The organism is Paenibacillus sp. P2(2022) (assembly GCF_029522175.1).
Taxonomy (GTDB): domain Bacteria; phylum Bacillota; class Bacilli; order Paenibacillales; family Paenibacillaceae; genus Paenibacillus; species Paenibacillus polymyxa.
This window is the reverse complement of sequence record NZ_JAKWFI010000006.1, coordinates 57672-173014: the sequence shown is the minus strand read 5'-3', so window position 1 is coordinate 173014 and position 115343 is coordinate 57672. Positions and strand designations below refer to the sequence as shown.

General features: G+C 47.1%; 100 protein-coding genes and 1 riboswitch (2 of these 101 cut by a window edge). Of the genes, 72 read left to right on the top strand and 28 right to left on the bottom strand.

Annotated elements, in window-relative coordinates; all coding sequences use genetic code 11:
• From MMB75_RS19450 to MMB75_RS19440, 3 genes are all read right to left on the bottom strand, one after another.
• A protein-coding gene (locus MMB75_RS19450; protein ID WP_045244988.1) for an ABC transporter permease crosses the window boundary here: on the bottom strand, positions 1-108 show its 5' end (the start). It extends 1143 nt beyond the left edge of the window; the window shows 108 of its 1251 coding nt (coding positions 1-108); it begins with the start codon at positions 106-108; its stop codon lies off the left edge, out of view.
• Complete coding sequence (locus MMB75_RS19445; protein WP_025365889.1) at positions 92-1411, bottom strand: HlyD family secretion protein; 1320 nt, start codon at positions 1409-1411, stop codon at positions 92-94. Before MMB75_RS19445 ends, MMB75_RS19450 begins: the two co-directional genes overlap by 17 nt.
• A 136-nt stretch (positions 1412-1547) precedes the next feature.
• Entirely contained in the window at positions 1548-2081 is a 534-nt protein-coding gene (locus MMB75_RS19440) for a MarR family transcriptional regulator (RefSeq protein WP_045244989.1), read from the bottom strand.
• A 240-nt stretch (positions 2082-2321) separates the two neighbouring features.
• On the opposite strand from MMB75_RS19440, the gene MMB75_RS19435 reads away from it, so the two are divergent.
• A complete protein-coding gene (locus MMB75_RS19435) occupies positions 2322-3497 on the top strand; it encodes an alanyl-tRNA editing protein (RefSeq protein ID WP_025365888.1) in 1176 nt (391 codons plus the stop codon).
• Positions 3498-3509: 12 nt separating this feature from the next.
• Here MMB75_RS19435 and MMB75_RS19430 read toward each other — a convergent pair whose 3' ends face one another.
• Both MMB75_RS19430 and MMB75_RS19425 read right to left on the bottom strand, forming a co-directional pair.
• Positions 3510-4211 (bottom strand): YoaK family protein, encoded by a 702-nt coding sequence (locus MMB75_RS19430; protein ID WP_025365887.1) that lies wholly within the window; start codon positions 4209-4211, stop codon positions 3510-3512.
• Between the two features lie 193 nt (positions 4212-4404).
• Positions 4405-4923, bottom strand: a complete 519-nt coding sequence (locus MMB75_RS19425) for a DJ-1/PfpI family protein (protein ID WP_017425587.1) — start codon at positions 4921-4923, stop codon at positions 4405-4407.
• Positions 4924-5072: 149 nt separating this feature from the next.
• Between MMB75_RS19425 and MMB75_RS19420 the strand changes: the two genes are divergently transcribed.
• On the top strand, positions 5073-5465 hold the full coding sequence (locus tag MMB75_RS19420; RefSeq protein WP_016820397.1) for a winged helix-turn-helix transcriptional regulator: 393 nt from the start codon (positions 5073-5075) through the stop codon (positions 5463-5465).
• A 167-nt stretch (positions 5466-5632) separates the two neighbouring features.
• On the opposite strand, the gene MMB75_RS19415 is transcribed toward MMB75_RS19420, so the two are convergent.
• The gene (locus MMB75_RS19415) at positions 5633-5968 is read right to left on the bottom strand and encodes a winged helix-turn-helix transcriptional regulator (protein ID WP_013312049.1); all 336 of its coding nucleotides are present in this window, start codon (positions 5966-5968) and stop codon (positions 5633-5635) included.
• 256 nt (positions 5969-6224) lie between these two features.
• Between MMB75_RS19415 and MMB75_RS19410 the strand changes: the two genes are divergently transcribed.
• From MMB75_RS19410 to MMB75_RS19385, 6 genes are all read left to right on the top strand, one after another.
• Positions 6225-7322 (top strand): FAD-dependent monooxygenase, encoded by a 1098-nt coding sequence (locus tag MMB75_RS19410; RefSeq protein ID WP_031462271.1) that lies wholly within the window; start codon positions 6225-6227, stop codon positions 7320-7322.
• Positions 7323-7405: 83 nt separating this feature from the next.
• Positions 7406-8170 carry a GTP cyclohydrolase II gene (locus tag MMB75_RS19405; RefSeq protein WP_016820395.1) on the top strand — a complete coding sequence of 255 codons (765 nt, stop codon included), beginning with the start codon at positions 7406-7408 and terminating at the stop codon, positions 8168-8170.
• The gene (gene ribD, locus MMB75_RS19400; RefSeq protein WP_016820394.1) at positions 8167-9267 is read left to right on the top strand and encodes a bifunctional diaminohydroxyphosphoribosylaminopyrimidine deaminase/5-amino-6-(5-phosphoribosylamino)uracil reductase RibD; all 1101 of its coding nucleotides are present in this window, start codon (positions 8167-8169) and stop codon (positions 9265-9267) included. Before MMB75_RS19405 ends, ribD begins: the two co-directional genes overlap by 4 nt.
• A gap of 563 nt (positions 9268-9830) precedes the next feature.
• On the top strand, positions 9831-12755 hold the full coding sequence (locus MMB75_RS19395) for a glycosyl hydrolase (protein WP_016820393.1): 2925 nt from the start codon (positions 9831-9833) through the stop codon (positions 12753-12755).
• Between the two features lie 42 nt (positions 12756-12797).
• Positions 12798-13427, top strand: a complete 630-nt coding sequence (locus MMB75_RS19390; RefSeq protein ID WP_016820392.1) for a class I SAM-dependent methyltransferase — start codon at positions 12798-12800, stop codon at positions 13425-13427.
• Between the two features lie 805 nt (positions 13428-14232).
• Positions 14233-15351, top strand: a complete 1119-nt coding sequence (locus MMB75_RS19385; RefSeq protein WP_016820390.1) for a slipin family protein — start codon at positions 14233-14235, stop codon at positions 15349-15351.
• A 56-nt stretch (positions 15352-15407) separates the two neighbouring features.
• On the opposite strand, the gene MMB75_RS19380 is transcribed toward MMB75_RS19385, so the two are convergent.
• Positions 15408-15821, bottom strand: a complete 414-nt coding sequence (locus MMB75_RS19380; RefSeq protein ID WP_016820389.1) for a chemotaxis protein CheW — start codon at positions 15819-15821, stop codon at positions 15408-15410.
• 275 nt (positions 15822-16096) lie between these two features.
• Between MMB75_RS19380 and MMB75_RS19375 the strand changes: the two genes are divergently transcribed.
• From MMB75_RS19375 to MMB75_RS19300, 16 genes are all read left to right on the top strand, one after another.
• Positions 16097-17032 (top strand): sugar-binding transcriptional regulator, encoded by a 936-nt coding sequence (locus tag MMB75_RS19375; RefSeq protein WP_016820388.1) that lies wholly within the window; start codon positions 16097-16099, stop codon positions 17030-17032.
• A gap of 209 nt (positions 17033-17241) precedes the next feature.
• Entirely contained in the window at positions 17242-17904 is a 663-nt protein-coding gene (deoC, locus tag MMB75_RS19370) for a deoxyribose-phosphate aldolase (RefSeq protein WP_016820387.1), read from the top strand.
• A 30-nt stretch (positions 17905-17934) separates the two neighbouring features.
• Positions 17935-18330: a cytidine deaminase gene (locus tag MMB75_RS19365; RefSeq protein ID WP_016820386.1), complete on the top strand. Its 396-nt coding sequence runs from the start codon at positions 17935-17937 to the stop codon at positions 18328-18330.
• 75 nt (positions 18331-18405) lie between these two features.
• The gene (locus MMB75_RS19360; RefSeq protein ID WP_016820385.1) at positions 18406-19584 is read left to right on the top strand and encodes a NupC/NupG family nucleoside CNT transporter; all 1179 of its coding nucleotides are present in this window, start codon (positions 18406-18408) and stop codon (positions 19582-19584) included.
• A gap of 29 nt (positions 19585-19613) precedes the next feature.
• Entirely contained in the window at positions 19614-20798 is a 1185-nt protein-coding gene (gene deoB, locus MMB75_RS19355) for a phosphopentomutase (protein WP_277509895.1), read from the top strand.
• Between the two features lie 92 nt (positions 20799-20890).
• On the top strand, positions 20891-21598 hold the full coding sequence (gene deoD, locus MMB75_RS19350) for a purine-nucleoside phosphorylase (RefSeq protein WP_013373173.1): 708 nt from the start codon (positions 20891-20893) through the stop codon (positions 21596-21598).
• 32 nt (positions 21599-21630) lie between these two features.
• On the top strand, positions 21631-22932 hold the full coding sequence (locus MMB75_RS19345; RefSeq protein WP_277509893.1) for a pyrimidine-nucleoside phosphorylase: 1302 nt from the start codon (positions 21631-21633) through the stop codon (positions 22930-22932).
• 201 nt (positions 22933-23133) lie between these two features.
• A complete protein-coding gene (locus tag MMB75_RS19340) occupies positions 23134-23706 on the top strand; it encodes a TetR/AcrR family transcriptional regulator (RefSeq protein WP_045244996.1) in 573 nt (190 codons plus the stop codon).
• 48 nt (positions 23707-23754) lie between these two features.
• Positions 23755-24945 carry an MFS transporter gene (locus tag MMB75_RS19335; RefSeq protein WP_080942705.1) on the top strand — a complete coding sequence of 397 codons (1191 nt, stop codon included), beginning with the start codon at positions 23755-23757 and terminating at the stop codon, positions 24943-24945.
• 145 nt (positions 24946-25090) lie between these two features.
• Positions 25091-25405 carry a hypothetical protein gene (locus tag MMB75_RS19330; protein ID WP_016820380.1) on the top strand — a complete coding sequence of 105 codons (315 nt, stop codon included), beginning with the start codon at positions 25091-25093 and terminating at the stop codon, positions 25403-25405.
• 60 nt (positions 25406-25465) lie between these two features.
• Positions 25466-25966, top strand: a complete 501-nt coding sequence (locus MMB75_RS19325; protein WP_045244998.1) for a hypothetical protein — start codon at positions 25466-25468, stop codon at positions 25964-25966.
• A 116-nt stretch (positions 25967-26082) separates the two neighbouring features.
• On the top strand, positions 26083-26766 hold the full coding sequence (locus MMB75_RS19320; protein ID WP_045244999.1) for a hypothetical protein: 684 nt from the start codon (positions 26083-26085) through the stop codon (positions 26764-26766).
• Between the two features lie 365 nt (positions 26767-27131).
• Positions 27132-28196 carry a sulfate ABC transporter substrate-binding protein gene (locus tag MMB75_RS19315; protein ID WP_017425569.1) on the top strand — a complete coding sequence of 355 codons (1065 nt, stop codon included), beginning with the start codon at positions 27132-27134 and terminating at the stop codon, positions 28194-28196.
• A 79-nt stretch (positions 28197-28275) separates the two neighbouring features.
• Positions 28276-29109 carry a sulfate ABC transporter permease subunit CysT gene (gene cysT, locus MMB75_RS19310; protein ID WP_016820376.1) on the top strand — a complete coding sequence of 278 codons (834 nt, stop codon included), beginning with the start codon at positions 28276-28278 and terminating at the stop codon, positions 29107-29109.
• 73 nt (positions 29110-29182) lie between these two features.
• On the top strand, positions 29183-30058 hold the full coding sequence (cysW, locus tag MMB75_RS19305) for a sulfate ABC transporter permease subunit CysW (RefSeq protein ID WP_045245000.1): 876 nt from the start codon (positions 29183-29185) through the stop codon (positions 30056-30058).
• Positions 30059-30220: 162 nt separating this feature from the next.
• Entirely contained in the window at positions 30221-31351 is a 1131-nt protein-coding gene (locus tag MMB75_RS19300; RefSeq protein ID WP_045245001.1) for an aminotransferase class V-fold PLP-dependent enzyme, read from the top strand.
• 85 nt (positions 31352-31436) lie between these two features.
• Here MMB75_RS19300 and phnE (MMB75_RS19295) read toward each other — a convergent pair whose 3' ends face one another.
• The 4 genes from phnE (MMB75_RS19295) to MMB75_RS19280 form a co-directional block, all read right to left on the bottom strand.
• On the bottom strand, positions 31437-32234 hold the full coding sequence (gene phnE / locus MMB75_RS19295; RefSeq protein WP_016820374.1) for a phosphonate ABC transporter, permease protein PhnE: 798 nt from the start codon (positions 32232-32234) through the stop codon (positions 31437-31439).
• The gene (gene phnE, locus MMB75_RS19290; protein WP_017425566.1) at positions 32231-33085 is read right to left on the bottom strand and encodes a phosphonate ABC transporter, permease protein PhnE; all 855 of its coding nucleotides are present in this window, start codon (positions 33083-33085) and stop codon (positions 32231-32233) included. Before phnE (MMB75_RS19290) ends, phnE (MMB75_RS19295) begins: the two co-directional genes overlap by 4 nt.
• Positions 33082-33852 carry a phosphonate ABC transporter ATP-binding protein gene (gene phnC, locus MMB75_RS19285; RefSeq protein WP_023990372.1) on the bottom strand — a complete coding sequence of 257 codons (771 nt, stop codon included), beginning with the start codon at positions 33850-33852 and terminating at the stop codon, positions 33082-33084. Before phnC ends, phnE (MMB75_RS19290) begins: the two co-directional genes overlap by 4 nt.
• Positions 33853-33953: 101 nt before the next feature.
• Positions 33954-34922, bottom strand: coding sequence for a phosphate/phosphite/phosphonate ABC transporter substrate-binding protein (locus MMB75_RS19280; protein WP_013373161.1), 969 nt, complete (start codon positions 34920-34922; stop codon positions 33954-33956).
• A gap of 254 nt (positions 34923-35176) precedes the next feature.
• Between MMB75_RS19280 and MMB75_RS19275 the strand changes: the two genes are divergently transcribed.
• The 4 genes from MMB75_RS19275 (at position 35177) to MMB75_RS19260 (ending at position 41683) form a co-directional block, all read left to right on the top strand.
• Entirely contained in the window at positions 35177-37084 is a 1908-nt protein-coding gene (locus MMB75_RS19275; RefSeq protein ID WP_045245002.1) for a bifunctional 2',3'-cyclic-nucleotide 2'-phosphodiesterase/3'-nucleotidase, read from the top strand.
• Between the two features lie 246 nt (positions 37085-37330).
• A complete protein-coding gene (locus tag MMB75_RS19270) occupies positions 37331-38737 on the top strand; it encodes a hypothetical protein (protein WP_025365873.1) in 1407 nt (468 codons plus the stop codon).
• Between the two features lie 197 nt (positions 38738-38934).
• Entirely contained in the window at positions 38935-39744 is an 810-nt protein-coding gene (gene thiD / locus MMB75_RS19265) for a bifunctional hydroxymethylpyrimidine kinase/phosphomethylpyrimidine kinase (protein ID WP_045245003.1), read from the top strand.
• 241 nt (positions 39745-39985) lie between these two features.
• Positions 39986-41683: a M3 family oligoendopeptidase gene (locus tag MMB75_RS19260; RefSeq protein WP_277509878.1), complete on the top strand. Its 1698-nt coding sequence runs from the start codon at positions 39986-39988 to the stop codon at positions 41681-41683.
• Between the two features lie 157 nt (positions 41684-41840).
• Here MMB75_RS19260 and MMB75_RS19255 read toward each other — a convergent pair whose 3' ends face one another.
• A complete protein-coding gene (locus MMB75_RS19255) occupies positions 41841-42815 on the bottom strand; it encodes a ring-cleaving dioxygenase (protein WP_013373156.1) in 975 nt (324 codons plus the stop codon).
• Between the two features lie 263 nt (positions 42816-43078).
• On the opposite strand from MMB75_RS19255, the gene MMB75_RS19250 reads away from it, so the two are divergent.
• Complete coding sequence (locus tag MMB75_RS19250) at positions 43079-43618, top strand: GNAT family N-acetyltransferase (protein ID WP_045245005.1); 540 nt, start codon at positions 43079-43081, stop codon at positions 43616-43618.
• Positions 43619-43717: 99 nt separating this feature from the next.
• On the opposite strand, the gene MMB75_RS19245 is transcribed toward MMB75_RS19250, so the two are convergent.
• The 4 genes from MMB75_RS19245 to MMB75_RS19230 form a co-directional block, all read right to left on the bottom strand.
• Positions 43718-46264 (bottom strand): ABC transporter permease, encoded by a 2547-nt coding sequence (locus MMB75_RS19245; protein WP_045245006.1) that lies wholly within the window; start codon positions 46262-46264, stop codon positions 43718-43720.
• Entirely contained in the window at positions 46261-46938 is a 678-nt protein-coding gene (locus tag MMB75_RS19240) for an ABC transporter ATP-binding protein (protein WP_017425557.1), read from the bottom strand. Before MMB75_RS19240 ends, MMB75_RS19245 begins: the two co-directional genes overlap by 4 nt.
• Before the next feature lie 107 nt (positions 46939-47045).
• Positions 47046-47963 (bottom strand): sensor histidine kinase, encoded by a 918-nt coding sequence (locus MMB75_RS19235; RefSeq protein ID WP_019688646.1) that lies wholly within the window; start codon positions 47961-47963, stop codon positions 47046-47048.
• Positions 47964-48641: a response regulator transcription factor gene (locus tag MMB75_RS19230; protein WP_019688645.1), complete on the bottom strand. Its 678-nt coding sequence runs from the start codon at positions 48639-48641 to the stop codon at positions 47964-47966.
• 325 nt (positions 48642-48966) lie between these two features.
• On the opposite strand from MMB75_RS19230, the gene MMB75_RS19225 reads away from it, so the two are divergent.
• From MMB75_RS19225 to MMB75_RS19195, 7 genes are all read left to right on the top strand, one after another.
• Positions 48967-49920 carry an ABC transporter permease gene (locus MMB75_RS19225; protein WP_045245007.1) on the top strand — a complete coding sequence of 318 codons (954 nt, stop codon included), beginning with the start codon at positions 48967-48969 and terminating at the stop codon, positions 49918-49920.
• A complete protein-coding gene (locus MMB75_RS19220) occupies positions 49910-50860 on the top strand; it encodes an iron chelate uptake ABC transporter family permease subunit (protein WP_017425553.1) in 951 nt (316 codons plus the stop codon). Before MMB75_RS19225 ends, MMB75_RS19220 begins: the two co-directional genes overlap by 11 nt.
• Positions 50854-51612, top strand: a complete 759-nt coding sequence (locus MMB75_RS19215; RefSeq protein ID WP_045245008.1) for an iron ABC transporter ATP-binding protein — start codon at positions 50854-50856, stop codon at positions 51610-51612. Before MMB75_RS19220 ends, MMB75_RS19215 begins: the two co-directional genes overlap by 7 nt.
• Before the next feature lie 12 nt (positions 51613-51624).
• Positions 51625-52605 carry a siderophore ABC transporter substrate-binding protein gene (locus tag MMB75_RS19210; protein WP_045245009.1) on the top strand — a complete coding sequence of 327 codons (981 nt, stop codon included), beginning with the start codon at positions 51625-51627 and terminating at the stop codon, positions 52603-52605.
• Between the two features lie 33 nt (positions 52606-52638).
• Complete coding sequence (locus MMB75_RS19205) at positions 52639-53382, top strand: alpha/beta hydrolase (RefSeq protein WP_045245010.1); 744 nt, start codon at positions 52639-52641, stop codon at positions 53380-53382.
• A 158-nt stretch (positions 53383-53540) separates the two neighbouring features.
• The gene (locus MMB75_RS19200) at positions 53541-54452 is read left to right on the top strand and encodes an aldo/keto reductase (RefSeq protein ID WP_025365861.1); all 912 of its coding nucleotides are present in this window, start codon (positions 53541-53543) and stop codon (positions 54450-54452) included.
• Positions 54453-54609: 157 nt separating this feature from the next.
• On the top strand, positions 54610-54936 hold the full coding sequence (locus MMB75_RS19195) for a thioredoxin family protein (RefSeq protein ID WP_017425549.1): 327 nt from the start codon (positions 54610-54612) through the stop codon (positions 54934-54936).
• A 125-nt stretch (positions 54937-55061) separates the two neighbouring features.
• Here the strand turns inward: MMB75_RS19195 and bacA are convergent, their stop codons facing one another.
• Positions 55062-55859 (bottom strand): undecaprenyl-diphosphate phosphatase, encoded by a 798-nt coding sequence (bacA, locus tag MMB75_RS19190; protein ID WP_017425548.1) that lies wholly within the window; start codon positions 55857-55859, stop codon positions 55062-55064.
• 128 nt (positions 55860-55987) lie between these two features.
• A complete protein-coding gene (locus MMB75_RS19185; protein ID WP_017425547.1) occupies positions 55988-57352 on the bottom strand; it encodes a hemolysin family protein in 1365 nt (454 codons plus the stop codon).
• Between the two features lie 224 nt (positions 57353-57576).
• Between MMB75_RS19185 and MMB75_RS19180 the strand changes: the two genes are divergently transcribed.
• The 28 genes from MMB75_RS19180 to MMB75_RS19045 all read left to right on the top strand — a co-directional run bounded on the left by MMB75_RS19180 (position 57577) and on the right by MMB75_RS19045 (position 95500).
• On the top strand, positions 57577-58377 hold the full coding sequence (locus MMB75_RS19180) for a DUF1836 domain-containing protein (RefSeq protein WP_025365859.1): 801 nt from the start codon (positions 57577-57579) through the stop codon (positions 58375-58377).
• A 203-nt stretch (positions 58378-58580) separates the two neighbouring features.
• The gene (locus MMB75_RS19175) at positions 58581-59522 is read left to right on the top strand and encodes a glycosyltransferase family 2 protein (protein ID WP_017425545.1); all 942 of its coding nucleotides are present in this window, start codon (positions 58581-58583) and stop codon (positions 59520-59522) included.
• A 39-nt stretch (positions 59523-59561) separates the two neighbouring features.
• Positions 59562-60515 (top strand): glycosyltransferase family 2 protein, encoded by a 954-nt coding sequence (locus MMB75_RS19170; protein ID WP_016820343.1) that lies wholly within the window; start codon positions 59562-59564, stop codon positions 60513-60515.
• Positions 60516-60588: 73 nt separating this feature from the next.
• On the top strand, positions 60589-61968 hold the full coding sequence (locus MMB75_RS19165) for a lipopolysaccharide biosynthesis protein (RefSeq protein WP_013373123.1): 1380 nt from the start codon (positions 60589-60591) through the stop codon (positions 61966-61968).
• Positions 61943-62917 carry a polysaccharide pyruvyl transferase family protein gene (locus MMB75_RS19160; protein ID WP_016820342.1) on the top strand — a complete coding sequence of 325 codons (975 nt, stop codon included), beginning with the start codon at positions 61943-61945 and terminating at the stop codon, positions 62915-62917. The genes MMB75_RS19165 and MMB75_RS19160 overlap by 26 nt, the downstream gene beginning before the upstream one ends.
• A 302-nt stretch (positions 62918-63219) precedes the next feature.
• A complete protein-coding gene (gene def / locus MMB75_RS19155) occupies positions 63220-63801 on the top strand; it encodes a peptide deformylase (RefSeq protein ID WP_045245011.1) in 582 nt (193 codons plus the stop codon).
• Positions 63802-63926: 125 nt separating this feature from the next.
• Positions 63927-65717: a cache domain-containing sensor histidine kinase gene (locus tag MMB75_RS19150; protein ID WP_045245012.1), complete on the top strand. Its 1791-nt coding sequence runs from the start codon at positions 63927-63929 to the stop codon at positions 65715-65717.
• Positions 65710-67359 (top strand): response regulator transcription factor, encoded by a 1650-nt coding sequence (locus MMB75_RS19145; protein WP_045245013.1) that lies wholly within the window; start codon positions 65710-65712, stop codon positions 67357-67359. Before MMB75_RS19150 ends, MMB75_RS19145 begins: the two co-directional genes overlap by 8 nt.
• A gap of 404 nt (positions 67360-67763) precedes the next feature.
• Positions 67764-69170 carry a cytochrome ubiquinol oxidase subunit I gene (locus tag MMB75_RS19140; RefSeq protein WP_045245014.1) on the top strand — a complete coding sequence of 469 codons (1407 nt, stop codon included), beginning with the start codon at positions 67764-67766 and terminating at the stop codon, positions 69168-69170.
• Positions 69157-70170, top strand: coding sequence for a cytochrome d ubiquinol oxidase subunit II (cydB, locus tag MMB75_RS19135; protein ID WP_080942706.1), 1014 nt, complete (start codon positions 69157-69159; stop codon positions 70168-70170). Before MMB75_RS19140 ends, cydB begins: the two co-directional genes overlap by 14 nt.
• A complete protein-coding gene (gene cydD / locus MMB75_RS19130) occupies positions 70170-71933 on the top strand; it encodes a thiol reductant ABC exporter subunit CydD (protein WP_045245016.1) in 1764 nt (587 codons plus the stop codon). The genes cydB and cydD overlap by 1 nt, the downstream gene beginning before the upstream one ends.
• Positions 71911-73713: a thiol reductant ABC exporter subunit CydC gene (gene cydC, locus MMB75_RS19125; protein WP_045245017.1), complete on the top strand. Its 1803-nt coding sequence runs from the start codon at positions 71911-71913 to the stop codon at positions 73711-73713. The genes cydD and cydC overlap by 23 nt, the downstream gene beginning before the upstream one ends.
• 141 nt (positions 73714-73854) lie before the next feature.
• Positions 73855-74271: a cupredoxin domain-containing protein gene (locus tag MMB75_RS19120; RefSeq protein ID WP_025365853.1), complete on the top strand. Its 417-nt coding sequence runs from the start codon at positions 73855-73857 to the stop codon at positions 74269-74271.
• 307 nt (positions 74272-74578) lie between these two features.
• Positions 74579-75592 (top strand): ABC transporter permease, encoded by a 1014-nt coding sequence (locus tag MMB75_RS19115; protein WP_025365852.1) that lies wholly within the window; start codon positions 74579-74581, stop codon positions 75590-75592.
• A 15-nt stretch (positions 75593-75607) separates the two neighbouring features.
• The gene (locus tag MMB75_RS19110; protein ID WP_016820331.1) at positions 75608-76510 is read left to right on the top strand and encodes a carbohydrate ABC transporter permease; all 903 of its coding nucleotides are present in this window, start codon (positions 75608-75610) and stop codon (positions 76508-76510) included.
• A 62-nt stretch (positions 76511-76572) separates the two neighbouring features.
• Positions 76573-78267: an ABC transporter substrate-binding protein gene (locus MMB75_RS19105; RefSeq protein WP_277509842.1), complete on the top strand. Its 1695-nt coding sequence runs from the start codon at positions 76573-76575 to the stop codon at positions 78265-78267.
• 107 nt (positions 78268-78374) lie between these two features.
• Entirely contained in the window at positions 78375-80840 is a 2466-nt protein-coding gene (locus tag MMB75_RS19100) for a glycoside hydrolase family 95 protein (RefSeq protein ID WP_039276230.1), read from the top strand.
• 5 nt (positions 80841-80845) lie between these two features.
• Positions 80846-82192, top strand: coding sequence for a GH1 family beta-glucosidase (locus tag MMB75_RS19095; protein WP_025365850.1), 1347 nt, complete (start codon positions 80846-80848; stop codon positions 82190-82192).
• Between the two features lie 219 nt (positions 82193-82411).
• On the top strand, positions 82412-82660 hold the full coding sequence (locus MMB75_RS19090; protein ID WP_016820327.1) for a hypothetical protein: 249 nt from the start codon (positions 82412-82414) through the stop codon (positions 82658-82660).
• Positions 82661-83012: 352 nt separating this feature from the next.
• A complete protein-coding gene (cyoA, locus tag MMB75_RS19085) occupies positions 83013-83996 on the top strand; it encodes a ubiquinol oxidase subunit II (protein WP_039276228.1) in 984 nt (327 codons plus the stop codon).
• Between the two features lie 26 nt (positions 83997-84022).
• The gene (locus MMB75_RS19080; RefSeq protein WP_013373105.1) at positions 84023-85999 is read left to right on the top strand and encodes a cbb3-type cytochrome c oxidase subunit I; all 1977 of its coding nucleotides are present in this window, start codon (positions 84023-84025) and stop codon (positions 85997-85999) included.
• Positions 85999-86607, top strand: coding sequence for a cytochrome o ubiquinol oxidase subunit III (gene cyoC / locus MMB75_RS19075; RefSeq protein WP_016820325.1), 609 nt, complete (start codon positions 85999-86001; stop codon positions 86605-86607). The genes MMB75_RS19080 and cyoC overlap by 1 nt, the downstream gene beginning before the upstream one ends.
• The gene (gene cyoD, locus MMB75_RS19070; RefSeq protein WP_016820324.1) at positions 86608-86943 is read left to right on the top strand and encodes a cytochrome o ubiquinol oxidase subunit IV; all 336 of its coding nucleotides are present in this window, start codon (positions 86608-86610) and stop codon (positions 86941-86943) included.
• A gap of 167 nt (positions 86944-87110) precedes the next feature.
• Positions 87111-88235, top strand: coding sequence for an NADH:flavin oxidoreductase (locus MMB75_RS19065; protein WP_173426145.1), 1125 nt, complete (start codon positions 87111-87113; stop codon positions 88233-88235).
• Between the two features lie 101 nt (positions 88236-88336).
• A complete protein-coding gene (locus MMB75_RS19060; RefSeq protein ID WP_007432172.1) occupies positions 88337-88705 on the top strand; it encodes an ArsR/SmtB family transcription factor in 369 nt (122 codons plus the stop codon).
• Between the two features lie 186 nt (positions 88706-88891).
• Positions 88892-91321 carry a heavy metal translocating P-type ATPase gene (locus MMB75_RS19055; protein ID WP_039276225.1) on the top strand — a complete coding sequence of 810 codons (2430 nt, stop codon included), beginning with the start codon at positions 88892-88894 and terminating at the stop codon, positions 91319-91321.
• Positions 91322-91626: 305 nt separating this feature from the next.
• Positions 91627-93075, top strand: coding sequence for a PEP-utilizing protein (locus MMB75_RS19050; RefSeq protein ID WP_039276223.1), 1449 nt, complete (start codon positions 91627-91629; stop codon positions 93073-93075).
• A 442-nt stretch (positions 93076-93517) separates the two neighbouring features.
• Positions 93518-95500 (top strand): heavy metal translocating P-type ATPase, encoded by a 1983-nt coding sequence (locus tag MMB75_RS19045; RefSeq protein ID WP_045245031.1) that lies wholly within the window; start codon positions 93518-93520, stop codon positions 95498-95500.
• A 163-nt stretch (positions 95501-95663) separates the two neighbouring features.
• Here MMB75_RS19045 and MMB75_RS19040 read toward each other — a convergent pair whose 3' ends face one another.
• Both MMB75_RS19040 and MMB75_RS19035 read right to left on the bottom strand, forming a co-directional pair.
• Positions 95664-97187, bottom strand: coding sequence for a DHA2 family efflux MFS transporter permease subunit (locus MMB75_RS19040; RefSeq protein WP_016820319.1), 1524 nt, complete (start codon positions 97185-97187; stop codon positions 95664-95666).
• Between the two features lie 9 nt (positions 97188-97196).
• A complete protein-coding gene (locus MMB75_RS19035) occupies positions 97197-97832 on the bottom strand; it encodes an HlyD family secretion protein (protein WP_016820318.1) in 636 nt (211 codons plus the stop codon).
• Between the two features lie 135 nt (positions 97833-97967).
• Between MMB75_RS19035 and MMB75_RS19030 the strand changes: the two genes are divergently transcribed.
• Positions 97968-98522 (top strand): NAD(P)H-dependent oxidoreductase, encoded by a 555-nt coding sequence (locus MMB75_RS19030; protein WP_031462246.1) that lies wholly within the window; start codon positions 97968-97970, stop codon positions 98520-98522.
• 10 nt (positions 98523-98532) lie between these two features.
• Positions 98533-98994, top strand: coding sequence for a hypothetical protein (locus MMB75_RS19025; RefSeq protein WP_016820316.1), 462 nt, complete (start codon positions 98533-98535; stop codon positions 98992-98994).
• A gap of 81 nt (positions 98995-99075) precedes the next feature.
• Here the strand turns inward: MMB75_RS19025 and MMB75_RS19020 are convergent, their stop codons facing one another.
• Positions 99076-99807, bottom strand: coding sequence for a ZIP family metal transporter (locus MMB75_RS19020; RefSeq protein WP_013373094.1), 732 nt, complete (start codon positions 99805-99807; stop codon positions 99076-99078).
• Positions 99808-100088: 281 nt separating this feature from the next.
• Between MMB75_RS19020 and trxB the strand changes: the two genes are divergently transcribed.
• Positions 100089-101030: a thioredoxin-disulfide reductase gene (gene trxB, locus MMB75_RS19015; protein ID WP_016820315.1), complete on the top strand. Its 942-nt coding sequence runs from the start codon at positions 100089-100091 to the stop codon at positions 101028-101030.
• Positions 101031-101085: 55 nt separating this feature from the next.
• A complete protein-coding gene (locus tag MMB75_RS19010) occupies positions 101086-101316 on the top strand; it encodes a glutaredoxin family protein (protein ID WP_013373091.1) in 231 nt (76 codons plus the stop codon).
• An 89-nt stretch (positions 101317-101405) separates the two neighbouring features.
• Here the strand turns inward: MMB75_RS19010 and MMB75_RS19005 are convergent, their stop codons facing one another.
• Entirely contained in the window at positions 101406-102578 is a 1173-nt protein-coding gene (locus tag MMB75_RS19005) for an ROK family transcriptional regulator (protein ID WP_016820314.1), read from the bottom strand.
• Positions 102579-102713: 135 nt separating this feature from the next.
• Here MMB75_RS19005 and xylA point away from each other — a divergent pair, with 135 nt between their 5' ends.
• Both xylA and xylB read left to right on the top strand, forming a co-directional pair.
• Positions 102714-104030, top strand: a complete 1317-nt coding sequence (gene xylA, locus MMB75_RS19000) for a xylose isomerase (protein WP_016820313.1) — start codon at positions 102714-102716, stop codon at positions 104028-104030.
• 56 nt (positions 104031-104086) lie between these two features.
• On the top strand, positions 104087-105610 hold the full coding sequence (gene xylB / locus MMB75_RS18995) for a xylulokinase (RefSeq protein ID WP_016820312.1): 1524 nt from the start codon (positions 104087-104089) through the stop codon (positions 105608-105610).
• Positions 105611-105695: 85 nt separating this feature from the next.
• On the opposite strand, the gene MMB75_RS18990 is transcribed toward xylB, so the two are convergent.
• Genes MMB75_RS18990 through MMB75_RS18980 form a run of 3 tightly spaced genes read right to left on the bottom strand, consistent with a single transcriptional unit; the run spans position 105696 to position 108154 of the window.
• Positions 105696-105872: a FeoB-associated Cys-rich membrane protein gene (locus tag MMB75_RS18990; RefSeq protein WP_016820311.1), complete on the bottom strand. Its 177-nt coding sequence runs from the start codon at positions 105870-105872 to the stop codon at positions 105696-105698.
• 36 nt (positions 105873-105908) lie between these two features.
• On the bottom strand, positions 105909-107918 hold the full coding sequence (gene feoB, locus MMB75_RS18985; RefSeq protein ID WP_016820310.1) for a ferrous iron transport protein B: 2010 nt from the start codon (positions 107916-107918) through the stop codon (positions 105909-105911).
• Positions 107909-108154, bottom strand: coding sequence for a FeoA family protein (locus MMB75_RS18980; protein WP_016820309.1), 246 nt, complete (start codon positions 108152-108154; stop codon positions 107909-107911). The genes feoB and MMB75_RS18980 overlap by 10 nt, the downstream gene beginning before the upstream one ends.
• 280 nt (positions 108155-108434) lie before the next feature.
• Between MMB75_RS18980 and MMB75_RS18975 the strand changes: the two genes are divergently transcribed.
• Both MMB75_RS18975 and MMB75_RS18970 read left to right on the top strand, forming a co-directional pair.
• A complete protein-coding gene (locus tag MMB75_RS18975; RefSeq protein ID WP_017425971.1) occupies positions 108435-109562 on the top strand; it encodes a transglutaminase domain-containing protein in 1128 nt (375 codons plus the stop codon).
• Positions 109563-109610: 48 nt separating this feature from the next.
• Positions 109611-110987 (top strand): MFS transporter, encoded by a 1377-nt coding sequence (locus MMB75_RS18970; RefSeq protein ID WP_031462241.1) that lies wholly within the window; start codon positions 109611-109613, stop codon positions 110985-110987.
• 122 nt (positions 110988-111109) lie between these two features.
• Here MMB75_RS18970 and MMB75_RS18965 read toward each other — a convergent pair whose 3' ends face one another.
• The 3 genes from MMB75_RS18965 to MMB75_RS18955 all read right to left on the bottom strand — a co-directional run.
• Positions 111110-112576 carry an amino acid permease gene (locus tag MMB75_RS18965; protein WP_019688612.1) on the bottom strand — a complete coding sequence of 489 codons (1467 nt, stop codon included), beginning with the start codon at positions 112574-112576 and terminating at the stop codon, positions 111110-111112.
• Between the two features lie 134 nt (positions 112577-112710).
• A riboswitch (Lysine riboswitch) is annotated at positions 112711-112913 on the bottom strand.
• 121 nt (positions 112914-113034) lie between these two features.
• Positions 113035-114168 carry a virulence factor gene (locus tag MMB75_RS18960; RefSeq protein WP_045245018.1) on the bottom strand — a complete coding sequence of 378 codons (1134 nt, stop codon included), beginning with the start codon at positions 114166-114168 and terminating at the stop codon, positions 113035-113037.
• Between the two features lie 277 nt (positions 114169-114445).
• Positions 114446-115343 carry the 3' portion of an MFS transporter gene (locus tag MMB75_RS18955; protein ID WP_017425969.1) on the bottom strand. Its footprint extends 335 nt past the window's final position, so 898 of the gene's 1233 nt are visible here — the last part of the coding sequence; its start codon lies off the right edge, out of view; the stop codon is at positions 114446-114448.

The following is a 115343-nucleotide window of genomic DNA, read 5'->3' as shown; positions in this document are numbered from 1 at the left end:
TGGGAGCAGCAGGGAGTACCCCAGCACTGCAATCAGCGGGAAGATGATAGCTATGATCGGATACTTGGAGTGAACCAGATACGTCCATTCATCACGAAGTGATTTCATTCGTATTCACCTCAACTGTCATGCCTGGTAGCAAAGCGGCTTCTCTTGTTACATATACACGTACTTGGAATGTGGCGGTGTCTGCCTCACCTTTTTCACGGGACATCTTTACATTAGCGAATTGCGGCGCAGCGGTCACATAACGTACGGTACCTTTCAAGTCCTTGTTGAGAGCAGATACTCGGGTTTTAACTTCTTGATTGGCCTTGAATTTACCCGCTTGTTCCTCATTGACATACAGATCGTAATATAAATCGTTGGTTTCCAGGGTAATCACAGGCGCTCCTTGCGCGACATTTTCCCCGACTTTTGTACTAATCGAAGTAACCTTGCCATCCTGTGGTGCCTTTAATACCAGTCGCTCTTTTTTGAGCAGCAATGTTTTAAGCTGAACTTCCTGTGTGTCTTTTTGTTGCTTTAAAAGGTCGATAGCCAACTTCTGATCTGCCAACTGTTGACGGCTTTGCTGAATGGTTTCCAGTTGGGTTCTGGAACGATTGACGGACAATTGGGCACCACGGATTTCCTCCTCGGCTTGTTTTACCGCAACCGCTGCTTGTGTGGTCTGTTCACTGGCCTGCATACGTTCTTCAGGAGTAGCGCCATGGAGCAGCTTTTGAAGAGACTCCTTTTGCTGGCTCAACTGATTTGTCGCTAAAGTCAATGAGGATTCAGCATCATCTAACACTGCTTTGGATGCACTTCCTGCATCATAAAGTGCTTTATTACGTTTGTAGTTAGTCTGAGCCGTCTGAACGTTTTTGGTGGCAGAAGCTACGGCAATTCGTTGCTGCTGAACATCTTCATCCCGAGCACCATTATTGACCTGTTGTTCCGCAGCAGTGGCTTGACGCTCAGCTGCCTGTGCCCGCAGCAGTGCCGCTTGGCTTTTGCTCTCAGTGACTTGAGCTTGCGCGATATCCAGCTGTGCTTGTTTTTCCTGAGTTGTTGCTCGTGTGTACCCTAATTGGATGGATTGTTGCTGTTGGCTGATCTGTGTATTGAACTGCGCAATTTGTGTCCGCAGCTGCTCAATTTGCAAATCCACATCTTTGGAATCCAAAGCCATAAGGACAGTTCCTTTTTTCACTTTCGTTTCTTCTGTTACCGGGATGTTTAGGACTTTGCCGCCTACTTGTTCAAAAGATACATGAATGCTATCAGCATTGAGCGTTGTGCCTTTAACGGATCGCGAAGCAGTGACTTGATCTTGTCCGTTAGTCTGAAGCAGGAACCCCCCGCCGATCAGACAGGCAATAGAAATGACAGGGATGATAAGGCTGGTGACTTGTGTGCGATTCATGGGTAATATGCTCCTTAAGTTCATAAAATGGATTCAACCTAGACTCGAATAAATATCCTGATTATGTACATTTTATTTATTCTATTATTTAATAATTTAGATGTTAGCCGGCTAACTAAAATGCAAAAATTAAAACTTACTCTGGCTTTGCTGCTTTATATATCTCTTTTGCTTCAGGGATGCCGCTTTCTATTTTTTTCAGTAATGTCAGGAGCAGTTCTTTTTCATCGTTGGATAGATGGCTCATCAGTGTGGAAGTGCATGTAAAATGTACAGGCAGCAGTCTCTCTATCATTTCTGTTCCTTGTTCGGTCAGTTTAACAATACTCATACGGCGGTCGGAAGGGTGAACGGATCTCATAATAAGCCCATCGCGTTCCAGACGGTCAAGCAGACCGGTAACGGTAGGCTTGCTAACCCCTACTTTCTCCGCAAGCTCTGTAGCCAGCAACCCTGTTTGAATGTTGCGATACAGGAGAATTAATATTGAAAATTTTCCGTGAGATATACCAAACTTCTCAAAGCCTTCAAAGCTGACTTTAAAAAGACTGGAGGATACGCGCATAAAAAATAGCATCGCTTCTGTCGCTCTTACATCAATCTCTGGGATACGCATAGAAAATTCTTGCAGCGCTTCACGAGTGGGCAAATCCCGTAAATCAAAATCCATGAGGTTCTCCTTTCTTCTTACATTGTGTTCCAGTCGACAAATTAGTTAGTCGACTAATCTTAATCGATTCAAAAATGAATTTCAAGCTAAATTTTGTTAATCGTCATGCAGATTTTTCACTATATGGAGGTTGTCCGTGCAGTAGTTTAAGCTATTCACTACATTGATATTTACAGTGAAGTGCTTGATAATAAGTGGATATCGCACGAGACAAAGATACCCAAAAGTGAGGGACCTGACATGGCGACAAAATTATATTACACCGCTCCAAATCTTACGGAGTGGGACACTCATATTACACAGAGCATGGAAAGAGACGGAGCATTTTTTGTTATGCTCAAGGAAACGGCCTTTTATCCGCATGGCGGAGGTCAGCCATGTGATACAGGAACGATTCAGGGCATCCGTGTATTAGATGTGGTTCTTGAGGATGGGGACATTTGGCATCAGGTAGAACGTTTGCCAGAGGAGGAGAAAGTGGCCTGCCAATTGGATTGGGAGCGCAGATTTGATCATATGCAGCAGCATAGCGGGCAGCATTTGCTGTCAGCGATTTGTCTGGAACTGTTGGGTGCGCGTACAGAAAGCTTTCATTTGGGACAAGAGTACGCCACAATTGATGTCAACTGTTCTGATATAACATCCGCGCAGCTATCGGCAATCGAGCAGGAAGCAAATCGGCAAATCTACAATAACCGCAGCATAAAAAGTTATTTTGTAACCCATGAGCAATTGAAGGACATTCCGCTTGTGAAAATGCCTAAAGTAACAGAAAATATTCGGATTGTTGAGATCGAAGGCATTGAATATAATGCTTGCGGCGGTACACATGTGGCTCAGGCCGGGGAAATCGGGATGATTAAATGCTTGAAATGGGAAAAGCAAAAAGGGATGGCAAGAATCCATTTCAAATGTGGTGCTCGCGCACTCCAGGACTTTAATGAGAGTGTTCGGATTTTGGACGTGTTGTCTGCGAAGTTCAATACTGGGCGAAAGGATATTTTGACTCGATTCGAAAAATGGGAGCAGGAGCATAAGCAGCTCAAGGCGCAAGTGGAGTTTCTACAAGAGGAAAATGCATCGTACCAAGCGAAAGAGCTGCTGTCTGCTGTACAGGGGCATGTTCTTGCTCATGTATTTGAACAAAAATCCATTCAGGAGATGCAGCAATTGGCTGCCAAGCTGACAGCTGAGCATGATTTGCTTGTTTTATTTGCCACAACAGCCGAAAACAAAATCATTCTGGCACATAATGGTAGCCAATCCGTTAGCTGCGGAGCGTTTTTGAAAGAGAATCTGGGCGCGTTTCAGGGCAAGGGGGGCGGTAGCAACCAATCTGCTCAGGCAGCATTTTCGTCCCGCGAGAACCTCTTGAATTTCTTTGAAACGGCCCAGCGGCAGTTCATTCAGGGCTAATATAATGGAGGATTAGTGACGCAGCGGTAGCTTCCACTTTTCCTCTTCTGTAAATAAAATAAAAGAAAAAATAAGTGCAACAACAGCGCCCCAAACGGCTTTATCCCCAATCGTCAAAGTCAGAAATCCCCCCAGCAAGGCTCCTACCAAGAAGGCAGCCAGGATGACACCATAACGCATCGCTCGAATGGCAGCGTTCGTGTCCTTGGTCGTTACAGCGACATACACAGCCTCGATAGCTGATCGAAGGTTACCGGTGCTGACCGTGGAGGTGTACGGCACATCAATGAGCTTGCGGAAGGAAGTCATTTGCACGGAAGCGACGAATGAGACGATCACCACTACTACCGTATTGGGAACTCCTTGCGGAATCAATCCCACGATGAAAAAAATCGCGATTTCCAGTAAAAGAATTGTGCGGGTCCAGTCTGGAGTTAAACGGTGGGTTGATTTGCGTTTAATCCCTTCAGCAACAAAAACCCCCAGTGAAAAGGCGATCAGAGGCGGGATATAGGATAATGCCTGAACCCAGTGCCCCTGAATGACTTTGACAGCCAGCAGGACGATATTGCCTGTCTGTGCGTTGGCGAAAACACCGCCTCTTCCAACAAAGGTATATGTGTCCAAAAAGCCCCCTACTAATGATAGTAAGGCGCCCAGTCGTAACGATTCGGACGTTACCTGATGTAAATGGATTTTGCCTTTCATAAACACGGCATATAAGCCTCCTATACTAAACGTCGATTCTTTAAAGCTAACACGAAAATCCAGGACCATACAATTAAATTAATCACTTAAGCATGAAAATGACACAAAGAAGCCACATCAGGTCCCATACAATAGAAAGGACGCGATGCGGCTTGTTGGAGTGCTGCTTAAAGTGCCATCTGGAACTTCGAGAATATGCTTATTGCAGAGCTTGAACGAGTGCTTTACCAAACTCCTGTGCACCATCTGGGCCGTCGGCTGTAATAATATCGCTATGAGCGACGACATGCTGAGCGACATAGTCGGCTTGATGCGATTGGAGCTGATCCTTTTGCACATCCACGGGGTAGCATGTAGCCGTTCTGCCAGAGAGCAGGCCGGTTTGAGCCACAGCTACAGAGCCTGCGCAGATGCCAGCCACTAAAGTCTTTTGCTCATGAGCTTGTTTCAGCAGAGCTTGGAGATCCGCGTTATTCCACAGATGATCATTTGTTCCTGATCCGCCGATTACAGATACCACATCATACTCAGCCGGCACAGCGTCTGTAAAGACAAGATCAGCCGTCGCTTTACCGTTGTAGTCACCCATGATTTCGCCTGTTTTTGTACTGGCTAATGTTACAGTAACACCTGCTTGCTCCAGCGCTTCTTTTGGTTTAAATAATTCATCCTCATTAAAGCGCTCTGGGGGTATAATAAAAAGAGCTTTTTTACTCATACTCTATTCCTCCTTGAGTGTGTAACGTTATTTACTATTGTAGGGTGGCTTCGTCGGGCTGTGAAGAATGCACTTTCAAGTACGGAGGTTACCTGCAGGTTACTATTCATGTGGAAGATCATGATGATTTCGAAGGAGTTAATTGATATATGTCTGATACGCTGAGAGAAGAAATACGGGAGAAAATTGTAAACGGAGACTACAACTGCGAAAAGGAATTAACGCTATCTGTGCTGAGCGGGAAATGGAAGGTCGTTATTTTATGGCATCTGGGTGTCGAAGGGCCGCACCGGTTCAGTGACCTGCAAAGGTTGTTTCCGAAGCTGTCGCATAAAGTGCTGACCAACCAGCTACGGGAGTTGATGGAGGACGGTATTGTACACCGGGAAGTGTATCCCGAAGTGCCTCCAAAGGTGGAGTATTCGATGACTGAGCTGGGGATGACGATTTTACCGATTGTGGAGATGATGTATGACTGGGGGAAAAAACGGGTGCAATCCATCCGTGAGGAAATGCAACGCAGCAGTGAGGGAAATGTTTAAATCTTGGATGCGATCTTAGATGGACCTTTAACACTCCGTCATATAAAAAAATAGAACGCCTTGCACGATGAGTACGAATTGTACCTAGAGCAAAGGCGTTCTTTGGCATGTTAGCAGTCTGTGTGTGGATCATGTTAGCTAGGAAAAATAGCTGTAGCCCATATGGATCATTGCTGTTCAAGTGCTGGTAAAACCTCAATCCAGCGTGTAGCCCAAGTACCAATATGGTCAAATAAAGGAGCTAAATCGCGTCCCTTATCCGTAAGGGAGTATTCAATCCGCACAGGCTTTTCAGGATAAACCATACGTTGAATGATTCCTTCTTCCTCCAGCTCTTTCAAACGGTCCGAAAGGACTTTTCCACTTAAGTTAGGAATTGAATTCTCAATAGCGACGAAACGTTGCGGACCATTCGTTAGTTGAAATACGATCAACACCGTCCAACGCTTGCTCAGTAGCTCCATAGCCTTTTCAAACCGTGGGCACATCTGCGGAATATTCATGTGATCACCTCATGCTCCTATTATTAACGATTCACTGTTAAAAGTAAATGATTTTACTTTACATAAATTTATTACTTGACGAAATCGAATGATATAAATATACTTTGTTACATAAAGTAACTTGTTAGCTTTGATACGGAGTTTAAGATGTAAATGCTTAAAATTTGAACTTAATTTGATATGATTAATGATGTAATTAAATGAACAGATACGGACGAATCGTTGAGGTTATGGTTTGGGTGCAGGGGGAAGTCGGATGAAGCTAGAATGTGAAGTGTGCGTAGTTGGAGGGGGACCCGCAGGGACTTTGTTATCCTGTCTACTGGCGGAGCAGGGTGTTTCAACGATATTGGTTGAGCGGCAGAGCGTGCCCGGAAAGGCTTTCCGCGGTGAAATTTTAAACGATGAGGGTCAGGAAGTGATCCGCAAACATAAACTGCTCGAACAAATTCATGAGGATCATATTCTCGCCTCCACAAGAATCGAATATTGGCAGCATCAGCAGCAGGTCAAGACGGTTGAGCCAGCTTCAATCCATGGTAATGTAGGGGTGCATATTCCACAACCTCGATTTTTGGATGCTCTGCTCAAGCAGGCGTCCACCTACGAGTCTTTCCGTTACCTGGCAGGTACAACTGTGACTGCGTTGGAGGGTGACAGCGAGCAGGGGTACACGGGCTTGACCGCCCGCGATAAGAACGGTCATGAGATTACAATTCATAGTTCTTTGATTGTGGGGGCAGACGGACGCTATTCGACTGTGCGCAAGCTGGCGCAGATGCCTGTGACTAACATTCGCCACGGCTATGATCTGCTATGGGCCAAAATCACGGCACCTACCGGGTGGGAGCCCGTCACTCGTCTAGCCCTGGTCAACGGAGGTCAGTTGGCTTTATTCTCGCAGGCTGAGGGCTATATCCAAATTGGCTGGAATGTGGAGGAGGGGAGCTTTTCCACCCTGTTTAAGCAATCTTTTGAACCATTTATACAGCTGTTTACGGAGGCTTTTCCAGATTTAGAGCATAGTGTGCATGATCACATTCGTTCATGGAAGGACTTCGTACCGTTGGATATTTTCAGCAGCCGTAGTGACACATGGGCACAGAATGGACTGGTCCTGATTGGAGATGCGGCGCATACCATGACACCTACGGGAGCTTTTGGTTTGAACGCTGCTTTGAAGGATGCCGATGTGCTGGCCAGTGAGCTTCTTCGTTTACGCCAGCAGGTATATACCGCAGAAGACCTGAAGGCTTTCGAAGATGGACGACGGCAGGCTGTCACCGAGCTTCAGGAGCGTCAACTAATCTTGGAGTCCACGTTTCATGAACATTTCTTACACATAGTTAAATGATATAAAACCCCGACAACAACGATTAGCCTGAGAAATGTGAGGCATTTCATATATAGAGTTTATATAAAGGATGGTGCAGAGAGATGAATATTAAAGATGTAGCTACGCTACTTAACGATAAAATTCAAACTGTTCGTGGAGAGCAATCCTCGACAATTTTGGTAGGACCGATCAAGCTGCCAGTTAATTTAGAAGGGGAAACGGTTGTTTTTCAATGGTATTGCTGGCTACCTGTACGGGACGAGGAAGATCGCCAGAACTTACTGAATGCCAATGCTGAGACGATCGTGAAGCGATTGTCCACACTGAACTTGGCGGAGGGACAACAATCAAGTGTATTGGTGTACGGGGATCTCCAACAGTCCGAAAATGCATTAGTTCGCATGCATAGTATTTGTCATACTGGAGATATTTTTGGTAGCAAGCGTTGTGATTGCGGATTTCAACTCCATCAGTCGATGAAAATGATTGTGGAACATGGAACAGGTGCATTGTTCTATCTGGCAAATCATGAAGGTCGCGGAATCGGTTTGTTTAGTAAAGCCATGGCTTATATTCTACAAGAAGAAGGCATGGATACCGTCGAAGCCAACCATCAGTTGGGTTTTGAAGATGATACACGCAATTATGCGGATGCCATTAGTGTGCTTCAACATCTGAGACAAAAACCAGTAACTCTGATTACAAATAACCCTAAAAAGCTGGATGCCTTGAAGAAGTCGGGTATGAATGTGGCGGGACGTATGCCGCTCTGGGGCGATGTGTCACAATATAATGAACGGTACTTGAATACAAAAGTAGAACGATCCGGCCATTTGCGGGATTCCGATCTCAGGGAGGTTCTATGAACACTCACGAAAAATATATGCGCCTGGCACTGGAAAATGCCAGAAGTGCCAAAGGGCAAACAGAACCGAATCCGCTCGTCGGATCAGTCATTGTTAACAATGGCCGTATCGTTGGGATCGGCGCTCATTTGAAGCCTGGTGAGCCACATGCCGAGATTCATGCCTTGCGTATGGCGGGGGAACACGCTCAGGGAGCGACGATCTACGTAACGCTGGAGCCGTGTTCTCATCACGGCCGGACAGGCCCATGCGCGGAAGCGATTGTGAAGGCAGGCATTCGTCGGGTGGTCATTGCAGCACTGGACCCGAACCCGCTGGTTTCCGGCAGAGGGGTACAGATTTTGAAAGATGCGGGCATTGAGGTCATTGTCGGCGTATGTGAGCAGGAATCCATCCGCATGAATGAAGTGTTCAATCAATATATCGTGAGCAAGCGACCTTTTATTACAATCAAATCGGCAGTAACGCTGGACGGTAAAATTGCAACTCGAACCTCTGAAAGCAAGTGGATCACATCTGAGGCTGCACGGGAGGATGTGCATCGTCTTCGTCACGAGCATGTAGGCATCCTGGTCGGTGTACAGACCGTGATTCATGATAATCCTCAGCTTACGACTCGTCTACCAGAAGGACGGAATCCGATTCGTATCATTCTGGATAGTAAGCTTCGAATTCCATTGGATGCTCGTGTCATTACAGATGGAGAGGCGCCGACCTGGATATTCACAGGGCGGGCTTATGATGAAGGCAAGCGAAGCCAGCTGGAACAGCTCGGTATAAAGGTTTATCCGACACAGGATGAAAACAGTGAGCGGGTCAACCTTCCGCAAATGCTGGACATTCTGGGGGCGGAGGAGGTCTCGTCCGTATTCGTGGAAGGTGGGGCCGAGGTGAACGCTTCGTTCGTGCAGCAAGGACTGGCAGACAAGCTGGTGCTGTATATGGCGCCGAAGCTGGTTGGAGGGCGCGCAGCCCCGGGCTTTCTCGGGGGAGAGGGCGTGTCTGCGATGAGCGATGCAGTGGCCTTGCAGGATTTGAGCGTAACACAGGTTGGCGTGGACTGGAAAATAGAAGGGTATTTTGGGCGAGGAAAATGAGTGAGTTGTTTCGGGTGGAGAAGGAGGCTCCGCGAAGGGGTTGATCTTCCGATCGCTGTTGCAGTGGGATTCTTCGGATTGTATAAGATATTTAAAGGTAAGAATCCCACCGCAAAGTCACTCATTTTTCGAAATGGTGTGGAGCATGGGAAGGGCAGGAGAAACTAAACACTTAAAAGCTCAAACTCATTGATTCAAAAACTTATAAATTCAAAAGAACAGAGGATCTGAAGGGCTAAAAAGGCCTGGAGGATTCTTTTTTTATATACTAAACGTTTATTAGGGTGAATGGTTAATGGGGTGAATAACTCATAAGGTGAACGTCTTATGGGGTGAAATCAAAATGACATAATTACTTAATACAAAATGACATGATTTTTGGGTTTTTCGTCCTGGTTTCTTGTGTATTTTTAGAGACTTTCGCCTCGTTTAGTTAGATTTTAGAAATATAAGGATTGACCTGGAAATAGAGATCAAGCACAATGAAGTTGAATTCAGCTTGGAAGAAAAGGGAAAAGCCTTGCAGGGAAAGGGATAAGAGAATTCAAAGGAGGATGTTGGTTGTGAAAAAAATGATATTATGCTTGTTAAGTGCCAGTCTGATATGTTTAGCTGCACCGGTTTCTACTAAAGCCTTTTCGGGTGAGGTCACACAAGGCACAGGCTCCTATTCAACCACACTACCTGCCGGAGCAGCTACACCGCAAAACGAAATTTATAAGACAGCGAATGTAACTAGCCCAATGCCTACTAACGACTGGTGGAGCAGTCTGGCCTGGGTGCCCTACTCCGAGGCTCAATATCCGCATCCACTTGCCTTGAAAAATCAGCAAAACGGTCTGCGCATCTTTAACCCAAGCGGTAAAATTACGGTCAATCCGGGATACATCGCAGGCTGGATGGATGATGTGAATGATTTTACCATTGGTCATTCTGAAAGCGCTTCATTTCCGGATGCCAAGGTGGATGCCTTCAGTGACTGGTTTGTCAGATCCTTACTTCAAAGCGGCAGCAACAAAATGAGTGCTACCTATGGACATGGCTCCCCCTATGTTTTTTTCGAGTTTGGCGGCGGTAATCCCAAGCTCTCGTTCAATGAGGTACCCAAGGTCTGGTCTGGCTCCGCTAGTTCTCCTGTGCTTGGCATTACGATCAATGGCTCACACTATGGTCTGTTTGCTCCTTCCGGTAGCACCTGGTCTGGTCTTGGGACGAGTACTCTAATCAATCAATTGAACGGGAAAAACTATTTTACAGTGGCGGCTTTGCCTGACAATACAACGGCGACCTTGGACAAATTTCAGCAATATGCCTATTCTTTTGTTACAGACTCCAAAGCACAGTACAGCTACAACGAAGCCTCTTCCGAGGTAACAACCACCTTTACCGTTACAACAACCGCAAAACAAGGTACACAAGCGGGTACTATTTTTGCCTTATATCCACATCAGTGGAAAAACTCATCACAATCTCTACTGGGCTATACGTACAATTCTGTACGTGGTCTGATGAAAACAGCGGAAGGGGCTTCTTTTCAAACGAAGATGAAGTTTACAGGCGTGCTCCCTTCTTTGCCCGATTTGGGGTCTTATGATAAAAATAAGCTGAATAGTTATATAGACGAAGCGAAAGCAGAAGTCTATTCTGGCGATGGTGACACGTACTGGACTGGAAAACGTTTGGGCAAGCTGGCAGCCTTGGCGCCAATTGCCGACCAGGTGGGCAATACTGTAGCAGCGAGCCAGTTCCGCAATGAGATTAAAAGTCGGCTACAGGACTGGTTTAAGGCCAGCGACAGCTCAGGAAACCTGAAAAGCTCGAACCTATTTGTGTACAATAGCAATTGGGGGACATTAATCGGTTATCCCGACAGCTTTGGCAGCGCGGTAGAATTAAACGACCATCATTTCCATTATGGATACTTTATTAAGGCTGCGGCCGAAATTGCACGGGTGGACAAGAGCTGGGCATCCAATTCACAATGGGGGCAGATGGTGCAGCTGCTCATTCGCGACATTGCCAATACAGACAGGTCTGATTCTAAATTTCCGTATTTACGTAATTTTGATCCCTATGCCGGCCACACCTGGGCTTCCGGTCATGCCAAATTTGGCGACGGCAACAACAATGAATCCTCCTCGGAAGCGATGAATGCTTGGGCCGGTCTGATTTTATGGGGCGAGGCGACGGGAAATACCCAAACTCGTGATCTGGGCATCTATCTATATACAACGGAAATGAATGCGATTAACGAATACTGGTTTGATGTACAAGGTACAAACACCCCTTCAGGGATGCAAAGTGCGACGGCAAGTATGATCTGGGGTGGTAAAACGGTCGGGAATGCTACATGGTGGACCAATAACCCCGCAGAGGTGCATGGCATCAACTGGCTGCCGATTACTTCTGCTTCCTTGTATCTGACACAATATCCGGAATATGCGGCTAAAAATTTTAGCAATCTGCTGCAAAAAAGCGGGGGGAATTTCAGCCCGTGGGAAGATATCGTGTATATGTACAGAGCGATTTCGGACCCGTCCGATGCCAAGGCCAAATTCAGTGCACGCGTAGCGGCGATGACACCGGAAGCTGGGAATTCCAAGGCGAATGCCTACCACTGGATTTATAACTTGGATGCTGTTGGCAACATCGACCGTAGCGTCACTGCCAATTCACCTATTTATGCCGTATTTCATAAGAACGGTGTAAAAACCTATGTGGCCTACAACTTTACCAACCAAGAGAAAATAGTAACCTTTTCAGATGGACATAGTATTACCGTGCAGCCGAACAGCTTTAATATCGGAAATGGAAACGGCGGCGGCAATCCACAACCTGATATAGAGGCCCCAACCAGCCCGGCCAATGTGCGAGCTACGGCCAAAACGGCTTCGGCGGTTACGCTGGAGTGGGAGGCAGCTACAGATAATGTTGGCGTAACGGGGTATATCGTGTATAAGGACGGGACTCAGGCGGCTGAGATAAACGGCACTTCCGCTTCAATTACAGGACTGAATGCAGCGACCGCTTATAGCTTTACCGTCAAGGCTCGTGATGCAGCCGGTAACCTGTCTGCGGCAAGTCGTGCTGTATCGGTAACTACGGAGGCAGCATCTGGCGGCAATGAGGGTGGCGGAGAAACGGAAGATTACACCGTACGGGCCCGCTTTGTCAGCGATCGTGAAGCACTGATTCAATTTACCCCCAAAACAGCCTCAGTCTATGTTGACGTGCATTATACTTTAGCAGGTGGGCAACAGCTCAACTACCGGATGACCAACAACGCCGGTGTTTGGGAGCAGCGGGTTAAAGACCTCACCATCGGAAAGGCTGTCAGCTATTGGTTCACCTATGAAAAGGCGGGATTGCAATATGAGACGCCTTCATTCAGCTATACCCACCAGACGGCCTCTACAACGACAGGGGTTTCCGAAATTTCCGCGACCGAGGCGTTGGACACGTTCCAGCCCGGGCTTGCTCCTGAATAAATTCGAAATTATGGATATGATAATTATAGAGGAGATAAAGGTATGACAGAATTTTGGGAATCCAGTTTTATAGAAAATCAAATGATGTGGGGCTTTGAACCTTCAGACTCAGCAATTCTGACCAAGGACTTTTTCATTGAAAAGAACGTTAAGAATATATTGATACCTGGTATTGGATATGGTAGAAATGCCAAGGTTTTTATGGACAACGGAATACATGTTACAGGTATTGAGATTTCAAAAACAGCGATTGATTTGGCAAGACAAAAAGGGCTCAATATCAGTATTTTTCATGGCTCCGTAATGGATATGCCTTTTGATAACAAGCTTTATGACGGCATATTTTGTTATGCGCTTATTCACTTATTGAATAAAAGTGAGAGAGAGAAATTTATTAAGGATTGCTATCATCAGCTAAAGCCAAATGGATATATGGTTTTTACGACTATTTCAAAGGAAGCTCCGATGTTTGGAAAGGGAAAGCAGCTAGGTAAAGACTATTTCGAGATCATGGAAGGGGTAAACATGTTTTTTTATGATGCTGACTCGGTAGAACAAGAATTCGGAAAATATGGATTAACAGAAATTTCGGAAATTGTTGAGCCACATAAAAATATGGAAAGCAAACCTCCATTCAAATTTATCATGGTCAAATGTCACAAAGAGCTGTAAGGTGAATGGTGAGAGAACGACACGAGGGAAGCACATATGCTTCCTCCGTGTCTTTTTTTGTTTTTTATGGGGTCGTAATACTTTCGCCATGTTCGTGAGTGCAAGGGTGCGCAATAATGATAAAGGCTGATACAGGAAGATATTACCGAGGCGAGGATTTCCAAAGGTCCCGCAGTGCCTGCCCTAATCGGATCAGGTATCCTGTAAATCTGATGTATCCACCAACAATTAGGGTTCGATTCCCAATCGCCTTCCAAGCGACTTTTGGTAGAGTATTCGAATGGACGAATAAAACACTGAAAAGACCCCGATAAGAGTATCCCATGTCTGGTCTTGATGACAGATGCCGGAGCGATGGCTATGCGGTCAGCGGATACCGGAGAGAGCAAGCGCCGACAGGACCCGAGGCTACAGGAATACGGATTCACAGTCGATGTTGGGCTGGTGAATTCCATCCCCGAAACACGGGAACAGGCGGCTCCTTTCTTTTTCCTTAAGCTTGGCCCCGCCCTCCACACGGAGGGATGCTCTGCAAGGGTCCTACCTCTGCTATAACAAATAAAAATAAAGAATCCTCATTTTAAAAATGTGTTTTGACTCAACGTGCGAATAAGCGGAGCGGTCCGTTTGAATCTGGAGAAGCGAAGCGTTCGCCTTTGCACCTGAATTTTAACCCTATAAGGGGTTCATCAAATCCAAAAATTCAGGAGCAACAGCGATCGGAAGATCAAATGGAACGTGGAGCCGCTACACGCGGAAAATGTACATTTTTAAGTTGAGGATTTTTAACACTAGGAGTGATACGATGTTTAAGAAGATAACGATTAAAGCCGATGAGCGCGGACTGCTGTTCAAAAAAGGAAGCTACCACAAGTTGTTGCTCCCAGGGACTTACCTATTGAAGACATTTCAGCAGGAAGCCGTTGAAATTTTGAATGTAGCCGAATCATTTTTTGTACCAGATCATGATATTCGTTTGTTTTTGACAGATCCTCTATTGCTGGAGCAATTGACTGTCATCGATGTAGAGGACCATGAATATGTGCTGCATTATGAGGATAATCGGTTTGTAGAGCTGCTGACAGCAGGGAAATATGCATTTTGGAACATGCTTAAGGAGCATCGTTTTGTTCGTGCAGATACCCGGCAGCCTGCCATTGATAAGGCTTTGGGGCAAGCATTCTTGTCCAAGACACCGGGCTTCTGGAAAGCCCTTCAGGTGGCCAGTCATGAATTGGGGTTTTTGTATTACGATAATGTGCTGCAAGGTGAACTGAAACCGGGCAAATATTATTTCTGGTTGTCCACGGTGAATACAGAGATCAAAACATTAGATATGCGACAGCAGCAGATGGACCTGATGGGGCAGGAAATCATGACTGAAGACAAAATCACGCTGCGTCTTAACTTCGTCTGTCAGTACCGGATCATTGAGCCGCTACGGGCGTTGGAATTCAGAGCATACGAGGAACAAATATACATTATGCTTCAACTGCTGCTGCGTGAATACGTGGGCACAATGAAGCTGGATGATTTGCTGAAAATGAAGCAGGAGATCGCGGAATATGTCTTGACACGACTGAATGAGCAGAGCGGTGAATATGGGGTTACTTTTACATCCGCAGGGGTGAAGGATATTATTTTGCCGGGGGATATCAAGGATATTCTGAATACGGTGCTATTGGCAGAGAAGAAGGCACAAGCCAACCTCATCACACGACGTGAAGAGACGGCATCCACTCGTAGTTTGCTCAATACGGCCAAGCTGATGGACGAAAACTCCACCCTCTATCGTCTCAAAGAGCTGGAATTCATGGAAAAAATCTGCGAGAAGATTGGTACGATATCGCTGACTGGCGGAAATACGCTGCTGGAGCAGCTAAACACGTTGGTTCATATGAAAGAGGGGCAGGGACTCCAATAACGGAAAATACTCCCGAACGATGAGTGCAAGCTGGCTCAAGGTTCGGGAGTATTTTTTTAGTTCGTCTTGGTGGATGCGAGAAAAGCGTCCATATCGATCACCGGAATGAGAGCACCCCGATGCTCCATCACAGTAGGAAACAATTCGCGTTGCCATTCTTCCTCATTGCTTTGTAGCTGACTGTCTTCAGCAGATGCCGTATCCTCCACCTGATCGACAAGCAGGGCAATCTTCGCACGACTGAGCAAAATCATTTTGTCCTCGGAGGAGTCGCTTGATGCGGGGAGAAACAGTTTCTTGCGTAGGTTAAGGATTGTAAATACATCGCCACGAATGGTCACCATTCCTTCATGCCACGCCTCGGAAAAGGGGAGCGGTGTCCCTTTTTTGGCATTCATGACTTCTTCGACTTCCAGAAAGTTTAACGCGAACTTCTTGTCCGCCAGACTGCACACAATATATTCAGACATAGCAATTCTCCTTACATATTCAGATAAGTCCATCACAAGTTGTGAACTAGCGATAAATTGGGTTAACTATTGCGTTTTAACAGACGGAACGATAAAGTGGAGGATGCGGTAAAATGGTTTTAGTTAATCACAGAATATCACAAACGAGCAGTTAAATCTTCCAAAATAACAACCAACCGGACAAGGCGTGGCTTCGAATTTCCCTTCATATATAGTGTTTGGAGCTGAGGTCGTGTCCGATGCACTACATTTTAAGATAAGCGGGTTGAGGTAGAATGGATCATGAAAAGCAGCGGTTAAGTATCGAGGCAGCCAGATTATACTATCTGAACGACTATAGCCAGCAGGATATCGCGGTCAGACTCGGAGTTTCACGGCCTACGGTATCGCGGTTACTTCAGGCTGCCAAGGAACAGGGATACGTGCGGATCAGTATTGTGGACCCCATGGAGGATATGGACGCGCTCGGAGAGCAGGTGAAGAAGAAATACGGGCTGGATACCGTGCTGGTCTGTTATTCGCCATTAAATGAATATCAGGAGATCAAGAAGCATATTAGCAAAAAAGCAGCCGATTATTTGCATGAAACGGTACAGGATGCTGATATTATTGGAGTGACATGGGGAACAACCATGCATGCGGTGGCGCTTCATCTCCAGCAAAAGCAGGTCAAGGGAGTTGAGGTAGTTCAGCTCAAAGGAGGCGTAAGCCATTCACATGTCAACACTTATGCCGTGGAAACCGTGAATTTGTTCGCAGAAGCCTTTAACACCATAGCTCGGTATTTGCCGCTGCCTGTAATTTTCGACAGTCAAGCTGTTAAGAAAATGGTCGAGGAGGATCGGCATATCCAGCGTATCATTGAACTTGGCAAGCAGGCGAACATTGCGGTGTTTACGGTGGGGACGGTCAAGGAGGATGCGCTGCTGTTCCGATTAGGTTATTTTAACCATGAAGAGCAGAAGCTGCTGCAAAAAATCGGCAAGGGCGATATTTGTTCACGCTTTTTTGACGATGCGGGCAATATATGCAGTCAGGAAATCAACAGCCGTACCGTTGGAATTGATTTACCTGAGCTGCGAAAGAAGGAGAAGTCCATCCTTGTAGCTGGAGGCCAGCGCAAAGTAGAGGCCATTCGGGCATCACTGCGTGGCAAGTATGCGAATATCTTGGTGACGGATCAGTTTACAGCACAAGCACTTTTGCAATAGAACCTGTGGAGCTCAATTCAATTAAACATGGTTACGGTGTATGCCTACAGGGTAACATGAATTGTAGGTGAACGGCTTGTGTACAAGCGTGAACATAATTTCAAAATGTGTTTTACATATGTTCAGTGCCGTGCTATGATGATCTCATCACAGAGAAATAAACGATTCATTTTCTTCACACTATTTATTAAATGAAGGAGCCTTTAGATATGAACATTGCAGCATTAATCGACCATACATTGTTGCGTGCAGATGCGACGAAGGATGAAATTACAAAACTGACTGCTGAGGCAAAAAAATACCAGTTTGCTTCTGTATGTGTGAATCCGGCGTGGGTAGCTTATGCAGCCGAACAGCTCGCAGGCACAGGCGTGGCTATTTGTACGGTTATTGGGTTCCCACTGGGAGCTAATACATCGGCAACGAAAGCATTTGAAACCAAAGATGCTATTGCTAACGGTGCAACTGAAATTGATATGGTAATTAACATAGGCGCTTTGAAGGCGCGTGATGTACAGCTCGTTGAGCAGGATATCCGTGCGGTTGTGGAAGCGGCTGCGGGTACACTGGTAAAAGTAATTATTGAAACCTGCCTGCTGACAGACGAAGAGAAGGTGCTGGCGTGTGAGCTGTCCGTCAAAGCCGGAGCGAATTTTGTGAAAACTTCGACGGGTTTCTCTACAGGTGGAGCTACTGTGGAAGACGTAGCGTTGATGCGCAAAACAGTAGGACCTGATATTGGTGTTAAAGCTTCTGGCGGCGTACGCAGCTTGGAAGACGTACAAAAATTAGTAGAAGCTGGCGCAAGTCGGATCGGTGCAAGTTCCGGTGTGAAAATCATCGAGGGCGAGCAATCTACATCTTCCTACTAAGTTTATTTTAAAGTCATGGAGGGATTCGCGATGAAGGATCAATTGATTCAGAAAGCGCTTGAGGCGCGTAATCAGGCATATGTTCCGTATTCGAATTTTCAAGTGGGTGCTGCGGTTCTTGGGAGCGATGGCACGATTTATCACGGATGCAATGTGGAAAATGCCTCCTACGGCTTATGTAATTGTGCAGAGCGGACAGCGATTTTCAAAATGGTATCCGAAGGCTGCCGAAAAATTGATTCGATTGCGGTAGCAGCTGATACGGAAGGACCTGTGTCTCCATGTGGGGCCTGTCGTCAGGTCATTTCCGAATTTGCTCATCAAGATACCAAAATTTATCTGACAAACCTTCATGGCAATACGGAAGAGTGGACGGTGGATCAATTACTGCCGGGTGCCTTTCGACCTGCGGATCTGGGAAAATAAAAAAAAGAATGCCTCTTTGGGGCGCATTCTTTTTATGGGCAATGTAAGCGCTTAATGTAATGAGGGGGAATTGAAATGAAATATGTAATCGCTTTGGTGGGATTGCTCGTTGTATTTGCACTTACTTACGTTGCCAGCAGTGACAAGCGTAAAATCAGGTATCGTCCGCTGATAGTTATGGTTGTTCTGCAAGCAGCGCTTGCTTTCGTATTGCTGAATACAGAGATTGGTGAAATTCTAGTCAAAGGTTTTGCAAAAGGTTTTAATAGTCTGATTGGTTATGCTATGGAAGGGATTAACTTCGTTTTTGGCGGAATTGCGAATGAAGGAGCAGCACCGTTCTTTATTGGTGTACTGCTGCCAATCGTGTTCATATCCGCACTGATCGGGATTTTACAATATGTAAAAGTGCTTCCTTTTATTATTAAATATATCGGGCTTGTCTTGAGCAAAGTAAACGGAATGGGTAAACTGGAATCCTACAACGCTGTAGCTTCGGCTATCTTGGGTCAATCCGAGGTATTTATTTCCGTTAAGAAGCAAATTGGTCTGCTGCCAAAACATCGGCTGTATACATTGTGTGCATCTGCGATGTCTACGGTGTCCATGTCGATTGTGGGAGCCTACATGCAAATGTTGAACCCCAAATATGTGGTTACCGCATTGGTGCTGAACCTGTTTGGCGGCTTTATTATCGCTTCCATTATTAATCCATACAAGATTGAGAAGGAAGACGATTTACTGGAGGTTCAAGAGGAAGAGAAGCAGTCCTTCTTCGAAATGCTCGGGGAGTATATTATGGATGGTTTCAAGGTTGCTATTACGGTAGCTGCGATGCTGATCGGTTTTGTGGCGCTGATTGCCATGGTTAACGGTATTTTCTCATGGTTGTTTGGGATCAGCTTTCAGGCGCTGCTTGGCTATGTGTTTGCGCCGTTCGCCTTTGTTATGGGGATTCCGTGGAATGAGGCAGTGCAGGCGGGCAGCATTATGGCTACTAAGCTCGTATCCAACGAATTTGTGGCCATGCTGGATCTGACCAAGCAAACAGGCTTGTCCGAGCGTACGGTCGGAATCGTATCGGTATTCCTCGTATCCTTTGCAAACTTCTCATCCATCGGTATCATTTCTGGTGCTGTGAAGGGTCTGCATGAAAAACAGGGAAATGTAGTGGCCCGTTTTGGTCTGAAGCTGTTGTACGGAGCGACGCTGGTTAGCGTGCTGTCGGCAACGATTGCAGGGTTGTTTTTGTAAAAAAAACAGCGAATCAGGAAAGGATTTTTATGATGTCTAAATTTAAACGGATTCACTTGGTCGTTATGGACTCGGTTGGTATCGGCGAAGCACCGGATGCTGCCCAGTTTGATGATTATGATGTAGATACACTCGGTCATATTGCGCGCGAACGCGGCGGTCTGAACATGCCGAATATGGGTAAGCTCGGTCTGTCCAACATTCGTTCCATAGAAGGGGTACCGGTGGCCGATAAGCCACTCGCATATTACACCAAAATGCAGGAAGCCTCCAACGGCAAGGACACAATGACAGGTCATTGGGAAATCATGGGGTTGAATATTGCAATTCCTTTCCGTGTATTCCCGGATGGGTTTCCAGATGAGCTGATTCAGCGCATTGAGGAGCATACAGGTCGTAAAGTTATTGGCAACAAGCCAGCCAGCGGCACGGAAATCATTGATGAGCTGGGCGAAGAACATGTAAAAACAGGCGCACTCATCATCTATACCTCAGCGGATTCAGTACTGCAAATTGCAGCGCATGAGGAAGTTGTACCTTTGAAGGAGCTCTATGAGATCTGTGAGTTCTGCCGTAAAATCACGCTGGAAGATCCGTACATGCTGGGTCGCATTATTGCCCGTCCGTTCGTAGGTGAGGCAGGGAACTTCTCTCGTACCTCCAATCGACATGACTATGCGCTCAAGCCATTTGGTCGCACCACAATGAATGAACTGAAGGATGCAGGCCTGGATGTAATCGCCTTGGGTAAAATCTCTGACATTTATGACGGCGAGGGTGTAACGAAGGCAGTGCGCACAGTGTCCAACATGGATGGCATGGATAAGCTGGTAGCTACGCTGGACGAGGAATTCACCGGATTAAGCTTCTTGAATTTGGTGGACTTTGATGCTGTATACGGCCACCGTCGTGATCCGCAGGGATATGGTCAAGCCTTGGACGATTACGATGCCCGTCTGCCCGAGGTATTCGCCAAAATGACTGATGACGATCTGCTGATCATCACCGCGGATCATGGGAATGACCCAACCTATCGCGGAACGGATCATACCCGCGAATATGTGCCTTTGCTGGCTTATTCCCCTCGTTTTGTAGCTGGAGGCAAGGAACTGGCAGTTCGCAAGACGTTTGCGGATATTGGAGCGACAGTAGCGGATAACTTTGGTGTAAAACTACCTGAGCATGGAACTAGCTTTTTGGCAGAGCTTCAGTAATCTAGACGTCAGCAACGAAGGCAGTCAAGATTATTAGTAACGAAATGAGTAACGATATCAGCATAGACAAATGGGACGGAGGAATAAAAAACATGAGTGTACACATTGGAGCCAAACCTGGAGAGATTGCAGAAACAATTTTGCTGCCAGGAGATCCGCTACGGGCGAAATTTATCGCTGAAACATATCTGGAGGACGTGACCTGCTACAACGAGGTGCGCGGAATGCTCGGATTCACGGGAACGTACCAAGGCAAACGCCTGTCTGTACAGGGAACCGGGATGGGGCTGCCTTCCATCAGTATTTATGTCAACGAATTGATTAGCGAGTATGGGGTGAAAAACTTGTTCCGCGTGGGTACATGTGGCGGAATGAAGGAGCATGTGCACGTTCGTGACGTCATTTTGGCACAGGCATCCTGTACAGATTCCGGCATGAACCGCCATATCTTTGGCGGCTACGATTTCTCCCCGATTGCCAGCTTCCCTCTCTTGAAGGGCGCTTATGATCGCGGGGTTGCCAAAGGATTGAACATGCATGTCGGCAACGTATTCAGCTCAGACAGCTTCTACCGTGATGACAAATCAGTGGTACAAAAGTTGATGGAATACGGTGTGTTGGGTGTGGAGATGGAGACTTCGGCTTTATACACGCTGGCAGCCAAGTTTGGCGTAAACGCACTGACCATTCTGACGGTAAGTGATCACTTGCTGACAGGCGAAGAAACGACAGCAGAGGAACGGCAAACCACGTTTAAAGAAATGATGGAAGTTGCACTGGATACAGCAGTATCCCTGTAAACGATCATACGCACAGTGAGGAGAAATGACATATGAGAATGGTAGACTTGATTGAAAAAAAACGTGATGGAAAAGAACTGAGCACTGAGGAAATTAACTTTATTATCCAAGGCTATACTCAGGGTGAAATTCCTGATTATCAGGTCAGTGCATTGGCGATGTCTATTTTCTTCAAAGATATGAACGAACGGGAACGTGCTGATTTAACCATGGCAATGGTTCATTCAGGAGATACGATTGACTTGTCCGCGATTGAAGGTGTAAAGGTCGATAAGCACTCCACTGGTGGTGTGGGTGATACGACAACACTGGTACTGGCTCCGCTCGTAGCAGCCTTAGACATTCCGGTAGCGAAAATGTCAGGTCGCGGCCTCGGGCACACGGGCGGAACGATCGACAAGCTGGAGGCCATTGCAGGCTTTCACGTAGAGATCACCAAGGATGAATTCGTAGATTTGGTGAATCGCAGCAAAATTGCGGTCGTCGGACAAAGCGGCAACCTGACACCTGCGGATAAAAAATTGTATGCCTTGCGTGACGTTACAGCAACGGTAAATTCGATTCCGTTGATTGCCAGCTCGATTATGAGTAAGAAAATCGCTGCCGGCTCTGATGCCATCGTACTGGATGTCAAGACAGGTGCGGGCGCATTCATGAAAACAGTAGAAGATGCCAAAGAGCTGGCACATGCCATGGTAAGTATCGGGAACAATGTGGGTCGCAAGACCATGGCAGTTATTTCCGACATGAGTCAACCGTTGGGGCTGGCTATCGGGAACTCACTGGAAGTTAAAGAAGCGATCGATACATTGCGCGGCGAAGGACCCAAAGATCTGGAAGAGCTGTGTATGGCTTTGGGCAGTCAGATGGTATTTTTGGCTGGGAAAGCAGACTCTCTCGAAGACGCTGAAGAAAAGCTCAAAGAGGTCATTCTCAACGGCAAAGCACTGGAGAAATTCAAAGAGTTTATTGCGAACCAAGGCGGCGACGCTTCTGTAGTGGATCATCCAGAACGCTTGCCACAAGCGCAGTATCTTATTGAAGTACCTGCAAAGCAGGACGGCGTGGTAGCTGAAATCGTGGCTGACGAAATCGGTACTGCCGCGATGCTACTGGGAGCAGGGCGTGCGACCAAAGAATCCGAGATTGATTTGGCTGTCGGCTTGATGCTGAACAAAAAAGTCGGCGATGCAGTTCAAAAAGGCGATTCGCTGGTTACTATCCATGCCAACCGTGAAGACGTAGATCAAGTGCTGGAGAAAATCTACGCAAATATCCGTATTGCGGATCACGCGGAAGCACCTGTGCTGATCTATGGAACGGTGACAGAGTAAGCTGTAGCTGTATAGTATAAGGCGTTAGCAGATCAATAGTTATAGAGCCGGAGCCCTTACATTAGAGGGCATCCGGCTTTTTTTGTTCTTAGCTCAGGCAACTGAGCGGTGGAATTAAAAAAGCGGTTGTCAATTTCTAGTGAGGGAACTATACTAAATTTATAAACTGACGACCGTTCGTAAGGTAATTGGAGGGAACACATGACACTACAGAAAATTAAAACAGCAAGCCTAAAGCAATTTGCGAGAAAGGGATACGATGCCGCCTCCCTACAATTGATTGCTGATGAGGTAGGAATCAAAAAGCAGTCTATTTATGCTCATTTTAAAAGCAAAGACGATTTGTTCTTAGACATATTTGCGGATGCGGTAGACCAAGAAATTTTGGAGTTGGATCGTTATTTTCAAGCTCAAGCTGAACAATCACTTGAAGCTGTACTGCGAGGATTGATTATTGAATTTAAAGAACGCTATGAGAGCGCCATGAATCTGCGTTTGATTCTGTATGTCGGATTTCTGATTCCATCTGCGTTGGAAAACCAGGTTCAGGCCTTGGTCAAACGCTATGTACAGCATAAAACCAGCTTGGTATATGAGCGGCTGGCAGCCGAAACGTCAGTTAAGCTTCGTGTTCCAGTTCAATCTGCCACTATAGCCTATATGAATTTGATTGAAGGGATGCTGGTAGAACTGGTGTACAACGGCACCGCTGGTTTTGATCCGCGTCTGGAAAGCTCCTGGGATATTTACTGGCACGGCTTGGTTCAGCTCTGATCATCTAAGCCTTTAAAGTAAATATGATTGTATTGGGGGAAGAGAGTTGTGTCTATGAAAGAAACCTTTTGGTCCAGAAATTTTATATTTTTGATGATATCCAACGCTCTATTATTTATGGCATTTGAAATGCTTATGCCCACGTTGCCACTGTTTGTGGAAAGTCTTGGCGGCAGTCCATCACAGATTGGCTTGGTGACAGGCGTGTTTATGTGCTCAGCTATATTGATTCGTCCATTCTCCGGCACACTGATCCAGCTTTTGGACAAGAAATATGTACTGATTATTGGAGTTGTGATTTGTATGCTGGCAACAGGAAGCTACATGCTTTCCACCAGTTTGGTATTGCTGTTAGTCTTTCGGCTAGTACATGGTTTTGGATTCGGTATTGCGAGCACATTGTATGCTACCTCAGCCTCAGATGATTTGCCTCCTCATCGTATGGGGGAAGGAATGGGCTACTTTGGCGTAGGTGAAACCATAGCGATTTCAGTCGGCCCCCTGCTCGGCATATGGATGCTTCATGCGGCAGGTTTTAGCGGGCTATTTTCCACGGGAGCTATAATTTTGCTGCTGTCGCTTGTGATGAGCATATTGGTTCGTCGCCGTTCTGCGAACCCCACGACGGCAGATACAGCAAAGGACAAAAAGAAGGTTCCCTTTAAATTATTTGAAAAAAGAGTGCTGCTGCAATCTGGTCTTGTGCTGCTAATTGGCGTGGTGGCAGGGGGAGTGATGTCTTTCGTGGCCTTATTTGCCAAGGAGCAGGGTTTTAACAATGCGGCCTGGTTCTTCTTTACGGTGGCAATGGCAAGCTTCCTCGTTCGGCTGGTGTCCGGTAGGATTTTTGATACTAAAGGTCCAGCTTATATCTTGATCCCCGCAGGAATTGTGCTTATCGTCGCCATCGTTATGGTGGCTTCATCACGGACCGAGCTACAATTTTTGGTTGCTGCTGTGCTGTATGGTTTGAGTTTTGGTGCTATTTTTCCAGCTTTACAGGCTTGGGCTATCAGTGTAGTCGGAGAAGATGAGCGAGAGGATGCTGTAGGCTCCTTTTATAATTTTTTCGATTTGGGGATTGGTGGCGGTTCTTTGATTCTAGGGATGATTGCCGGATTAACCTCTTATAAAACAATGTATCTATTTTCCACTTTGCTGATTGCGGCTTATTTAATTATCTTTGTGGTGTATAGTGTGCTGGATAAGAAAAAGTCCCGTAACACGTTGAACGTGTAATCTACTAATATGGATGATCTAGATAGAGAGCCACCGTATGGATTCCTATGAACGAGTTTGAAAAATATGACAGCCAGACTCATAATAGATATGAGTTTGGCTTTTTTTATTGTTAGGGTGCAGGACAGCACAGAGGAGGAGAGACATGTTCCGATTATACAGCGATGTTCGTGGGACAGCTTATGAAAGACTGATTGATTATGCTATGGAACGGGCAGATACATTTATGCTAGGCGTACATAACTGGGTAACTGAGGATGACAATGGAGTCGCCGACAAGGATGTTTTGTTCGAGAAATTGTTACAGCAATTGAATCCTTTTTTGCTGTCCACGCACTCCTATGAGGAAATAAGGGGAAAGCATTCCATTGCCTACACAGCCGGAACCTTTTACCAGTACCAATGCACGCCTGAGGCTGGAAGAGTATTAAAGCATGCGGCGTCCAGCCTGTTTTCCTGACGGTGACGACTGACTTCATACAGCATAGCTCCAGTATATTTTGTGAAGGAGGAATATGAAATGGTGGAAAAATGGGTTTGGATGGGTGTGGCGGGGGTGATCGTAGGCTATGTCGCTTTTGCCAATATGAGCGTTCCGACGAACACCTATACTACATCAACGGCGGGTGCCACACACCAGACAGCTCCGCTTAGCATGCAGAATAAGCAAGGGGAAGCAGCGAAGCGTATCGTACATGACCAAAGAATGCAATTTGGAGGACAAGGACAAACAGAATTTAGATTTGAAGAGGGGCGCAAGCTGTATATCAGTATCAAGAATACAGGAAAGCAACCCGTACGATACAAGCTCAACAGTTCGAATGGATCAGACTTGCAAGGCACAACGAGCGGCTTTTCTAGCCGAACGTTACAGCCGGGAGAACGCCACGATCTGCTGTTTATCAAGCCAGAGGGGCAGAATGAGGCTGCAAATGGCTCCTTGAAAGAGCTGATTTTGAAAGTAAGTACGGACGACGGATCACGAGGAGACATCAAAACCTTCGCATATATTACACTGTAAGCTCCTTCCAGAATGGGCACGACATGCGGTCATTAGTCTACTTATGTTACAATAGAACGGTTGAAGACTTAATGAACAGAATAGGTCAGAGTAGAAAGCAGAAAGGATGACCCGTTGTGCCCAAAAAACATGAATCCGATAATCACAAAATGTCACGGAGGCTGTCACTTACAGCCATTTTACTTACACTTACATTTGTAGCTCTTACTGGCTGCGGCCAGGATAATAATGCTGAACCGAGTGATGCTGGAAGCAGTACAAGCATGATCGAGAACAGTGCCGGAGGCAATCAGAGCAGTTCAGCACAAAATGACAAAGCAGCTAAAGAGAGCGAGAGTGCAGAAAACAGCGGTACTGATGCGAAAAAGTCAGCTCCTTCCGTCCCAGCTCCTTCAAAGGATACATCTTCTGCTCCGGCAGCCTCCAATGCATCTCAAAATCCTTTTGAGGTAGCAGGTATTCAAGATCCTAAAGCATTTTTGAACACATTCAAAGCGTTGCAGAAGGCTGTTGCCGACAATGATAAGGAGAAGGTAGCCAATTTTATTTTGTACCCTCTGCGTGTCAATGATAGTGAAAAGTCGCTAACGATTCCGAACAAGAAAGATTTTCTGGCTAAATATGATCAGATTTTTACGGACGCGATTCGTGAGGCGCTGGTGAACCAAAAGACAGATGAGTTGTTTGTTAATTATCAGGGCGTTATGGTGGGATCGGGTGAGCTGTGGCTGAGAAGAGCTACGGACAATCCGAAGCATTTTGGAGTCTTTTCGATCAATCTTGAAACGGTAGCCAACTAAGTCGTATTCCACGTGTGCCCATGCCCTCTAGGCGGTCGGAAACGTATACCATGTTTCTGACTGTCCCCCCTTGAAGAAAGCAATTTATAGATCATCCCATTCCAAAAAAAGGTTTGACATCCCTCATAAACTCTCGTATTATATCCATATAACTCATTAAACAGGTAGGAATTAAAGAATTAAAGTAGAACCTCGCCATTCTGGCGGAGAACCTCTAGGAACAGCAGGCAGACACTGTCCACGCGACAGGTTTGACCTATCAGGGCTGCATCAGGGAATTCTCCGCCCTTTTTTTGATTATGTCTGTAAATAACAGGCGTAAATGAATGGGTATTTACAAATTACATAGAATGAGGGGTGTCTTGATGAAGAGGAATTATAAAACTGGACTTATTCTCGGACTATCTTTGGTTTTAACGATGGTGCTAAGTGCTTGCGGGGCAAGCAAGGAAGGGACGCAAGCGGATGGTAGCTCTGCTTCCGGCTCCAAGGACGTGGAGTTGCTCAATGTTTCTTATGATCCGACCCGTGAGTTGTATGAGGCATATAATAAAGCGTTTGCCGCCCATTGGGAGAAGGAGAAAGGACAGAAGGTCACAATCAAGCAATCCCACGGGGGATCTGGCAAGCAAAGCCGCTCTGTGCAGGACGGGCTGGATGCAGACGTGGTTACATTGGCCCTGGGCTATGATATTGATGCGTTACAGGAGAAAGGGCTTGTTAAAGAAGGATGGCAAAGTAAATATGAGCATAACAGTTCCCCATACACCTCAACCATCGTGTTATTGGTACGTAAAGGGAACCCGAAGGGGATCAAGGACTGGGATGATCTAGTCCGCGGCGATGTACAGGTCATTACACCGAACCCTAAAACCTCGGGCGGAGCCCGCTGGAACTATCTTGCAGCCTGGGCCTATGCGCTCAAAAAGAACAATAACGATGAAGCCAAAGCCCAGCAGTTTGTACAGGAGCTGTATAAGCATGTGCCGGTATTGGATAGCGGAGCGCGTGGAGCGACGACGACTTTCGTAGAGCGTGGAATTGGCGATGTGCTGATCGCTTGGGAAAATGAAGCACTGCTGTCTGTGAAGGAGCTAGGTGCGGATAAATTCGATATCGTATATCCGTCGATCAGTATTTTGGCTGAACCTCCGGTAGCGGTGGTCGATAAAGTGGTAGATAAAAAAGGTACACGCGAGGTGGCGGACGCATACCTGAAATATTTGTACAGTGAAGAAGGGCAGACCATTGCTGCTGAAAATTATTATCGCCCAACATTAGAAAGTGTGACGGCAAAGTTCAAGGATCAATTTCCTAATCTGGAGCTTGTAACCTTGAAGGATGTATTCGGAACATGGAAAGAGACACAGCAAAAGCATTTTAGCGACAAGGGGATTTTTGACCAGATTTATGTACCTGGTAGTTCATAACATAAGTGAAGTGTAAAGGCGAGAGGATCAGTTGGCGCGAGTGCCATAGTCAAAGGATGCAGAGAGGGATGGACAGAACATGAGTCAAATGCAAGCCACCCGAAAACGCGTACTTCCCGGTTTCGGGTTAACGATGGGTTATAGTGTGCTGTATCTCAGTCTGGTGGTGCTGGTGCCATTATCAGCACTGCTCCTGAATTCAACCGGGCTGACGTGGGAGAAATTTTGGGACGTGGCGACGGATGCCAGAGTGCTGGCTTCCTACAAGGTGAGCTTTTTGTGTGCCGCAGCCGCGGCGCTGATCGATCTGTTTCTCGGTTTATTGATCGCCTGGGTACTGGTGCGTTATGAGTTTCCAGGGAAACGAATGTTTGATGCGGTCATCGATCTGCCCTTTGCATTGCCCACGGCGGTGGCAGGGGTTGCGTTGACCGCTCTATATGCACAGAACGGCTGGATCGGCTCACTGTTCGAACCGCTTGGGTGGAAAATGGCATACTCACAGACAGGGATTACGCTCGCGTTGATGTTTATTGGCATTCCGTTCGTCGTACGGACAGTTCAGCCGGTGCTGGAGGAGCTGGACAAGGATGAGGAAGAGGTGGCTGCTACGCTGGGAGCGGGCAGATGGCGTACCTTCCGCAGCGTTATTGTGCCGGAGCTGGTACCCCCGCTGCTGACGGGTTTTGCGCTTGCCTTTGCCCGCGGCATTGGCGAGTACGGATCTGTCGTCTTCATTTCTGGCAATATGCCGATGAAGACCGAGATTGCTCCGCTGCTCATTATGTCCAAGCTGGAGCAAAATGACTACGCAGGGGCTACGGCGGTGGCATTGATGCTGTTGGTCATTTCGTTCGTACTGTTATTCGTGATTAACAGTTTTCAGCGCTGGTCACGGCGCCGTGCAGTCTAACGCAAATGTCTAACGTTAGCATGCAGACAGCAGAGGTCTGCGCATTAACCCCGTGTTCAAGGAGGGATACATCATGTCACAAGCGATAACTGGGCAGGAGCTTGCTTCTGCACCAGTGCCTTCATCCGCACCGCCCAATAGGGTTACAACCGAAGCCCCTTGGGTCAAGTGGACGCTCATTGGTGCTGCTTTTTTAGCTTTGCTCTGGGTGTTGGTATTGCCGCTAATCGCCGTGCTTACCGAAGCACTCAAGCAGGGATGGAGCGTATACGTTGAAGCGCTACGGGACCCGGATGCCATGTCCGCATTGCGCTTGACGCTGCTGGTGGCAGCGATAACGGTTCCGCTGAATACGGTATTTGGTGTAGCGGCCGCCTGGCTGATCACAAAATTTCATTTTCGCGGCAAAGGTGTGCTGGTCACCTTGATTGATTTACCCTTTGCGATCTCGCCTGTCGTCGGAGGACTGATGTATGTATTAGTGTTTGGCGCACAGGGCTGGCTTGGGCCGTGGCTGGACGAGCATGATATTAAAATTATATTTGCTTTGCCAGGCATTATTTTGGCAACGCTGTTCATTACATTTCCTTTTGTTGCGCGCGAGCTTATTCCGCTGATGGAAGATCAGGGGCAGCAGGAGGAGGAAGCGGCGGTCACACTGGGCGCACGCGGCTGGCGCATTTTCTGGAAAGTGACGCTGCCGAATATCAAATGGGGTTTGCTGTACGGCATTATTCTGTGTAATGCGAGAGCCATGGGCGAGTTTGGTGCAGTGTCCGTCGTCTCGGGACATATTCGGGGCGAGACGAATACACTTCCGCTGCATGTTGAGATTTTGTATAACGAGTATCAGTTCTCGGCATCTTTTGCGGTGGCCTCGTTGTTGCTGCTACTTGCTTTGGCAACCTTGGTGCTTAAAAGCTGGTTTGGACGCAAACGCGTGCATTAATTAATAATTGTGTATATGATCCAACAGGGCCTCTCTTTGTGTCTATCGTCTGTTAACGGCGAGAAGATGGGAAGAGAGGCCCTTGTTCTAAGGTGGCTTATATGGATAATAAAATGATCATATCAAGGCACGTTGGTGTGCCCAGGAGGAGCGAAGGGAAATATGAAACATCCGTTTCAGTCCTACCGTCAGTTGTTTCCGGTGCTGTCCTCACATATCCATGTAGGAAGCTGTTCCCAGGGGGCGATATCGAGACCGGTTTCCGCTGCCATTGAGGAATATCATCGAAGCTTGCTGCAACACGGTCATAACGGCGACCTATCTATGGCACGGTTGGAGGAGGCGAGAGGACATTTTGCCAAGCTCATCGGGGCGGAGCCTGACGAAATTGCGGTGCTGTCCTCAGCCTCTGAGGCGATTGCTGGCGTGGCCACTGCCCTTTCTTATGTACCGGGAAAAGAAGGGATTGTGTATGCAGACACCGACTTTCCGACGGTGGGCCACATCTGGCAGGCACAGGAGATGTTCCGTGATCATATTTGCTGTATCCCTTCTACGGAGGGAGAAGTGACCCTAGAGCAGTATGAGGAGCATGTTACGGAGAATACTGCGCTCATTATGGTATCCCATGTGAATTATACCAACGGATTTCAGCAGGATCTCAAATCCATTGCACATATAGCTCATCGAAATCAGGCGTTACTATTCGTCGATGCCTATCAGTCTGCAGGAATGATTCCGATAGACGTAAAGGCGATGGGCATAGATATGCTGGTCGCGGGAGCACGCAAATATATGCTGGGGATACCGGGAGTGGCTTTTCTTTATATAAGTAAGGAGCGAATAGAACGCTTCAAGCCCCGTCTTACGGGCTGGCTTGGACAGGAGTTCGCCTCCCGGTTTGATATTGCTCATCCGGTCCCGGCGGCAGGCGCCCGCCGCTTTGAGACAGGATTACCTTCTTTCATTAGCATTTTTGCCGCCAATGCAGCCTTAAAGCTGCTGCTGGAAATTGGGGTCACGAACATTCAGACCTATATGAATGAGCTGTTGGACTTTTCTATTGAATATGGACGCAGCAAAGGGTTACACATACGAATACCTGATGAAGGAGGCACTTTACCAAGTCTGCTCGCTGTTGAAGTAGCCGATGTGTCGGCGGTAGAGAGGCGTTTGCGGAGCCGAAATATGATTGTGTCAGCACGAAAGGATGTTATTCGTGTGGCTCCGCATTTTTACAATACGGCAGAGGAAGTCCGGCGGGTCCTAGATGAACTAGGCGGGAGTTGTTGAACAGCAAAAACCTCTTCCAAGTAAATGGGAGCATAGCATTTCCCTTTTACACAGGAGAGGCTTTTGTTAGGATAGAGATGTTTAATTATACAATCCGTTTGCGCAGCCAGCCGGATATCAGATCCGTCAAAATGATCAAGACTACAATGCCGAGTAAAATGACGCCTACACGGTTCCAGTTGCGCATTTGGAGTGCAAACAGCAGCGGAGTACCAATACCACCTGCACCAACCAGACCGAGCGTGGTTGCGGACCGGATGTTAATTTCAAAACGATAGAGCGAATAGGAAAGAAACTGTGGAATCACCTGCGGCAGCACGGCGAAGAAAATGACCTGCCAACGGTTGGCACCGCATGCGATCAAAGCTTCCTGCGGCCCGTGATCGACGCTTTCAATCGTTTCTGAGAACAGCTTGGCCAGCATGCCGATGGAGTGAATGCCGAGGGCAAGCACACCTGCAAACGAGCCGGGACCTACGGCTTTAATGAATAGAATGGCGACGATCATTTCGGGAAATACCCGAATGACACTAAGTACAAACTTCCCGCTGCCTGATAAGGGGCGTAGACGGGTCATATTGCTCGATGCCCAAAAGGCAAACGGAAGACAGACAAATGCGGATACGAAGGTTCCGAGCACTGAAATGACCAGTGTATCCAGCAACCCACGCAGCAAGTCCTCCCCCTCAGGAATGTAGACAAATGACCAGTCGGGATGAAGAAAGCCGTCCAATATTGCGACAGAGACGCTTTTGGCCGTCCCTTGTAATCCTTCAAACTGCATCCCGCGAAAAGCCCAAATGTAAATGATAATTAGCAGAATAGCTAACGCCCAAAAGCGCAGGCGGGAGCCAATAGGTCTGCGAAGCGTAGGATCATTCATAATAATTTCCTCCGTAGCAGGTTACTGCCGTAATCAATCGCAAGGACGATGACGAGGGTCAGTAGAATAATAATGCTTGCCCGGTCATATCGGAACAGCCCAAGGGAACGGTCAAGCAGCAGACCGATGCCGCCCGCACCGACCAGTCCTAGAACAGAAGCTGCGCGCACATTAACCTCAAAGGTGTATAGCAAATACGACACAAAATAAGGCAGTGCCTGCGGAACCACACCAAAGGCGATGACTTGAATGCGGCTCGCGCCAACAGCGGTCATGGCCTCCAGTGGCCCGGGATCAATGGCTTCAATCGCCTCAAAGGTCAGCTTGGCTATGATCCCGAAGGAGAAGAACAGCAGGGCGAGCATCCCTGCAAACGGTCCGATGCCGAATACGGCCACAAAGATCGAGGCAAACAGCAAATCGGGAATCGTCCGTACCAGATTCAGGATCGTGCGCATCGGCAGCGAGATTAGCTTGCGCGGCATCACATTATAGGCGCACAGCAACGCGACAGGGATTGCCAATATGGCTCCCAGTGTCGTACCGACAATAGCGATCTGGATCGTTTCCAGCATCGGTTTCCAGATGATAGGCAGGTAACTCCAGTCAGGAGGAAACATTTCTTCCAGCAATTTGCCCATCTCCGGTAAGCCAACGATCAATTGGTAAGGCGTGGCATCCGTATGAATGGAGCAGGCTATCAGCACCACGATAAAAATCATCCAGGTAGCGTAACGCTTATAACGTCCTGGCAAAGGTGGCCCTGCAGGCGGCTTGCTTGGCTGCGGTGGTCCAGCAGATGGTGACGATTGCGTCGAAGAGAGCGGCTGGGCAGTAGAGTCGGGCTTCATGATCCCACTCCCAGCAGTTCATCATGCTTGATGGCCCGGCCGTAGATCTCCGCAAAGGCTTCATCCGTAGCCTCCTCCGGTGTGCCGTCAAAGACGACTTCTCCCGCGCGTAAGCCGATGATCCGTGTTGCATATTCGCGCGCCAGATCAATGAAATGCAGATTGACAATGGTCGTAATCTGCATTTCCCGGTTAATTCGCTGGAGATCGTCCATCACCTGGCGGGTGGTCAGCGGATCAAGCGACGCGACAGGCTCGTCCGCCAGAATGATTTTAGCCTCCTGCGCCAGAGCACGCGCGATGGATACACGCTGCTGTTGGCCACCGGACAATTCATCGGCGCGGCTATAGGCCTTTTCGCGGATATTCACGCGTTCCAGCGCCGTTAGTGCCAGTTCGATGTCTTCCTTCGGGAAGAGACCAAGAATGGTCCGCAGTGTCGAATGATAACCGACGCGGCCCGAAAGTACGTTGCGAAGCACCGTCGAACGCTTAACCAGATTGAAGCTTTGAAAGATCATGCCGATATCACGGCGAATGCGCCGCAGCTCGCTGCTTCCAGCAGACGTGACAGACCTGCCACCTACAACGATGTCGCCGGACGTAATGTCATGCAGTCGGTTAATGGAACGCAGCAGGGTGGACTTACCTGCACCAGATAAGCCGACTATGACAACCATCTCTCCCTCCTGAATCGTCAAATTAATATTATTCAACCCTTTGGTGCCGTTCGGGTATGTTTTCGATACGTTTCGAAATTCAATCATATGCTCCCAACTTTCTCCCCGATGGGGTGGAATGAAAACAACACCGCCATGAATACATGGACGGTGCTGCCCTGTCATTCGTAAAGCCTGTTTCGTAGCTGTTACTTTACCGCTTGGCCGACGGCTTCGGCGTATTCACGCACAGAATCGAAGTTTTTATCGTCGCCCTTCTCATAACCTACATGGGTGTAAATTTCTTTAATGATTTCGCCGCCTTCAGGATCGTTGGCAATGTCTATAAAGGCTTGGGCGATTTTGTCTCTCCACGTTTGATCCATATCGGAACGTACGCTGACGGTGTCATTTGGAATTTTAGCTGTGTAATGAATGACACGTGTCTTTTCAAATACGTCCGGGATTTCCTTCTTCACTGTGTTACGTGCATCCTGGAAAACAGCGACAGCATCAACCTGACCGTTCAGCAGCGCCAGAATAGCAGCGTCGTGGCCTTTGATCGTCACACCCTGCACATCTGTGTCCGGGTCCACGCCAGCTTTTTTCAGCTCTGCTGCGGGGTACACATAGCCTGCGGAGGAGGTTACATTTTGCCAGCCAACCTTCTTGCCTTTCAGATCAGCCAGACTTTGAATCGGAGAATCCTTTTTTACCACGATCATTGCTTTATAAAAGTTTACTTTTTCAGTCGTGTCCTTGCCTGTAGCATCTTCAATGCCATAGCGTTGAGCTTGCAGGAGCAAGTCGGCCGCTTTACGGTTATCGTGTGCCAGTACATAAGCGTTCGGCGGAAGGAATCCTACATCGACCTGTTTGGAAGACATGGCTTCCACAATCGTATTGTAATCAGGAGATACGGTTACTTTTACCGGGATTCCGAGCTTGTCCCCCAGCAGCTTTTCGAGCGGTTTTGCCTTGGCTTCGAGGGTATCTGCATTCTGAGAAGGAACGAATTGTACCTTTAGCTCCTTAGGGACATAGGCTGTGCTTTCGTTTTTAGAGCCATCTGTACCCGGAGTGGAGGCGCTGTTGTTATTGCTTGCATTTGAGCCACAAGCGGCTAAACCCGCTGCCAGTGTGAAGGTCATGCACAAGGTCAGTGCTTTTTTGAACAAAATAATTTCCCCCTAAACATCGTAATAACGAAAATTTAAAAAACCTGTAAATTCAGTGACAAACCAAATCTTAACAGCTAGTCCTGCAGCTAGGGTAAAAACCACTCCTGACTTTGGTAAAAATGATGTAAAATTTATCATTTGCTAGAGACCATAAGCGGTATTTATACGAATTGCATATTTTAACATTCTCTTAACAGTGCTCTGTTAGACTTGTTCAAGCTCTATGACCGAAGTTGAGGGAGAGAACAAGATTGGATAATTTGGACATTAATGATAAGACAGAGCAGGAAAATGCAGGTGCTGTGAGGGCGAAATTCCGCATTATGGTTACAACCGATCTGCATGTCAGCTTGTGGAATTATGATTATTATACAGATCAGGAAACGCTGCATTACGGTCTGGCGCAAACCGCTAGTCTGATTCACACGGCTCGGGCAGAGGTGCCCAATCACCTGCTGCTGGATAACGGAGATGTGATTCAGGGAAATCCGATGGGAGATTATGCTGTACAGCGGCTCCAACAGGACCCAAGCGAGGTGCATCCCGCCTATAAAGCCATGAATCTGCTGGGGTATGAGGCAGGCAGTATTGGTAATCATGAATTTAACTATGGGTTGGAATATTTGCAGACTTGCCTTCGAGGAGCACAGTTTCCTTATGTGAATGCCAACATCTATATAGCGGGAGAGGAAGAACAAAACTACTTTACGCCTTATCTATTGCTGGATAAGACGGTAGAGGATGAAGCAGGCCGTAAGCATCTGCTGAAGGTGGGGGTCATCGGCTTTGTGCCCCCGCAAATTATGCAATGGGACAAGGCGTGGTTGGAAGGGAAACTTATCGTCAAAGATATGCTGGAAACCGCAAGACGGTTTATCCCAGAAATGCAGGCGGAGGGAGCCGATCTCATCATTGCGATGCCCCATGCAGGCTTTGAGGATATTCCCGAAGCTCCCAATATGGAAAATGCGGTGCTGCATCTGAGCAGGGTGGAAGGGATCGATGCCATTGTGTTTGGCCATGCCCATAAAGTATTTCCCGGCCCTTCGTTCTTAGGTATGACAGGTGTGGATACAGAGCAGGGCACCATCCATGGTATTCCAGCAGTAGAGCCGGGCTTCTGGGGAGATCATCTGGGTATTATTGATCTGGATCTGGCCCTTATTGGAGGGAAGTGGCAAGTGACTGCATCTGCTGCCAAGGTACGCCCGGTGTATGACCCGATACGCAAGGAAGCCCTCGTCCAACCCGATACTGCTATCCAGCAGGCGGTAGCAGCTGAACATACGGGAACCCTAGATTACATCCGTGCACCTGTAGGTCAAACGACAGTAGCAGTGAACAGCTTTTTTGCCCAGGTGATGGATGATGCTTCGGTTCAGCTCGTCAATGATGCACAAATTTGGTATGTGAAGCAGCAGCTACAAGGGAGCGAGTATGAAGGGTTGCCCGTTCTGTCGGCAGCAGCTCCTTTTAAAACAGGCGGAAGATACGGCCCGGCGTATTATACTGATATTCCCGAAGGGACACTGGCGATCAAGCATATTGCCGATCTATACAATTTTCCGAATACGCTGCATGTCGTTCGGTTGAGCGGAGCGGAAATTCGGGAGTGGCTTGAGTGGTCTGCTGGTCAATTCCGGCAAATTGATCCTTCGGAAGAGGAGGAACAAGAGCTGATTAATTCTGATTTTCCGAGCTTTAATTTCGATATCATCGATGGCATCACGTATCAGATTGATGTAACACAGCCAGCCAGATATGATACTGCCGGGGAATTAAAGGACCTAGAAGCGCACAGAATCATTCATATGTCTTTTGAAGGGGAACCAATGGATATGCAGCGGAGTTATCTGGTTGTTACGAATAACTATCGCGCGTTCTCCTCTGCGCTGGTTAATCCGGGTGGAGAGCGAATTATACTGGCTTCACCGGATGAGAACCGACATGTGCTGACCGAGTATGTGCGCAATATGAAGACGTTGACGCCAAAGGCCGACGGACACTGGTCCCTCGCCCCATGGTCGGGCCGTCCACATGTGACCTTCCTAACCTCGCCGCAAGCAACGAATGTTGCCCATGCTTATTCTGAATTGCTCTATGAAGGACTGACGGCAGAAGGATACGCTAAGTTTGCTCTTGATTTTCGTCAATTTTAAAATATTTTGCAAGTTATTGTCCTCTAAGTCCACAGCATCAAAATAATAGAAAAAGACTGTCTCTCAGAGGACGGTCTTTTTTCATAAAACAGATTTAAAATCGTACGAAACTCGTGATTTTATATGTCCTGAGTCGTGTTTAAAGTTATTGACCTCTCGTATAATTAGACATATACTTTGATTAAACAAATTTTGGTTTAAAAGGTAATGAAAAAGTCACCATCATTCGTTTGAGGGGGTGTCCCTTTGGAAAAAAACACCACGATCCGCGCAGAGATAGAAAAGTATATTCAAAGTGAAGGCATTTCAATGCAATGTTTTGCAGATGCTTCTAAGGTAAATCCGGGTACACTTAGCGGTATACTTAACCGAAACCCACCACGACCTATTTCAGTTAATCAGCTTGATCTGATTACTGAGGCGATGGGATTGGAAGAAGGATCTTTGTTCGAGATGTATGTAGATGAGTGTTTTATTCATTCCTTGCCACACTGGAGAAGGCTGCGTCCGTTTCTTCTTCGTTGCTCAGAGTTGAACAAGCTGGACTGTATACGCAGTGTGCTTGGTTATTTGATGGACGATTTATCGAATGTTCCGGCTATTTTTGAGACTGCAGAAGCGATGTTTGAGGATGGTCGACATGAAGCCTCCATGCTTTTGTATGATTGTGTCATTGAGAGTGAGAAGTATACCCACTCCGAACGGTTGGCGATTAGCTATTTTCGCATATTCCAGATTCAGATTAAGGATAACCAACGGAACTTGAAGGCTGCTGTACAATTCCATTTGTACCGTAGTCGTCTACCGGAAATTTATGCACTGGAAGGCTTACATATGCTATCTCAAGTGTTTGCTTTAAAAATGCAATGGTCCGAGATGGAAATGTATGCGGACGAGCTAAGAGAGTTGGCGCAGGCATTGTATCGCAATCGGAACCGCTTTGGAGATGAGCACCTGGAGCTGATTAAGCCGCTCGTTTATTACTATGCTCAAGGGCATCTGCTTAAGGCCAGCTGCTATGAGTTTCAGGGTAGATATGAGGAATCCAAGCAATGGATTGAAGGTTACGCAGATTTGAGCTGGTTTGAGGGTTTGGACGAGGAAGGTTGGAAAGTGGTCAACCTGCATCGTGTATATGCACAGGGCAACCGACTTTGTATTGAAATCAAAATGGGCAACACTTCTGCAATCTATGAATATATTACTTACCTGCGCGAGCATCCGGATGAGACACTGGAAGGCCTGAATACGTTGCTCGAATCGGCGAACCGGTTTGGCTATTTCGTAGATGCCGAGCTGGAGCTGTTCAACCAGCAACTCAAGAGATTCTGGGAGCTTGCACCGGAGCAATGGGACACACATTATCGCAAGCACTTTAATGCATTTCGTTTTGCTTCTTTTTGCAAGGTGTATGCGGAATATTATTTTCGAAAAGGCGATTACCCCAAGGGCTTGGGACAAACACTGCATTGCCTGCAATTGTCTGTCGATAACAGCTATACCGAACATATCATTGGTTGTATGGCTTTATTTGAGCAGCATCGAAATTTTGCTACCCCGGAACAGCAGCAGTTGTATCAGAGTCTTTGCCTCGGCGTACGGGCGAACGAAAAAAACCATGCCTATGATCACAGTGCTGGTGGGTATTTATAATTCTAAAATTCATTCAAATTCTTCATATAACACGTACTTACGAGGATGTTCTCATTTCAAAGGGGGATATTCTCGTTTTTTAGCTGTTGCTGGTTCTTGTGACTTTTCGTATGGAAAGGACCGTTTTGCGCGTTGACAAGTTTCGCATGCAGGATTAGGATAAATGCAGCACTGAAAGTGAAGGAGAGCATGTACTAATGACGATTCCCAAAACACTAACGATAGCCGGCTCCGACACAAGCGGTGGAGCAGGTATTCAGGCGGACCTGAAAACCTTCCAGGAGCTTGGCGTATATGGCATGACTGTATTGACTACCGTAGTTGCGATGGAACCTAAAACCTGGAACCATCTTGTATATCCTGTTGCGTTGGACGTGGTTGAGGCGCAGCTGCGTACTGTATTGGAAGGTATCGGTTTTGATGCAATGAAGACCGGTATGCTGGGTTCCGTAGATATCATCGAACTGGTGGCCAGCCACTTGAAAAAGCATGATCTGAAACGGATTGTGATTGACCCGGTTATGGTCTGCAAAGGCACGGATGAAGTGCTTCAACCGGAAAATACAGAGGCCATGCTGGAATTGTTGATTCCTGGCGCTGACCTGGTAACACCGAACTTGTTCGAGGCTTCGCAGCTGGCGAAGAATGGACCGATCACGACACTGGAGCAGATGCAGGAAGCGGCTGCTATTATCCACGAGCGTGGTGCTAAGCATGTACTGATCAAGGACCGTGGCAAAATTCGCGCTGGTAAAGCGATGGATCTGCTGTATGACGGAATCACTTTTGACTGGTTTGAAGCGGATGTTGTACAAACCAACTTTACCCACGGTGCAGGCTGTACCACTTCGGCTGCGGTAACGGCTGGTTTGGCACAAGGGCTGACTGTGCGTGAAGCTGTGGATCAGGCCAAGAAATTCATTACACAGGCCATTGAAGGTGGCTTCAAGTTAAATGAATTTGTCGGTCCGACCCTGCATGTGGCACATCGTTTGCAAAATCAATAAAGGTATGAAGGTCTGTGATCCTAGAGACACTTATAAATCTCAATTAGACAGACTGGATATATATTAGATTGTTTTAGACAGTGACTTTTTGATATATAGGGTTAGATGAGGCTTAAAAGCCGCAATACATGGTATTGCGGCTTTTAAGGTTGTATTATTTTGGCATTCCAGCTTCCAGTTTGGTCTAATCGTACTGTATAATAGGCATCAGATTTATTACATTAAAGGGGGAAACGGAGCAATGACATTATTCAGCGAAATGGCTTATAGCCGGCCAGTGCAACCTGAAATTGAACAGCGGTTTAAAACACTGTTGCAGCAGTTTCGTGAAGCAGACAATGTAGAACGTCAAAATGAAGTTATTCATGCGATTAACAAGCTGCGCAGTAACGTGGAAACGCAACTGCAATTGGTGGAAGTTCGGCACTCCATTGATACGGAAGATGCGTTCTACAAAGCAGAGCAAGAGTACGCTGATGATTTCATGCCGGTAATCCAGGAGTATGTAACCGATTATTACCGGGCGTTGGTGGAGTCTCCATTTAGAGCTGAGTTGGAGAGCCAATGGGGCAGCCAGCTTTTCAGTATTGCCGAGGTTGCGCTCAAGTCGTTCCACCCGGATATCATTGAGGATTTGCAGCAGGAAAATAAGCTGACCTCGGAATATGCTCAGTTGATTGCCTCAGCGAAAATCCCGTTCGAGGGGGAAGAACGCACATTGTCTCAGCTCCTGCCTTTTGAAATGGCAACCGACCGCGAGACGCGTAAACAGGCCTCTGAGGCCAAATATCAATTTATGAGTGAGCATGAGGATGAGCTGGACCGGATTTATGATGAATTGGTGAAGGTACGCACACGCATGGCACATAAGCTGGGCTATGACAATTTCGTAGAATTGGGCTATGCCCGTTTGGGGCGTATAGATTACAATGCAGAGATGGTAGCCAATTTCCGCGAGCAGGTGCTAAAGCACATCGTTCCTCTGGCAACCAAGCTGAAAGAGCGCCAACGCGAGCGGATCGGAGTAGACCAGCTTCGCTATTACGACGAGGGCTTCAACTTCTTGTCAGGCAATCCTACGCCAAAAGGCGACCCGGATTGGATTCTTCGTAATGGAGCGCGTATGTATGAGGAGCTTTCGCCAGAAACACATGAATTTTTCAGTTTTATGGTCGAGCGTGGACTGATGGATTTAATCAGCAAAAAGGGCAAGCAAAGCGGAGGCTACTGTACATTTTTAAGCGAATATGGCACGCCGTTTATCTTCTCCAATTTCAATGGTACATCCGGTGATATCGACGTATTAACGCATGAAGCAGGTCATGCCTTCCAGGTCTATGAAAGCCGGCATTTTGAAATTCCTGAATACCACTGGCCAACCATGGAAGCGGCTGAAATTCATTCGATGAGTATGGAATTTTTCGCATGGCCTTGGATGAAGCTGTTCTTCGAGGAAGATACGGATAAATATCACTTTGAACATCTATCTTCATCGCTGCTGTTCGTGCCTTACGGCGTAGCCGTAGATGAATTCCAGCATGCTGTATATGAACACCCGGACTGGACTCCAGCTGAACGTAAAAGTGCATGGCGCTCCATTGAACGCAAGTATAAACCGCATCTGAATTATGAAGGCAACGAGTACCTCGAAAAAGGCGGATTCTGGCACAAGCAGGGACATATTTTTCAATCTCCGTTCTATTATATTGACTATACGCTGGCACAATTATGTGCATTCCAGTTCTGGAAGCGTATGGGTGAAGACCGAGCGGCAGCGTGGGAAGATTATTTGAAGCTGTGTCGTGCCGGAGGAAGCCGATCCTTTACCGGATTAGTTGAGCTGGCTGGACTGATCTCGCCGTTCCAAGACGGCTGCATCGCCTCTGTGATCGGAGAAATTGAAGCATGGCTGAACAGTGTGGATGATAAAAAGCTGTAAGCATAGCCAAAAAGGGTATTTCACTTACCTGTCTAGCTAAAAGCTTGTAGATGAGATGCTTTTTTTAATGAAAGCAGAGCAGTTGCACGAAAAAAGCCGGGAACCCTACATGATGTAGAAGCCCCGGCTTTGTGTTTATTTTAGAGTAAATATAACTTTATTCATGTTTGGTGTTGAGTGGTTTGAGATTGGCTTCAATTGATGCACGGCGCGGCTCCAAGAATGGAGGCAGTGCCAGCGATTCGCCCAGAAACTCCAGTTCCTCGTCGGTGTCAAAGCCAGGTCCATCGGTAGCCAATTCAAACAGAATGCCATTTGGCTCACGGAAGTACAAGGAACGGAAGTAAAAGCGATCTACAAAACCAGAGTTGGAAATTTGCAGCTGCCCAATACGCTCTACCCACTGTTTGAGCTCTTCCTCGGTTTCAACACGGAAAGCGACGTGATGCACACTGCCGCGTCCTGGTCGCTCTTGTGGCAGATCGTTGCGCTCTTCCAGATGAACTTCAGTTCCTGTACCGCCTTCACCTGTTTCGTAGATAACCACATCCGGTTGTCCGGCAACAGGGGAAGGGTAGGAGCCCTTTTTGCGGAAGCCCATAACCTGTTCAAGAATAAGAATGGTATTCTCCGCTTTGGGAATGGTCAGATGAACCGGACCAAGTCCAACGATGCCGTATTCCGCAGGGACAGGGCTCTTCTCCCAAGGCGTGCCGCCGCGCATTCCGTGATCATGCTCATCTGAAACGAGGAAGAAGCGTTGTCCTTCAAAATCCTCGAACGAAAGCGCCAAGCGTCCTGCTTGATCTATAATTTCGCCATGCTTCACATCCAGCTGCTCGAAGCGGTTTTTCCAATAATTCAGAGCCTTGTCGTTCGGTACCCGTAGGGAGAGCGCCGAAATACTGTTATTCCCTGTACGCGTTTGTCCAGCATGTGGAATTTCAAAGAAAGTGACTTCCGTACCCGCGGTTCCGCGCTCATCTCCGTAAAAGAGGTGATACACACTAACATCGTCCTGGTTCACCGTTTTCTTGATCAGCCGAAGTCCTAATACCTGAGTATAAAATTCAACATTTTTAGCCGCTGCTGCTGTAATCGCCGAAACGTGATGCAATCCTAACAATTTCATGTTATTTGCCCTCCTTGGTTTTTATATGATTAGGTTTTTCAAAGTAAAATAAACCGTCGTCGTAAACTTTTCTTTATATTTATTATCTTGATATTAAGATATATTATTTTTGATTGTTTGTCAACATGAATTACGATCTTGCTACAATACAGTTTCATGACGGACAAAAATTGAAATTCGAAATAATGCAAAAGCAGATACAATAAAGCTCAATATAGCCCAAAGTAGATAGAATGAATTTTATTATAAAAGGAGTTTACTAAATGTATACGGATAAGGATTTAACGATTAGGCCTGCTACAGAAGAAGACCTATATGCACTTTGGACGCTAATTTACAAGGAAGAAGCACCTGAATGGAAGCAATGGGATGCACCTTATTATGAGCATAAGACGCTTTCTTTGGAGGAGTATTTAAAAGAGAAGGAAAAGCGAATCGGACAGGATGACTTTTGGCTCATTGAAGTGGAAGGCAAGGTCATTGGATCCGTGAGTTACTACTGGGAGCATAAGCCTTCGCAATGGCTTGAAATGGGAATAGCTATCTATGATTCGGGGTATTGGAGCGGTGGCTATGGTACGAGAGTACTTCGATTGTGGATCACGCATTTGTTTAATACATTGCCTTTAGTAAGAGTAGGTTTTACAACCTGGTCAGGAAACCATCGGATGATAAAGGTTGGAGAGAAGCTGGGCATGACCCTCGAAGCCAGACTTCGCAAATGCAGATATTATAATGGAGAGTATTATGATTCGATCCGAATGGGGCTTTTACGGGAAGAGTGGAGTCGTCATGTTCTGTGAAAAAGACCTTTCTAGGCATAAAAAGATGACCTCTGAATGTGATCAGGAGTCATCTTTTTGACGCTCATGGGTATTTTGCTTGCTTATTTTTAAGTGCAACTACTCTGATTCTCGAAGTCGCTCCACAATACTTTGTTTGTTATTCATAGAATAGACTGCTACTGGTATCAGTATCCCAAGCAAGAACAGTAAAGGCAACAAGACTAGAAGGGGCCAAAGTATAAAGTGATAGCTTAAAAGCCATAGCAAGCTGCAAAACGGTTTTACAATCAAAATAGAAAATAAGACTGCCAATAGAATAGAAGTTAGGCTGGTGGCGCAAACATAATACAGTCCTTCATAAATCAGCATTCCCCGCAATTGCCGTTTAGTCATGCCTATGCTCTGCAACATAGCAAATTCATTGCGCCGGGTCAGTATGCTGGTTAAAATCGCATTTACAAAGTTCAGGATACCTATGAGGCCAATAATCAAGCTAAGCGTGCCACCGATCAACTCAACAGTGGTTTGCATACCTGATAAAGCGTCCCTTGATGTAATTTTGGATTCGTAGTTCATCATCGGTTCGATTGCTTCAGTGTAGCGCTTCAAAAAGCTCTGCATAGATGTTTCTTGATTTGAGGATACATTAAAGGCGTAGCTCATCACAGCAGGCTCGTTTACAAGTGATTTGTATATTTCCGCCGGAAGGTAGAGGTTATAACCAGTGTAAATGCGATTCGAATTGGTAGATCTAATGCCCACATGGCCAAGCACTGTAAACGTTTGCGTTATATACTCTCTACCCAATGGAGCCTCATCTGCTGTTCTCACATAACTATGCAAAGTAACGGTTTCGCCCACTTTATGATGCATGCTTTCCATGTAAGGCTTGTCGTTATCGTTCAGTTCGACTCCCTCCAGGATATACTTACCGGAAGCTAGTTTCTTAAAATCAAGCTCGCCATCAATCAATTGCAGCCGATGCAAGGGTAAATCCTCTAGCCCATACACGTCTACAAGGAAATTGCCGCGAGCGTCAGTGTTCTGGGGATCATCCGTGATTCCCTTTGTATTCTCGGCCGTGAAAGCTGTTGGGTCACCGTACAATCGACCGCCTTCTTCAAAGCCTGGTTGTGCCTGTACAGCCTTAATAAAACTTTCGGTGGTCCCATTTTCTTGCCCACTAAAACTGCTGGGAACCTGGAAATACTCAGCATGAGCAATGAGAAAATCGGTATCATTAAATTTGGCTAAAAATTTATCCATATCAAAGCTCCGAGATAGTGTGAATGCAGTGTTCAGAAGGACCAAGCTTAAAGAAAGACTAATAACCACTAGAACGGTGCGTTTTTTATTACGCCCCAAATTGGAACGAGCCATGAGGTGGATTTTTGCACCTCCGGTTGATTTTTTCAGCCTGCCATTGCTCTTGTTTATCCCACCTGTGTATCTGACTGCTTCTACCGGCGATACGGACGAGGCAACTCTGCCTGGCTTGAAAGTGCTGATCATTACGGTAATGAGGGCGAACAAAGCCGATCCTATAAAAATCCATGGGTTGGGGGATACCGATACCTCAGTACCGTTATATACACTCGTATTTATGATAAAAGGCACGAGTGATTTACCAATAAAAAAACCTGCTATCAATCCGATCGGGATTCCTAGCGCTGATAGAATCAGTGCTTGTCTACGAATAATCCGGCGTATCTGTTTGCGGCTTGTACCGATCGTCTTTAAGAGACCGTAAAAACGGATATCTCGCATCACTGATATTTGGAAAATATTATATATAATCAAATAACCAGTAAACATGATCAGTAACAGGGCAGAAGTTAACGCTATGATTGTCTCTGTATCTAAACTAAAATTAGCCGAGATGTATGCCCAATTTACATTATTCGCGATATAGTTCGGTGCATCTTCGTCAAGTGAATAACCGCTTTCGGTAATCACTTTATTGAGCTTTCCTCGCAAATCAAAACTATTATCGAACATCATATACGCACTAATGGTTCCTGTATAGAAGTGATCCTTTTTATAGTTGCTTTGTAATTCCTTGGCATGAGCATCGACATAGGCTTTAGAAGCGAATATTTGCCCTACGTTAACCACAGGATCACTTTTCCACCAGCCGGAGAGGATAAAATCACGCTGTACTTCTTTACCTCGTAAGTCAAGCTTTAGCCTCAAAGGTGCTCCAACCTCCAGTGGAACCCCCAATAGCTGTAACGTCTTGGAGTCTGCAATCACTTCGTTTTTCGCCGCAGGCTTGTTCCCTGCATTAAGTTCAATTAAACCGAGCTTCAGCCCTACATCATCGTAATACCAGAATTCCGTATGGCGTTTTAGGAATTTATCGTTTAAAACTCTGTCGCTTAATATACGGTTATAAGCTATTTCCTTGATCAACGGATGATCCTTGACATGATTAAATTCGTCATCCGTTATATATTTAAGTACGGCATGTCCATCTCCACCGACCTGGCGCATAGTTGCCCGCTGTAAGTTTTCCATAGTACCAAGCCCCAAGGTGTACAACGTCGTAAATAACAATGAAGTGAGCGCAATGGCAACAATGGCAAAGAGGTTACGGACTTTGTTTACTTTGAAGCTCTTATCTGCCAGATTACGGATCGTTTTTTTATTTCTAACCTGAATCATTTGCCTTCACCACCGACCATTTTACCGTCCTCAATCCGAATAATCCGGTCTGCCATTTGCGCAATTTCCTCGTTGTGCGTAATCATCACCATTGTTTGTTGGAACTGTTGACTGGATACTTTGATGAGTCCCATCACATCCAGACTGGTTTTACTATCCAGGTTCCCAGTGGGTTCATCTGCCAGGACAATGGCGGGTTTGGCTGCCAGTGCTCTGGCAATGGCTACACGCTGCTGCTGGCCACCTGAAAGATGGTTGGGCAGATTATTCAACTTATGGTCAAGGCCCAAGGTATGTACAATTTTATCTATGTGGGTTTTGTCTGGTTCTTTACCATCCAGTTCAATAGGAAGCACAATATTTTCGTAGACATTTAAAACAGGCACTAGGTTGTAATTTTGAAATACGAAGCCAATTTTCCGTCTGCGAAATATAGTCAATTCTTCATCTTTTAATGTGAAAATATCTTTACCGTCAATCGTAACGTTTCCACTTGTCGGACGATCGAGTCCACCCAGCATATGGAGAAGGGTAGATTTGCCGCTCCCGGACGTACCGACAATGGCCACAAATTCTCCGCTTTCCACCTCCAGGTTCACCCCATCTAGGGCATGAACAGCAGTATCCCCGTTACCATAATACTTCTTCAACTCCTGAGTTTTTAACAGAGTCATTCATTTCTCCTCCATGAAAAATAGTCTGTATCACCATACTTCGCAATACAGACTTTACCATATGAATCTTTCTACAATCTTTCTGAAATCTAACAGTGTTGTAAGAATTACTTGTCTATGGGGAGAAAAATCGAGAAGGTGGAACCACTGCCGCGGCGTGACCATAGTTTGATGTATCCGCCCCCAGCTGAAACAATTTCTCTTGCTAAAAATAGTCCAATCCCGACACCTTCTTGCGAGATTACAGTTTGTGACCGATAGAAACGCTTGAAAATCTTGCTGTGTTCTTCTTCTGCAATCCCAATGCCATTATCAGTAATATCAATCCGGCAGAATAAATCATAAGCACTCACTCTAATAAATATATTCCCGCTCATTTCTGTATATTTGACGGCGTTATCCAAAATATTATAGATTGCCTCAACCGTCCATTTTAAATCAAAAGAAGCCTGAATTTCTTTACTCTCCATAGCAATCGAAATCCCTTTAGCGTTTGCCTTCGGCATAATTTGCTCCAGTGCAGTAGTTAGTAGCCTTTGAACTGACTCCTGCCTTGACGACAATTTGATAATCCCTGTTTCAAGCCGTGATGTTTTTACTAAGGAATGGATCAGGAAATGAAGCTTTTCGGCTTGTGTGGATAAAGCTTTTACACAAGTGGAACCTTCTGGTGGCAAATCATATTCACTAAGCAGTTGTGAGTAGAGGAGGATGTTAGCAATAGGTGTTTTCGTTTGATGCGAGATGTCAGAAATAAGCTCGTTTATTTTATTTTTTTCTGCCAATAAATTTTTCGAGGAAACGGAGCAAATGGAAAGAAATTGCGCAAGCTTGGCCTCTACTGCTGATAAGACGGATTCGTCAAAAACGCGCTCTGAAAACTCGCCACTAATTGCAGCTTCAATCATATGATCCATAGTTTTCATTGTTTTATGTACGTTCTTACGATAGAGAAGAATGGTAACCCCGGCTATGAAAAGAGCAGTAATAGCAATTCCAAAACACGCATAATCCAGCATCGTCATTCATTTCACCGCCCAAGTGTAGCCGATACCGTACACAGTCTTAATGTACAGAGGAGAGGAAGGATGATCCTCCAGCTTGTCACGTAGCCTTTTTATGGTGACTGACAACGCATTTTCGCCTACATACTCAGCGCCATCTGTCCAGATGCTGTCTACCAAATGATCACGCGAAACGGTATTTCCTCGATTGTTGATTAGGATGCGCAACAATTTTTGCTCCGTTTTACTTAGTTCAATAGGTGTACCATTCTTAATAAATTCCATTCTCTCGAATGAAAAAGAAAAATTGTCTAGCTGAATGGAGTCCGCAAGCGAGTATCTGGATTTCTTTAGCTGAACACCAACCCTTGCTCTCAGTACCATCAGACTGAAAGGCTTGGTGATGTAGTCGTCAGCACCCAGCTCAAGACCAGTGACAATATCTGTTTCCATATCATTTGCAGTCAGAACGATGACGGGTATCATTGTTTTTTTTCGTATATGGGTTAAAAGGTCAAGTCCATTCCCATCCGGCAAGTTTACATCAAGAATCACCAGGTCAAAGGCAGTGACGTTCAATTGCTCTTTTGCAGCAGCTATGTCATACGTTTGCACAAATACGTTGTTAGGTTCTTTGAGGGCAAGAACAATACCGTTACTCAAGGCGATATCATCCTCGACAATTAATATGTGATTCATCATTCTCCTCCTATTTTTTTAATTCATCAAGTTAATGAATCTCGAATTCCAAGAATTGCTTACAGTAAAAATGAGAAACGGGTAATCCTAAATCTTCCATCCCCATTTTACAGGATATTGCTCTTATTTGCTCATTCACTCTTCAGACTATTCAGGTTTTGCTAACACCTTTTTTGACATGGCTTATTCATTGCAAAAAAATTTGACAGATACAATATCACTGATATAATTTATCCTAGTTGTTTTGATAATGATTATCATTATTGGAGGGGAGGACAGGGCCGAAGCTTGGTACAGGTTATTGGACAGGCTCCCTTAGTTAGAAATGAAATTGCGCTATTTAATACTGGCTTTTATCGTACTGGCCTTCGCCTCGGTGTTTATCGGTGTGCATGATGTAACTCCACTTGATTTGTTCCACTTATCCAACGATCAAGCGCAGGTACTCCTGATTAGCAGATTCCCACGTTTGGTCAGCATCATTATTGCAGGGGCGAGTATGAGTATCTGCGGGCTCATCATGCAGCAGCTTACTCGGAACCGGTTTGTTTCGCCGACCACCGCAGGCACGATGGATGCGGCACGATTAGGTGTGCTGATGGCTATTATGGTGTTTGGAGCGGCAGGATTTTGGACGAAGATGCTGACGGCTTTTGGATTTGCTCTAGGGGGAACCCTGATTTTCATGAAGATACTGGATAAAATCCGTTTTAAGGACCCGGTATTTATCCCGCTTGTCGGTTTGATGTTTGGAGGCATTTTAAATTCGGTGACGACTTTTTTTGCTTACAAATACAATCTGATTCAGGGCATTTCTTCGTGGATGCAGGGGGATTTTTCTCTCATTATGAGTGGTCGCTACGAGATGCTGTATCTCAGTGTTCCTTTGGTCGCGTTGGCGTACATATATGCGAACCGTTTTACAATTGCAGGCATGGGTGAGGATTTTGCAGCCAATTTGGGCGTACATTACAAGCGCACTGTCAATGTTGGTTTGGTGATCGTGGCTTTGGTGTCCTCTGTTGTTATCTTAACCGTCGGGACGATTCCCTTTTTGGGGCTGGTTGTACCCAATCTGGTCAGTATGTACATGGGGGATAATCTGAAAAAAAGCCTAGCACATACAGCGATCTTGGGTGCCATTTTTGTGCTGTTTTGCGATATTTTGGGACGGGTGATCATTTACCCATATGAGATTTCTGTAGGGCTTACGGTTGGTGTAATCGGGAGCGCGTTGTTCTTGTATTTGCTGCTGAGGAGAAGGGCTTATGAATCCTAAATTAAAAATCGGAATATTAGCCGCTGCCGCACTTGTGTTGATTGCTGCTTTTGTGTTTATAGATCTTCCGCACACCTGGCATTACGCGCTGCCACGACGATTGAAAAAGGTCGCAGCCTTCATTCTGACAGGTGGCTCCATTGCTTTTGCAACTGTTATTTTCCAAACGGTCACGAATAACAAGATTTTGACCCCGGGTATTATCGGGCTGGATTCACTGTATATGCTGATTCAGACGACAATAATTTTTGCATTTGGTTCCGTCCCGCTAATTTCGACCAGCAAAGAATTAAACTTTTTGCTGTCGGTGGGGATGATGGTGCTGTTCGCGGGATTGCTATACAAGTTAATTTTCCGCAAAGATGGACGGGGAATTTATGTGCTTTTACTGATCGGTCTGGTGTTTGGTACATTGTTCAACAGCCTGTCTACCTTTATGGAGGTGCTAATTGATCCGAACGAATTTGCGAAAATTCAGGACAAGAGCTTTGCCAGCTTTAGCAATGTAAACACCGAACTGTTATGGCTTTCTGTATTCGTGCTCGTGCTCGTATTTGCTTATGCGTGGAGATTTATTAAGTACCTGGACGTGCTGTCGCTCGGACGGGAGCATGCAATTAATTTAGGGCTTCCTTACAGTTATATCATCAAAAGATTGCTGATTATTGTAGCGATTCTCATCTCCATATCCACGGCACTTGTTGGACCGATCACATTTCTCGGATTAATTGTGGCCAATGTGGCTTATCAGGTGATGAAGACGTATCAACACCGTTATATAATTCCGGCCTCCATCTGTGTTAGTGTTATCGCATTGGCAGGATGCCAGCTGCTGGCAGAGAGAGTATTCGACTTGTCGACAACAGTCAGCGTCATTATTAACTTTATCGGGGGGGTGTACTTCCTGTACCTTTTGCTGCGGGAAAATAAATCATGGTAGAAGTCAAAAACGTAACCAAACGCTACGGGAATAAAAATGTGGTGGAGCAGGTATCCGTCACTGTACCTAAAGGCACCATTACCTCCTTTATTGGACCTAACGGCGCTGGAAAAAGCACCTTGTTGTCGATGATTAGTCGCCTAACTGACAGTGATGAGGGAGAAATCCTGATTGACGGGCAGGCCGTGAGCCTGACGAAAAGTGAGGAGCTAGCCCGGAAGATATCCATTTTAAAACAGACTAATGATGTCAACATCCGCTTAACCGTGAAGGAGTTGGTCAGCTTCGGCCGTTTTCCGTATTCCAAGGGCAGATTGAACAGCGAGGATCGCAAAATGGTGGAGCAGTCTATGGCTTACATGGGATTGGAGGATATGAAGGACAAGCATATTGATTTGCTCAGTGGAGGACAGCGGCAACGGGCTTTTATTGCTATGATTCTGGCACAGGACACGGAATACATCCTGCTGGATGAGCCGCTGAACAATTTGGATATGAAGCATTCGGTTCAAATTATGAAGACGCTACGCAATTTAGTGGATGATCTGGGCAAAACGATTCTGGTGGTGCTTCATGATATTAACTTTGCTTCCTGCTATTCGGACCATATTGTCGGGATGAAGAATGGCAGATTGCTAAAACAAGGAACGGCTGACGAGATGATAGATAGTCAGGTATTAAAAGATTTGTACGATATGGATATTCCGATTCAACAGATCGGTGATCATAAAATTTGTGTGTACTTCACTTAGGGGGAATGTAAAATGAAGAAAAATTTGATGTTTTTAACACTGGTGCTTGCATTGGTACTGATCGTATCGGCCTGTGGCAAAGCGGCTCCGGCAACACAAGAAGCGACTGGCGATGGCTCATCGACTGCAACAACGGATTCCAAAACCGTCTCGGTCAAACACGCACTCGATGAGAATCCAGTCCAAGTCAAAGTTAATCCGAAAAATGTTGTTGTTTTTGATTTTGGTTCATTGGATACGTTGGATAAGCTAGGAGTAGACGTTGCGGCGGTAGCGCAGCAGGATCTTCCTACGTATTTGAGCAAATATAAAGATTCCAAATATGCAAGTGCGGGTACGCTGTTTGAGCCGGATTATGAGAAAATCAGTGATCTCTCTCCTGAACTGATCATTATCGGCGGCAGACAAGCTGATGCATATAAAGAGTTGAGCAAAATTGCACCGACTATTTCGATGGCTGTAGATACCAAGGATTATATCAATTCCTTTAAGAAAAACGTTGAAACCTTGGGTCAAATCTTCGATAAAGAGGATGCTGCCAAACAGGAACTGGCTGCGATTGATAGCTCCATTAAGGCTGTACATGATAAGGCTGTAGCGAGCAAGGCTAAAGGCTTGATCGTACTAACAAATGAAGGAAGTCTGAGTGCATATGGCTCACAATCTCGCTTCGGTATCATTCATGATGCTTTTGGCGTAACTCCTGTAGATCCTGACATTAAAGTATCCACGCATGGACAAAAGGTTTCTTTTGAATATGTACAGCAAAAAAATCCAGATTATATTTTTGTCGTTGACCGTGGGGCTGTGGTGGTCGAGGAAGGCAAGGAACAGGTTACAGGTAAACAAACCATTGAGAATGAACTGGTGAAGAAAACCAATGCATATAAAAATGGACATATTGTATACCTTGATCCTAACTACTGGTACCTGTCAGGTAATGGTCTGGAATCCGTATCTGAAATGATCAAGGAAATAGATGCTGCACTGTAATGTATACATCCACATCATGGGGGACTGCGTAAGATGAAAGGTCATGTAGATGAAATTTCATTAGATGGGTATCTTCTACACATCTATACACCTCCCGTATCTGTGAATCATAATGAGCTGTATCCTGTGCTGTATGTGCAGGATGGCAGCTCTTTATTTCTAAGCGGGTTGGATGAACTGGAAAGAGGTTTTTCTACGGGAGAGCTGCCCCGTGTGATACTGGTGGGCATTCAGCCCGTGAATCGGCTGGACGATTATACGCCTTGGGAGGCAGTTGCTTTAGTAGAGGGAAGACCTGCTTTTGGCGGTGAAGGAGATGCGTATCTGGCGTTTGTGGTTACAAAAGTAATGCCATACGTCGAGGCAAAATATCCAGTGCAAACTGGGCTAGAGCATACGGGGCTGATCGGTGCTTCGTTGGGTGGACTGATTTCCATGTATGCGGCCTTCCAGTATACGCATATATTTGGACGCATTGGTTCGATCTCGGGCTCATATTGGTTTCCCGGTATGATCGATTATATGCAATCTGCACCATTTGCTACTGTAATGGCCGGGACACGCCGGATATATATCTCTGTCGGGACCCGTGAAGGGGAAGGGAAGACGAATGTACAAAAAGACATGGTTCCGCTGACCCTTCAGGCACACGAGGTGCTCCTGGCACAGGGACTTGACACAAAAGATGTGCTGCTTGAGCTTGATCAAGATGCGGTGCATCGTGTAGATTGTTTTCAGCGTCAGTTTCCTAAGGCCATTCAATGGCTGTTCGGATAGCTTTTAAGGGAATACGAATTTCATACAACAACTTCAAAGGATTGGAGAGCGTGGAGTCTCTATGTCTTTGGGGTTGTTTTTTTTGTATGTATTTTTCGTATAATAGAGAAATGTTAAAAATTTAAAGTTATACGTCATTGAAGTGAGGGGAGACAACGATGAAAAAAAACCGCCTGGGAGCTTCGGATTTGCTGGTAGGTGAGATTGGCTTGGGATGTATGTCGGTCGGTACGGAGGAGCAGCAAGCTGTTTACTTGATCCATGAAGCGTTAGACAGGGGCGTAAATCTGTTGGATACGGCCGATTTGTACCAGCATGGACGCAATGAAGAAATTGTGGGGGCAGCCATCCGTGGACGGCGCCAGGATGTCATCCTGGCGACCAAGGTCGGCAATCGGCGTATACCGGGGCAGGAGGGCTGGGGATGGGATCCGTCCAAGAAGTATATCCTGTCAGCCGTGAAAGAGAGTCTGCGCCGCCTGGGAACGGACTATATCGACCTGTATCAGTTGCACGGAGGGACGATTGATGATCCGATCGATGAAACCATTGAGGCTTTCGAGCAACTACAGCAGGAAGGTGTCATCCGTTACTATGGTATTTCCTCCATTCGCCCGCATGTCATCCGTGAATATGTGGAACGCTCGAATATCGTTAGTGTTATGAATCAGTATAGCTTGCTGGATCGGCGTGCAGAGGAAGAAGTATTGTCTTTGCTTCAGGAGCGGGGAATTAGTGTGATTGCACGTGGACCCGTGGCGAGCGGCGTATTGGCCGACAAGGGGGAAGAAAAGGCAGCGAAGGGATACCTAGACTACGAAGAAGCAGAGCTGCTGGACGTGCGTAAGCAATTAAAAGCATTTGCAGGGGCGGACCGTAGTATGGAGCAGACAGCGATCCGTTATAGCCTGTCTCATCCGGCTGTCGCGGCTGTGATCCCGGGTGCAAGCTCTTTGGGGCAATTGGAGCATAATATTTCCGCTGCCGACATTGCGCCGCTAACTGAGCACGAGCGAGAGACGCTACAGCATATCAGCCGAGCCAATCGTTATGATGCGCAATACCGCTGATCCGAGCCACAATAGTATAAGTGAAGTATACGCTCGAACATGTACTCATCCCAGTTGCAATATATAAAAGAATCATTACAATATAGGAATAAGCCTGATTTATCATTCATATGTGAATGTGAAGATATTATCAATTCACTCTAGGAGGGAACAACGAATGGAACGTATTGAATCTGAGCAACAATATCAGGATTTAATTAGCGGTGACGGTCTAACCGTCGTGAAATTTGATACAAGCTGGTGTCCAGATTGCAAGACGCTGGATAAATTTATGGACGGCATTATGAAGGAGAACGCGGATAAGCGTTTCTTTGCGCTTGATGCCGAGAAGTTTCAGCCGATTGCTGAAGAAAATCAAGTACGCGGCATTCCGAGCCTGCTCGTGTTCCGTAATGGCGAGAAAATTGCTCATTTGCACAGCAAATACGCCAAAACGCCAGCTCAAGTTTCGGAATACCTGACTACGCTGGAATCCAAACAGTAATCAGTACGCATGGTAGGTAGATCAGGACGATCTACCCAAGCCCGCAAAATAGCAAAAGGGATATCCAAGGCTGACCTTAAGGCCACTTGGATATCCCTTTTTGGTTATAGGATACCAAACAATGATTACAAAATAATGAAAAAGAACACAGCCGCCAACACGAAACGATAGATGGCAAACGTAGTCAAGCTCAAGCGCTTGAGCAGACCGAGGAACGTTTTGATTGCCAGCATCCCGACGATAAAGGCAGTAATAAAGCCGGCTGCGAACACCGGGAAATCACTCATAGACAGATGATCCATACTTTTAATCATATCAATCCCCGATGCACCCAGCATGACCGGAACAGATACGAGGAATGTAAATTCTGCGGCTGCCGTATGGCTTACACGTGCGAATAGGCCCCCAGACATAGTTGAGCCTGAACGAGAGAAGCCTGGCCACAGAGCTAGGACTTGGAACACACCGATGGTAAATGCTTGTTTGTACGTGATCTCATCCAACGTATGTGATCTAATAGGCGGATGGAATTTTTCAGCCGCGATCATGAGCAAGCCCCCGATGACCAAACTGTACAAAACCGTTTCAGGACCAAACAAGTATTGCTTGATTACATCACGGAACAGTACACCAATTACTCCCGCAGGGATCATGGCTAAAATAATATGTAACAGGTTTAGACGTGGCTGGGATGAGATTTTGCGTCTGAAATCAAACAGGCTGAGGAATCTGCGCCAGTATAATACAACGACCGCCATCACAGCACCTAATTGTACGATAACCTCAAATGTTTTGACCGTATCATTCTCAGTGTTCAACCCTAGAAGATCAGCCGTAAGGATCATGTGACCCGTCGAAGAGACCGGCAAAAACTCTGTCAGCCCTTCAATAATACCCATAATAATAGATGATAAAATATCCAATTTACTAGCTCCTCCTTACACGCATGTAGGGCAAACAACCTGAGTCGTTTGCCCTAAAAATATGTCATTTCAATAGGAGTGAACGCAAGTGCCAAGTGCAGTATGCTGGTCGCTCAGATCACAAAGGTTCACTCCTGGGAAGAAGTGTCCGACTCCATTTCCGAGATCGGGGATTTGTGGTGTAAAATAATTTCCACCCGACGAATACGATTTTTACCCATTTCACGAATGATAAATTTCACATCATCTTCTATGAATTCCTTGCCCTGTCTCGGTTCCGGAACCCGGCTATACACCCACCCTCCGACAGTATCCACGTCTTCATCGTCCAATGTCAAGCCCGTCAGATCACTCAGATCGGAAAGCATCACTTTACCATCCATCAAATAACTGTTCTCCGTCAGTTTCTCGATTTCCTTCCGTTCATCCTTATCAAATTCATCCCGAATTTCGCCAACAATCTCCTCCAGAATGTCCTCAATGGTAATCAGACCAGAGGTTCCACCATATTCATCGACCAGGAGAGCGATATGAACCTGCTCCTTCTGCATACGTTTCAACAGCGTGTTGACGGGAATAACTTCCGGAACGGTCAAGATCGGTTGAATCAGGCTATCGAAAACAAGCTCGGGATTGCGATCATACTCAAGGAATAGCTGCTTGGTATTAATCATACCAATGATCTGATCCTTACTGTCTGTCGCTACCGGAAAACGGGTATACTGTTCTTCGTGAATAGTCTGCATGTTTTCTTTGAGCGAGCGATTCGTAAACAAGCATACCATATCTGTACGTGGCACCATAATTTCTTTGGCAACGGTCTCGTCAAAAGCGAAGATACGATTTACGTAGCCATATTCGGTGTTATTGATCTTACCACTTTCCACGCTTTCGGACAAAATGATCTGAATTTCTTCCTGAGAGTGCGCTTCTTCATGCTCAGTAGCCGGTTGAAGACCGAACAGACGAACCAGGCGATTGGCCGAGCCGTTAAGGAGCCAAATAAACGGATACATAATCCGGTTAAACCACACGATGACTGGAGAGGTTAACAGGCTGACAGCTTCCGCTTTGCGGATCGCCAATGTTTTGGGAGCCAGTTCGCCGATCACCACGTGCAGGTAAGTTACAATGACAAATGAAATAATAAAGGCCAGGATATGTGAAAACTCCCCATTGATGTTGAGCTGTTGAAAGAGAGGCTCCAGCAGTTTAACTACAGTTGGTTCACCGAGCCAACCGAGTCCTAACGCTGTAATCGTAATACCAAGCTGACAGGCAGACAGGTAGCCGTCCAGATTATTGACGACTTTTTGTAGCGCCAGTGCGTTTTTACGGTTCTCCACCACCAGCTGATCTACCCGGCTGGAACGGATTTTAATAATCGCAAACTCGGTAGCCACGAAGAAAGCACTAAATAAAATCAACACCGCAAACAAAAATAGACTGACACCTATACCCATATAATTTTCACTCATCCCTTTTTCGTTCAATTTTTTAAGGAACTCTATTTTGAGTTCACTTGAACTTATTTTAAGAACTTAAAAGAAAATATACAAGGTTCATATGGAATCGTAGCAGGTCACCTACCTCTAATTTACACGAAAAATAAGGCATAATAGAACCCGCACGGCTCATTGCTTCACTTTACAAGCCTAGTTTAAGGGCGTATGATGAGTTCGAATGAACTTGAAATGTAATAAAGGGAGGAAAGCAGATGGAGTCTTTTACCCTCACTCGCCGTGATATGGCCCATTTGTTGCTGGCCATGGAAGGCCGCAGCGAATTGCAGCCTTTGGCTGTTCTTCAGGACGCCTGGAGGCGCACTCATAGCCATCTTGCCCGTTCCGGTAGTACCATGCCGACATTTCTATATACCGAAGTGACGCCTGTGCTGGATAAAATCATCAAGGGCAAGCACAGCGCAGCCTTTTCGCTGCAGGAGATCGTTTCTTTAGGCCAACTGGTGGAGTATAGCCATGTCTCACTGGCCTCTATGCAAAATTGGGTCAAACGTGATTTCAAGGAGTTCCTCGGCGCTCCGAAAATCGGCAAAAAATACTCAGTCAACCAGGCTGCTATATTGCTCATCGTGGAAGATTTAAAATCATGTCTTGATTTTGAATCTATCCGTCAGCTATTTTATATCCTGTTCCAACAGCCAGAAGATGATACGGATGATCTGATTCAGCCGGTCGATTTGTACGCTGCATATTCAACTTTATTTGAAGAGCTGGATGCGAACGGAGACCAACTGCTTGATGTGGCAGGAGCAGGGTATGCAAAAGACAACGGAAATTCTGCTACAGGACAGAAACGTCAGGAAGCTGCGACAGAAGAACTGCTGGTACAAGCCGCAGATCAATATACTTGTCGTTTACAGCATTTGACCCCTAACCAGTGTGAAGCAGTGCGTAATACTTTGCTGGTGGCAGCGGTATCGGTGCAAAATAGTTATTTTTTGTCGATGGCACGTCGGTATGTGAATGCCACATTATTTTTGGATTTTCAAGGGTAGATTAGGATTGGCATAAGAAGCCGATCCTATTTTTTTGCTCTTTTTGAGGATTGTCTACCCTTTTGGAGACTGAAAAAGTATACAAAAGAGGTATATACACTCAAACGCTGTCAAAGATACAATAAACATATATAATCCAGCAATTGGAAAAACTTTGAATATCTCTTCCAAAGCATCTGGATACACACACAGGAGGTAATGGCATGTCCGATGTCTCCATCATCATTTGTACCCGCAACCGGATCGAAGACCTGACACGCTGTATACAATCTATTGCTGCACAGCAACAATTGGAGCATACAGCTGTAGAACTGCTGATTGTTGATGACGGCGATATTTCCGACCAACAGATTGAACAGTACCGTCACATGGTGTCCGGATTGCCTCAAGGTGTTCTCAAATATTATAAAAAAAGTCGTCCCGGCGTTTGGTTATCCCGCTATGAGGCCTTGTCTCTCGTACGGTATGATATTGTGCTGTATTTTGACGATGATGCCGAACTGGACGATAAACTCTATATCCGGCGCTTGCTCGATACCTACGAACAGGATGACACGATTGTAGGTGTTGGAGGGATTGCAAAGGGACTACATTCAAGCCGGGCAGGAAAGCTGCTTGGCGTTTTGACTTTTCAGATGTCTTCTTCCCTTGGCAAGCTCTCGCCCAGTAGTCTGGCAGGTTCTTTGCTACGTTGGAGCGAAGCAACCGAGACTTTTGACACTGAATTTTTCCATGGCTGCAATATGTCATTTCGGAGGGATGCGCTTCGGGACATGAAGCCGTATCCGTGGATGACCAGCTATGCGGTGGCTGACGACTTATATATGTGCCAGTTAGCGAGCCGTTACGGCAAACTGGTGATTAATCCCGACTTAATGATCATCCATCATGAATCTCCAAGCTCGCGCGATAAGGCGGGCAAAGTAGCCAAGGCGACAGCGATTAACCACTATTATTTTCTTGCCCTGAAAAAGGCGGGATTTATCCAGTATGGAGCTCTTTTATGGACCTTAACCTACTTGATGCTCAAAGAAACGCTGCGCCGTAATTTTAACGCAGCAGATGGATACAAGCAGGGGGTGTTGTTCATTCTGAACCCGCGTAAGCAAAAATATAACGAATATTTAGGCCCGGCGGTTCAGTAATCTGCTTAATACACATTGACAGGATAAAGGGGGAGTATGATGTTAAGCTTGTCCATTGCTCTGTGCACCCGCAATCGGGTTGACGATCTGACCCGATGCATCAATTCAATTGCCATGGGGGGAGCACCAGAGGCATGTGAAACCGAGCTGTGGATTATTGATGACGGAAAACTGCCAAAGCATGTGCTGGAACGTTATGAGCATCAGTTGAGCAGAGCGGGAATTGCCTACCGATATCATCGTAAGGAGCAGCCCGGACTATGGTTATCACGTGTAAAGACGGTGGAGCTTGCGCAAGGTGACATCATTTTGTTCCTTGACGATGATGTTGAGCTGCCGAGCAACTACTTGAATGAGTTGATGCGCACCTATGAGGCGTATCCGCAGGCAGCTGGTGTTGGCGGCATAGCACAGGGAATGAGTAACAGCTTCATGGGTACAATTCGCTGCTTGCTTTCGTTCCAGCAATCTTTGTCCAAAGGGAGATTGTCCCTCAGCGGTCAGTCCGGCTCGATGTACAACTGGCATAAGGCCAAGAAGACGTTTAAGACCCAGTTTTTTCATGGTTGTAATATGTCATTTCGCCGTGATGCGATTCTAAGTCTGGAGCCGGTACCTTGGTTGCAAAGCTATAGCGTCGGCGAGGATTTATTACTTTCCCGTATCGCCATGAAAAGCGGTCCATTGTATATTAATCCGGCCCTTACGCTGCTTCACCATGAATCGCCGTCCTCGCGCGACAATATGGAACAGGTTACTTATATGCGGGTGATGAATCATATTCATCTACTACGTGACGAGGGATCTGGGCCGATCGGTTATGCAGCACTATATTGGACGACGTTGTATCAGATTTTAAGGGAGAGACCCAAAAAAAATCATAAAGCCATTCAAGGCTATAGAAGAGCACTGAAAGAGATTTTCTCAAGTACGAAGGAGCCTGTTAGCGGAGGACAGTTGTCTGAACGCAATTCCAAAAAAACGGTAGGCTGATGGAGGTGCGTCAAAAGACGCGATGTGAGCATAGAGACGAGAGGCTTAATAAGGAACAGGAGTTGGACGTAACATGAGCACATGGACAGCAGCAAGGAAAGTATTCACGGGTGACAGTCTCGCCAAAACGATCATGCGCACGAGCTTTAACAATTTTTTTGTGCTAATCGTCACGACCCTGACTTCCATCCTGACCGCACGTATGCTCGGAGTAGAGGGGAAAGGTGAACTGGCGGCTGTTCTGTTCTGGCCTACGCTGATCGGCAGTGTATTGAGCTTCGGCTTGCCAACCTCGTTAATTTATAACCTCAAGAAGAAAACAGGCACGACGGAAGAACTGCTGGCGTTGTCGCTCTGGATTCAGTTGCCTGCCAGTCTGTTGGCAGGAGCGGTGGCCTGGATATGTATGCCGCTGTGGCTGAATGGCTATGGTGCAGACATTATCCAACTGTCGCAGATTTATTGTGCGGCAGCAGTACCGTTAGCGGTGCTTACAGCACTTACGACGGCATTATCGCAAGGACTGGATCGGTTTAGCGTATATAACGGCCTGCTGTTTTACTATCCGTTACTGAATTTCATCGGTCTAGTGACCCTGTGGCTGATGGGCTTACTCAATGTGCAACTGGCGGGGGCAGTGAATTTTGCCGCGAGTTTCCTTGCGCTCATGTGGGCGTTCCTCCGATTGCGCAAGCATATGAACCTACGCGCATTTCGTCCGTTGACCAGCCGCCAAGTGCTGCGCCCTTATTATAGCTATGGAGCGCGGGTGTATGGGATGGAGTTGATGGGAACGCTGTCCACACAAACGGACAAAATCGTCATTGTGGCGCTGCTGTCACCCAAAGCGTTCGGTCTGTACTCTGTTGTCTACGCCTTGTCCCGTGTGTTCAATGTGGTGCAAAATGCCGTCACTAATGTAACCTTCCCGAAAGTGACAGGGATGGAACACAGCAAAATTGTCGAAACGGTGGGTCGTGCTTTTCGCATCTCCATGGCTGCGATGCTCATCGTCATTGTGCCAGCTCTCTTTATTGGTCGATACATGCTGGGTTTGCTGTACGGGCCCGCTTTTCTGGAAGCATCGCTAACGTTCTACCTGCTATCACTGGAATGTATTATCGGTGGTGGCTCATGGATTCTGGCTTCGGCTTTTAACGCACTCGGTCGTCCGGGACTGGTATTGTTCCGGCAAATTGTGGCCTATGCGATCACCGTCGGTCTGTTTTTTATTTGTACACCGATCTTCGGTTTGGACGGCATTGCTATTGCTTTGCTTGTAGGTGCTTGTGTACGTTTAGCGTTCTCGTTGTTCTCGTTCCCAATGTTTTTCAATGTTCCGCTCTCACGGATCATTTTTGATAAAAGTGATATTACATTTGTCTTGCAGACTATACAAAAGAAGCGCAGGAAGGGAGAACTGAAAGATGCCGAATTCGCATCCCATGGCTAAACTGAAAAATAAGCTGAGCGTCATTCTCGACGTAGTCCCTCAAGGTTCGAACATTATTTATGTCGATTATCCCGTCTATAATAACGGTGGGGACGTACTGATCATGAAAGGCACCGAAGCGTTCTTTAAGGATAATGGCATTCGTGTCCGTGCCCGTTATAGCGCCATGGATATTCCCGATCAGCTTCATATTCCGGGCGACTGGATTATCGTATGCCACGGCGGTGGCAACTTTGGCGATCTATATTCAAATCACCAAAATTTGCGGGAACGCATCGTTCGTGATTTCCCTAACCACCGAATTGTAATCATGCCGCAGACGATCCACTTCCAGTCTGAACAAAAGGCTAATGAGGTGGCGGCTCTGTTTAATGCCCACCCGGATCTACATATGTTTGTGCGGGATACACGCTCTTATCAGTGGGCTAAGGATAAACTGAATCAGTGCAGCATCACATTATGTCCTGATATGGCGCACCAGCTGTGGCCATTGAAGCCGACTACGGAAACCGTGAAGGACGTATTGTACTTCCTGCGTACAGATATTGAAACGGTAGGAGGACAAAAGAAATTCGATGACGAGGCTGATGCCTCACACCGTCTGGACTGGGATACTTTATTCACTCCGCTGGAAGTGAAGGGGATCGTCTATTTCCAAAAGTTTTACCGACTGAATAAGAAAATGGGCGGCCCGTTGCCTACGCGTACATTCTGGTACAAGTACACCGACCATCTTATGAACAAGGCGGTTACGCTGTTCAGCTCTTACCGCGAGGTTCGCACTTCACGGCTACACGGTCACATTCTGGCCTGCCTGCTTGATATGCCACATGTGGTCATCGACAATTCCTACGGCAAGAATTCGCAATATTATAATACCTGGACACAGCCGAATCCGAAGGCGAAGCTGTTCAGCGATACACCCGAAGCATTAGAACAGCCGTCTTAATCGTAAGAAAAACTATTTAGAGACCTCCTGAACACTTCATTGGTTTAGGAGGTTTTTGGTTCAGTGCTATAAGAACATAAGTATAATTTAATTAGATAAACAATTAAGGCAGTGAATATTTAATGGCTTTATATATAGAGGGCGCATCATGGCTTCTCTCTCCCATACCGCTCTATTTTGACAATTCATTTCATGAATAGATATAATTTATGGGATAAAACTTGCAGAAAAGCGGGGAATTCGCCAGCTTTTGCTGTACATCACATGATCGTATATTTATTTAAATGAATCGAGGCTGACGAATGAGCAATCAATCGATGGACATGCTTCTCCCGAAGGATATCGTGCGTGAAGGGGAACCGATTTTGCGCACAAAGGTTGATCCGGTATGTCTGCCGCTGTCTGAAGAGGATCTTCAACAGATGCAATGGATGCTGGATTACCTGAAAAATAGCCAAAATGAAGAGCTGGCCACCCGCTATGAGCTGCGCCCGGGTGTAGGGCTATCCGCCAACCAGGTTGGGTTGAATAAAAGAATGTGTGCTATTTATTATGAAGATGGAGACAAAACGGTAGAATATGGCCTGTTTAACCCGAAGCTGGTCAGCCATTCTACATCCATGATTTACTTGGAACAGGGTGAGGGATGCTTGTCTGTAGATCGGTACATACCCGGATATGTACCACGTTACGAGAAGATTCGCATCAAGGCCAATTTACCGGACGGAACTCAGGAACTGTTAACGTTTAAGGGTTATGCAGCGATTGTCGTGCAGCATGAAATGGACCATCTGGATGGCATTATGTTCTATGACCGTATCAACCCGGAAGATCCGTATAAGCTGCCACAGGGAGTGCATATCGAACCTTTTGTACGTAAATAGTTCGTGATCCGTAAAGTGTGGTGACTCCGTTCACCACCTTTTTATTTGGCAAGAAAATATGGATATAAATGTTGTGAAGCTTTAAACTGAAAATATGTAAGCGCTTATCTCACAGGAGGGATGGCATGTATCGTGGAGTAAGGCATCTGATGAATAATATGCGTATGCGGAATAAGTTGCTCTTCTCCTACGTACTGATTGTCATGATCCCAGTGCTGTTGGTGGGCGGCTGCGTTATTTTTTATTTGCGAGAGCAGGCACTGGACAGTGCGATTGCCCAGACGGTAAATAATGTGGAAAAGATTAAGAGCCAAACAGCAAATTTATTACGTGTGCCAACAGATATTTCAAATGGGCTAATGTTCGATAAAAGGCTAAAGGAGATGGCGAACCGCCGTTATCCCGGCATGGTGGAGCTCATGAATGCGTACCATCAATACAAGGATTTTAATGAGTACACCCAGCAATATAGAGAGGTTGCTACTATCCGGTTCTATTCTTACAATCCGACGTTGGTCAACAATCTGGAGTTTATTCCTGTGGACTCTAACATTGAGCGGCAGCCGTGGTTCCAGGAGGCTTTGAAGGGGACGGCGATTAACTGGTTTTACATTCAGGATAAGGAGGATAACCCAGTTAATCGCCTCAGCCTAGTACGGCAAATTCCTTTTCCCGAATACAATTCCAAGGGAGTTCTGATGATTGCACTGAGTCAGACCGAGTTGAATCATATGCTGAGCAAGGAGCCCTTTGAAACCTTGATTGCGGATCGTAACGGAATTGTGGTCGCAGCTACCCATCCGCAGTCAGTAGGTCGGACGTTGACGGATTTACATTTAGGCTTTGATGTCCAGCGTGCAGGTAAGGGGATATATGAAGCAAAAATTAACGGAACGCTCTCGAACATTATTGTGGATGAGCTGCTGCCAACCTCAAGTGTGAGCGGATTGACGATTATTTCGGTGTTTTCAACGGAACATATCGTGCAGGGGGCAAACCGGGTCAGCCTGATTGGTGCATTATGTGTACTAGCGGTACTCATCATGGCGCTGATTCTGATTACCATCATTTCCTGGCTTATTACCAAACGGCTCCAGCGGCTGAGCTATGAGCTGGGTCAGGTAGCTGCGGGTGATTTTCATGTGGTATCAAGTGTGGAGGGAAGGGACGAGATCGGTGATTTATCCCGCCGTTTCAACTACATGGTGAGTAGTATCCGCCAGCTTATGGCCCAGGTCTATGAAACGAGTGAACATAATAATAAGCTTGAATTGGCACAAAAGGATATCAAGCTAAAAATGATGGCAAGCCAAATTAATCCGCATTTTCTGTTTAACGCGTTAGAATCCATTCGAATGAAAGCACACCTGAATGGGGAGGCGGAGATAGCAACGACGGTTCGTTTGCTTGGCAGGCTGATGCGCAGGAATCTGGAGATTGGCAGTGGTAAAACAACCGTATTACAGGAGCTGGATATGGTGCGATCCTATTTGCAAATTCAGCAGTTCAGGTTTGGAAATCGTTTGGTCTATGAAGTGAATTTGGAAGAAAGCGCGAAGGACATGTCGATTCCTCCCTTAATCATACAACCGTTAGTGGAAAATGCAGTCATTCATGGCCTAGAAAATAAGGAAGAACCAGTTACCGTAAAGGTAGATATCACAATAGAACAAAGAGAGCTGCACATTAAAGTGGCTGATGATGGAATTGGCATGGAGGAAGAGCAACTGACCCGTCTGTTGGATCGGATCACGGGTGCGGAGGAGCCGGAAGGGAGCAGTATTGGTCTACGCAATGTTCATCAACGTCTGACATTGATGTATGGTGAACGTTATGGTCTGCATATTGAAAGCGCATTACAGGTAGGAACAACCGTATACTTTTCCATACCAAGGGAGGAAGCGTCGAATGTATAAAGCGATGATTGTAGATGATGAGCCTGCGATTCGTGAAGGACTGTCTTCCATTATTGACTGGGGAGATTGTGGCTTTCGCATCGTCGATACGGCTGAGAACGGACGCGAGGCTTTGGAAAAGTTCGGAGAGCATCGACCGGAACTGGTCATTGTAGATATTCGTATGCCTGGGATGAGTGGGTTGGAGGTTATACAAAGCATACGCCAAATGAATGGGGAGCCGTATCACTTTCTCATTTTAAGCGGATATGCAGACTTTAATTATGCTAGGCAAGCCATGGGATTCGGGGTGGATGGTTATTTATTGAAGCCCGTTGATGAGGAAGAAATGACGCTGGAGCTAAAGCGAGTACGGCAAAGCATTGAAAACGAAAAGGGAGATGGAAAGTGGGGGAGTCCGTCTTCGCATGAGCGCGATTGGATCGAAGCATTGCTGTTTCCGGTTCATGGAGAACATGCTCGTAATGCTGTAGAACCCAGCCATCGTGCATCCAAGCAGGCTGAACACCAAAACGGCGGTGGAAAACACGGACAACAGCCTGAATTACCAGCATTGGACTGGAGTAGCTATCAGGTGATTCTGCTGGATTTGCGTATACCTGACTGGGATCGGCAAGCCCGGCAGTTGGCAGCAAAGCAGCGGCTGGCCGAATTGTGTCGTGAACAGGGTAGAGGCATTGTGTTTGAGGCTGGAATATATACGGGCCTATTGCTTCCCGCCATGTTAAAAACGGAAAAAGATGCTGCTCAGTTGCTGGCTGCATGGCGACAGGAGCTAAAACCGTGGGTAAATGAAATCTATGGGGCTGCCGGGGCTCCGGTAGACATTCTTAGGGATATCCCCAGATCTTTTGAGCAGGCGTTACGATTATTGGAGCGTATGTTTTTGTTCCGGGCAGAAAGAGTCATGCTTCCCGGAGACCTACATGAATGGGAGACAGTCCCTGCTCACATGAATGAAGCGTCTGACAGAGCATCAGATGATCCCATGCGTTATGCAGAAAAGCTGTACTACGCGCTGGATATGGCTAATGGTAGAGCGGCGACCCGTGTCATTAAGGACATGGAAGTCCAATTTCCCCAGATTTATCGTACAGAATCTGCAATCAAGGCGGCCTTCGCTCAGACATTCACACTCGCACTGAACAAATATGCAGCTGGACAGGAACACAGCCGGACCGTGCTGGAGGAGCATTCCAACTTGATTACCAATGTATATGCCTATTCAACATTGGGCGAGCTGGTGGATCACTCGCTCGAACATGTGTTGCAGTGGATTGGACAGACTGATACGGGTGGCAAGGAGATCATCATGAAGCAAATGATTGACTTTATACATGGTCATTATGATGAAAATTTGCGACTGGAGTTGCTGGCAGATATGTTCAATTACAATAGTGGGTATTTGGGCAAACTGTTCAAAAGTCATACAGGCGAGGCCTTTAATGCCTACCTGGATAAGGTAAGGATTGAGGGAGCAAGGGAATTGCTTGCACAGGGGATTAAGGTACACCAAGTGGCGGGCCGTGTGGGGTATGCGAATGCAGATTATTTTCATAGTAAATTTAAAAAGTATGTTGGAATGTCACCTTCCTCTTACCGTAATCAGGTCCAAAAGAACGGAGGAACAGATGGCTGTTGATCGATTCCCTAGGTTTAACGTTATGAAGTCTCTCTTGCAGATGTCGGAGGTATATCCTCCGAATGAAGAGAGGCTCTTTTTTTATATATTGAAAAAAGACGGATCAATAGAAAATGTCACATTGAATATGGATTTTAGGGCATTTTCATAAAAATGTCATCGTTATGACACAACTTTGACACGATGTTCACATTTTTGATTCTATTTCATTTAAATTTATTCTATATAATGGGGATAATCTGAAGCCCGGTTATGGCAACCATGGGGAAGTTAGCTAAGTGAGTCATTTCCTAAAAAAGTGACGGTTTCATATGTAACAATGTGAATACAATCACAAATATAAAAGACTTCAGATCACAAACATTAAATCATTGTTAAGGGAAGTACAGAGGAGGAGCAGCATCATGGACGTATTGGATTTGGCACGGTTGCAGTTTGCAACCACTACGATTCTTCATTTTGTTTATGTGCCAATCTCCATTGGATTGTCATTGTTGGTGGCAATTATGGAGACTATGTATGTTATCAAGAAAAAAGACTTGTACAAAAAAATGGCTCAATTCTGGGGAACGTTTCTGCTGATTAACTTTGCGCTGGGCGTAGTTACCGGAATTTTGCAGGAGTTCCAGTTCGGAATGAATTGGTCGGACTTTTCCCGTTTTGTCGGTGATGTATTTGGTACACCGCTAGCCATTGAAGCATTGCTTGCATTTTTTCTGGAATCAACCTTTATCGGCCTATGGGTATTCGGCTGGGAAAGACTATCCAAAACTGTCCATTTAGTTTGCATGTGGCTAGTAGCGATTGGTACGATGCTCTCGGCTTTGTGGATTTTGGCTGCTAATTCATTCATGCAACGTCCCGTAGGATATGGGGTTGTAAATGGCCGGGCAGAAATGCAAGATTTTGCTGCTTTGTTAACGAACGAGCAGCTTTTGTGGGAGTATCCTCACACCATCTTTGCTGCTATTGCAACTGGAGCTTTCCTCGTAGCAGGGATTAGTGCTTGGAAGCTGATGCATAAAAAGAATATGGACTTCTTTAAACCTTCTTTTAAATTGAGCATTATAGTTGCATTAATCTGTGCCATTGCTATTCCTTTGTTTGGTCATGGACAGGCTCAATATTTGATCAAAACACAGCCCATGAAGATGGCAGCCAGTGAAGCTCTGTGGGGAGACAGTGGCGATCCAGCGCCTTGGACGATTATTGCCAATATTGATCCTGATAAGCAGGAAAATACCTTTGAGATTAAGGTTCCGTTTGCACTGAGCTTTCTGTCGTATAGCAAGTTTTCCGGCTCTGTGCCTGGTATGAAGGAGCTTCAAGCACAGTATGAAAAGACCTACGGTCCGGGTGATTATATTCCGCCTGTCCGTACGACCTTCTGGAGCTTCCGCATTATGATTGCGGCAGGATGTGCCATGATCGCACTTGCTCTGTACGGAGCTTATCTGAGTTTTCGACAAAAATTGGAGGGCTCCCATCGTTGGTTCTTCCGTCTTATGCTGTGGGGGATATCACTCCCGTTCATTGGCAATACCGCGGGCTGGATCATGACAGAAATGGGACGTCAGCCGTGGACTGTATTTGGTTTGCTGCAAACAAAAGATTCCGTTTCACCTACCGTTGTAGCAGGAGAAGTGTTGTTCTCACTGATTGCATTTACGTCGCTGTATCTCATTTTAACGGGTGTACTGGCATTCCTGTTTGCTCGCACCGCTCGTAAAGGCCCAGATATGGAGCCGCATCAGCATACGGTAATTCATGATCCATTTGCTCAAGGGGGTGGCAGCATTGACGTTAAATGATTTATGGTTCTTATTGATCGCTGTGCTGTTTACAGGCTTCTTTTTTCTAGAGGGCTTTGATTTTGGCGTGGGTATGGCTACTGGATTAGTGCCGCGCAATGACCAACAAAAACGTTTAATGATCAATACGATTGGTCCATTCTGGGATGCCAATGAAGTGTGGCTGATTACAGCAGCAGGTGCGATGTTTGCCGCTTTCCCGCATTTTTATGCAACGATGTTCAGCGGATATTATCTGGTATTTGTGTTTATTTTGCTAGGCTTGATTTTGCGAGGAGTCTCCTTTGAGTTCCGTGGCAAGGCTGAAGGGAAAGGGTGGACAGGAACGTGGGATGCTTGCATTCTGATTGGCAGCTTCCTGCCACCGATGCTGTTTGGTATGGCCTTTGCCGCTTTAGTGAAGGGTGTACCTATTCAGCAAAACATGGATCTGAAAGCCGGATTCTTGGATGTGTTCAATGGATACACCGTATGGATTGGACTGACCGTGGTCGGAATGTGCCTTATGCACGGGCTGACGTTCATTTCTCTGCGGACGATTGGTGAAGTAAGGGATCGTGCTCGTGTGATCGCGTCCAAATTTCTTCCGGTGTTGGGGATTTTGCTTGCTGGTATGGTGGTATGGACTTATTTTGCAACGGATTTATTTGCACGTCGCGGTCCCTTTATGTATGTTGCGGTTGCAGTGGGGATGGTTGCCTATGTGCTAACATGGTATTTCCTGAAGCAGCGCCGCGAAGGATGGGCTTTCGGGATGACAGGTGCCATCATTTTGCTAAGCTTCGTCTCGTTATTCGTTGGATTGTTCCCAAGATTTATGGTGAGCTCGATCAACAGTGCTTTTGATTTGACGATATATAATGCAAGCTCCAGTCCTTACACATTGAAAAATATGACGATTGTTGCAGCAACGCTTTTACCCTTTGTGTTGGCTTATCAGGCGTGGAGCTATTTTGTTTTCCATAAGCGTCTCAGTGAGAAGGATCATCTGGAATACTAATGGATAAAGCCTGGTTTGAATTAAAGGGCATTCGGCCAGTAATGCTGCTGCTGGCCGCCCTTTCCCTGCTCCAGGGAGCAGCGGTAATTGCACAAGCCATCTTTTTGGCAAAGACTGTTACGATTTTATTTGAACACAATCCGCTGGTAATGGCTTGGCCATCGCTGGCGTTGTTTTTCGCGTCTTTTGCAGTGAGGCATACGACGATCTGGCTGCAACGCCGGACAGCCGGTCGTTTTGCCGAAGCAGCAGGCGCTTCCTTACGGGAGCGTCTGCTTGCGCGTTTGTTCGAGCGGGGCCCGGGCTTTGCTGCGCGGGAAGGAAGCGGCAAGTTGGTGACGCTAGCGCTGGATGGCGTGGATCGGGTTCGCAATTATTTGGAAATATCCATTCCTCGTATGATAGACATGATGGCTGTAACCTTACTTGTGCTTGTGTATGTTTTCACATTAGATCTGATTTCAGGTGTGATTTTGACAACTACGATGCCGATTCTGGTGGGCTTCTTTATTTTGCTGGGTTTGGCGGCGCGCAAGCAGGCAGACAAGCAGTGGCGTTCCTATCGTCTGTTATCACACCATTTCACGGATTCGTTGCGTGGGCTACAGACACTAAGGTTTTTGGGACGCAGTCGGGCGCATGGGGAAACCGTAGGGAAGGTCAGCGACCAGTATCGTACAGCCACGATGCGTACGCTGCGGGTAGCGTTTCTTTCTTCATTTGCCCTCGATTTTTTCAGTATGCTGTCGGTCGCTTTTGTAGCGGTAGGCTTGGGTCTGCGTCTGATTAGTGGTTCAGTGGGACTGGAGGCAGCGCTTGCGGTGCTTATTCTGGCACCGGAATATTTTATGCCTATACGCCAGTTGGGATCAGACTATCACGCCTCATTGGATGGTAAAGAGGCTTGGGGAGCGATTCGCTCGATTCTCGGTGCAGAAGAAGAAGTGACGGAGACGAATGCACAGACAGTTCATGATAAAGGATTAGACATCACGGGGCAGGACATCCTCAAGCTGTCTGATGTGTGTTTACTTAATGAAGACGGCTCTGCCCGGCTAGAACATGTGTCTGCAAGTGTTGAACCGCACATGAACATGATCGGCATCGTCGGAGCGAGTGGTGCAGGCAAAACGACATTGCTTAGTCTGCTTGGCGGCTTTTCTGACCCGACTTCAGGTGAGGTGATCCTTGATGGATGCCGATTATCTGCGGATACCAAAGCTGAATGGCAGCGGCATATTGCCTATATTCCACAGCATCCTTACCTGTTTAGCGCTACTTTGGCAGATAATATTCGCTTTTATGAGCCGGAAGCATCCAACCAGCAGGTTGAGTGGGCGATTGATGCCGTCGGCCTACGTGAACTGGTGGATGGTCTTCCGGGTGGATTGAATGAGCCTATTGGGGAAGCAGGTCGGACATTGAGCGGAGGACAGGCGCAGCGGATTGCCTTGGCGCGCGCTTTGCTCAGTGACCGTCCGGTTATTTTATTGGATGAGCCTACGGCACATTTGGATATTGAGACAGAATGGGAATTAAAACAGACCATTTTGTCCGTATTGAAACACAAGAGGATGTTTCTTGCCACCCATCGGCTGCATTGGATGCCGGATATGGACTGTGTCTGGATGATGAATCAAGGTCGTCTGGAAGAGGTAGGTTCCCATCAGCAACTGGTTGCCCAGAAGGGAGAATATTACAGATTGCTAACGGGAATGTCGGAAGGAGGGGGCGGGCGATATGAGAGCAACGGACAATTGTAGCCAAGGCTGGTTTTTACCTTATCTGAAACACTATTTTTGGGCCTTTCTAGCAGCAGCTCTTTTGGGGGCGCTGTCCATTGGGTGTGCAGGCGCGCTGCTCTTTACGTCCGGCCATCTGATTACTCGTTCGGCCTTAAAACCTGAAAATATATTAATGGTGTATGTGCCCATTGTGCTTGTGCGAACGTTTGGTTTTAGTAAAGCCGTTATTCAGTATCTGGAACGCTTGGTAGGTCATGATGCTGCGCTGCGGCTTGTGTCTCGTATGCGGGTACGCTTGTATCGGGCAGTGGAACCGCAGGCGCTGATGATTCGCACCAAATTTCGTACAGGGGATCTATTGGGATTGCTGGCAGAGGATATTGAGCAGCTTCAAAATATCTATCTGAAGCTGGTTCTGCCTGCGTTATCGGCTTTGCTGATATATGCAACAGGCATCTTGGCGCTTGGCTGGATGGATGGAACATTTGCCTTGCTGATGGCGCTATATGGGGGATTTTTGCTTTTTATCGCCCCAGCTATCTCACTTTGGACCTCACTTGCCAAACGGCGTACGTTCAAGCAGGAACGGAGTAAATCTTATCAGGAACTGACGGATGCTTTGTTCGGCATGAGTGATCTGGTGCTGAGCGGACGAACTGGGCATTTCCTTAGCACCTTTACACAACGGCACAACAGGGTTGCCATGGTGGAAAATTCACTTCGCCGGAACGAGTGGCGTTCTCATTGGATCGCACAATGCTTTGTAGGTGGAGGAATTGTAATTATGACTGTGTGGGCCGGAGGACTGGTAGCACAGGGTCGCATTGAAGCGACATGGCTGGCATCCTTTGCGCTAGTAACTTTTCCGTTGCTGGATGCTTTCGTTCGCGCTGGGGAAGCGGTGGTTCATGCGCCGGAGTATCAGGATTCACTTCGACGGCTAAAGGATTCCGAGAAAGGTACATCTGCACTTGCAGTACGATCAGATGCAGGACAACCAGCAGCAGACGATGCAACAGATACTAAAAAGGAACAGGCTACCGCTCAGCAATTAAGCCATGGGGGAGACCTTCTGCTGAACAACGTAAGCTACCGCTATGCGGCAACGCAGGAATGGAGTGTGCGTAATATCTCCCTACACGTACCGCAGGGGGGCAAGGTTGCATTGCTTGGCCGCAGTGGTGCGGGTAAGTCTACGCTGCTGAATCTGATTCAAGGAGCATTGCAGCCTGATGAAGGCAGCGTCACTGTCGCAGGAGTGCCTGTATTTACAGGTGGAGCATACTCCAGTCTATTTGCGGTGCTAAACCAGCAACCGTATTTGTTCGATACGACGGTAGCAAACAATATTCGATTGGGACGACCCGACGCCACGCTGGATGAGGTTCGTGCAGTGACGGAGCAGGTAGGGCTTGGAACCCTGATTGATTCTTTACCAGAGGGTTACGATACAAGAATGCAGGAGACGGGTCTTCGCTTTTCCGGTGGAGAAAGACAGCGCATTGCACTGGCGCGGATTTTGTTGCAAAATCACCCAATTGTTTTGCTGGATGAGCCGACCGTGGGGCTTGATCCGCTGACGGAGCATGAACTTATGCAGACGATGTTTCGCGTGCTGGAAGGCAAAACATTGATCTGGATCACTCATCATCTCACAGGAATGAAGCATATGGATGAGGTGATCTTTATGGAACAAGGCACCATCTCCATGCGAGGCAGTCATGATGAGCTGTGGCGAGATCATACCCGATACCGTAATCTGTATAAGCTGGATCATCCGGTTCTGGAAAAACAGTAATGATCACCGTGTCGGATAATATGGTTCATCTGCTATAAGCTTTGAAACAAGGTATTTAAAATTTCGATTAACTTTTATATACTGGTTAGAGTTGATGCGTCACATGCTCATTAGACATTCAACTGGAGGGGGCTGAAAGAAATGAAAACACTCATCTCTAAACATTGGCATTTGATGCTGATTGGTTTTGTAGCCCTGATCATGGGCGGGTTTGTCTTGTTTTATTTTCAAGGGAGCGTGTCGTCGTTTCCGGCCAATCAATCTCAACAAGCTCAGGAAGAGCCAGATAAAACCAAATACGAGATTGTTACAGTGGGTGTAAAAGGGGACGGTTTCTATCCTAAAAATATTGAAGTGAAAGCCGGCGTTCCAACCAAGATCAATTTTAAAAAAATGACATCCTTTACTTGCATCGATGAAGTACAGTCGTTGAAGATCGGAATGGACGTTTACCTGGATCACGAAAATAATAATTTTACCGTCAAGGATTTAAAACCGGGGGTATATGAGTACAATTGCGGCATGTATATGTACTACGGGACGATCACGGTAAAATAAATCAAAAAAGCTTTCTGGCACATGGGGACTGACCCCATGGATGCTAGAAAGCTTTTTTCTTCCAACTAGGTGAATTGCGACAGTAAGTGTATATATACCATCACCCACCTGTGGTGCAATAAATTCAAGAAATCCGGGGACAACAGCGATGGGAAGCACCATCCGCATGTGTAGTGGCACGAATGTAAATCTTAATCCACTCCCCATATATCTAATTTTGAACTGATTTTTCTCCTAATTCGTCGGGTACCCGCTTTTGAGCCAGCAAAGTATGATAATAGTATCTAGAGATGAGGAGGAGCTTGTTATGGGATCTTCAACTGAAACCGCTTCCAACGCTGATGCTGTGATTCCTGAATCCAATCGGGGAAGACCGCGTAAGGCTCGCGGATCGAAGCCCGAACGCGGTGAAAAAGGCCTGTGGAACAGTGTGAAACAGCAAAAGTACCTTTATTTTATGTCCATTCCTTTCGTCATATGGGTGTTTGTTTTCAGTTATTTTCCACTATGGGGATGGACAATGGCGTTTCAAAAATATAAGCCAGCCAAATCGTTTTGGGATCAAAAGTGGGTAGGGTTAGACAACTTTATTGAGCTTTTTCAGGATGAACGTTTTTATCTGGTATTACGAAATACGCTGGCAATGAGCCTGATGGGTATTGTTTTTGGTTTTGTTGTACCGATCTTTTTTGCAATTCTGCTAAATGAGTTGCGTGGTATGCTGTTCAAGCGAGTTGTGCAGACAGTATCCTACCTCCCGCATTTTGTATCCTGGGTAGTTGTGGCCGGATTGGTGACGAAAATGCTGTCCATTGACGGTGGAATTGTTAACGATATTTTGGTAGCGCTTCATATTGTGGATGAACCGATTCAGTTTATGGCTAAGGGGAGTTGGTTTTGGTACATTGTAACCGCTTCCGACATATGGAAAGAGACAGGTTGGAATACGATTATTTATTTAGCTGCCATCACCGGAATTGACCAGGAACAATATGAAGCTTCACGTGTGGATGGGGCCAGCCGCTGGAGACAGATGTGGCATATTACATTGCCAGGTATCCGCTCGACCATCGCCATTCTGTTTATTATGGCGATTGGACATCTGGTCAGCAATGGTTTTGAAAAGCAGTTCTTACTTGGCAACAGTCTCGTAACGGATTATTCGGAAGTGCTGGATTTGTATGCACTGAATTACGGGATTAATCTGGGCCGCTTCTCTTACGGGACGGCAATAGGCATTTTCAACTCACTGGTTAGCATTCTGTTGTTGTTTACGGCGAACGGTATATTCAAAAAACTGACCAAAGAAAGCATCATGTAGGGAGGGAGAAGCGAAATGACGAATAAGGCATTTAATGCTACACGGTCAGAAAAGCTGTTTGACCTGTTCAACTATATCCTCATGGCTCTGATCGTGGTGTTGACGCTGTACCCGTTTCTGAACGTACTAGCGATTTCCCTGAACAATTCGACGGACACGGTTCGTGGCGGTATTTATATATGGCCTCGTCAGTTTACACTCGAAAATTACAAAACGATTTTCCAGTACGATGGCCTGCTTCGGGGTCTGCAGGTATCGATTTTACGTACAGTAGTTGGAACGGTGCTGGGACTCATCTGTGCTTCTATGCTTGCATTTACGCTGAGTCGGGTCGATTTCCGCGCGCGCAAGTTCATATCCACGTTTCTGGCGTTGACGATGTATTTTTCCGGCGGAATGGTGCCTGTGTTTATTTTGATGCGTGATTTACATTTGCTGGGCACGTTCTGGGTGTATATTTTTCCGGGGCTGATCAGCGCGTTTAATGTTTTTGTCATTCGTTCCTTTATGGATGGTTTGCCGTATGCGCTACAAGAGTCTGCCAAGCTGGATGGAGCCAATGACTTTACGATATATTGGAAGATTATTTTACCGCTGTGCAAGCCTGTGCTGGCGACAATTGCCCTTTTTTTAGCGGTAAATCAATGGAACGCATGGTTTGATACGTACTTGTACAATGGAACCGCCGCGCAGTGGACAACACTGCAATTTGAGCTGATGAAGATACTGCAAAGTACGCAGCAAGGCGGCGCCAATATGGCGAATAGCAACGATATGGCTAAGCAAATGGCTCAAATTTCGCCAGAGTCGATTAAAATGGCAATCACGATTACCGTCACGCTTCCGATTTTGCTCGTATATCCATTCCTACAAAAATATTTTGTAGGCGGTATGACACTGGGAGCTGTTAAATCATAACAATCCAATCGTAGCAGTCAATCCACAACGATAAAATCCTAGAAATGCAGGAGGTTTTGAACATGAAAAAACACTGGTCCAGATTTGCACTGATTCCCTTGCTCGCCGTATCACTTGCCGCACTCGCAGGTTGCGGTGGAAGCGATAAAACAGCGAAAGAAGGCTCATCCAGCGGCACAGACCCAATTACGTTTAGCTTCTTCGGAGCAGATACAAGCCCGCAATGGAATGGAATGAAAGATGAAATAGGCAAGGAAATCACCAAGAAAACAGGTGTAACCTTGAATGCGGAATTTGATGTCAGCGGCGGAGGTGGGGATGACCGGATTGCTTTGATGGCAGCAAGTGGGGAATACCCAGACCTGGTCTCTCCTAAAGCAAATATTAGCAAGCTTGTGGATGCGGGGGCTATGATTGATCTGACCGATCTGATCAACGATCACGCACCCAATCTCAAAAAGCTATACGGCCCCTATATGGATCGGCTGAAATACAGCAATAAGGATCAAGCCATCTATGTTATTCCTACGTATGCAGGGGTGGGACAGGAGAGTTTTGACGCGACGGGGGGATTTGAAATTCAGCATAAGGTGCTCAAGGAGCTGGGATATCCCAAGGTAAGAACATTGCAGGATTTTGAAAACGTGCTCAAAACCTATGTAGCCAAACATCCGACGATTAATGGCAAAAAAACGATCCCTCTCACGCTGGATGCGGACGACTGGAGAATTATGATTACCGTAACGAACCCTGCCTTCCAGACAACTGGAGCGCCGGATGATGGTGAATATTTTATTGATCCCAAAACTTTTGAAGCCAAGCTTCATTACAAACGTCCGGAAGAAAAAGAATATTTCCGTTGGTTAAACCACATGTACAATGAAGGGCTGCTCGATAAAGATTCGTTTGTGCAAAAAAGCGATCAATACAAATCCAAAATTGCCAGCGGTCGTGTTCTGGGTCTGATCGACCAGGAGTGGGGTTATCAGGATGCCGAAAATGCATTAAAAGCGTCAGGCAAGGCTGATGCCAGTTACGCGCATTTTCCAGTTACACTCTCAGAGGAGTACAAGGATCGTTCCTTTCAGGATACAGGTTTTGCGTCCGGTTATGGTGTAGGGATTACGGAAAGTTGCAAGGACCCGGTGCGGGCTATTAAATTTCTGGATTATTTAGCTTCCGATGAAGGACAGGTGCTAGTGAACTGGGGAATCGAAGGCAAGCACTATGAAATCAAAGACGGCAAACGCGTCATTCCTGCCGATGTATTGGATCAAAAAACGAACAATACAACCAGCTTCAATAAATCCACTGGAATAGACTTGTACACATTAATGAGCGGACACTATGGTGACGGAGTGAAGGACTCTACGGGTAACTACTACACTGCCAAATTCCCGGAACAAATTATCGCGGCTTATTCGAAGCCGGAGAAAGAATCAATGAAAGCGTATGGCGTAAAAACGTGGAAGGAACTGTTTCCAGGAAAAGAAGAATTTGATGTGAAGCCTTGGGGCGCAGCCTATAACCTGACGACAGACAATGAATCCAACTATAACGTTACATTTAAAAAGACGACAGACATAATCCGCAAACGTATACCGGAAGCCATTTTAACACCAGTTTCCAATTTTGATACGGTATACGACAACATGATTAAAGAACTGGATGCCGCCGGAGCTGTCCAAATGGAACAGCAATACACGCAACTGGTGAAGGACAGAGTGGAGTTATGGAGTGGGAAGGCTGCTAAATAACGAGTCCATATTTTCCAAACTTTGAAATCTCGGAGTGACAGAGCGCATGCGCCATGTGCAATATGGGGTTCAGCGCTTTGTCTGACCTTGATGAGGGAGGGTTTGAGTTGACGAAAGGCGAAAGACCACAGTCCCTACGGTTATGGTATCGCCAGCCTGCTGAGGTATGGGAGGAAGCATTGCCAGTCGGCAATGGACGGCTGGGAGCTATGGTATTTGGCGGGATCAGAGAGGAGCATTTGCAATTAAACGAGGATACGCTCTGGTCCGGATTTCCCAGAGATGGCGTTCAGTATGATGCATTGCGATATTTAGAGCCTGCCAGAAAGCTGATTGCAGATGGAAAATACAAGGAAGCAGAGCAACTGATTAATTCGAACATGCTGGGTCGAGATACAGAAGCCTACCAGCCTTTAGGAGATTTGTGGATTACACAGGATAACCTAGGGGAGATTGCGCATTATGAACGGGAACTGGATATGCAGACCGGAACGGCAGTGGTCACTTTTCAGAGTGATGGAGTCCACTATACTCGCGAAGTTATCGCCAGTGCACATGATGGAGTCATTATGGTGTCACTGACTGCGAATAAGGTCGGAAAAATCCATGCATCTGTGCGTATGACTACCCCCCATCCTTGTGAGGATGAAGTTGGAGAGGATGCGCTTGGTGATTCCTGCAAAGGAGCCAACGATAACGATCCATCCGAGGAACCGACCAGGGACTTCATTACGTTGACTGGACGAGCGCCCAGTCATGTGGAATCTAATTATCACGGTGATCATCCACAGTCTGTCGTTTACGAAAATGATTTGGGGATGGCTTTTGCAGTTCAGGCGAGGGTTATTCCCGAGGGAGGAACCTTGACGACGAGGGATGACGGAGCGTTGATCATCTCGGACGCGGATAAAATCACGGTGTATTTGGCAGCGGCTACCGGATTTCGGGGATTTCAGGCTATGCCGAATAGTGATGCAACAGAGTCGGCAGAAGCATGCAAAGTCATTCTAGACGGAGCGATTTCGCTAGGAAGTGAGCAGGTGCGGCAACGCCATGAGCAGGATCACCGGAAGCTGTTTGACCGTGTTGCATTAGAACTGGGAAGTGACACGCTAACTGACGAGTCCGTTCTCCCGACGGATCTGCGATTAGAACGCTATCAGAAAGGTCAGGCAGACCGGGGGCTGGAAGTGCTGTTATTCCAATATGGCCGTTATTTGCTAATGGGCAGTTCACGTCCGGGCAGTCAGCCCGCCAATCTTCAGGGCATCTGGAATGACCGGGTACAGCCGCCGTGGAACAGTAACTATACAACCAATATTAATACACAGATGAACTATTGGCCCGCAGATGTGTGTAATCTTGCCGAGTGCCATGAGCCATTGCTGCACATGATTGGAGAAGTCGGTCGTACGGGACGCAGGGTCGCTTCCATCAATTATGGGGCTCAAGGATGGACAGCTCACCACAATATTGATGTGTGGCGAAACGCCGGACCGTCAGATGGCCATGCCAGTTGGGCATTTTGGCCGCTTGGGGGTGTATGGCTGACCGCTCACCTATGGGAGCGTTATCTGTTCACCTTGGATACAACCTATTTGGCAGAACAGGCTTATCCGCTTATGAAGGGGGCGGCGGCCTTTTGCCTAGACTGGCTTGTGGAGGGCCCGGATGGTCGGCTTGTAACGTCCCCCTCCACTTCGCCTGAAAATAAATTCATCACGCCCGAAGGCGAGGATTGCAGTATATCCATGGGCTCTACGATGGACATGACGCTGATTCGGGAGCTATTGAGCAACTGTATTCAGGCCGCGGATCTGTTGGAGTTAGACGATGAGTTCCGTAGACGCTGCGAAGAGACACGGGAACGATTAATACCCTATCAAATCGGCCGTCACGGTCAGTTACAGGAGTGGATGGTCGATTTTGAGGAAGCGGAGCCTGGGCATCGACATGTTTCGCATCTTTACGGGCTTTACCCCGGCCGACAGATCCATATCCGTGATACTCCAGAGCTGGCTGAGGCGGCTCGCATATCGCTACGCCGCCGGCTCGATCATGGTGGCGGTCATACCGGGTGGAGCTGTGCCTGGTTGATTAACCTGTACGCCCGGCTGGAAGATGGCGACACTGCGCATCGGTATGTTCGCACGTTGCTGTCGCGATCGATCTACCCTAATTTATTCGACGCTCACCCGCCTTTTCAGATCGACGGTAACTTTGGTGCGACGGCAGGCATAGCAGAAATGCTGCTGCAAAGCCGCCCAGGCGAGCTGACGCTATTGCCTGCCCTGCCATCGGCATGGCCTGAAGGACGGGTCAGCGGCTTGAAAGGGCGTGGCGGAATTACGGTCAGCATGGAATGGTCCGGTTCGCGGCTCGTCCGTGCGGAGCTTACCGCATCGGTCCAGACGGGAAGCTGTACGATTCGCAGTGCACATCCGTTTAGCGTTGATGATCGTCAGGCTCAGCCTGATCCCAAGCACGGAGGATTTATTTTGTCATGGACTTTTACCAAAAAGCAGGAAATAACGAATGAATATACGATTATAATTGAGGGAGAGGAAGATTAGACACAATGACTATTTTTCAATTTCCGCAGGACTTTATGTGGGGTACCGCAACGGCCGCCTACCAAATCGAGGGGGCTTACCAGGAGGATGGGAGAGGGTTGTCGATCTGGGATACCTTTGCCCATACGCCTGGCAAAGTGTTCAACGGTGATAACGGCAATGTAGCTTGTGACAGCTATCATCGTTACGAAGAAGATATCCGTCTCATGAAGGAGCTGGGCATTCGTACATATCGTTTCTCGGTGTCCTGGCCACGTATATTCCCTAATGGTGATGGTGAAGTCAATCAAGAGGGATTGGACTATTATCATCGTGTAGTTGATTTGTTGAATGACAACGGAATTGAACCGTTTTGTACACTGTATCACTGGGATCTGCCTCAGGCGCTACAGGATGCCGGAGGGTGGGGAAATCGTCGCACAATTCAGGCATTTGTCCAGTTTGCGGAAACGATGTTCCGTGAGTTTCACGGTAAAATACAGCATTGGCTGACATTCAATGAACCGTGGTGCATCGCCTTTTTATCCAATATGCTGGGAGTTCATGCCCCGGGTCTGACGAATCTCCAGACTGCGATTGATGTAGGACATCATCTGCTGGTTGCACATGGCCTATCTGTACGCCGATTCCGCGAGCTTGGCACCAGTGGCCAGATCGGTATCGCCCCAAATGTCTCCTGGGCTGTTCCTTACAGCACTTCTGAGGAAGATAAAGCGGCTTGTGCACGCACGATTTCCCTGCACAGTGACTGGTTTCTCCAGCCTATTTATCAAGGCTCGTATCCTCAGTTTTTGGTAGACTGGTTTGCGGAACAGGGAGCTACCGTACCTATACAAGATGGAGATATGGACATTATCGGTGAGCCAATTGATATGATTGGTATCAATTATTATAGTATGTCGGTTAATCGATTTAATCCGGAGGCAGGATTTCTTCAATCTGAAGAAATCAATATGGGACTACCTGTAACAGATATCGGCTGGCCGGTGGAGTCACGTGGGCTGTATGAGGTACTACATTATTTGCAAAAATACGGTAACATCGATATTTACATCACAGAGAACGGGGCTTGTATCAATGATGAGGTCGTAAACGGAAAGGTGCAAGATGATCGTCGAATTTCCTACATGCAGCAGCATTTGGTGCAGGTGCACCGGGCAATTCATGATGGTCTTCATGTTAAAGGCTATATGGCATGGTCACTTTTGGACAATTTTGAGTGGGCAGAGGGGTATAATATGAGATTTGGCATGATTCATGTCGATTTTCGCACACAGGTCCGCACCCCCAAGGAAAGTTACTATTGGTATCGAAATGTAGTAAGTAATAACTGGTTGGAGACTAGACGCTAAACAAAGAGAAATGATCTGAATATAAAGCAAATTTAGGTCTGCCTCCGCTCCCGTTTGTTTAAATAGGAGGTCCTCTGGGGTAATAATAGCCAAGATGAATTACAGATGGTTCTAGTATATAGAGGCCGGCAAGAATAAAAAAATAAAAAATGTGCATACTGAAAAAAATACTTGGCGAAGGCACTTTTTAACCATTTTAAACTAGAGGGAGTGGAGGGTATGGCTTCGAATTTTAGAAAATCAGGATCAAGGGATAACCAAATGAGCCGCACGGTATCTGTTATTTCTTTGATCGCTTGCATTGTAGGTATTATTCTTATTTTGCTTGATATAGGGAATTTAACCGATCGTAATATCTATCTAATGACAGGCATTGGCGCCTTTGCTGCCGGAATTTTCATTTTTCTAATCGGGAAATCATTTGTCATTGCCCGCAAGAAGGAAGACCAAGAGAACGGACATCGTTAATACAATTGAAAAGATGATGTAAAACTGATAACGAAAACAACAGCGCGGGGCTTCGAGCAGTGTAGGATGATAACTGTAAGGAGTCCCGATTTTTGCTTTAGTATAGCTTTTTTAAGATACTTCAAGATGCATAATTAACGTTTTTATATGTCATTTTTGAATTAAAAAGAAATTTTGAATTTGCAAGAGAAATTTTATTTTTAGAGAGGTTTTTCACAAAAATCGGACAAATAATCGACAATTCTGTTAACAATAAAAAAAGTGGCCGCTTTTCTGCTATCTTATATAAGGGCAACATTACAGGAGTTCGTTAGTTTTGAGTAATTTACTATTTTAAGGAGAGGGGAACAACATGAACAAAAAACCAAAAGCGATTATTGCGTTGGTTTTGACCGTGCTCACGGTAGCATTGCTCATCTGGACGTGTTTTTATGCTGGCGGAAAATACGTTGTTTTCGATCCGAAAGGACCAATTGGGCAAGCACAAAAAGAGCTGATCATTCTTACAACTGCATTGTCTGCGCTTATAATTGTACCGGTTATGATTTTGACCTTCTTCATCGTTTGGCGGTATCGCGACACCCCAACAAACAAGGTGAAGTATCAACCCCATTGGGATGACAGCAAAAAGCTGGAAACCACATGGTGGGCTATTCCGATTATCGTTATCTGTATTATTGCGGTCATCACTGCGAGATATACCTACATGCTGGAGCCTTCCAAGCCGATTGCAAGCACGCAAAAGCCAGTAACGATTCAAGTAACCTCATTGGACTGGAAATGGCTCTTTATGTACCCAGAGGAAGGTATAGCTACAGTTAACCAAGTTCACATTCCTAAAGGTGTTCCAGTCCGTTTTGAACTGACTGCTGACGCTCCGATGAACTCGTTCTGGATTCCGCAATTGGGCGGTCAAATCTACACCATGTCAGGCATGGCCATGAAACTGCATTTGCAGGCCGATCACGAAGGAACTTACTTTGGCTCGGGTGCAAACTTTAGCGGTGAGCATTTTGGACAAATGCGTTTTGATGTAGAAGTCCAGTCGGATGAAGAGTATAAAAACTGGGTCGCTGACATCAAGAAGCAGTCTAAGCCGCTGACGAAAGACGGCTATTTGGCGCTTGCAAAACCAGGTTTGTCCCAGCCTGATGAGTATTCTTCGATTCCAGACGGATTGTTCAAAGAGATTGTCAACAAGTATGTAGTGGAAGGCTCTTCTAATCCCCATGCTGGACATGGTGAAGCTACATCCACAGAAGATTCATCCAAGACCGACACAGAAGAGCATGCCGAAATGGATATGAGTCATATGAATATGAGCGGACACAATTAAAATGATTATAGGGAAGGAGGCCCCCAATGCTTGACAAAATAAAAGAGTTTGCATCCACTTTCTTCGTTACTGGAGACCCGATGATCTATGGAGCGGACGTTTCCATCGCACTAGCAACGATCGGGATCGTGTTTGTGCTCACTTATTTCAAAAAATGGGGCTGGCTTTGGAAAAACTGGTTGACTACGGTTGACCATAAAAAAGTCGGTATTATGTATATTCTTGCGGCCATCTTGATGTTATTCCGCGGAGGCGTGGATGCATTATTGATGCGTATTCAACTTGCTACACCTGATGTGACACTCTTACATCCTGAGCATTACAACCAGATTTTTACAACTCACGGCACAATCATGATCTTGTTTATGGCGATGCCGTTGATGTTTGGTTTGTTTAACATCGCCGTACCCCTTCAAATTGGTGCGCGCGACGTTGCGTTTCCTTTCCTGAACGCATTGAGCTTCTGGCTTTTCTTTATGGGTGCGATGTTGTTCAACTTGTCCTTCGTTATTGGCGGTTCGCCAGATGCAGGCTGGTTGAGTTATCCACCGCTCTCAGAACTGCAATTTAGTCCTGGCGTCGGTCAGAACTTCTATATCTGGGGTATTCAGATTTCCGGTATAGGTTCATTGGCTACAGGGATCAACTTTATTGTTACCATCATTAAAATGCGCGCACCTGGTATGACTTGGATGAAAATGCCTGTCTTTACGTGGTCCGTATTTTCATCATGTGTTATTATCATTTTCGCGTTCCCGATTCTGACGGTTACTTTAGCTTTGCTATTCCTTGACCGCTTTGGAGGAGGACACTTCTTTACCCTTGATTTCGGCGGTAACCCGATGATGTATATCAACTTGATCTGGATGTGGGGTCACCCTGAGGTATACATTGTAGTATTGCCAGCCTTCGGTATTTATTCCGAGGTTATCAGCGTATTCTCTAAAAAGAAATTGTTTGGTTACAAATCCATGGTTTACGCCATGTTCATTATTGCGATCCTGTCCTTCTTCACGTGGGCGCATCACTTCTTCACAATGGGATCAGGCGCAGATGTTAATGCATTCTTTGCGATTTCGACGATGGTTATCGCAATACCGACAGGGGTTAAAGTATTTAACTGGCTGTTCACGATGTACCGGGGTAAACTCGAATTTAAAACTCCGATGATGTGGTCTATTGCATTTATTCCGAACTTCCTGATTGCAGGTTTGACGGGCGTCATGTTATCTGTAGCGCCTGCGGACTTCCAGTTCCATAACAGTTACTTCCTGATCGCTCACTTTCACTCTGCTCTGATTGGTGGGGTAGTGTTCGGTTACCTGGCAGGTCTGTACTACTGGTGGCCAAAAATGTTCGGTTTCACATTGCCTGAAACGCCTGGTAAATGGGCTTTCTGGTTCTGGAATATCGGGTTCTATGTATGTTTCATTCCGCAATATTCCCTCGGTCTGATGGGTATGACACGTCGTCTGAGCACTTACGGCTGGGATACTGGCTGGCAGCCGCTTAACATGGTGTCAACCGTTGGGGCATTCCTGATGGGGATTGGTTTCTTGTTCCAGGTTCTTCAAATTCTTCTGGGTATCAAAAATTACCGCAAGCTGAAGGATACAACTGGCGACCCTTGGGGTGGTCACACGTTGGAATGGTCAATTCCTTCACCTGCACCGGAATACAATTTTGCTACCATTCCGCAAGTAGAAGAACGCGATGACTGGTGGGCAGAAAAAGATAAACGTGCAAAAGGTATTTTCAGAAAGCAACCGCCAATTGAAGCGATTCATATGCCGAAAAACTCGGCGATTCCATTCATTATGTCGGTATTCTTTTTCATTGCAGGTTTCGGTTTCGTATTTGGATGGTCGTTCTTCTATATTCCAGGGCTGATCGGCGTAGCAATTTGTATGATTTGCCGTTCGTTCTTCTCCTATGATGGCGACTACTATATCCCTGCGGATGAAGTAAAACGCACGGAAGCGGCAATAAGGGGGTCTGTATAATGGCACAAGCTGCAGCACATCACAGCCATGATCATGACCACGGGCATCACGATCCGCAAGAATTGAAGATGCTTGGTTTTTGGATCTTCCTCGTAACGGACGTAATCCTGTTCAGTACCTTGTTCGCAACCTTCGTCGTCCTTCGGAATAACACGGCCGGAGGACCAGGTGGCGCAGAGCTGTTTAACATGACGGGCGTTATTATTGAAACGTTCCTCTTGCTCACAAGCAGCTTCACAAGTGGTCTGGCTGTGTTGGCTATGAACAAAGGAAGCATGAAGGGATTAATCAACTGGTTAATCGTGACGGCAATCCTGGGTCTTGGTTTTATCGGTTTTGAAGTTTACGAGTTTGTTGAAATCGTACATGAAGGTGCTAATTTTGGAACCAGTGCGTTCTTGTCGGCATTCTTCACCTTGGTCGGAACACACGGACTTCACGTTTCGTTAGGGCTGGTTTGGATGATTGGACTTATGTTCCAGTTGAAAAAACGCGGACTTACTCCAGAGACGAAGGGCAAAGTTTCGGCATTGAGCTTGTACTGGCACTTTTTGGACGCTGTCTGGATCTTCTTGCTGACAGTTGTCTATTTGATGGGGGTGATGTAGATGGCACAGCATCAATCAGGAGCAGGTTCGCATGGTCATGATGATTCTCACGGTTCAGTGAAATCCTATGTTATCGGATTTATTCTGTCCATCGTACTGACCATCATTCCTCTCGGCGTGGTTATGAATCATATGTTGAGCCGCACTTCGACGATGGTTGTTATTTTAGCCGCGGCAGTGCTGCAATTTCTGGTTCAGCTATTCTTCTTTATGCACATCCGTGAAAGCAATGGACCACGTTGGAATGTGATGACTTTAATCTTTGGTATAGTGATCCTGTTGACCGTCGTGGGCGGTTCTGTATGGATTATGGAATACAACATGGTAGCACACTAATAAATAACACAAAGAGGAAGCGGCTCTATGCCGCTTCTTCTTTTTTTGTAAAGGGCCTGCTGAAATTAAACTGTGGCTTCTTGAACTCAAGTTTGCATGTGTGTAAAATGGAATTGTATAACAGAAGAGTGAAAAAGATAATACTAATGGAGAGTGAGGAAAACGTCATGAACACCGAAATATTGTTTAAACCTTTTAAGATAGGTAACTTATCGCTTCCCAATCGGATCGTTATGGCTCCCATGACACGAAATTTTTCTCCCCAAGGTGTTCCAGGACCTGAGGTTGCTGCGTATTATCGTCGTCGTGCGGAAAATGCTGTTGGATTGATTATTACGGAGGGAACGGCTATCAATCATCCCGCAGCTGTGGAGCACACAGGCATCCCTAACTTTTATGGTGAAGGGTTAAAGGGGTGGGCCAAGGTAGTAGAGGAGGTCCATGCGGCAGGTGGCAAAATTATACCGCAGCTTTGGCATGTGGGTACGGCCCGGAAAATAGGTGCGGATAACCAACCGAATCCCGAGGCATTGCCTGTCGGTCCTTCGGGTATTTCTCCCGCCGGAGAAAAGGTAGTTGAGCCATTGACGGAGGCGGAAATTGCGGATATCATCGCAGCCTTTGCTCAGGCCGCTACCGATGCCAAGCAGGTGGGGTTTGACGGCATTGAACTTCATGGAGCGCATGGCTATTTAATAGATCAATTTTTTTGGGATAAAACCAATAAGCGTACCGATCAATATGGAGGCGATTTGGTTCAGCGGACCCGGTTTGCGGTCGAGGTTATTGAAGCTTGTCGCCGTGCAGTGGGTCCGGATTTTCCAATTGTACTGCGATTCTCCCAGTGGAAGATGTACCATTATGGAGAAAAGCTGGCACAGACACCACAGGAACTTGAACAGTTTCTTGCTCCATTAGTGAAGGCCGGAGTGGATGTATTCCATTGTTCAAGTCGCCGTTTCTGGGAACCGGAATTTGAAGGCTCAGATCTAAATCTGGCAGCTTGGACGAAAAAGATAACAGGCAAGCCAGTGATTACGGTGGGATCTGTTGGTTTGGAGAAGGCCTTTCTGAGTGATCTGGAAAAAAATAATAGTCTTCAGACTGATCAATCCAGTAGTGTAGAGGCTCGATTAGAACAACTCATGGGGCTAGTAGAACGAGAGGAAGTTGATCTGGTTGCAGTTGGACGTGCATTGCTGGTTGATCCGGCATTTGCAGTAAAATTGCGTGATCAACAGATAAAAGAAATAATTCCTTACCGTGATGAAGTATTAAAAACGTTGAAATAAGAAAATTTCCGTTACAGGGCAAGCTGTAATATAAGCTATTCGTAAATTCTACGAATTTGCTATAATAGAAGCATCAAGTCGAAATACACGGGGTGAAAAGGATGAATTCTGAAACGGAAGCTTTGGATTGCGAGCCGGCTTGTCACGGTTCAGATCAGGAAATTGAGCGCATAAAATCTTCCCTTGTTGAGGATTCCATCGCATACAAAATGTCGGAGCTGTTTAAGGCGCTAGGTGACCCGACACGGATTAAGCTGATTTATGCCCTGGCCCAAAAGGAACTGTGTGTTCATGATTTAACACAGGTGTTGAACATGGGCCAATCTGCGGTATCCCACCAGCTTCGTTATTTGCGCAACCTGCGTATTGTCAAACGACGCAAGGAAGGCAAGACAGTGTTTTATTCACTGGATGATAATCATGTGGAGCAGATTTTTTTGCAAACCCATCAGCACATATCACATCAATGATTTTTGACAAACCAACAGCAGGGCGCCAAGCAATTGGCGCTCTTTTGGTGCTTGTCCATTGAAGTCGATTTTTTTTGTTAATAAGGGCTATGATCATTGACTTTTACCCCTAAACCTGAATATAATGACCTTAACAAATAATATATGAACAGTTGCTCATATATAGATAATTGGAGGCCAATTATTATGGATGCTCTAAAAAGAAATGAACGGCATGAATGGATTTTGGAAGGTTTGGATTGCGCCAACTGTGCTCTCAAAATTGAAAATGGAGTCAGTAAAATAGAAGGGGTTCTGGATTGCTCCGTCAATTTTGTAACAAAAACGTTGACGATGACCACAACTTCGGATCAAAAAGAAGAGGTTTTTCGCCAAACGGAACGGAAAGTTCACAGACTTGAGCCTCATGTTCGGATGGTTGCCAAAAGTGCCGGTGGACGCCTGCGCGAAGATAGCCGAAGCAGCGTTGGTGCCGCACAGGCAAGCTGCACAGAGGATTGCGCATGTGGTCATGAGCATGATGGTGAAGGACATAATCACAATGATGGACAGCATGGTGCTCACAGTCATGGTGGCCACAGCCATGAAGCGCATGGCGCGCACGATGGGCACGACCACGGTAATCATACACACGTACATCACAATCACCATGCAGTGCACGATCATGGTGAAGCTACCCATGCTCACTCACATTCGCACTCGCATGATGATGATAGCCATGCCGGGCATACGCATGATCATGGTACGGACGGTATGCGCCGTATGATTGCGCGTCTGTCCATAGGAGCGGTTATTGCAGCTGTTGCCTGGTGGTTACCTGTTGAAGGTGTGGGCAAGCTGGCTCTATTTTTAGTGGCATATATCATCGTTGGCGGTGATGTTGTCTTGCAGGCTGCACGTAGCTTGGTGCGTGGAATGGCCTTTGACGAGTATTTCCTGATGACGCTGGCTACGGTGGGTGCATTTGCTATTGGGGAATACCCCGAAGGCGTAGCTGTCATGTTCTTTTATCAAATTGGAGAGCTATTCCAAGGCATTGCGGTTAACCGTTCACGCAAGTCCATCAGCGATCTGATGGATATTAGACCAGACTATGCCAACCTGAAGACCGCTGAGTCCGTACGGAGGGTGTCTCCAGAAGAGGTCCGTATTGGAGATTTGATCGTAATCAAGCCGGGTGAGAAGATCCCGCTGGATGGTAAGGTTGTAGAAGGTAAATCGCATGTTGATACCTCGGCGTTGACCGGTGAATCTGTGCCTCGTACCGTTGAGCCGGGAAGCAGTGTGATGAGTGGATTTGTGAACACGAACGGACTTCTGACGGTAGAGGTCAGCAAGGATTTTAGTGAATCTGCGGTCTCTAAAATTTTGGAACTGGTGCAAAATGCGAGTGCCAAAAAAGCGCCGACTGAAAAGTTTATCACGAAATTTTCCAGATATTATACTCCTGTAGTGGTTATTGTAGCGTTGTTGTTGGCAGTTGTTCCTCCGCTTGTTGTGCCGGGTGCACAGTTTGCAGATTGGTTATATCGTGCGCTTGTCTTCCTCGTTATTTCTTGTCCGTGTGCGCTGGTGGTGTCCATTCCACTGGGCTTCTTTGGCGGAATCGGGGCAGCCTCCCGTTCAGGTGTGCTGATCAAGGGCGGTAATTATCTTGAAGCCCTGAATCATGTAAAATACGCTGTTTTTGATAAAACAGGTACGCTCACCAAAGGTGTGTTCCACGTGACCGAGATTTATCCTGCCGAAGCTTTTACGAAGGAAAGTCTGCTGGAGACTGCTGCATTGGCCGAGATGCACTCCACGCATCCTATCGCAGCTTCCTTGCGTGAAGCTTATGGCAATGAACTTCAAACGGAGCGAGTGCAGCAATATAGCGAAATATCCGGCCACGGGATTCAGGCCCAGATCGATGGGCACAAGGTATTGGCCGGAAACGCTAAGCTGATGGAGCGGGAGCGTATTGCTTTTAATGTGGCGCAGCAAGCAGGGCCAATGGATGAAGGAACGGTCGTACATGTGGCTGTAGACGGAACGTATGCTGGCTGCATTCTGATATCGGATGAGGTTAAGGAGGATGCGGCCAAAACGATTGCTTCGCTGAAAAAGCTGGGGGTGGTCAAAACCATCATGCTAACAGGTGACAATCGGACAGTTGCCGAGGCTGTAGGACGTCAGTTAGGTCTGGATGAAGTACGGGCAGAACTGTTGCCTCAGCATAAAGCCGAAGCCATTGAGCAGTTGTCTGCAAGTAAAAAACCGAGCGATAAAATCTTGTTTGTAGGCGATGGAATTAATGATACACCTGTACTTGCCTTGGCAGATGTTGGTGTAGCGATGGGCGGCTTGGGTTCCGACGCTGCGATTGAAGCAGCAGATATCGTAATCATGAACGACGAGCCTTCAAGGCTGGTGACGGCGATTCATATTGCCCAACGCACACGCCGTATCGTATGGCAAAACATTATATTTGCGCTAGGTGTCAAAGCAGTATTTCTCACATTGGGCGCGTTTGGTATTGCTACTATGTGGGAGGCTGTATTCTCCGACGTAGGTGTAACATTGCTAGCCGTATTAAATGTGATGCGTGTGCTGAAGTTTGGTTCTGACGAATAAAAAGGGAACACCCCCGTTAACATTGGATGTAGACATCCTATGAAAACAGGGGGTGTTTTTATAGCAGCCTTTTTTGTGTAGACATGTGCTTTCAGCAGTATAGAGACCTATTTTTCTCATATATCGTAGTTGTGCAGAGATGTATAAATGTGGGGAGGGTCTAATACGTTTAAGGTAGGGACTTTATAAGTAAGACCCATGTAACATTCGGTTGGTCAGTAATTAGTAAGCGTTTTCTTTATTTGGAGGGGTACTCGAATTCGTGTGTGCCAACTTGCTGACGAAAGAAAGGATGGATTACTAGCATGGAGGCTAAACTGATGCATGTATTCGCAGAGCTGTTGGGTGGCATAAACAGCCGGGATTGCAACGTTCCAGAGCCAGGTATGGAGTCTACTACACGGAGATTGGCTATGGAGACGCTAAGAGCAGGAAGCCATCAAGTATCTGCTGCACAGGAGGAAGATCCATTGGGCTGGCTGGTTAGTTTAGCCGAGCAGGGTGCAATCAGTCGAGCGGAGGCATTGCTGGCTGCAAACCCGGAATTACTTGGAGAGCCGATGCTGAGTAACGGCAATGATACAGTGCAAGCCATGGACACACTACTAAAATGGAGCGATGAATACAGCGACACCTCCATACGGCTTTATGCGGATGCTCCTGCAAGTATGAGTCGTAAAAGTACAGAGGAAGCATCAGGAATAGGTAGTCTTGACGGTTATAGTCTGCTGCATGGTCCATTGTCACTGGCATCCGGCCGCGTGAGGGAATTATGCTATGCCTATTTGGAAGCGGCAGAGTCTGGACAAAAGATTCATGCCCCTGACGGGGAGCCCGATCCCATCCTTGTCCCTGGTTCCCGTGCATCCGATACGTACACATCATTTAATAAAGCATCTGGTTTGCCTGGATTGTGTGAGCACCTGTCCCGACGAATTATTGGCCTGCTGGAAACAGATTACGAGGGCTTGTTTGAGTTGCTGGACGGATTGCCGCTGACTATAGCTTTGACTGAGCAAAACAATGCAGTGGGCATCGGAAGCCTGCAGGATATGCAGCTGGAGGCATTACTGCGTGCAGCGTTGCGGAGTATGCGCCAGGGGGGAGAACCACGGCTGGAGATTATGGTGCGCAATCCGGCTGACGTAAACCAGTTTCAGACTATCCGAGACTGGATTGACGGCGTTGCCGAGCAAACGTTGTGTGGGCGCCTGCGGTGCGTTCCATATCGGGTAGGCGTACTTTTGACGATTGATGCAAGTTTGGTGCCTAATGCAGGCCATACATGGAGTGAGCAATCCGTACAGTCGGAAAAGTCGGCCAATGCTGATAGCATGTTCGAAGTGAGCGCACGACAGACCAAGCAGGCGGCTCAAGCCGCAGATTTGGCACGCTTTGCCGATACGGTCATTTTAGAAGTCACACCAGCTCCATCTGATGGTAACAGAGCTGGGGATTCGCTGATTCCATCCGTTGTTGATGGTCATGAGAATGCTAATGATACGATAAAACGCATAATGGAAGCTGTTCGGCGTGTAAAGCCCGAGCTTCCTATATGGGTGGCGATAGATGAAATTCACAAGTCCCTGGATGGGAATTGGATCTGGGAGAACGAACTGACGGGGGTCATTTGCTCGGATTCAACAGTTCCTGCTGTGCGCCTCGCGGCTGCGCGTTGGAGACTGCAACAGCAAGCCAATCGTCAACACACTTCAGAAACTGCACACACCCATGCGTGGAAGTTTCCACTATAGTCTGAAGATAACCTGAATTCATGTGATAGAGGATTTTGCAAAGATCCAGTAAGCGACTTTCAATGAACAATATATAGATCGAAATGGTCTAGTTCGTCTATATATTGCACTTTGGAGCGACTGGAATCGAATTTTGCAAACCCTGAATAGAACGCTTTGAAATATAGAGGATAGAGGATACCTGCGTTGTTTGCGCGGGTATCTTTTTTTATTTAGGCTATTAGCAGTTTACAAGTGGAAAAGGAAGGGTATATAATAAAACAAAAGTTTCTCTAAAGCAAAATAATTGTATAGATGCAAAAATGATTATCATTCTCATTGCCAAACATGCTGCTTCGGGCTTCCCGAAGCAGCATGTGCTATTTTAGGGCACTTAACAATGGATATCATTCTCAATGAGATGCAAGTACAAGGAACCAAAAATGGAAAGGAACGTGACAAGATGCAAGCAGTTCAACGATTACAAGATACGTTGTCTCCCTCTAACCGAACACTTTCAAAAAACAGTGGCAGCGGACGACCCGGTCCCAATCGCAAACCGCAATTTCAGCTCAAAAGCATGCTGAAAAATAAGGAGATGCAGGCTGCTCTAGGCAGTGGAATGCTAATGCTGATGGCATGGGGAGTCTCACATTGGTGGCAATGGCTATCCATCATTCTCTATGTAGTGTCTTATGCCCTTGGAGGCTGGTCCAAAGCCAGAGAAGGGATTGAAACCCTGATCCGAGAACATGATCTGGATGTTAATTTACTTATGATCGCTGCGTCTTTAGGAGCTGCGGCCATTGGCTACTGGAATGAAGGAGCCATGCTGATCTTTATTTTTGCACTCAGCGGTGCGCTTGAGAGCTATACCACCGAGCGCAGCAGTAAGGATATTTCCGAGCTCATGGCGTTGAAACCGGAAACGGCTTTGCGCTTGTCTCACGACGGAACAGAAACGGTTGGCATTGAGCAGCTGTTACCAGGCGACCTGCTGCTGGTTAAGCCCGGCGAACTAATTCCGGCGGACGGTCGAATCTCCAAGGGCGTGTCAGCCGTGAATCAGGCATCCATTACCGGGGAATCTGTTCCGGTAAACAAAGAGGCAGGTGACGAAGTATATGCAGGCACCATTAATGGAGAAGGCGTGCTATATGTAGAGGTCAGCCAGTCCTCGGAAGATACTTTATTTTCAAAAATCATTCGTATGGTAGAAGAGGCCCGGACCGAGGTTCCCGATTCCCAGCGGTTTATTAAAACATTCGAATCGGTATACGCCCGAATTGTTGTTGCCGTCACGCTGATCGTCATTGTGGGTGCACCCCTAGCATTAGGCTGGACGTGGGCAGCGGCTTTTTACAAGGCGATGGTGTTCCTTGTCGTAGCCTCACCTTGTGCGCTCGTGTCATCCATTATGCCGGTGATGCTATCGGCCATTTCCAATCGTGCCCGGCGGGGCATCCTGTTCAAAGGTGGCGCGCATGTGGAGAATATGGCATTAACTTCGGTTGTTGCTTTTGACAAAACGGGCACGTTAACGAAGGGCTCACCTGTGGTCACGGATTGGATTGTCGCCCCAGATTACGATGCTGATGAGCTATTGCACATTGTCGCGACAATCGAAAGCTATTCCTTACATCCGCTGGCGCGAGCGATTGTAGCCAAAGCCGAAGCTGAATTGGGACAGAGAGAGCTGCTCACAGCCGAGCAAGTGCAGGCCCTTACCGGATGGGGGATGGAAGGCATTATAGGTGGGGTAAAATGGAAAATCGGTCGCACGAACGTGCTGGATGAACCTGGTCTTCTGACTGAGCCAGAGTGGGTGGAGAGTCGAGCACGACTGGAAGCCGAGGGCAAAACCGTATCCATCATTCTCGCGGATGATCGGATTGTCGGAATGCTGGCGCTACGTGACGAGCTGCGTCCACAGGCACGAGAATCTGTGAAACGCCTGCAAGCACAGGGGATTCGGGTCGTCATGTTGACCGGAGACCGCCCGGAAACGGCAGCCGTGATCGCGGCACAGGCTGGAGTCGACGCCGTATATGCCGGCTTAATGCCGGAGGGCAAAGTCAGTCATATTCGCATGTTGCGGGAGCAATACGGGCATGTCGTCATGGTCGGCGACGGTGTGAACGATGCTCCGGCTTTGACCGCAGCAACCGTAGGGCTAGGCATGGGGATGCATGGCAGCGGAGCAGCCCTGGAGGTCGCAGACGTGGTGCTAATGAACGACGGAATTGAGGAGATTGCTCCGACGATATCACTGGCGCGCAAGGCGCAGCGAGTGGTCAAACAAAATATGATCTTCGCGGTAAGTGTCATTGTGCTGCTGGTGATCAGTAATTTTGTGCAAAATATAGCCCTGCCATTTGGGGTCATTGGGCATGAAGGTAGTACACTGCTTGTCATTTTGAACGGCCTGCGCTTATTGCGGTCATAAGACTATAAACCAATTCACAAATCACAAGATTACAAACAGTCAGGAGCATTCAACCCTCATACATCCAAGGGGGATGAATGCTCCTTCTTTCTTTAGTAGTGTTAGTCTATTTTGTATGCAAGGCAAAGTTTATCTCATACTTCTAATCGCGACTGCTGTACGCCTATCTACGACGCGGTGTAGACCGCCGCAAGAACAGGGAAAACAGTAATCCCGCCAGTGCAATTCCGGTTGCAATGATGAAGGCATCATTAATGCCATGGATCGTCGATTCTGTAACAGCCCTTCCGTATACCTGTTGTATCGCGAGTGCAGAGCCGCTTTCCGCAGAAATACCCGCTGTTTGTGCGAGGGTTTGTCCCAGTTGTGATACGCCTTCCGTTACAGAGGCATTGGCTGTGGTAGCGACATTCGCATAATCTGCCATATGAACCGTAGTCCGGCTGCTCATTACAGTAATGAGCCAAGCGGTACCGATAGATCCGGCGATTTGCCGTACTGTATTGGACATGGCAGTACCATGGCTGCCGAGATGTGGAGGCAACTGGTTGAGCCCTTCCGTCTGGACGGACATCATCAGCAGTGACATCCCGAAGCTGCGAATCGTATAGATGATCATAATATGTCCATAGGTGGTGGCATCGGTCAGCAGACTGAATTCCCATGTCGTGACTGCCGTAATGATTAGCCCGATGATCGCCAACGGTCTCGCGCCAATACGATCGAATACTGCCCCTGATATCGGTGACATCACACCCATCAGCAGTGCACCCGGCAACAGCAGCAGACCGGATTGCAGCGGTGTAAAGGCGCGTATATTTTGCAAATAGATCGGCAGTAGCAGCATCCCGCCGAACATGGTCATATTGACCGTAGCCCCAACCAGCGTAGATACCGTAAAAATATCGTATTTAAATACACGGAATTCCAGCATAGGCTCCAACATGTTCAGCTCACGCACGACAAAAAACACAATAAACACGATCCCGAAAGCGAGCGAGAGTATAACTGTATTGCTGCTCCAGCCCTTGTCTCCAGCTGAACTAAAGCCATACAACAGAAGGCCAAAACCAAGGGTGGAAAAAATGGTTCCCAGCAGGTCAAAATGCGGTTTTGTCAGCTTGGACACATTTTTGAGCCAGCGCACAGCAAACAGAATATCAATGATCGCCAGCGGAATTACTAACAAAAATAGCAGCCGCCAACTGTAGTGCTCCACAATCCAGCCAGATAAAGTGGGTCCTACCGCCGGAGCAAACATCATGGCGATCCCCATGGTTCCCATAGCAGCCCCCCGTTTTTCGGGAGGAAATACAGTCAGGAACACGTTCATCACCACAGGCATGATGATGCCCGCACCGCTGGCTTGAATCACGCGTCCAACCAGCATAGGCGCGAAGCCGGTGCTGGCAGCGCAGACGACAGACCCGGCAGTAAATAACCCCATCGCGGATATGAACAGTGCACGTGTCCCGAATGACTCAATGAGAAAAGCGGTGATTGGAATCAAAATCCCGTTGGTCAGCATATATCCGGTGGATAGCCATTGAACGGTTGTGGCAGACACATTGAAATCATTCATCAAGTGCGGAATCGCCACGTTCAGCAACGTTTGATTCAAAATCGAAATGAAGGCGCCTAGCAGCAGCACGGACAGAATGCGTCCGACGGACATTTTTTGATCCATGACAGCCTCCTACTTGTGAACTCTGATCGTCGCACTCATTCCCGGGATAATTCCCAGCCCCTTGTAACCTTGAATGGAAATGGTAACAGGCACGACCTGCGTCACCTTGGTATAGTTGGCAGTGGTATTGGAAGTAGGCAGCAGTGAAAAGGTGGAGGCGGTCGCCAGACCGATCTTTTCGAGCTTACCGCTCAGGGACGTATCCGGGTAAGCATCAATATACACGTCTACGGTCTGACCTACCTGGAGATCCTGCACGGCCGTTTCGTCTATATTGGCAGTAATCCAAAGATTGTTCAGATCAAAGGCTTTCGCTAAAGGTGTACCCGCCCCGACTATCGAGTTGTTGACAGCCGTTTGCTGCACAACGGTACCATCAGTTGGAATCGTAACGCTAATTCGGCTTCCGCCTCCTTCAACACTGCCCAGCGTGCTGCCAGCGGTGTACGTCTTACCAACTTCAGCATTCCAACCTGTGAGCTTGCCCGCGCTTGGAGAGGCAACGGTAACCGCTTGTCCGCTCACTTGGGCATTATCGGTTTTTATGTAGTTGGCGGACTGATTGTAGTAATAGGCGGCGGCTCCACCTCCTGCCAGAATAATGATGATTACCAGCAGGTTAACTAATATGGCGCGCGAATTCATATTGTGCATGCCTCCCTAGTATTTTTGGATGTTCAAAGTATGCGTCAAACGATTCATAATATTCAGATGGGTTTTGGGAAAGGTTAAGAGCGTATGCCAAAAGGAAAATCTTGCTGACAAAGGATGATGCGCATAATGACGACCAGAATCATAATTGTATATGACAGTGAAAATGGACATACGGAACGTCTTGCTCGCTCGATCGCAGAAGGGGCACGCATGGATCACACAGAAGTGATGCTAAAACATGTGAATGAGGCCGATGTGAATGAGCTTGTAAGCGTAGATGCGATCATATGGGGGTGCCCGGGTCATTTTGGTACCATCAGTAGCGGTCTGAAGAGTTGGATTGATAGGCTGGGGTATCTGTGGGCGCAGGGCAAGCTAGTGGACAAAATCGGGGCTGTGTTTTGCACAACCGCTACCGTTCATGGTGGATTAGAATCAACGCTGTTGAATTTGATTACTCCTATGCTTCATCAAGGTATGATTATTGTAGGCCTGCCCGCTAGCATCACAGAGAATGCGCTCTACGGCTCCTATTACGGCGTAGGGGTAACATGTCCGGTGGAGACAGACCCCGATGGGCCGCCCAACCTTCCAACGGGGGATGATCTTGCATTAGGTCGCTCTTTGGGCAAAAGGGTCGCTGAGATGGCGGGACGGTACCGTAACGCCGAAAGAGAATAGGAGGCCGCCGATGACCATTGCTTTTATTGTAGTAGCTGTGGTTGCCTTTATCTTTTTGCTGGTATTTAATACGAAGATGACGCGCAAGTCCTCGGCCAAGAATCGCCCCAACCAAGAGGAATCCCGGCAAAGAAGCAAACGTCCTTATCCTGTGCAGGTGGAACCCAAGACGCATGAATTGACGGAGCATACGGGAGAGATCCAGCCTAAGAATTCGAGCGTTGAAGAACATCGTGCAGAGGAGCAGCACAAATTGCCTGATATCCAAACGGATATAAAGGTGGAGAAAGATCGCGAGAATACAGAAGGTGCCTACGGGGACCAGGATTATCGTGCGGCTTTGCGTGGTTTTGCTGGAAAGGACGAAGAAAAGGATGGACATTCCCGACTCTCTAATGGAGAGAAGGAGAATTCCAAAAGTGAGGACGAGCAGTATCGTGAAGCACTGCGTTCCATGAACCGAAAAAAATGAGATCCCTTCATTTGAACATGACAAAAAGGCTGCTTTACTGTCTGGAATACAGGCAGAAGACAGCCTTTTTGTGTTGCACGGCTATAGCCATTCGGTTAGCCCGATCATCGTAATCAAGCCAAGAATAAAGGAAAATGTGGCGATTCGCTGGTTACCATCCCCGTGACTTTCGGGAATCAGTTCCTTGTAAACGATAAACATCATAGCCCCGGCGGCAAAAGCAAGGCCATACGGCACCAGTCCGTTCACCCAGCTGCTCAAGTAAAAACCGATCAGACTGGTGATGATTTCCACAGCCCCGGTTAGGGTAGCAATGCCCAATGCCTTGAAACGCCCAATGTTTTGATTCACCAGGAATAACGCTACAATAAAGCCTTCCGGGGCATTTTGCAGACCGATAGAGAAGGCAATGAGATTGCCTAGATTCTGAGTCTCACTCGCGTAGCTGACCCCAACAGAGAGCCCTTCCGGCAAGTTGTGCAACGTAATAGCTGCGATGATGAGAAAAGATTTGGACTCCAATTGAAAAGTTTTGGAATCCGGGTCCTCCAAATCGGCATGGGGGATATACATTTCCATCACCAGTAATACGAGGCAACCGAGCAAAATCCCCGCAGTCAGCACGAACCAATTGGAATGCTGTATCGCTTCTGGAATCAGGTTATACACCGATGCAGAGGTCATAATTCCTGCGGCATAAGCCAGCAGAACATCACGAAGCCGGTGCGTGATATTACGCATAAACAGAATAGGCACGGCGCCAAGTCCAGTGGACAAGGCAGAAATTAAGCTACCTACGAAAACGTCATTCATAATCGGGATAATCCCTCCATACCTCATTTATCTTTAAGCTTCGCTTCATGAAAACTTCATTTGACTGTTTACAGCTCTTTCCGCATAATGAAATTAGGATTTAGAATCAGTCTAAGTCATAAAAAGCTATAAAACAAGTGATTCGTTTTTACAACATCCGGGTGTCCACTTTTTGGGATGAGCTTCTGCCAGCAGTACTTTTAGAGTATATGCAGCAGCCCAGCGCCCGGTACCGAAAACTCGCTATATAATACTTATGATATTTTAGGAGGAACCAAGATATGTACAAGTCCATTATTATAGGTACCGGCCCTGCCGGTTTGACCGCCGCTATTTACCTGGCACGTGCTAATATGAACCCGCTGGTGATCGAAGGACCGCAGCCAGGCGGACAATTAACCACGACTACAGAAGTTGAGAATTTTCCAGGCTTTCCTGAAGGAATCATGGGACCCGATTTGATGGATAATATGCGTAAGCAAGCGGAGCGTTTTGGCGCTGAATTCCGCACAGGCTGGGTGAACAAGGTAGACACAACTGCTCGTCCATTTACACTGGATGTAGAAGGTTTGGGTGAACTGGTTACCGATACGCTGATTATTTCCACAGGGGCGACTGCCAAATACCTGGGGATTCCCGGTGAACAGGATAACATCGGACGCGGCGTGAGCACTTGCGCTACCTGTGACGGGTTCTTCTTCCGTGGCAAAGAAATCGTTGTTATCGGTGGTGGGGACTCTGCACTGGAAGAAGCTAATTTCCTGACTCGTTTTGCCTCCAAAGTAACGTTGGTACATCGTCGTGAAGAATTGAGAGCTTCTAAAATTATGCAGGATCGTGCTCGTGCGAACAGCAAAATTGAATGGGCGCTCAATCGTACTCCTGTAGAAGTAGTTGCAGACGAAAACGGAGTAACTGGCTTGAAAGTGCTGAACAATGCAACAGGTGAAGAGGAAATCATTACAGTGAGCGGCGTATTCGTGGCGATTGGACATCATCCGAATACAGGCTTCCTTGAGGGACAAATTACAACGGATGCGAACGGTTATATCGTCGTTAATCCGGGTACTTCCGAAACAAACGTGCCTGGCGTATTCGCTTGTGGCGACGTACAGGATACACGCTACAGACAAGCGATTACCGCAGCAGGTAGTGGTTGTATGGCTGCTATGGACAGCGAGAAATACATTGAAAGTCTGGAGCACAGTGCACTGGCCCTGTAATACTTGCAAGTGTGTATAAATATGATGTAACAAAATAAATGATGAGGTGATATTCATGGAAAAAGCAATAGTTTACACATCTACAAACTGCCCGCATTGTCGTCAAGTAAAAAGCTACCTGGCTGAAAAAGGCGTCGAATACGAAGAACGCAACATTGAAACCAATGAAGCTTTTGCGCAAGAGGTTTGGGATATGGGCATTCGTGCCGTTCCATTGACTCTGATTGGGGAAGAACGTATTTCCGGTATGAACAAAACCAAGTTTGAAAAAGTGTTGAACGCTTAATCCAGCCTAACAGCATGTGATTTTCATATGGTTTAAACAAGGCCCTCGCCGCAGTTGCATACTGCGACGGGGGCCTGTTTTTTGGTCTTTTACAAAGATACACGTACACGCCCGAGAAAAGGAGCCGTTGCCGCATAGGCAGCACCTAGCATCGTCGAACGGCTGCCAAGCGTGGAGAAACGAATCTGTAATTGCCGACGGTGATAGGGCAGGGCCCGCTCTTCGATCACTGTACGCATACTTTGCTCCAACCAAGGTCTGGCTTCCGCAAGCGGACCGCCAATGATAAGCATGCCGGGGTTGAGGCTGTTCACAATATTGGTAATACCTACACCTAAATAGCGCCCTATTTCACCAAGGACGCTTAATGTACTCGCATCACCTTGCCGGGCAAACGGGAGTAATTCCGCTGTATTATGTGCGGGCAGCTTCAATGTGGATGCTACATAGGCCTTCTCCGAAGCATACAGCTCCCAGCAGCCTCGGCTGCCGCAGGAGCAGAGGCGCCCGTTCCAGTCTATGGACATATGCCCACTCTCACCCGCGTATCCCCAAGCCCCTTGATACGGCTTGCCATCAATGATAATTCCGGCCCCGATCCCGGAGCCTGCACTGATGTAGACCAGATCCCGCACAAGCTGCCGATGATCGGCGTCCATACCATAGTACAATTCACCTTGTGCACCGACGTTGGCCTCATTATCCACCACTACGGGAAGACCCAGCTCTGTCTCAAGCTGTTGACGCAGCGGAACCTCTTCCCAGCCCAGATTGGGTGCGAATAAAACATTTCCGGTTTCATCCACCATACCCGGTACCCCCAACCCAATGCCAACAATACCGTGAGGGGAGGGAGGAATGACCTGCATGAGTTTCTGAATGAGCTTACGGATTTGTTCGATGACAAAGTCAGGATCATGCTGGGTTAGAGAAAGGGTAAGCTCTGTTTCAATGGTACCTGCCAGATCGGTCAGAGCACCCTTGATGTACTGTACGCTAACCTCGATACCGAGCACAAATCCTGCACGGCTGTTGAACAGCAGCATTAAAGGTTTACGCCCACCGCTGGATTCTCCTAATCCTGTCTCATACACCAATCCATCGGTGATAAGCTCTGCAACCAGGTTGGAAACGGTGGCCTTGTTTAATCCGGTTTGACTGGATAACTGTGCCCGCGATAGAGGGGCATGAAGGCGGATTCGCTCCAATACAATGGATTTATTCAGCTTTTTGACAAGCGCCTGATCGCCAGTAACATTCATGGTTATTTTCACTTCCTGTTGATGTAATTCCCGTTATTATATCATAAAAATAAACTTAGTTTAAGCAATAGACAAAGTTTCTTGGCTGTGCTAGAATCGTTTTTGTAAACGTTTACTATAAAGGAGGAACTTATAATGGCTTATTTCGAACAAGTATCTAAAATTAAATTCGAGGGCAAGCAATCCGATAATCCTTTTGCATTTAAATTTTATAATCCTCAGGAAATGGTAGCGGGAAAAACGATGGAGGAGCATCTGCGTTTTAGTATGGCTTATTGGCATACGCTGGTTGCAGGTGGCTCTGATCCTTTTGGAGTAGAGACTGCGGAACGTCCATGGTCCAAGTTTACTGGACTAGATTTGGCGAAGGCACGTGTGGAAGCTGCCTTTGAACTGCTGGATAAGCTGAATTTACCTTATTTCGCCTTCCACGATGTGGATATTGCACCTGAAGGCGCGTCACTGAAGGAATTTTACAGCAATCTGGATACCATCGTGGATCTGATTGAGGAGCACATGAAGGCTACGGGGAAAAAGCTGCTGTGGAACACGGCGAACATGTTTAGCCATCCACGTTATTTGCATGGAGCTGCGACAACTTGCAATGCAGATGTATACGCACACGCAGCTGCTCAAATTAAAAAAGGACTGGAAGTGGGCAAACGTCTGGGCGCAGATAACTATGTATTCTGGGGAGGCCGTGAAGGCTACGAAACACTGCTGAATACAGATTTGAAGTTGGAACAGGACAATCTGGGACGGATGTTCCATATGGCTGTGGACTACGCGCGTGAAATCGGTTTTGACGCTCAGTTCCTGATTGAGCCAAAACCGAAGGAGCCAACCAAGCATCAGTATGACTTTGATGCGGCGACGACGATTGCCTTCCTGCAAAAATATGATCTGGATCAGCATTTCAAGCTGAATCTGGAAGCTAACCATGCAACCTTGGCGGGTCATACTTTTGATCATGAAGTACGTGTAGCACGGGTTAACGGCATGTTGGGTTCCCTAGATGCCAACCAAGGCGATTTGCTGCTGGGCTGGGATACGGATGAATTCCCGGTTGATCTGTATGATGCCACACTAACTATGTATGAAGTGTTGCAAAATGAAGGTCTGGGCCGTGGCGGTATCAACTTTGATGCCAAGGTGCGCAGAGCATCGTTTGAGCCAGAAGACTTGTTCCTCGCTCACATCGCAGGTATGGATACGTATGCGAAAGGGTTGAAGGTAGCCGCCAAACTGATCGAGGATCGTGTGTTTGAGGACTTTATTGAGAAGCGGTACAGCAGCTTTAAGGAAGGCATTGGAGCAGATATTGTATCCGGAAAAGCAACGCTTGCTTCTCTGGCTGAATATGCTCTGGCGAACGAAACACCACGCAAAAACGTATCCGGTCGTCAGGAATATCTGAAAGCAACACTAAATCAATACATTTTGGCTGATTAATGCCAGAGCTTATATATGAAATAAGGATTTCACGATAAAGGGAAGGAGGAACTCCAATGCAGGAGAAGCTAAATCAGGAGCAGGAGCGTTATGTCATCGGCGTGGATTTGGGTACCAGCGCAGTTAAAACGGTGCTGGTCAACCGCAAGGGGCAAGTGGCTTATGAAACCTCACAGTCCTATCCTCTCCATCAGCCGAAAGCAGGGTATAGCGAACAGCATCCTGAGGACTGGGTCAGTGGCACGTTAGCATCACTGAAACAGCTTGTGGAGAAGGCCGGAATCGCCGAAACAGATGCTGTGGACGGCATTAGCTTTTCGGGGCAGATGCACGGGCTTGTGCTGACTGACAAGGAAGGCCAAGTGCTTCGTCCGGCTATTCTTTGGAATGACACGCGCACAACGGCACAATGCCGCCGTATTGAAGAACAGCTCGGGCCAACGCTGCTAAGTATCGCACGCAACCGCGCGCTGGAAGGCTTCACGCTGCCCAAGCTGCTGTGGGTGCAGGAGCATGAGCCAGACGTGCTGGCTCGTGCGGCCCATTTTATGCTGCCTAAAGATTATGTGCGCTACTGTCTCACAGGAGAACTGGCGATGGAGTATTCGGATGCGGCGGGCACATTACTGCTGGATATCGCGAACAAGCAGTGGAGCGAAGAGATCGCTGCTGCGTTTGATCTGCCGCTGTCGCTGTTCCCGCCACTGGTGGAATCCTTTGACCAGACGGGTACACTATTGCCGGAGATTGCGGAGCAGAGCGGGCTTTCGTCTGAGACCAAGGTCTATGCAGGTGGAGCAGACAACGCATGTGGCGCGATTGGCGCTGGCATTTTGAGCGAAGGCCGCACCTTGTGCAGCATCGGCACCTCAGGAGTTGTACTTTCCTATGAGGAACGCAAGGATATCGACGTTCAGGGGCGAGCCCATTTTTTTAATCATAGTGAGCAGGATGCTTATTATATCATGGGAGTTACACTCGCGGCTGGATACAGCTTGACCTGGTTTAAGGATACCTTTGCGCCAAAACATTCCTTTGACGCATTGTTGGAAGATGTGAACTCGGTCGAGCCGGGCAGCCGCGGGCTGCTGTTCACGCCTTATATCGTAGGCGAACGTACGCCTCATCCGGATGCAACTATTCGAGGCAGCTTTATCGGGATGGATGCAGGGCATAAGCTTGCGCATTTTACACGAGCGGTACTGGAGGGAATTACGTTTTCGCTCAAGGAATCCATTGATATTCTTAGAGGCACGGGAAAAACGGTGAATGAAGTGATTTCCATCGGCGGCGGTGCGCGTAATGAGGCATGGCTGCAAATGCAGGCCGATATTTTTAACGCGGATATCGTCAAGCTGGAAAGTGAGCAGGGACCTGCCTTGGGAGCAGCTATGCTGGCTGCCTATGGTAGCGGGTGGTTTGAATCGCTGCAAGCGTGCGCTGAAGCTTTTCTGCGTGAAGCAGCAAGATATTCGCCGAACCCAGAACGTGTGGCACAATATGAAGGCTTATACGAGCTATACCGTGAAGTGTATCTACACACACGGGAGCTAAGTGAGCATTTGGCGGTCTATCGGTAATATGGTGAGCTTTGAGCTTAAATGAGAAGCGGCTTCGGGTGTAGAAATCCCCGAAGCCGCTTTTTACATGTAATGATGTTATGAATTAAATACTTTTCTTCATTTTCGCATGATCTTCATTCACTGAGCTCACGGCACAGCCCGGACATGACTTGCTTGATGAACAGCCGGCACAGGCGCCTTGGCGGCTTTTTCGCAAAAATCGTACCAACACCCACGCACTATAACCGAGGATCGCCAATAAAATAATTACATTGATCATGGAATCCACTTCCTTCTATATACTGTAGGGTCTGAATTAACCCCAACCTAATAATCTGCCACACTGATAGATCAAGACGGCGATGATATATGCAACGGTCAAAGGATAGACCACAGAAAATGCAGTCCAGCGCCAAGAGAGTGTCTCTTTGCGAATAACCGCTACCGTGGCCAGACACGGCACATACAACAGAATGAACACCATAAAGCTAAATGAGGCAAGCGGTGTAAAAGCATGACTGACTTGCAGTTCCAATCCCTGCATATCGGGAACGTGGTAAATGATATTCATAGTCGATACGACTACCTCCTTGGCCATAAAACCTGTGAGCAGGGACGCGCCTGCTTGCCAGGTACCAAAACCAAGAGGGGCCAATAGAGGTGCAAACCATCCTCCAATTGTAGCGAGCAGGCTATCATCCATTTCTACCCCGAAGCCCTGCGGACCGAAATTGGACAAGAGCCAGATGCCAACGGAGCCTGCAAGAATAATCGTTCCGGCTTTACGGACGAAGCCTTTGACCTTTTCCCATGTGCTGCGAAATAAGGTAAGAGCCTGCGGTACCCGATAGGGAGGGAGCTCCACGATGAAGAGGGAAGGCTCACCTGATAAAATAGATACTTTGGAAAAAATTTTGGCAAGTATAAGCGATACGGTGATCCCTAACACATACATCAGCATGATAATGCTTGCCGCATGTGACGGGAAAAACACACCTGCAAACAACGCATAGACTGGCAAGCGGGCCGAGCATGACATAAAGGGTACCAGCAACGTTGTAATGAGGCGTTCTCTTGGTTGTTCGATGGTGCGTGCCGCCATAATGGCCGGAACATTACAACCAAATCCAATAATGAAGGGAATGAAGCTTTTCCCGTTCAAGCCCACAGCCTGCATCAAGCGATCCATGAGTATCGTGACCCGTGCCATATACCCAGAGTCTTCAATCACCGAGATAATCAGAAATAAAATAGCAATTTGAGGCAGAAAAACTAGCACACCCCCGACTCCAGCCACGATGCCGTCCACGACTAGACTTTGTGTAAAAGCGGACGCGTTCAGGTGAACGAGTAATTCAGAAATCCAGCTGCTGAGTGTCCCTGAAAAAAATTCATCTAGCATATCTGAAAGAATTGTACCCGCCCAATCGAAGGTAAACTTGAAAGTAGCGTACATCAGCAGTAAAAAGATCGGTATCCCCAAGTACCGATGAGTTAGCAGTGCATCCAGCTTATCAGTCAGACTGTGAGGTCTGAGTTTGGATGTATCAATTGCCTTGGTGCACAGATCAGCAATCCATGCTGTTCGTACAGAACGAATATGCTGAGCAGGGGGGATGGCATACCCTTCCCTGAGAAGCTCTTGTTCGCAACGCTGGATGCGTGCCGTTACTTGTTCACGCTGTGTCTCATTCGTCATCCATTCCATGACGACCGGATTGTTTTCCAGGCATTGTAATGCGGCCCAACGGAGCTGAGGCACAGATGTATTCGGCAGCAAGTTGCAAATATCCTTAATAGCAGCTTCGACGGCGGGGCCGTAATCCAGTTGAAAAGCATTGGATGTATGTCTGACCTCTCGAAGGGAAGCAAGCATTTGCTTACTTCCGCTACCTGTACGTGCCACCATAGGAATAATGGGAACGTTCAATTGATCAGCCAACAGTTCCTTGTTTACCCGAAGACCGGTGGCATCGGCTACATCAGTCATGTTTAAGCCGAGTACAAGCGGACGACCGTATTCCAATAGCTGTACAGTCAGATAAAGATTGCGCTGGAGCTGGGAGGCATCCACGATGTTAATCAGCGCCGCAGGCGGCTCCTCCAGCAAATAACGAGTAGCGACGCCTTCATCCAGCGACAGAGGGAGTAAAGAATAGGCACCCGGCAAATCCACCAATACGGCAGACTTGTCACGCAGAATTCCTGTTTTCTTTTCCACGGTGACGCCGGACCAGTTGCCTACTTCTGCATACGTACGAGTCAGCTTGTTGAATAATGAGGTTTTACCTGTATTGGGATTGCCAAAAAGAGCGATCATGTCCATGTCGGAACAACCTCCAGTTGTTTCACTTGATTTTGACGGAGACCGACCAGCTGTCCGTTGCATTCAATAACAATAGGACCGCCCAATAGACTGATCTTTTTTAAGCGTATGATGGAGCCTTCGTTGATGCCCATGTCTGTTAAGCGTCGGCGCAATGAGGGATGAAGAGGGGCAAGAGATTGCAAACGCACAGTTTGGCCTAATGGCGTACGAAGGAGCGAGATACATTCTGGCATGGTGCTCAGCCTTTCTGATCTAGAATGAGAATCAATATCATTTACTTCCGATGCCAGTACCATATCATGAGGAGTACTAGATTGCTGTGATAAAATTCTCTGCGAACGACATGTTTGCCTAAGCTCCCAACTGTTATATAGCAGAGCATGGTGTCACAACCTGCCTTTAAATGCACTCTTACTCGCCTGCAACCGACAAAACTAGAGCGTTTGGGGCAACTGTTTTTATGGTAAGATAGAGCTGTTTACAACTATGCTAAGAAGGGCAGGAACGCTCTGTATGAACAGAAAAATCGGGGTTAGGCTTGTAAAATGTCTGGTTGCAGGTGCGGCGCTGGCTGTGTTGCTGCCGCAGGCTGTAGAGTGGGGCAGCAATGTGTATGCGTCGTCGGTCAAGCCGACTTCCTCCGTATCCTCGCAGCAGCTTCAGAACAAGCTTTTACAGGCAATGGCTACGCGGAGTGAAACGCTGACCTTTACATATCAAGGGCGAGTGAACGGTCTCAAGCAGCAGCTACAGACAGCCATCCAACAGGCGATGGAGAGCGATCCGTATGTGAATTATACGATCAAAAGCTACGCATTCAGCTATACAGGCACAACCACCTCCGCCCAGGTTACGATTCGTTTAAGCTACCGGGAGACGAAGGAACAGACGGCATATGTGGATAGCACAGTTCAAGCTGTGTTGGGGGATATCATTACGAAGGGAATGACGGATCACGAAAAGGTGAAGGCCATTCATGATTGGATCGTCGTTCGCCTGAAGTATGATGAAGCACAGCAAAAGTACACAGCCTACGATGGCCTGAAAACGGGCAGCACAGTGTGTCAGGGTTATTCGCTGTTGGCCTATAAAATGCTCGAACGAGCAGGGATTACGAATCGGATTGTGGAGGGTAGAGCAGGGGGACAGCTGCATGCATGGAATCTTGTTTTATTAGATGGCCGATGGTATCACATGGATACGACATGGGATGACCCGACCCCCGATCGCGCGAACGAGGTAAGCACTTCATATTATCTGCTGACGGATTCAGAAATGCGGCGGGATCACTCATGGGTGAAACAATACCCTCAGGCGAATACATCGTATCGGGAAACCTTATCGGCATTGATAGCTACTGGAGGGTCAAAGGCTACCGTGTATCAAAAACTGTACAATAACCTGGAATATCCATTGCAAGACGGCAAGGGGCTGGTCAAATCATCCGCCGATATCAAGGAGCAGGTTCATAAGGTGATAAATAAGGGAGGAACGTCACTTACCTTCGGCTATCAGGGGACGGAACGAAGTCTCAAGGAGGATTTGCAATCCTTATATCAACTTGGCTTGAAGTCCATTTCCTATCAGATTACGGATCTTGGAAGTACCGGCAATCTTCGTGTAACCCTAAAATGGACCTGATGATTTTGCTGTAAAAAGCTACATTAACAAAGGAGTATTCTAATTTATATGCACAAGCGTTCCTTTACCTATTTGCTTGGCACGCAGACGATGTCCAATGCGGCCGACATTCTTTACATTATGGCACTTGTGTCTCTGGTTTTTCATGAAACAGACTCGATCTTCTCTTCGGTGCTCGTTCCGTTGCTGCGAATGGGTGCACAGATGATCAGCGGCTTTTTGGCACCGCTCATTTTGGCCCGGTTCCAGCTTCCATTTATTTTATTCGTTTCCCAGTTCGGACAACTGGCCTTCTTCGCTGTACTGCTGGGCCACTTGTGGTCAGCGGGCACGGAGCCCGTATGGGTGATTGTGTTTGCGTTGGTGACAGCCATGTCCTTTCTGGACGGCTGGACTACACCTGCGCGCAACGCGCTGATTCCCCGCCTTGCTTCCGGGGAAGGGCTCATGCGGGCAAACAGTCTGGTATCGGTCAGCGATCAGACGGTGCAATTAGCGGGGTGGGGGCTTAGTGGGGTGCTCGTAGCTATGCTGGGCTCGGAAAAAACATTGCTGGTGGCTGGCGGTCTGTATATGATAGCGCTGATCTTCACCAGCTTGATTCGAGATCCCCTAGAAGGCAAAGCCCATTATTTGCTTCAGCCTGGAACAAGGGTGCAAAATGGAGATGTCTCAGCTTATGAGGCTGTAACCGAGCCGGGACAAGGGCACCATGACTTGCCTCCCGCACAGTTGGAAGATAAGCTGTATGGTCCGGAATCAGAGAGTCCGTCGGTGCCTCCTAAACGTAAAAAGGAAATACTGCGAGAAGGTTGGAATCTCATCGGAGCCAGTCGCAGACTGAAGGCTCTTATTTTTATGGATATGATTGACCTGCTGGGGGGATCGGTTTGGGTAGGCGCGTTCACGCTTGCCTTCGCTCAGCAGGTCTTGCACAAGAGCGAGGCATGGTGGGGATACATCAATGCCGCGTATTTTGCAGGGGCGATTGGTGGCGGCATCGTAGTCCTTGCCTGCGTCAAGCTGTTGCAGCGCAGACTGCTGCCCGCCATGCTGGCAGGAATGGCAGGCTATGGACTGCTGACAGCTTGGTATGCACTGAACACATTACCGCCACTAACGCTGCTTATCGTGCTGTTGATGGGGCTACCTGCGGAAATGTCGGTCGTCTCCCGCCGCACGATGATGCAAATGAGTGTGTCGGTACATGATTTGCCTAAGGTGCTGTCCGCCCAGGCTACGCTGACAAGCCTGACGTTTTGTATTTCGCTGCTTTTAATGGGCTGGATTGCAGATCATCTGGGTATCGTTAATTTGTACTTGTTTTCAGCAGTCTTGACGCTGATTGCTGTCATATACGGTATTTTTAGTCGTCGTGCCTTATCTATGTCTTTATCAGCTGAAGTAGCTGCTTCTTCCAAATAAACAGAAAAAGCCCGTCTCCGGGCATATACAGGGGAACATGAGGATAACGGTCTTGGGACCAGGTGTATCAGAGTGTTTCCCTGATATGTGGAGACGGGCTTTTTATCACACACGGTATTCTATTATTTATCCGAAGGCGGATTTGAACTCAAATCACATTCTTTTAATGGAACGATTTTAGTACGTTTAATCCATTTGTAGCCAAGCCACAGCAGAAGGAACAGCGGCACACTCATATACGTAGCGATCATCGTTTTCCAGTCAATCTCCTGTCCGGTGAAAGCATCCGTCCCTTGCCCAATAATGACAATGATACATAGAGCAAAGGCGAACAACGGTCCAAACGGGAACCAGCGGGCTTTGTAGGGAAGTTCACTCAGACTGTGACCCTGTGCAGTAAAGGCACGGCGGAAACGATAGTGGCTGACTGCAATCCCAACCCACGTAATGAATCCGCACATTCCCGAGGCATTGAGCAGCCAGTTATAGACTACACCGTCTCCATACAGGGAGGCGAGAAAAGCCAGCATACCAACAGCAGTCGTAATCAGAAGTGCATTCATAGGAATGCCGCGTCGATTGATACGCCCAAGGAAACGGGGGGCTTTACCTTCCCGCGCCAAAGCGTACAGTACCCGAGTCGCTGCATACATACCCGAGTTGCCTGCCGACAATACGGAAGTCAAAATAACGGCGTTCATGACTGAGGCAGCAATGGCAAGCCCCGCTTTTTCAAATACGAGCGTGAACGGACTGACTCCGATATCACTGATATCTCCTCGCAACAGATTCGGATTCGTATACGGAATGATCAAACCAATAACGAGAATCGCGAGAATATAAAAGAACAAGATGCGCCAGAAGATTTGACGGATGGCACGTGGCACATTGTCACGCGGATTTTCGCTTTCGCCAGCGGCTACCCCAATTAGCTCGGTTCCCTGAAAGGAAAAGCCCGCAGCCATAAATACGCCCAATACAGCGAAGAATCCACCATGGAACGGGGCATCTCCTACCGTGAAGTTGGCAAATCCCACCGCAGGACCACCCATGATGCCGAAAATCATCAGCACCCCTACGGCCAAAAAGATGATTACAGTCACAATTTTAATCATCGCGAACCAGTATTCGGACTCACCGTAGCCTTTGACCGTCAACGCGTTCAGCAAGAAGATTATGGCCAAGAATAACAGACTCCACCAAGCAGAGTGACTTTCTGGGAACCAGTATTTGATGAGCACGGTCGCTGCTGCCAATTCGGCAGCAATCGTTACTGCCCAGTTGTACCAGAAGTTCCAGCCCATGGCGAAACCAAAAGCCGGATCGACGAAGCGACCTGCATAGGTATTAAAAGAGCCGGATTCAGGCATAAACGTAGCCAACTCACCGAGGCTGGTCATTAAGAAGTAGACCATAAGGCCAACTGCTGCATAAGCCAGCAGGGCACCGCCAGGTCCAGCTTCGGCGACCGCGCCTCCACTGGCGAGGAATAGCCCTGTTCCGATCGAGCCGCCGAGGGCGATCATCGTCATATGGCGGGCTTTGAGACTTTTACGCAAGGTTGCGTCAGATGTTGCTTTGTGTTGCACGTTCAAACACTCCTTCATGAAATTGTATTTCATGTCAGGGCAAGAGCCAGAAGGAGGGGGAGTATATAAATCAAAAGACCGCAGGGAATACGCCTGCGGTCTTGTCTATGCATTCCGCACCATACCTTCTTCTATAACAAGATAGCTCAACACACGTGTCTGTGTTAGGACATCGCGTGACAGTTCTGCTCCTTTCGGTTAGCAGCCCCAGCATACGGAGTATTTACAAAGAGTCAGCTCCGCATACTTCGGCGGGTGTACCTTTCTACTGGAATCTCAGACGGCTCTTGGCGTCTCCTCCAGTGTACTGATTACATCCGCGACCTCTACCTCATCATAAAACAGGTTGATGAGGTGTATGACATGATATTATATTGTATAGCGAACTACAGTATATCGTACCTGTACACCTTCTGACAATCGACAATTTTTTGAAAATCCACTTATCGATTCTTAAATCAGGAGTTCCGCTTGGCCATCTGCTGCCAAACCGTACCTGCGGCTTGCTCGCCTGATTCGATGCGCTCCAGCGCCATTTTAGCTTGTAGACTGACCTCGAATTCGGGGTCTTCGACGGCCTTCTCCAGCGCATCACGCGCATCCTCGGTCCCAACCTCGTATAGAAAACGGGCTGCACGCCAGCGAACCAGCTTGCTGCTGTCCGATAGGGCTCCGATCATAGCACTGGTAGCGACGGGATCGCCAATGTCCGACAACGTGTCGCCAGCAGTGCGGCGTACTGCCGCTGAAGGATCGCGCAGCGCCTCGAACAGCAGTTCCATCGCCTCCGGTGTACGAATATCGCCCAGATAGACGACTCCCAGCCGCCGCAGCTGCATTTTGTCGTCATGCAGCGCTTGCCGGATCAGCGGCAAATGCTCGGGCGTCGGCTCCAGCCGATCCAGCGCAGCGTAGCGTGTGCGCCAGTCCTCGTGTTGCAGGGCCTGCTTTAGCTCGGCATCGCTCCACTCGCGGCGTTCCTCCACGAATTCGCTGTTGTCCGCGCCGTGGGCAATCGCCTGCTGGATAATTTGTTCCAGCCGATCCTGCGGAAAGGCTGCCTCCAATTCCTGCTCAACCTCGCGGGCAATATCCGGCAGTTCACCGTAGCGGACGCCGTAATCACTCAGCTTACGTTCCTTGATCAGCGTTGCACTTGCTACACGGGTAACGGCTTGCACGAAACGGTCGGACAAGGAAATTCGTTCCTCCTGCTGACCCGCTTTAACTCGAATTTGCATGGGAAGGCCGCGAAAAAATTGTACAAAAACCTGTGCTTCGCCAAACGCTTCCCCAGAGGTTTCCTCTGGTAAATCCCAATTAGCGTCAGCACCTTCCTCGCCTAGCTGATCCCGGACCTGACCCAGAATAGTAGACCAATCGGCATTTCCTTTACGGTCAAGGGCTACAAAATCAGTCGTGTGAAACACGCTTTTGACCCCTTCAATGGCCAGCATACGCCGGATAAATGGGGGAGCCGAACGCTCATTGTCCCGTGTATATGTTCTGCGGATACCCGCTTCCAGCCGCTCATCCAGATGCAGCATCATGGTGTTCGGACTGGGAGTTGGCTCGATAGATGTTATCTTCATAGCTCGGTACAGCCTCCTGTTCAAAAGTTCTCCATATATCATATATAGCTTATCTGTATTGTACCTCATTCTGCGTAGGTCTCCAAAGAGAGAGTTTTCGTTTATAGAGAAAACACAATGACATATATCACATGATTTAGATGAGTATACCTGTTAAATAGGAGTATTTCATAGGTTTTATTCTAGAAATCCGGGGGCGGTGGCGATGGGAAGTACCATCCGATTGCGCAGTGGCGCTATAGGTAACTTTTAAGTTCGGTTTTAGTCTGATGTTGTATTATGCATCCCGCTTCAGTGGATCGTTTTGACGGCGGCGAATGAGCAGGGAGGCGATAAGTCCCACAGACAGAACAGCCGCCAGCAGCATAAATGTAGTCATCTGATTGCCGCCATTCCCCATCAAACGAATGGAAAGCATAGGAGCTATACTCGTACCGGCAAACAGGATGAAGGTATATAGTGAGACCGCTATGGCCCTTGCTGCCCCGCCGAGCTGACCAACTATTGTAATGAGTGAAGGGACACTCAGGGCAATGCCGCTGACAAAACATACACTTAATACCACGATAGCTATTAGAGAATGTGTCATTCCCATCAGCGCCAAGCTAAGGATGGAAAGAAGAAGAGCTGTACGTAATACAAGGTGTACATCGAATTTCAGGGCCAATTTTCCGGCGAAGGGTGAGAGAAGCATGCCGATGATGCCAGCCGACCTGACATATAGCATCTGTCTACTATTCAGGCCAAATTCGGGACTGCCAAGGTAGCTTCCCAAAACCGTATACATGCTCACAAATGACATCAGAAGAACAAAAGCAATCGTGTAGCTTAACCATAAAGGATACGAACGCAGAACGGTCCCCAACTGACCGAAGGCTGCCAAAATACGAACCCCTCGTTGCGGGGAGGGAGCTTTAGGCAGGAAAAAAAGAACGATCAGGAAGGTGATTGCGTACAAAACACCTAGCATCCGAAATACCATATTCCATCCGATTTGTTCGCTGATGATAATACTAAATACCTGTCCGGCAATACCTGCCACTAGAAAACCGGTGCTGATAAAGCCGATGGCCGTTACCCGTTTTTCGGTTGGAAACATGTCTACGGCGTATGCGAGAGCAACGGGGGAAAAGGTGGCTGCCGCCAAGCCCTGAAGCAAGCGCAGTGCAACTAAT

Bases quoted from the DNA above. Each gene is read 5' to 3' on its own strand.
- MMB75_RS19445 (WP_025365889.1), bottom strand. From the start codon at position 1,411: ATGAATCGCACACAAGTCACCAGCCTTATCATCCCTGTCATTTCTATT.
- MMB75_RS19440 (WP_045244989.1), bottom strand. From the start codon at position 2,081: ATGGATTTTGATTTACGGGATTTGCCCACTCGTGAAGCGCTGCAAGAA.
- MMB75_RS19435 (WP_025365888.1), top strand. From the start codon at position 2,322: ATGGCGACAAAATTATATTACACCGCTCCAAATCTTACGGAGTGGGAC.
- MMB75_RS19425 (WP_017425587.1), bottom strand. From the start codon at position 4,923: ATGAGTAAAAAAGCTCTTTTTATTATACCCCCAGAGCGCTTTAATGAG.
- MMB75_RS19420 (WP_016820397.1), top strand. From the start codon at position 5,073: ATGTCTGATACGCTGAGAGAAGAAATACGGGAGAAAATTGTAAACGGA.
- MMB75_RS19415 (WP_013312049.1), bottom strand. From the start codon at position 5,968: ATGAATATTCCGCAGATGTGCCCACGGTTTGAAAAGGCTATGGAGCTA.
- MMB75_RS19410 (WP_031462271.1), top strand. From the start codon at position 6,225: ATGAAGCTAGAATGTGAAGTGTGCGTAGTTGGAGGGGGACCCGCAGGG.
- MMB75_RS19405 (WP_016820395.1), top strand. From the start codon at position 7,406: ATGAATATTAAAGATGTAGCTACGCTACTTAACGATAAAATTCAAACT.
- ribD (WP_016820394.1), top strand. From the start codon at position 8,167: ATGAACACTCACGAAAAATATATGCGCCTGGCACTGGAAAATGCCAGA.
- MMB75_RS19390 (WP_016820392.1), top strand. From the start codon at position 12,798: ATGACAGAATTTTGGGAATCCAGTTTTATAGAAAATCAAATGATGTGG.
- MMB75_RS19385 (WP_016820390.1), top strand. From the start codon at position 14,233: ATGTTTAAGAAGATAACGATTAAAGCCGATGAGCGCGGACTGCTGTTC.
- MMB75_RS19380 (WP_016820389.1), bottom strand. From the start codon at position 15,821: ATGTCTGAATATATTGTGTGCAGTCTGGCGGACAAGAAGTTCGCGTTA.
- MMB75_RS19375 (WP_016820388.1), top strand. From the start codon at position 16,097: ATGGATCATGAAAAGCAGCGGTTAAGTATCGAGGCAGCCAGATTATAC.
- deoC (WP_016820387.1), top strand. From the start codon at position 17,242: ATGAACATTGCAGCATTAATCGACCATACATTGTTGCGTGCAGATGCG.
- MMB75_RS19365 (WP_016820386.1), top strand. From the start codon at position 17,935: ATGAAGGATCAATTGATTCAGAAAGCGCTTGAGGCGCGTAATCAGGCA.
- MMB75_RS19360 (WP_016820385.1), top strand. From the start codon at position 18,406: ATGAAATATGTAATCGCTTTGGTGGGATTGCTCGTTGTATTTGCACTT.
- deoB (WP_277509895.1), top strand. From the start codon at position 19,614: ATGATGTCTAAATTTAAACGGATTCACTTGGTCGTTATGGACTCGGTT.
- deoD (WP_013373173.1), top strand. From the start codon at position 20,891: ATGAGTGTACACATTGGAGCCAAACCTGGAGAGATTGCAGAAACAATT.
- MMB75_RS19345 (WP_277509893.1), top strand. From the start codon at position 21,631: ATGAGAATGGTAGACTTGATTGAAAAAAAACGTGATGGAAAAGAACTG.
- MMB75_RS19340 (WP_045244996.1), top strand. From the start codon at position 23,134: ATGACACTACAGAAAATTAAAACAGCAAGCCTAAAGCAATTTGCGAGA.
- MMB75_RS19330 (WP_016820380.1), top strand. From the start codon at position 25,091: ATGTTCCGATTATACAGCGATGTTCGTGGGACAGCTTATGAAAGACTG.
- MMB75_RS19325 (WP_045244998.1), top strand. From the start codon at position 25,466: ATGGTGGAAAAATGGGTTTGGATGGGTGTGGCGGGGGTGATCGTAGGC.
- MMB75_RS19315 (WP_017425569.1), top strand. From the start codon at position 27,132: ATGAAGAGGAATTATAAAACTGGACTTATTCTCGGACTATCTTTGGTT.
- cysT (WP_016820376.1), top strand. From the start codon at position 28,276: ATGAGTCAAATGCAAGCCACCCGAAAACGCGTACTTCCCGGTTTCGGG.
- cysW (WP_045245000.1), top strand. From the start codon at position 29,183: ATGTCACAAGCGATAACTGGGCAGGAGCTTGCTTCTGCACCAGTGCCT.
- MMB75_RS19300 (WP_045245001.1), top strand. From the start codon at position 30,221: ATGAAACATCCGTTTCAGTCCTACCGTCAGTTGTTTCCGGTGCTGTCC.
- phnE (WP_016820374.1), bottom strand. From the start codon at position 32,234: ATGAATGATCCTACGCTTCGCAGACCTATTGGCTCCCGCCTGCGCTTT.
- phnE (WP_017425566.1), bottom strand. From the start codon at position 33,085: ATGAAGCCCGACTCTACTGCCCAGCCGCTCTCTTCGACGCAATCGTCA.
- phnC (WP_023990372.1), bottom strand. From the start codon at position 33,852: ATGATTGAATTTCGAAACGTATCGAAAACATACCCGAACGGCACCAAA.
- thiD (WP_045245003.1), top strand. From the start codon at position 38,935: ATGACGATTCCCAAAACACTAACGATAGCCGGCTCCGACACAAGCGGT.
- MMB75_RS19260 (WP_277509878.1), top strand. From the start codon at position 39,986: ATGACATTATTCAGCGAAATGGCTTATAGCCGGCCAGTGCAACCTGAA.
- MMB75_RS19255 (WP_013373156.1), bottom strand. From the start codon at position 42,815: ATGAAATTGTTAGGATTGCATCACGTTTCGGCGATTACAGCAGCAGCG.
- MMB75_RS19250 (WP_045245005.1), top strand. From the start codon at position 43,079: ATGTATACGGATAAGGATTTAACGATTAGGCCTGCTACAGAAGAAGAC.
- MMB75_RS19245 (WP_045245006.1), bottom strand. From the start codon at position 46,264: ATGATTCAGGTTAGAAATAAAAAAACGATCCGTAATCTGGCAGATAAG.
- MMB75_RS19240 (WP_017425557.1), bottom strand. From the start codon at position 46,938: ATGACTCTGTTAAAAACTCAGGAGTTGAAGAAGTATTATGGTAACGGG.
- MMB75_RS19235 (WP_019688646.1), bottom strand. From the start codon at position 47,963: ATGACGATGCTGGATTATGCGTGTTTTGGAATTGCTATTACTGCTCTT.
- MMB75_RS19230 (WP_019688645.1), bottom strand. From the start codon at position 48,641: ATGAATCACATATTAATTGTCGAGGATGATATCGCCTTGAGTAACGGT.
- MMB75_RS19225 (WP_045245007.1), top strand. From the start codon at position 48,967: ATGAAATTGCGCTATTTAATACTGGCTTTTATCGTACTGGCCTTCGCC.
- MMB75_RS19220 (WP_017425553.1), top strand. From the start codon at position 49,910: ATGAATCCTAAATTAAAAATCGGAATATTAGCCGCTGCCGCACTTGTG.
- MMB75_RS19215 (WP_045245008.1), top strand. From the start codon at position 50,854: ATGGTAGAAGTCAAAAACGTAACCAAACGCTACGGGAATAAAAATGTG.
- MMB75_RS19210 (WP_045245009.1), top strand. From the start codon at position 51,625: ATGAAGAAAAATTTGATGTTTTTAACACTGGTGCTTGCATTGGTACTG.
- MMB75_RS19205 (WP_045245010.1), top strand. From the start codon at position 52,639: ATGAAAGGTCATGTAGATGAAATTTCATTAGATGGGTATCTTCTACAC.
- MMB75_RS19200 (WP_025365861.1), top strand. From the start codon at position 53,541: ATGAAAAAAAACCGCCTGGGAGCTTCGGATTTGCTGGTAGGTGAGATT.
- MMB75_RS19195 (WP_017425549.1), top strand. From the start codon at position 54,610: ATGGAACGTATTGAATCTGAGCAACAATATCAGGATTTAATTAGCGGT.
- MMB75_RS19180 (WP_025365859.1), top strand. From the start codon at position 57,577: ATGGAGTCTTTTACCCTCACTCGCCGTGATATGGCCCATTTGTTGCTG.
- MMB75_RS19175 (WP_017425545.1), top strand. From the start codon at position 58,581: ATGTCCGATGTCTCCATCATCATTTGTACCCGCAACCGGATCGAAGAC.
- MMB75_RS19170 (WP_016820343.1), top strand. From the start codon at position 59,562: ATGTTAAGCTTGTCCATTGCTCTGTGCACCCGCAATCGGGTTGACGAT.
- MMB75_RS19165 (WP_013373123.1), top strand. From the start codon at position 60,589: ATGAGCACATGGACAGCAGCAAGGAAAGTATTCACGGGTGACAGTCTC.
- MMB75_RS19160 (WP_016820342.1), top strand. From the start codon at position 61,943: ATGCCGAATTCGCATCCCATGGCTAAACTGAAAAATAAGCTGAGCGTC.
- def (WP_045245011.1), top strand. From the start codon at position 63,220: ATGAGCAATCAATCGATGGACATGCTTCTCCCGAAGGATATCGTGCGT.
- MMB75_RS19150 (WP_045245012.1), top strand. From the start codon at position 63,927: ATGTATCGTGGAGTAAGGCATCTGATGAATAATATGCGTATGCGGAAT.
- MMB75_RS19145 (WP_045245013.1), top strand. From the start codon at position 65,710: ATGTATAAAGCGATGATTGTAGATGATGAGCCTGCGATTCGTGAAGGA.
- MMB75_RS19140 (WP_045245014.1), top strand. From the start codon at position 67,764: ATGGACGTATTGGATTTGGCACGGTTGCAGTTTGCAACCACTACGATT.
- cydD (WP_045245016.1), top strand. From the start codon at position 70,170: ATGGATAAAGCCTGGTTTGAATTAAAGGGCATTCGGCCAGTAATGCTG.
- cydC (WP_045245017.1), top strand. From the start codon at position 71,911: ATGAGAGCAACGGACAATTGTAGCCAAGGCTGGTTTTTACCTTATCTG.
- MMB75_RS19120 (WP_025365853.1), top strand. From the start codon at position 73,855: ATGAAAACACTCATCTCTAAACATTGGCATTTGATGCTGATTGGTTTT.
- MMB75_RS19115 (WP_025365852.1), top strand. From the start codon at position 74,579: ATGGGATCTTCAACTGAAACCGCTTCCAACGCTGATGCTGTGATTCCT.
- MMB75_RS19110 (WP_016820331.1), top strand. From the start codon at position 75,608: ATGACGAATAAGGCATTTAATGCTACACGGTCAGAAAAGCTGTTTGAC.
- MMB75_RS19105 (WP_277509842.1), top strand. From the start codon at position 76,573: ATGAAAAAACACTGGTCCAGATTTGCACTGATTCCCTTGCTCGCCGTA.
- MMB75_RS19095 (WP_025365850.1), top strand. From the start codon at position 80,846: ATGACTATTTTTCAATTTCCGCAGGACTTTATGTGGGGTACCGCAACG.
- MMB75_RS19090 (WP_016820327.1), top strand. From the start codon at position 82,412: ATGGCTTCGAATTTTAGAAAATCAGGATCAAGGGATAACCAAATGAGC.
- cyoA (WP_039276228.1), top strand. From the start codon at position 83,013: ATGAACAAAAAACCAAAAGCGATTATTGCGTTGGTTTTGACCGTGCTC.
- MMB75_RS19080 (WP_013373105.1), top strand. From the start codon at position 84,023: ATGCTTGACAAAATAAAAGAGTTTGCATCCACTTTCTTCGTTACTGGA.
- cyoC (WP_016820325.1), top strand. From the start codon at position 85,999: ATGGCACAAGCTGCAGCACATCACAGCCATGATCATGACCACGGGCAT.
- cyoD (WP_016820324.1), top strand. From the start codon at position 86,608: ATGGCACAGCATCAATCAGGAGCAGGTTCGCATGGTCATGATGATTCT.
- MMB75_RS19065 (WP_173426145.1), top strand. From the start codon at position 87,111: ATGAACACCGAAATATTGTTTAAACCTTTTAAGATAGGTAACTTATCG.
- MMB75_RS19060 (WP_007432172.1), top strand. From the start codon at position 88,337: ATGAATTCTGAAACGGAAGCTTTGGATTGCGAGCCGGCTTGTCACGGT.
- MMB75_RS19055 (WP_039276225.1), top strand. From the start codon at position 88,892: ATGGATGCTCTAAAAAGAAATGAACGGCATGAATGGATTTTGGAAGGT.
- MMB75_RS19050 (WP_039276223.1), top strand. From the start codon at position 91,627: ATGGAGGCTAAACTGATGCATGTATTCGCAGAGCTGTTGGGTGGCATA.
- MMB75_RS19045 (WP_045245031.1), top strand. From the start codon at position 93,518: ATGCAAGCAGTTCAACGATTACAAGATACGTTGTCTCCCTCTAACCGA.
- MMB75_RS19040 (WP_016820319.1), bottom strand. From the start codon at position 97,187: ATGGATCAAAAAATGTCCGTCGGACGCATTCTGTCCGTGCTGCTGCTA.
- MMB75_RS19035 (WP_016820318.1), bottom strand. From the start codon at position 97,832: ATGAATTCGCGCGCCATATTAGTTAACCTGCTGGTAATCATCATTATT.
- MMB75_RS19030 (WP_031462246.1), top strand. From the start codon at position 97,968: ATGACGACCAGAATCATAATTGTATATGACAGTGAAAATGGACATACG.
- MMB75_RS19025 (WP_016820316.1), top strand. From the start codon at position 98,533: ATGACCATTGCTTTTATTGTAGTAGCTGTGGTTGCCTTTATCTTTTTG.
- MMB75_RS19020 (WP_013373094.1), bottom strand. From the start codon at position 99,807: ATGAATGACGTTTTCGTAGGTAGCTTAATTTCTGCCTTGTCCACTGGA.
- trxB (WP_016820315.1), top strand. From the start codon at position 100,089: ATGTACAAGTCCATTATTATAGGTACCGGCCCTGCCGGTTTGACCGCC.
- MMB75_RS19010 (WP_013373091.1), top strand. From the start codon at position 101,086: ATGGAAAAAGCAATAGTTTACACATCTACAAACTGCCCGCATTGTCGT.
- MMB75_RS19005 (WP_016820314.1), bottom strand. From the start codon at position 102,578: ATGAATGTTACTGGCGATCAGGCGCTTGTCAAAAAGCTGAATAAATCC.
- xylA (WP_016820313.1), top strand. From the start codon at position 102,714: ATGGCTTATTTCGAACAAGTATCTAAAATTAAATTCGAGGGCAAGCAA.
- xylB (WP_016820312.1), top strand. From the start codon at position 104,087: ATGCAGGAGAAGCTAAATCAGGAGCAGGAGCGTTATGTCATCGGCGTG.
- MMB75_RS18990 (WP_016820311.1), bottom strand. From the start codon at position 105,872: ATGATCAATGTAATTATTTTATTGGCGATCCTCGGTTATAGTGCGTGG.
- feoB (WP_016820310.1), bottom strand. From the start codon at position 107,918: ATGGACATGATCGCTCTTTTTGGCAATCCCAATACAGGTAAAACCTCA.
- MMB75_RS18980 (WP_016820309.1), bottom strand. From the start codon at position 108,154: ATGCCAGAATGTATCTCGCTCCTTCGTACGCCATTAGGCCAAACTGTG.
- MMB75_RS18975 (WP_017425971.1), top strand. From the start codon at position 108,435: ATGAACAGAAAAATCGGGGTTAGGCTTGTAAAATGTCTGGTTGCAGGT.
- MMB75_RS18970 (WP_031462241.1), top strand. From the start codon at position 109,611: ATGCACAAGCGTTCCTTTACCTATTTGCTTGGCACGCAGACGATGTCC.
- MMB75_RS18960 (WP_045245018.1), bottom strand. From the start codon at position 114,168: ATGAAGATAACATCTATCGAGCCAACTCCCAGTCCGAACACCATGATG.